General features: G+C 49.1%; 93 protein-coding genes (1 of these 93 running past the window's edge). 46 read left to right on the top strand and 47 right to left on the bottom strand.

Translation table 11 applies throughout. The annotated features are described in order from the left end of the window. The 8 genes from VGN67_RS02475 to VGN67_RS02440 form a co-directional block, all read right to left on the bottom strand. Positions 1-2,541, bottom strand: the 5' portion of a protein-coding gene (locus VGN67_RS02475) for a glycosyl hydrolase (RefSeq protein ID WP_327485184.1). 1,551 nt of this gene lie to the left of the window's left edge; 2,541 of the gene's 4,092 nt are visible here — the first part of the coding sequence; its start codon is at positions 2,539-2,541; its stop codon lies beyond the left edge, outside the window. Positions 2,542-2,645: 104 nt separating this feature from the next. Continuing rightward, the gene (locus VGN67_RS02470; protein WP_327485183.1) at positions 2,646-3,527 is read right to left on the bottom strand and encodes an alpha/beta hydrolase family protein; all 882 of its coding nucleotides are present in this window, start codon (positions 3,525-3,527) and stop codon (positions 2,646-2,648) included. A 53-nt stretch (positions 3,528-3,580) separates the two neighbouring features. Then, positions 3,581-5,137, bottom strand: coding sequence for a carboxylesterase/lipase family protein (locus tag VGN67_RS02465; protein WP_327485182.1), 1,557 nt, complete (start codon positions 5,135-5,137; stop codon positions 3,581-3,583). Between the two features lie 326 nt (positions 5,138-5,463). After that, a complete protein-coding gene (locus VGN67_RS02460) occupies positions 5,464-5,646 on the bottom strand; it encodes a hypothetical protein (RefSeq protein WP_327485181.1) in 183 nt (60 codons plus the stop codon). 246 nt (positions 5,647-5,892) lie between these two features. Next, the gene (locus VGN67_RS02455; RefSeq protein ID WP_327485180.1) at positions 5,893-7,257 is read right to left on the bottom strand and encodes a Gfo/Idh/MocA family oxidoreductase; all 1,365 of its coding nucleotides are present in this window, start codon (positions 7,255-7,257) and stop codon (positions 5,893-5,895) included. A 164-nt stretch (positions 7,258-7,421) separates the two neighbouring features. Further along, on the bottom strand, positions 7,422-7,775 hold the full coding sequence (locus VGN67_RS02450) for a c-type cytochrome (RefSeq protein ID WP_327485179.1): 354 nt from the start codon (positions 7,773-7,775) through the stop codon (positions 7,422-7,424). A 3-nt stretch (positions 7,776-7,778) separates the two neighbouring features. Beyond that, positions 7,779-9,236 (bottom strand): glucose dehydrogenase, encoded by a 1,458-nt coding sequence (locus VGN67_RS02445; protein WP_327485178.1) that lies wholly within the window; start codon positions 9,234-9,236, stop codon positions 7,779-7,781. A 225-nt stretch (positions 9,237-9,461) separates the two neighbouring features. Further along, complete coding sequence (locus tag VGN67_RS02440; RefSeq protein ID WP_327485177.1) at positions 9,462-10,043, bottom strand: hypothetical protein; 582 nt, start codon at positions 10,041-10,043, stop codon at positions 9,462-9,464. 515 nt (positions 10,044-10,558) lie between these two features. Between VGN67_RS02440 and VGN67_RS02435 the strand changes: the two genes are divergently transcribed. Continuing rightward, positions 10,559-11,041, top strand: a complete 483-nt coding sequence (locus VGN67_RS02435; RefSeq protein WP_327485176.1) for a hypothetical protein — start codon at positions 10,559-10,561, stop codon at positions 11,039-11,041. A 33-nt stretch (positions 11,042-11,074) separates the two neighbouring features. Here VGN67_RS02435 and VGN67_RS02430 read toward each other — a convergent pair whose 3' ends face one another. The 4 genes from VGN67_RS02430 to VGN67_RS02415 form a co-directional block, all read right to left on the bottom strand. Next, on the bottom strand, positions 11,075-11,404 hold the full coding sequence (locus tag VGN67_RS02430; protein WP_327485175.1) for a hypothetical protein: 330 nt from the start codon (positions 11,402-11,404) through the stop codon (positions 11,075-11,077). Between the two features lie 435 nt (positions 11,405-11,839). Beyond that, the gene (locus VGN67_RS02425) at positions 11,840-12,796 is read right to left on the bottom strand and encodes a threonine/serine dehydratase (protein WP_327485328.1); all 957 of its coding nucleotides are present in this window, start codon (positions 12,794-12,796) and stop codon (positions 11,840-11,842) included. 231 nt (positions 12,797-13,027) lie between these two features. Further along, on the bottom strand, positions 13,028-14,350 hold the full coding sequence (locus VGN67_RS02420; protein ID WP_327485174.1) for a serine hydrolase domain-containing protein: 1,323 nt from the start codon (positions 14,348-14,350) through the stop codon (positions 13,028-13,030). Between the two features lie 17 nt (positions 14,351-14,367). Further along, a complete protein-coding gene (locus VGN67_RS02415; protein WP_327485173.1) occupies positions 14,368-15,666 on the bottom strand; it encodes a serine hydrolase domain-containing protein in 1,299 nt (432 codons plus the stop codon). A gap of 111 nt (positions 15,667-15,777) precedes the next feature. On the opposite strand from VGN67_RS02415, the gene VGN67_RS02410 reads away from it, so the two are divergent. Then, positions 15,778-16,788 carry a phosphotriesterase gene (locus VGN67_RS02410; protein WP_327485172.1) on the top strand — a complete coding sequence of 337 codons (1,011 nt, stop codon included), beginning with the start codon at positions 15,778-15,780 and terminating at the stop codon, positions 16,786-16,788. Positions 16,789-16,901: 113 nt separating this feature from the next. Here the strand turns inward: VGN67_RS02410 and VGN67_RS02405 are convergent, their stop codons facing one another. From VGN67_RS02405 to VGN67_RS02390, 4 genes are all read right to left on the bottom strand, one after another. Next, complete coding sequence (locus VGN67_RS02405; protein WP_327485171.1) at positions 16,902-17,789, bottom strand: OmpA/MotB family protein; 888 nt, start codon at positions 17,787-17,789, stop codon at positions 16,902-16,904. Between the two features lie 724 nt (positions 17,790-18,513). Then, a complete protein-coding gene (locus VGN67_RS02400) occupies positions 18,514-19,680 on the bottom strand; it encodes a hypothetical protein (RefSeq protein ID WP_327485170.1) in 1,167 nt (388 codons plus the stop codon). Positions 19,681-20,145: 465 nt separating this feature from the next. After that, positions 20,146-20,892: a GLPGLI family protein gene (locus tag VGN67_RS02395; RefSeq protein ID WP_327485169.1), complete on the bottom strand. Its 747-nt coding sequence runs from the start codon at positions 20,890-20,892 to the stop codon at positions 20,146-20,148. A gap of 139 nt (positions 20,893-21,031) precedes the next feature. Further along, positions 21,032-23,863: an outer membrane beta-barrel family protein gene (locus VGN67_RS02390; RefSeq protein WP_327485168.1), complete on the bottom strand. Its 2,832-nt coding sequence runs from the start codon at positions 23,861-23,863 to the stop codon at positions 21,032-21,034. Between the two features lie 279 nt (positions 23,864-24,142). Between VGN67_RS02390 and VGN67_RS02385 the strand changes: the two genes are divergently transcribed. Both VGN67_RS02385 and VGN67_RS02380 read left to right on the top strand, forming a co-directional pair. Further along, positions 24,143-24,700: a hypothetical protein gene (locus VGN67_RS02385; protein ID WP_327485167.1), complete on the top strand. Its 558-nt coding sequence runs from the start codon at positions 24,143-24,145 to the stop codon at positions 24,698-24,700. A gap of 130 nt (positions 24,701-24,830) precedes the next feature. Next, a complete protein-coding gene (locus VGN67_RS02380; RefSeq protein WP_327485166.1) occupies positions 24,831-26,411 on the top strand; it encodes a TlpA disulfide reductase family protein in 1,581 nt (526 codons plus the stop codon). Positions 26,412-26,566: 155 nt separating this feature from the next. On the opposite strand, the gene VGN67_RS02375 is transcribed toward VGN67_RS02380, so the two are convergent. Then, positions 26,567-27,199: a DUF6134 family protein gene (locus tag VGN67_RS02375; protein ID WP_327485165.1), complete on the bottom strand. Its 633-nt coding sequence runs from the start codon at positions 27,197-27,199 to the stop codon at positions 26,567-26,569. A 437-nt stretch (positions 27,200-27,636) separates the two neighbouring features. Here VGN67_RS02375 and VGN67_RS02370 point away from each other — a divergent pair, with 437 nt between their 5' ends. Then, positions 27,637-29,235, top strand: coding sequence for a glucoamylase family protein (locus VGN67_RS02370; RefSeq protein WP_327485164.1), 1,599 nt, complete (start codon positions 27,637-27,639; stop codon positions 29,233-29,235). A gap of 189 nt (positions 29,236-29,424) precedes the next feature. Here VGN67_RS02370 and VGN67_RS02365 read toward each other — a convergent pair whose 3' ends face one another. After that, positions 29,425-30,480: a beta-ketoacyl-ACP synthase III gene (locus VGN67_RS02365; protein WP_327485163.1), complete on the bottom strand. Its 1,056-nt coding sequence runs from the start codon at positions 30,478-30,480 to the stop codon at positions 29,425-29,427. A 144-nt stretch (positions 30,481-30,624) separates the two neighbouring features. Here VGN67_RS02365 and VGN67_RS02360 point away from each other — a divergent pair, with 144 nt between their 5' ends. Further along, the gene (locus VGN67_RS02360) at positions 30,625-31,134 is read left to right on the top strand and encodes a metallophosphoesterase family protein (protein ID WP_327485162.1); all 510 of its coding nucleotides are present in this window, start codon (positions 30,625-30,627) and stop codon (positions 31,132-31,134) included. A 43-nt stretch (positions 31,135-31,177) separates the two neighbouring features. Continuing rightward, a complete protein-coding gene (locus tag VGN67_RS02355; RefSeq protein WP_327485161.1) occupies positions 31,178-33,379 on the top strand; it encodes a TonB-dependent receptor in 2,202 nt (733 codons plus the stop codon). Positions 33,380-33,470: 91 nt separating this feature from the next. Here the strand turns inward: VGN67_RS02355 and VGN67_RS02350 are convergent, their stop codons facing one another. Together VGN67_RS02350 and VGN67_RS02345 are read right to left on the bottom strand one after the other, a co-directional pair. Next, a complete protein-coding gene (locus VGN67_RS02350) occupies positions 33,471-36,692 on the bottom strand; it encodes a WD40/YVTN/BNR-like repeat-containing protein (protein ID WP_327485160.1) in 3,222 nt (1,073 codons plus the stop codon). 100 nt (positions 36,693-36,792) lie between these two features. Continuing rightward, complete coding sequence (locus tag VGN67_RS02345; RefSeq protein ID WP_327485159.1) at positions 36,793-38,241, bottom strand: glycoside hydrolase family 30 protein; 1,449 nt, start codon at positions 38,239-38,241, stop codon at positions 36,793-36,795. Between the two features lie 128 nt (positions 38,242-38,369). Between VGN67_RS02345 and VGN67_RS02340 the strand changes: the two genes are divergently transcribed. Then, the gene (locus VGN67_RS02340; RefSeq protein WP_327485158.1) at positions 38,370-38,987 is read left to right on the top strand and encodes an RNA-binding protein; all 618 of its coding nucleotides are present in this window, start codon (positions 38,370-38,372) and stop codon (positions 38,985-38,987) included. Then, positions 38,974-39,909, top strand: a complete 936-nt coding sequence (locus VGN67_RS02335; protein WP_327485157.1) for an aldose 1-epimerase family protein — start codon at positions 38,974-38,976, stop codon at positions 39,907-39,909. Before VGN67_RS02340 ends, VGN67_RS02335 begins: the two co-directional genes overlap by 14 nt. A 77-nt stretch (positions 39,910-39,986) precedes the next feature. Here VGN67_RS02335 and VGN67_RS02330 read toward each other — a convergent pair whose 3' ends face one another. Next, complete coding sequence (locus VGN67_RS02330; protein WP_327485156.1) at positions 39,987-41,144, bottom strand: zinc-dependent alcohol dehydrogenase; 1,158 nt, start codon at positions 41,142-41,144, stop codon at positions 39,987-39,989. A gap of 158 nt (positions 41,145-41,302) precedes the next feature. Here VGN67_RS02330 and VGN67_RS02325 point away from each other — a divergent pair, with 158 nt between their 5' ends. Continuing rightward, the gene (locus tag VGN67_RS02325; RefSeq protein WP_327485155.1) at positions 41,303-43,501 is read left to right on the top strand and encodes a B12-binding domain-containing radical SAM protein; all 2,199 of its coding nucleotides are present in this window, start codon (positions 41,303-41,305) and stop codon (positions 43,499-43,501) included. A 74-nt stretch (positions 43,502-43,575) separates the two neighbouring features. Here the strand turns inward: VGN67_RS02325 and VGN67_RS02320 are convergent, their stop codons facing one another. Then, positions 43,576-44,295, bottom strand: coding sequence for an SRPBCC family protein (locus VGN67_RS02320; RefSeq protein WP_327485154.1), 720 nt, complete (start codon positions 44,293-44,295; stop codon positions 43,576-43,578). A gap of 249 nt (positions 44,296-44,544) precedes the next feature. On the opposite strand from VGN67_RS02320, the gene VGN67_RS02315 reads away from it, so the two are divergent. Continuing rightward, positions 44,545-45,771, top strand: coding sequence for a porin (locus tag VGN67_RS02315; RefSeq protein ID WP_327485153.1), 1,227 nt, complete (start codon positions 44,545-44,547; stop codon positions 45,769-45,771). Positions 45,772-45,910: 139 nt separating this feature from the next. Here the strand turns inward: VGN67_RS02315 and VGN67_RS02310 are convergent, their stop codons facing one another. Further along, complete coding sequence (locus tag VGN67_RS02310) at positions 45,911-46,228, bottom strand: hypothetical protein (protein ID WP_327485152.1); 318 nt, start codon at positions 46,226-46,228, stop codon at positions 45,911-45,913. Between the two features lie 401 nt (positions 46,229-46,629). Beyond that, positions 46,630-48,399 carry a DUF885 family protein gene (locus VGN67_RS02305; RefSeq protein ID WP_327485151.1) on the bottom strand — a complete coding sequence of 590 codons (1,770 nt, stop codon included), beginning with the start codon at positions 48,397-48,399 and terminating at the stop codon, positions 46,630-46,632. A 352-nt stretch (positions 48,400-48,751) separates the two neighbouring features. Between VGN67_RS02305 and VGN67_RS02300 the strand changes: the two genes are divergently transcribed. The 5 genes from VGN67_RS02300 (at position 48,752) to VGN67_RS02280 (ending at position 54,165) form a co-directional block, all read left to right on the top strand. Beyond that, complete coding sequence (locus VGN67_RS02300) at positions 48,752-49,306, top strand: cupin domain-containing protein (RefSeq protein WP_327485150.1); 555 nt, start codon at positions 48,752-48,754, stop codon at positions 49,304-49,306. Positions 49,307-49,349: 43 nt separating this feature from the next. Continuing rightward, positions 49,350-50,183 carry a helix-turn-helix domain-containing protein gene (locus VGN67_RS02295; protein WP_327485149.1) on the top strand — a complete coding sequence of 278 codons (834 nt, stop codon included), beginning with the start codon at positions 49,350-49,352 and terminating at the stop codon, positions 50,181-50,183. A 170-nt stretch (positions 50,184-50,353) separates the two neighbouring features. Continuing rightward, positions 50,354-52,009 carry a GH39 family glycosyl hydrolase gene (locus VGN67_RS02290; RefSeq protein ID WP_327485148.1) on the top strand — a complete coding sequence of 552 codons (1,656 nt, stop codon included), beginning with the start codon at positions 50,354-50,356 and terminating at the stop codon, positions 52,007-52,009. Between the two features lie 76 nt (positions 52,010-52,085). Then, positions 52,086-53,375, top strand: coding sequence for an MFS transporter (locus tag VGN67_RS02285; RefSeq protein WP_327485147.1), 1,290 nt, complete (start codon positions 52,086-52,088; stop codon positions 53,373-53,375). Positions 53,376-53,478: 103 nt separating this feature from the next. Continuing rightward, the gene (locus VGN67_RS02280; RefSeq protein WP_327485146.1) at positions 53,479-54,165 is read left to right on the top strand and encodes a hypothetical protein; all 687 of its coding nucleotides are present in this window, start codon (positions 53,479-53,481) and stop codon (positions 54,163-54,165) included. 13 nt (positions 54,166-54,178) lie between these two features. Here the strand turns inward: VGN67_RS02280 and VGN67_RS02275 are convergent, their stop codons facing one another. After that, entirely contained in the window at positions 54,179-55,222 is a 1,044-nt protein-coding gene (locus VGN67_RS02275; protein WP_327485145.1) for a patatin-like phospholipase family protein, read from the bottom strand. 146 nt (positions 55,223-55,368) lie between these two features. On the opposite strand from VGN67_RS02275, the gene VGN67_RS02270 reads away from it, so the two are divergent. Next, a complete protein-coding gene (locus VGN67_RS02270) occupies positions 55,369-55,701 on the top strand; it encodes a hypothetical protein (RefSeq protein WP_327485144.1) in 333 nt (110 codons plus the stop codon). Further along, on the top strand, positions 55,698-56,378 hold the full coding sequence (locus VGN67_RS02265; protein WP_327485143.1) for a hypothetical protein: 681 nt from the start codon (positions 55,698-55,700) through the stop codon (positions 56,376-56,378). Before VGN67_RS02270 ends, VGN67_RS02265 begins: the two co-directional genes overlap by 4 nt. A 334-nt stretch (positions 56,379-56,712) precedes the next feature. On the opposite strand, the gene VGN67_RS02260 is transcribed toward VGN67_RS02265, so the two are convergent. The 10 genes from VGN67_RS02260 to VGN67_RS02215 all read right to left on the bottom strand — a co-directional run bounded on the left by VGN67_RS02260 (position 56,713) and on the right by VGN67_RS02215 (position 73,561). Beyond that, on the bottom strand, positions 56,713-57,291 hold the full coding sequence (locus tag VGN67_RS02260; RefSeq protein ID WP_327485142.1) for a PepSY domain-containing protein: 579 nt from the start codon (positions 57,289-57,291) through the stop codon (positions 56,713-56,715). Between the two features lie 170 nt (positions 57,292-57,461). Next, complete coding sequence (locus VGN67_RS02255) at positions 57,462-58,130, bottom strand: hypothetical protein (RefSeq protein WP_327485141.1); 669 nt, start codon at positions 58,128-58,130, stop codon at positions 57,462-57,464. A 351-nt stretch (positions 58,131-58,481) separates the two neighbouring features. Beyond that, entirely contained in the window at positions 58,482-60,392 is a 1,911-nt protein-coding gene (locus VGN67_RS02250) for a DUF3857 domain-containing transglutaminase family protein (protein ID WP_327485140.1), read from the bottom strand. Between the two features lie 23 nt (positions 60,393-60,415). Further along, complete coding sequence (locus tag VGN67_RS02245) at positions 60,416-62,383, bottom strand: DUF3857 domain-containing protein (RefSeq protein ID WP_327485139.1); 1,968 nt, start codon at positions 62,381-62,383, stop codon at positions 60,416-60,418. A gap of 192 nt (positions 62,384-62,575) precedes the next feature. Further along, the gene (locus VGN67_RS02240; RefSeq protein ID WP_327485138.1) at positions 62,576-64,594 is read right to left on the bottom strand and encodes an alginate lyase family protein; all 2,019 of its coding nucleotides are present in this window, start codon (positions 64,592-64,594) and stop codon (positions 62,576-62,578) included. A 197-nt stretch (positions 64,595-64,791) separates the two neighbouring features. Continuing rightward, positions 64,792-66,561, bottom strand: a complete 1,770-nt coding sequence (locus tag VGN67_RS02235) for a hypothetical protein (RefSeq protein WP_327485137.1) — start codon at positions 66,559-66,561, stop codon at positions 64,792-64,794. Between the two features lie 83 nt (positions 66,562-66,644). Continuing rightward, positions 66,645-68,117, bottom strand: a complete 1,473-nt coding sequence (locus tag VGN67_RS02230; protein ID WP_327485136.1) for a RagB/SusD family nutrient uptake outer membrane protein — start codon at positions 68,115-68,117, stop codon at positions 66,645-66,647. A 10-nt stretch (positions 68,118-68,127) separates the two neighbouring features. Continuing rightward, complete coding sequence (locus tag VGN67_RS02225) at positions 68,128-71,544, bottom strand: TonB-dependent receptor (protein ID WP_327485135.1); 3,417 nt, start codon at positions 71,542-71,544, stop codon at positions 68,128-68,130. A gap of 231 nt (positions 71,545-71,775) precedes the next feature. After that, positions 71,776-72,801, bottom strand: a complete 1,026-nt coding sequence (locus tag VGN67_RS02220; RefSeq protein ID WP_327485134.1) for a FecR family protein — start codon at positions 72,799-72,801, stop codon at positions 71,776-71,778. 163 nt (positions 72,802-72,964) lie between these two features. Then, positions 72,965-73,561 carry an RNA polymerase sigma-70 factor gene (locus VGN67_RS02215; protein WP_327485133.1) on the bottom strand — a complete coding sequence of 199 codons (597 nt, stop codon included), beginning with the start codon at positions 73,559-73,561 and terminating at the stop codon, positions 72,965-72,967. 235 nt (positions 73,562-73,796) lie between these two features. On the opposite strand from VGN67_RS02215, the gene VGN67_RS02210 reads away from it, so the two are divergent. The 5 genes from VGN67_RS02210 to VGN67_RS02190 all read left to right on the top strand — a co-directional run bounded on the left by VGN67_RS02210 (position 73,797) and on the right by VGN67_RS02190 (position 79,202). Beyond that, positions 73,797-75,176, top strand: a complete 1,380-nt coding sequence (locus VGN67_RS02210) for an enolase C-terminal domain-like protein (protein ID WP_327485132.1) — start codon at positions 73,797-73,799, stop codon at positions 75,174-75,176. 44 nt (positions 75,177-75,220) lie between these two features. Continuing rightward, on the top strand, positions 75,221-76,423 hold the full coding sequence (locus VGN67_RS02205) for a histidinol-phosphatase (RefSeq protein ID WP_327485131.1): 1,203 nt from the start codon (positions 75,221-75,223) through the stop codon (positions 76,421-76,423). Positions 76,424-76,512: 89 nt separating this feature from the next. Then, positions 76,513-77,424, top strand: a complete 912-nt coding sequence (locus VGN67_RS02200) for an SDR family oxidoreductase (RefSeq protein WP_327485130.1) — start codon at positions 76,513-76,515, stop codon at positions 77,422-77,424. A gap of 356 nt (positions 77,425-77,780) precedes the next feature. Further along, positions 77,781-78,272 (top strand): DUF4142 domain-containing protein, encoded by a 492-nt coding sequence (locus VGN67_RS02195; protein WP_327485129.1) that lies wholly within the window; start codon positions 77,781-77,783, stop codon positions 78,270-78,272. Positions 78,273-78,644: 372 nt separating this feature from the next. Continuing rightward, positions 78,645-79,202, top strand: coding sequence for a DUF4142 domain-containing protein (locus tag VGN67_RS02190; protein ID WP_327485128.1), 558 nt, complete (start codon positions 78,645-78,647; stop codon positions 79,200-79,202). 116 nt (positions 79,203-79,318) lie between these two features. Here the strand turns inward: VGN67_RS02190 and VGN67_RS02185 are convergent, their stop codons facing one another. Next, positions 79,319-80,407: a Gfo/Idh/MocA family oxidoreductase gene (locus tag VGN67_RS02185; protein ID WP_327485127.1), complete on the bottom strand. Its 1,089-nt coding sequence runs from the start codon at positions 80,405-80,407 to the stop codon at positions 79,319-79,321. A 279-nt stretch (positions 80,408-80,686) separates the two neighbouring features. Between VGN67_RS02185 and VGN67_RS02180 the strand changes: the two genes are divergently transcribed. Next, positions 80,687-80,914: a hypothetical protein gene (locus VGN67_RS02180; protein WP_327485126.1), complete on the top strand. Its 228-nt coding sequence runs from the start codon at positions 80,687-80,689 to the stop codon at positions 80,912-80,914. A gap of 56 nt (positions 80,915-80,970) precedes the next feature. Here the strand turns inward: VGN67_RS02180 and VGN67_RS02175 are convergent, their stop codons facing one another. Next, complete coding sequence (locus VGN67_RS02175; protein WP_327485125.1) at positions 80,971-81,738, bottom strand: S1/P1 nuclease; 768 nt, start codon at positions 81,736-81,738, stop codon at positions 80,971-80,973. Between the two features lie 264 nt (positions 81,739-82,002). On the opposite strand from VGN67_RS02175, the gene VGN67_RS02170 reads away from it, so the two are divergent. From VGN67_RS02170 to nfi, 6 genes are all read left to right on the top strand, one after another. After that, complete coding sequence (locus VGN67_RS02170; RefSeq protein ID WP_327485124.1) at positions 82,003-82,584, top strand: HD domain-containing protein; 582 nt, start codon at positions 82,003-82,005, stop codon at positions 82,582-82,584. Positions 82,585-82,651: 67 nt separating this feature from the next. Beyond that, positions 82,652-83,566, top strand: coding sequence for a UV DNA damage repair endonuclease UvsE (uvsE, locus tag VGN67_RS02165; protein ID WP_327485123.1), 915 nt, complete (start codon positions 82,652-82,654; stop codon positions 83,564-83,566). A 96-nt stretch (positions 83,567-83,662) separates the two neighbouring features. Then, the gene (locus VGN67_RS02160; protein ID WP_327485122.1) at positions 83,663-84,652 is read left to right on the top strand and encodes an MBL fold metallo-hydrolase; all 990 of its coding nucleotides are present in this window, start codon (positions 83,663-83,665) and stop codon (positions 84,650-84,652) included. A gap of 51 nt (positions 84,653-84,703) precedes the next feature. Continuing rightward, the gene (locus tag VGN67_RS02155; protein WP_327485121.1) at positions 84,704-84,991 is read left to right on the top strand and encodes a hypothetical protein; all 288 of its coding nucleotides are present in this window, start codon (positions 84,704-84,706) and stop codon (positions 84,989-84,991) included. Between the two features lie 20 nt (positions 84,992-85,011). Then, positions 85,012-85,674 carry an endonuclease III gene (locus VGN67_RS02150; RefSeq protein ID WP_327485120.1) on the top strand — a complete coding sequence of 221 codons (663 nt, stop codon included), beginning with the start codon at positions 85,012-85,014 and terminating at the stop codon, positions 85,672-85,674. Positions 85,675-85,714: 40 nt separating this feature from the next. Then, complete coding sequence (nfi, locus tag VGN67_RS02145; protein ID WP_327485119.1) at positions 85,715-86,413, top strand: deoxyribonuclease V; 699 nt, start codon at positions 85,715-85,717, stop codon at positions 86,411-86,413. A gap of 7 nt (positions 86,414-86,420) precedes the next feature. Here nfi and VGN67_RS02140 read toward each other — a convergent pair whose 3' ends face one another. Then, positions 86,421-86,987: a hypothetical protein gene (locus VGN67_RS02140; protein WP_327485118.1), complete on the bottom strand. Its 567-nt coding sequence runs from the start codon at positions 86,985-86,987 to the stop codon at positions 86,421-86,423. A 449-nt stretch (positions 86,988-87,436) separates the two neighbouring features. Here VGN67_RS02140 and VGN67_RS02135 point away from each other — a divergent pair, with 449 nt between their 5' ends. After that, positions 87,437-87,889 carry a hypothetical protein gene (locus tag VGN67_RS02135; RefSeq protein WP_327485117.1) on the top strand — a complete coding sequence of 151 codons (453 nt, stop codon included), beginning with the start codon at positions 87,437-87,439 and terminating at the stop codon, positions 87,887-87,889. A 263-nt stretch (positions 87,890-88,152) separates the two neighbouring features. Then, positions 88,153-89,460 (top strand): hypothetical protein, encoded by a 1,308-nt coding sequence (locus tag VGN67_RS02130; protein WP_327485116.1) that lies wholly within the window; start codon positions 88,153-88,155, stop codon positions 89,458-89,460. Positions 89,461-89,485: 25 nt separating this feature from the next. Here VGN67_RS02130 and VGN67_RS02125 read toward each other — a convergent pair whose 3' ends face one another. After that, positions 89,486-90,007: a DinB family protein gene (locus tag VGN67_RS02125; RefSeq protein ID WP_327485115.1), complete on the bottom strand. Its 522-nt coding sequence runs from the start codon at positions 90,005-90,007 to the stop codon at positions 89,486-89,488. Positions 90,008-90,417: 410 nt separating this feature from the next. Here VGN67_RS02125 and VGN67_RS02120 point away from each other — a divergent pair, with 410 nt between their 5' ends. Beyond that, positions 90,418-91,320, top strand: coding sequence for a J domain-containing protein (locus VGN67_RS02120; RefSeq protein WP_327485114.1), 903 nt, complete (start codon positions 90,418-90,420; stop codon positions 91,318-91,320). 134 nt (positions 91,321-91,454) lie between these two features. Here the strand turns inward: VGN67_RS02120 and VGN67_RS02115 are convergent, their stop codons facing one another. Together VGN67_RS02115 and VGN67_RS02110 are read right to left on the bottom strand one after the other, a co-directional pair. Then, the gene (locus VGN67_RS02115; RefSeq protein WP_327485113.1) at positions 91,455-92,024 is read right to left on the bottom strand and encodes a PRC-barrel domain-containing protein; all 570 of its coding nucleotides are present in this window, start codon (positions 92,022-92,024) and stop codon (positions 91,455-91,457) included. Positions 92,025-92,067: 43 nt separating this feature from the next. Further along, complete coding sequence (locus VGN67_RS02110) at positions 92,068-92,721, bottom strand: hypothetical protein (RefSeq protein WP_327485112.1); 654 nt, start codon at positions 92,719-92,721, stop codon at positions 92,068-92,070. A 207-nt stretch (positions 92,722-92,928) separates the two neighbouring features. Here VGN67_RS02110 and VGN67_RS02105 point away from each other — a divergent pair, with 207 nt between their 5' ends. Continuing rightward, positions 92,929-93,153 carry a VF530 family protein gene (locus VGN67_RS02105; RefSeq protein ID WP_327485111.1) on the top strand — a complete coding sequence of 75 codons (225 nt, stop codon included), beginning with the start codon at positions 92,929-92,931 and terminating at the stop codon, positions 93,151-93,153. Between the two features lie 351 nt (positions 93,154-93,504). Beyond that, the gene (locus VGN67_RS02100; protein ID WP_327485110.1) at positions 93,505-94,119 is read left to right on the top strand and encodes a hypothetical protein; all 615 of its coding nucleotides are present in this window, start codon (positions 93,505-93,507) and stop codon (positions 94,117-94,119) included. 49 nt (positions 94,120-94,168) lie between these two features. On the opposite strand, the gene VGN67_RS02095 is transcribed toward VGN67_RS02100, so the two are convergent. Together VGN67_RS02095 and VGN67_RS02090 are read right to left on the bottom strand one after the other, a co-directional pair. Then, positions 94,169-95,398 carry a M20/M25/M40 family metallo-hydrolase gene (locus VGN67_RS02095; protein WP_327485109.1) on the bottom strand — a complete coding sequence of 410 codons (1,230 nt, stop codon included), beginning with the start codon at positions 95,396-95,398 and terminating at the stop codon, positions 94,169-94,171. 91 nt (positions 95,399-95,489) lie between these two features. Continuing rightward, complete coding sequence (locus VGN67_RS02090) at positions 95,490-95,801, bottom strand: MerR family transcriptional regulator (protein WP_327485108.1); 312 nt, start codon at positions 95,799-95,801, stop codon at positions 95,490-95,492. A gap of 279 nt (positions 95,802-96,080) precedes the next feature. On the opposite strand from VGN67_RS02090, the gene alaS reads away from it, so the two are divergent. From alaS to VGN67_RS02050, 8 genes are all read left to right on the top strand, one after another. After that, a complete protein-coding gene (alaS, locus tag VGN67_RS02085) occupies positions 96,081-98,741 on the top strand; it encodes an alanine--tRNA ligase (protein WP_327485107.1) in 2,661 nt (886 codons plus the stop codon). A gap of 283 nt (positions 98,742-99,024) precedes the next feature. Further along, positions 99,025-99,210, top strand: a complete 186-nt coding sequence (locus VGN67_RS02080; protein ID WP_327485106.1) for a hypothetical protein — start codon at positions 99,025-99,027, stop codon at positions 99,208-99,210. A 65-nt stretch (positions 99,211-99,275) separates the two neighbouring features. Next, a complete protein-coding gene (locus tag VGN67_RS02075) occupies positions 99,276-99,911 on the top strand; it encodes a porin family protein (protein ID WP_327485105.1) in 636 nt (211 codons plus the stop codon). Positions 99,912-100,193: 282 nt separating this feature from the next. Continuing rightward, positions 100,194-101,123 (top strand): hydrogen peroxide-inducible genes activator, encoded by a 930-nt coding sequence (locus VGN67_RS02070; protein ID WP_327485104.1) that lies wholly within the window; start codon positions 100,194-100,196, stop codon positions 101,121-101,123. A gap of 44 nt (positions 101,124-101,167) precedes the next feature. Next, on the top strand, positions 101,168-102,010 hold the full coding sequence (locus tag VGN67_RS02065; RefSeq protein ID WP_327485103.1) for a maleylpyruvate isomerase N-terminal domain-containing protein: 843 nt from the start codon (positions 101,168-101,170) through the stop codon (positions 102,008-102,010). A 122-nt stretch (positions 102,011-102,132) separates the two neighbouring features. Further along, the gene (locus VGN67_RS02060) at positions 102,133-102,981 is read left to right on the top strand and encodes a DUF1206 domain-containing protein (protein WP_327485102.1); all 849 of its coding nucleotides are present in this window, start codon (positions 102,133-102,135) and stop codon (positions 102,979-102,981) included. Between the two features lie 194 nt (positions 102,982-103,175). Continuing rightward, positions 103,176-104,018, top strand: a complete 843-nt coding sequence (locus VGN67_RS02055; RefSeq protein WP_327485101.1) for a DUF1206 domain-containing protein — start codon at positions 103,176-103,178, stop codon at positions 104,016-104,018. A gap of 95 nt (positions 104,019-104,113) precedes the next feature. Then, complete coding sequence (locus VGN67_RS02050) at positions 104,114-105,355, top strand: DEAD/DEAH box helicase (protein ID WP_327485100.1); 1,242 nt, start codon at positions 104,114-104,116, stop codon at positions 105,353-105,355. Positions 105,356-105,367: 12 nt separating this feature from the next. Here the strand turns inward: VGN67_RS02050 and VGN67_RS02045 are convergent, their stop codons facing one another. Together VGN67_RS02045 and VGN67_RS02040 are read right to left on the bottom strand one after the other, a co-directional pair. Continuing rightward, positions 105,368-107,548 (bottom strand): family 1 glycosylhydrolase, encoded by a 2,181-nt coding sequence (locus VGN67_RS02045; protein ID WP_327485099.1) that lies wholly within the window; start codon positions 107,546-107,548, stop codon positions 105,368-105,370. Next, positions 107,548-108,732 carry a glycosyltransferase gene (locus VGN67_RS02040; RefSeq protein ID WP_327485098.1) on the bottom strand — a complete coding sequence of 395 codons (1,185 nt, stop codon included), beginning with the start codon at positions 108,730-108,732 and terminating at the stop codon, positions 107,548-107,550. Before VGN67_RS02040 ends, VGN67_RS02045 begins: the two co-directional genes overlap by 1 nt. Before the next feature lie 747 nt (positions 108,733-109,479). Here VGN67_RS02040 and VGN67_RS02035 point away from each other — a divergent pair. After that, the gene (locus VGN67_RS02035; RefSeq protein ID WP_327485097.1) at positions 109,480-109,980 is read left to right on the top strand and encodes a T9SS type A sorting domain-containing protein; all 501 of its coding nucleotides are present in this window, start codon (positions 109,480-109,482) and stop codon (positions 109,978-109,980) included. A 21-nt stretch (positions 109,981-110,001) separates the two neighbouring features. Then, positions 110,002-112,515: a hypothetical protein gene (locus VGN67_RS02030; RefSeq protein ID WP_327485096.1), complete on the top strand. Its 2,514-nt coding sequence runs from the start codon at positions 110,002-110,004 to the stop codon at positions 112,513-112,515. Positions 112,516-112,586: 71 nt separating this feature from the next. Here VGN67_RS02030 and VGN67_RS02025 read toward each other — a convergent pair whose 3' ends face one another. Next, entirely contained in the window at positions 112,587-114,689 is a 2,103-nt protein-coding gene (locus VGN67_RS02025) for a Tex family protein (protein WP_327485095.1), read from the bottom strand. A gap of 305 nt (positions 114,690-114,994) precedes the next feature. Between VGN67_RS02025 and VGN67_RS24465 the strand changes: the two genes are divergently transcribed. Beyond that, complete coding sequence (locus VGN67_RS24465; RefSeq protein WP_414717279.1) at positions 114,995-115,219, top strand: DUF4919 domain-containing protein; 225 nt, start codon at positions 114,995-114,997, stop codon at positions 115,217-115,219. Between the two features lie 9 nt (positions 115,220-115,228). Here VGN67_RS24465 and VGN67_RS02020 read toward each other — a convergent pair whose 3' ends face one another. Further along, positions 115,229-115,339, bottom strand: coding sequence for a hypothetical protein (locus tag VGN67_RS02020; protein ID WP_414717282.1), 111 nt, complete (start codon positions 115,337-115,339; stop codon positions 115,229-115,231). Positions 115,340-115,343: the final 4 nt, after the last annotated feature.

The raw sequence follows: 115,343 nt of genomic DNA, 5'->3' as shown, positions 1-115,343 counted from the left end.
AATCCTACGGTGGATATAGGAGATAGGCGCGTCGCCGGAGCGGGACGAGTAGGTAAAGTCGGGTTTCAGGCCTACCGCATACAGCACCGACTGGATGGGCTGCTTCCAGAATACCTTCCCGCTACCTACAGGGTGTCCCTGCGTAGTAGTGCCTGCGTCAGAGCCCCACAGTTCGGCCGTAAGCCGGTCGTAGGTAGCTCTATCCTCAGCAGAGGCTCCTTTCAGCCCCAGCAGGTGTCCCGGCTTGGGTCCGGATAGCACCAGCCCCTGCTGTACCATGTCCCGCAGTTTTTGCAGCAGTTCCAGCCGGATGCCCTTGTCATTCTGCAGGATGAGTACCCGGTAGCTCATGCCGTCGGGCAGGGTGAGGCGACCGTCCTTCACACTGCCGCGCCGTATGATAGCCTCCGTATTGATGACATCATAATCAAATCCGGCCAGGGGTTTGGGATTTAGTTCCTCGGGACTCACCTCCGTATAGCCTCCCGGATGTTCACCCGTGTAGTAGGCCAGATCGGCCACAAAAAGTCCCTGCTGCAGCAGACTTTGACAGCGGGTCAGGTACGTCAGCCAGGCTTTGCCGGCCTCCCACCAGGTGTTGGTACGATCGAAGTGGATACCCCAGGGGCCCATGGTCATACCGGGTTTGGCGGTAGGGTGCGGCTGGTGCGCAAAGCGGTGGAAGATAAAGCGGTTAAGTCCTTCGGTCATTTTTTTATCACCTAAGCCTTTGAGGGCAAAGGGGTACTCCTGCCAGCGGGCCGACTCGGGCTCACCGGTAAATGACTCGGCTCCTACTACTTTCTGACCATTAACGTGGGCAATGGAAGCCGACAGCTTCATAGTCCGGCGCATGGTCCAGTTGTTCTGGAATAGGGCCGAAAGGCTGTTCCAGAACTCCCCCACCATGGTATCAATGCGGGAGCCAATCTGCATTTCCTCCATGGGCCCGCGGTCGTAGGGCTGGGTGTAGGAGATGATTTTATTTTTATGGCACAGTTCCGTAAACTTACCGTAGTAGTTGTCGGCCATCAGGTCAGCCTGCGAGCGACGCAGGTCCCACAGGAAGCGGTTCGTCTGATCCACACTACCCACAATGCGGCCGGTCATGGCGGGCAGGTACTTGATCAGGTCATAGCCCATCCGCTTCTGAAACTCCGGCCGGAACTGGGGCGTCCAGTTCTGCATTCCTACCTCGTAGCTATCAATTAGCAAACCTACCCTACCTTTCGCTCCTAATGGGCGTAGCGTAGGGAGCAGGCTTTCCAACATTTTAGTAAAATGAAACTCAATGGCCTCGGCGCTGTACTTATCACATTCCAGCCCCACGCCCGTATCGGGTGCGGAGCGGTTGAGGGTACCCAAGGAGGTATAGCCAATTCTCAGAATGGTCCAGTCGCCAACGGGGGCTTTCCAGTTAAGTACCCCGCTTTTGTCCACGTACTGACTTACGTCTACAATGGTATCTGGTTTGATCACCGAACCAGCTACCTCGGCTCCGTCACTTAGCTTTTCTGTCACTCCACTACCCGTAAATCGATAGTTGGCTTTTTTGTACCAGTCGTCCAGACGAGTCGCTTCCGAAAACCGGATTTGCCGGTACTGTTTCTCGTCGGGTGCTGACAACCTTAAAAAACGGGCCTGGGTAGGTAGGATATCCGCCACGAAAAAGGCCTCTCCGGCCGAACGAAGTAGCTGCTGACCATTGGAGATCGTAGCCACTTTATTGAACTGAGTACCATTGTCAGAAGCTTCCAGCGTAATGCCTCCTCCTGGCGCTCCAAAACCACCGCCTGCCGCGACCGTTGCGATAAAGGACAGGGACCGGATTTCAAGTGGCTCTTTAAATTCAAGTACAACATAGCCCGGCTGGTCACCCGAGCCCTTGGGAACGGCTATTCCCTGCTGGTTGAGTTTCTCCCACTGTTTAAAATCAATGGCCCCTTTACTGGTGCTGGCGCTCTTCAGCCGGGTTGTTAAATCGACTTCTCCTTTCAGGGCAGGAAAAGCCAGCACGGCAATATCCCGGTAATAATTGAGATTGGTAAAGGGCTGCGGTAAGGTTACTTTGGTGGTACCTCCTCCTTTTACGCTGGTTTCGCTCCACGTGATCTGCTGCATGGAGAGCTCGGGCGTAATCCAGGGCCCACCGCTCGACGACCAGCCGGGACAGTTGTGCATGGTAAACTCCAGTCCCAACCTATCTGCCTCCCGGATGGCGTGCTTTTTCAGTTCCAGCCACTCGGTACTTAGGTACTTAACGGGTCCTTGGGGAATACCGGTACCCGCGTCGAAGTTCTGAAAGCCCCCAATCCCGACCCGTTGCATGGCTTCCAGGTCGAGGGTGATACCTTCCTTCGTCACGTTGCCGTTCATCCAGTGCCACCAGGTATGCGGCCGGGCCGAAGCGGGTGGATTGATAAAACTTTCTTCCAGCGTGGTATCCACCTTGAACCGGAGCGTCTGGAATATACCAGCCGGAGTGACCAGTGTAAGCAAGCCAGCGGCACTTGTATTTTTAAGAAATTGTCTTCTTTTCATGAATAGGTGGCAGGGATTAGCAGGTTAGGCGTTAGTTAATTTAACTTTATGAACGCCTCTTTTTAACTCTGTGCTTTCCTCCATTTACTCTGTGGTAAAAATGGCTAGTAATATTGAACAGCAACGCCATTAGCTTTAAGTATTTTATTGAAAAACATCAGCTGGAAGGGCAGGGCGTTTTCCCAGTACTCCCAGGTATGCGCGCCGGGGCGTTCGATGTAGTCGTGGGGTACTCCGTTAGCGAGCAGACGGGCGTGCAAGTCACGGTTTGTATCAATCAAAAAGTCCTCTACCCCGATATCCAGGATGAAAGGCAGGCCGTTGGCTTTGAGGCGGTCCACCAGAGTGACCATGGTGTAGCCGGGATGCGGGTGCTCACCTTCCTTGCGCTCGCCCAGCAGCTTGACAAAATTGTCGGCGCGTGATTTCGCAAATTCGGCGGGTACCTTCCAGGCCGCGGTGTTGATATTCATTACTCCGCTCATACTTCCGGCGGCCGCGAAGAGTTCGGGATGACGGGTCGAGAGGTACATAGCTCCGTGGCCTCCCATGGATAAACCGGCTATCACCCGGCCTTTCTTATCCTTCACCGTACGGTAGCTCTTATCAATCTTTTCGACCAAGTCTTTGGTAATAAAAGTTTCGAACTGGCTCTCTTTTACCATAGGACTATCAAAGTAGTAGCTAGTGGGATCTCCATCGGGCGTTACAATGATCAGGTTGTACTGGTCGGCCATCCGGTGCAGCAGCGTTTTATCGGCTACCTTGGTGAGCCAGTCGCGGAAACCTCCGCTACCACCGTGCAGCAGGTACAGCACCGGGAAGGGCTTGTTTACTTTTTGGTAACTCTCGGGAAGTACTACGGCCGCCTTCAGCGTGCGGTTCATTTTCTGACTCTGGATGTTCAGGGTATCTACCTTGGCCGCCATCGTACTTAGCGACAGCAAACATCCAAATAGGAAAAGGTAAAGGTTAATTCGTTTCATGTTAAATAATTTTTGCCAGCAAAGCCATGAATGCCAACATGAGGTACTTGTAATTAGTTGCTGCCAGACATTTTGGAAAATAAAAAGTCCAGTGCGGCCTGATCCGGTAGGGGCTTCGCTTCCTGCTGTTTGCCCAGTAGCATGATCTGCTTATCCTTCACGGTATAGGCTGGCCACGTAGGTACTCCCTTGCCGTTGGGATTGCCGCTCTTGATGAAGTTAGCCCAGAAGTCAGACATGGTCTGCGCCAGCTGGCGGTCCACCTGCTCCCAGGGACGATCCACAAATTTCAGGTTATTATAGGCATAGGGTACTTCGCCGGTATGGAAGGCGCCGTACTTTACGTATTCGCCGGTGGCAGGTACCTTGCGGGTAAAGCGGTACACGTAGACCTTAGACTTGTTCCGGGCTGCCTGTACATTGGCCCAGGTATAGTTTTGGGTACCAAAGGTCTGGTCTCTGGATAAATTGAGTTGAGATTGGGAAGCTTCGGCGTCGGTACCGGCGGGGTAGTACTTCAGGAAGGTAGCGGCATCGGCACCGTACTGCTGTTCGGCCTGTTTCCGAAAATCAGCGGCATTTTTTATAGGTCCAAAAAGTAACCCTTCATCCTGATTCCAACCCGTCAGCAGCGTTACGTCATTTTGCTTTCCAGCTGCAAAAATCTCAGCAACCGTAGTAGGAAGAACATAGCCATCAATTATAACCCGCATCCCCTGCCCCTTTTTCAGCAGTTCCCCGGCCGGTAGGGCCCTAAGTTCTTTCAGGGAAGTGGCGTTCAGATTTTTCGCTACGCGCTCGCCATCTTTTTCGGCCTGTTGCAGTACCGGCATGGAGCGGCCAAAACTGGCGCCGCTTTGGGCAATAGCTTTGCTGAATAATCCTTTGGACAGGGGCGAAGCCACCAAACAATTGACACTCATGGAACCCGCCGACTGACCGGCAATAGTTACGTTGTTGGGGTCACCACCAAAAGCCGCGATGTTTTTCTTCACCCACTGCAGGGCCGCGATCTGGTCCATTAGGCCATAGTTGCCCGAGGCGTTGTGGGGAGATTCTTTGGTCAGTTCCGGATGGGCAAAGAAGCCAAACGGACCTACGCGGTAGTTAGCACTTACAAACACGATTCCCTTCCGGGCCATAGCTTCCCCATCGTAGATAGGTACGGCGGTGCCTCCACTATTAAACCCGCCGCCATAGATCCACAACAGCACTGGTTGTTTTTCCTGGGCTGTTTTAGCCCCGGACCAGACGTTCAGGTACAGGCAATCTTCGCTGATGGGCTCTTTGGGAATCAGGAACTCAGCCGACCACATGCTGAACGGCGCGGGGGTACCCTGCATGGGACTTGGACCGAACTGATCCGCCTTCAATACTCCCGTCCAGGGCTTTACCGGTTGGGGTGCCTTCCAGCGTAGTTCACCCACCGGAGGAGCCGCAAAGGGAATACCTCTATAGATAGCTATGCTGCCATCATCACTTTTAGTACCCGACACCAGCCCCGCCTCGGTTTTTAGGACGTCCAGGGTGGTGGTTTCGGAATGGATAGCGGCCAGACTAATTACGATCAGGCTGACGAAAGCGGGAATGCGGAGCAGTAAAAAGACCATGATTGGGGTTAATTAAATTATTTCGTCATCCTTGCGGGTCAGGTTACCACCATAGCAAGCAGGGAGTTCAATGGATGAGCCCGCCAAAAATGCACCGGCAAAATTGTACTTTCTGGTTATATTAATAACAATAATACAACTATTCCTCATTACGTCAAATTAACACACAGAGATTTATACTGAAATGTAGGGTCGTAGCACCAATAACCTGAAGTACACTAGGTCGCAAATCAAAAAGCGCGAAGCCGGAGCTTCACGCTTTTTATCAAGTACCTAATTGTAAGACAAAAACTGTCATAACAGTTCTTGCCCCGGCCGGGCCAGGTTTAGTTCAAAAAGTAAACAAAAGTTGAAATAGTAGGGTTACCCAGCAAGTGGTCAAGCAATGTACTTTGCCGGGGAAGACAAACCAATTGTACCACTTTCCGGTGACGGGTCACCATTCCATTCATGCTACTGCTCGACTCAACCGACAACGTACAGTCGCGGGTTAACAGGGGGCGTTTCATACTTTTTTAGATAAAGGAGGATTAACGTATTACGGGTACCAAATTATTTAAAAATCCTGAATACCACATTAAAAAGGAATTATAATTTTTCTAATACGCATTTTCAAAGTACATTATTGGTACTATCCTTTGATTTGCACTATATTTCATTTTTTATGTACAAGAATTTTGGGTCGCAATTGACCCCAATAATAAAGCCGCCTTCGGGAGAAGGCGGCTTTGAATATAAAAGCGGTGATTAGGTACTTAGGAAATCCGGGGCTCCCACCCTTTGGCATACTCACGGCCCCACAGTTTCATGGCTTCCTTATCATCAATCCGGCCGGTTTTGGTATCTACCTTAAATTCTTTGCCGGTGCGGGAGGCAATATTGGCCAGGTGACACAGGTGGGTACTTTTGGCACCTTCGTCTATGGGTGAATTCAGCTTGGCCTTACCACGGATGGCGTCGAAGAAGTTTACAACGTGCAGGGTCGACATATCACCGCCACCGCCCAGGGCCGTACCAGCTTCTTCTCCCTTCGATTTATTGCTTTTTATCAACTTACCAGTCCGGTCGTACAGCTTATATCCACCGCGGTCTACGTACACAGTGCCATTGGTACCGTAGATAATAGTACCCCGGTCGCTACCGTAGGTGTTGTAGGAGTTGCGGCTCTTGCCGTCCCACTGGATGATCTTATTCTCCGGAAACTTGAATGTGGCCAGCATAGTGTCATACATGGTCCAGCCGTCGTTGGGAAAGTAACGCTTTTCCGCTTCTACCGTCACAAATTCCGGATAGTTTTCCTGCAAGGCCCAGCGCGCTACGTCCAGCTCGTGGGTGGCATTGTTCCCAGCCTCGGCGGTACCGTAGTCCCAGCCGTACCAGTGCCAGTTGTAGTCCCAGGTGTCGTGGGTATAGTCGCGGCGCGGAGCCGGTCCCTGAAACAGTTCCCAGTCCAGACCTTCCGGAGCGGGTGCTTTCTGGGGCTGAGGTACCTCGCCCCGTCCGCTCGAATAAAAAGCAATGGCTTTGAAAGCTTTACCAATGACTCCGTTGTGAATTTCTTTAACAATTTCGATGGATTCAGGAGCCGAGCGCTGCTGATTCCCCATTTGCACTACCTTATTGTATTTCTTTTGGAATTCTACCAGCATTTCGCCCTCTTTGGGGTTATGGCTACAGGGCTTTTCTACGTACACATGCTTTCCAGCCTGCATGGCCAGGCAGGCTCCCGGTGTATGCCAGTGGTCGGGGGTAGCGTTAAAAAGCGCATCTACCTGTTTGTCGGCAATGACCTTCCGGATATCGTTTTCAAGTTTGGGCGGGGTATCTACCATCTTAGACAGTTTCTTTCCGGCAGCATCACGCTGCTTCTTCATGACGTCGCAGAGGTACACCAGTTCGACGTTGTTAGGCTTATGTGCAATGGCATCCAGGTAGGCCCCATAGCGTCGGCCCAAACCGGCTACGGCCACGCCGATGCGGTCGTTGGCTCCAATGATTTTGACGTAACTTTTGGCGGACATACCCTGGGTAGCCATGCTATTAACCATGCTTCCGCTTACAGCGACACCCGCTGTACCCAAAGCCAGGTCTTTGATAAACTTCCTTCTGTTGTTTTTCATTTTGGATTGAATAGGTATTAACAGTTTCATCGTCAGGGGCAAGACCACCAGGCATTGAACAAAGGCCTTTCGGTATTATTCCGCCTCCTTCTATTTCATAAAGACGACAGATTGCCATTTTTACCATCAAAACAGCCTACTTTATTTTAAAGTTGCCACTGGGTTTAATAATGTTTCCAGGCCCGGCGGTACCTCGAAATATCCCGCAGGTCACTTTTTGAGATTTCAGCCGGCTTAAAGCCTGGCATCACGCCCAGGCCGTGGCGCATCTGAAAACGCTTGATAAACTGCGGGGCCGGGTTGGCATTCAGAGACGGGCCCAGGCCCGCTTCCCCACCAGGATGACACTTTTGACAGTTGGCCATGAATACTTTTTCACCGTTGACAATGCTGGCCTGGGTAGGTTTGAAGTACTCTCCTTTGACGGGTTCCGACTTTCGGGCGGCGCAGCCTGCTACTGCCACGGCCCAAACCAGGATTAGCAGGAACAAGCATATTAATTTCAGGTAATTTCTCATAATTTATTTCCGGGTTATTTTCCAGACTACACCACTATTGGGCAGCGGTACTGACCCTTTTTCTGATGTTTTCAGAATTCCAAAATCTACAATATAAAGCGCGTTGCCCGCCGGATCAAACTTAACGGAAACAGGTCTTTCCAGTCCGCCGCTATTGTGCCAGGAGGCGGGGCCGTTGCGTTTCCCTTTGTTCACTACAAAATCTCTGATGCTGCCAGTGGCCACGTCCACCCGGACCACCTTGAAACCCACTGGTGCCATGACCTTACCTACCTGCGGAGCCATGTCGCCAAACTGCGCCACAAAGGCTTCCCCTGTAAAACCAAAGGTAGTACCTCGGGAAAAATCAAAACCACTGGAGGAAGAATGGACTCCCAGGACGGCGGCTGGTTGGGGCGGCTGATTAAGGTACTTCTGCAGGAGCGGCTTTACGGGATCACTTCCCGGCGGTTTAAACTCCTCATCATCCCGGATAGGTTTGCCGCCGGAAAAGTCAGGCCAGCCGTACCACAGCCCCTCCTTAATTTCCCACAACACGTCGCCGCTCCCCCACACGGGTCGGCTGCCTCTTACATCGTAGTTGTTTTCGGTCACGAAAAGCCGCCCATCCGCTGAAAAGGATAGTCCATACGGGTTTCGTAATCCCCATGCCACCAGTTCTGCTTGTCCACCCGTAACGGGTACCCGCATGATGGCTCCCGAACAGGGCAGGCTGCCCTTAATTACCTGTCCGGGATAAGAAGTGGTATTGTAAGCGGAAAAAGCGCCGGTCATGACTTTGGTGCTGGAGTCGGCCAGTACATTGGGGGTTTCAAAATTTAATCCTGATAAAACAATGTCCTGACAGGGTATATCGTGGAAGCGGGGCTCGCGTTTAAGCCAGCCGAAATCAGCGTTATCTACGCCAACCACTCCCGAATTAGTGGCGGTACCTACTCCGAAATAAACATAACCTTCCTTAACCACCGGCCCGTTGGTATGGTGGTCGCCCAGGGAAGGCAGGTTCTGCACCAGGGTAGTTATAGTTCCGCTGGGGGTTATTCGTAGTATTTTACCACCTTCCTGGGTACCCCCCTCGGCCACGTAGAAATTTCCCTGGTGAAAAGTAACGCCAGTCCAGGGGCCGTTGCGGGTACCGGTAGCCACCACCGTCCGAGAACCGTTGGCGTCAATACGGATGAGCTTGGGTTCAGTCCAAACTTCGCCGTAGGAGTAGCCAGCTTCAATAACGTGTAGGCGATTCTGGTCATCAAAGGCTACGGCGGTTGGAAAGTTAAAGTCGCGGGCCACCAATTCAATGGAATAGCCGGGCGGGAGCAGCACATCGACCGGATTTATTTTTCTTTCCTGCGGTAATTCCTTGATTTGCGCGCCACCGTTGGAAGGTCTCATCCGGTAACAACCCGACAGCGACACTAATAGAAAGCCTGCAAATAAAAAGTTTAAGAAAAGCTTTTTCATGTTGAATTAACTGGTAGTAAGGTAATTAATGTACTACCACTACGTCAAAAGTATGCCAGCCACTACCGTACCTGATTCGCAGGAAAAGTCAACCACCGTATATACATAGGCTGTAAACAGATTTCCACAACCTGTTTTGGCATACAACTTAATCTTTACCACTGGTTTAAAACGGAAAAAGCCCCGATTGGGGCTTTTTCTAAAAATATGAAATGATACCAGAGCTTACATAGGCAGATTGAATGCTTTTGCTACCTCAGAATAATTCTTGAAGTTGATATCGGCGTTTATTCGGGCATTCTGGGCAGGTACCAGTACCACCCGAATATCCGTAGCGGTTTCTTTGCCCTTCAAATCAACTGAGTAAACTACTACTTCCATTTTGTTACCTACCATGCGGTAGGCAAAGGCCAGGCTGCTGATACGGCTGCTGTTGAGGGTCACTACCCCCGGCACCGGAAACCAGTAACCACCGCTGTTGTAGTAGCAAAGTATCATGCCTTTTTCAATAGCGGCCATACTACTTTTAGCGGTAGACAAATCCAGACTAAGATTAAAACGCAGGTTGTCGTCTGACACCATTTGTCCCATACTGAACTGTAAGGCCCCTGCCGGATCTCCGGGGTTGCCCTTGGCACCGGTTGCTCCCGTGGTGCCGGTAGCACCGGGTGTACCAGCGGCTCCGGTAGCTCCGGTGTCACCTTTGTCGCCCTTGGGACCGGTTGCGCCGACGGCACCCGTTGGCCCCGCTACACCGGCTGCCCCCTGTGGACCTACATCGCCTTGTTCGCCTTTGCAGGAGCCCATAATTACCAAAAGAGATAATGCGCAAGAATAAATAATAGGTTTTAACATGATTGAAAAAGTTGGATAGATAAGAGGATATATTTAGTTTAAAAGGTTATTCGGCGATTCCTGGAGTACGCAATTCAGTACCCTTTCCGGACTATTCTCCAGTAAGTTATTAATAATCCGATGGTTGGGTAATAAAGTGAAGCAAGTAGGTTCCTGGCACAATTCAGGACGCACGGGAGACAGCGGAACGCTCAGCTTGACAAGCGTAATGTTAGGTATAAAAACCCAATTTCAAAGCAGATGCGCCTTACTTTTTAGCAAACGGTCATAATTTTTGCAGACGGTACTTTGGAAATTATTTCCCTGCTCAGGAAGGTCCGGTTTTTGAGAAAGGTTTTTGAATAAGGATAAAGTAAGCTTACATTGTAGGCAAGGTACTTGTTGGGTTTTTGAAAAAACAGGCACGATTGTGGCAGGTAAGTACTTAGGCCAATAAATTGACATGTAAAACCTAAAATACCCTGACCATGCGCTACCTCCTCCTGCTGCCACTCTGGATTGCTTTCCCGTTTCTTTCCGAAAACGCCTTACCTACCCCCAATCAAACGGCTTCTGCGCCGGACTGTCCGGGTGTGGAAACCCAGAAAGCGGATGGCTCCCTGATCAGTTATTCGCCCATAGAAGAACCCCTGTACCTGGCGCGGGTCATTAAGGGCGCCGACACGACCTTCGTAACTACCATTCGGGTGTCCGGAGCGAAAGCTTTAAAAAAGCCGAAAAGAGCCCGGCTGTACTTTTACAACCACAAACCGGTAAAGCTGGACGGAGAACTTGACTACCATATTCAGGACGGAAGGTATGTGTATACGTACACGGCCCTTCTGGACAGGGGCCTACTGGCCCTGCTCGGAGCCGAATCGGTAAAAGCTCTGGAAATTGATGATTATAAAGAAGAAATTGTAAAAAAGAATTCAGAAAAATTTAGCCGGTACGCCAGGTGTTTATATTAAGCCTGATAACCGCAAGTACCGGGGTTTACTCTATTAATTAAAACCACTAGTATAACTGCCATTTGATCCATTCGAGCCGTTGGAAACCCGGTTACCTTTTTCAGACCAGGTTGATATTTGCTCCACGTCTGAATCGTCGATTAGCTCAGAAAAATGTTTTGCCTTTAACTTATTATAAACAGCATCCCTTTCTTTCCTGGAATTGAAAGACCACGAAGCTACCTGCGTGGGGATCTGTACCATAATTTTCTTATAAAATTCAATACAGAATTGGTTTTGATTGGTGTCAATCAAGGTAATTGTATCGACACAATCCAGATTAACGGCTTGGTTTTGACTGGGACAACTGACAAAGGTGGCCATATTTAAAGCATCTTTTAAAAGACTAACTATTGATTTCTGTTGACCTAAAATCGACTCCAAATATCAATTCGGAGCTAAAAAAACACAACCCCAACATTTTTTCAACCCAAATCTGGTACAGGAATCTTCACGCGGTATTAGGGTAGGTAAGCCAGGTTACGATTGAGCCTCCCAACTAAATTTTCTATCATAAACTATACCAACTCCGACCTTCTATTCAGGCAACTCACCGTCCCCCTTTTTATACCTAACTATAATTCAAATGTTTACAGCCTTAATTTTATTTTTTTCTAAAAACCTGACAATTCAATAAAATGTTTTAAAATCTGGAAAAGGTGAAGCAAACTTCAACAAAAGTACTAGTAAGGAAATAATGAAATGACCTTCAGCTTTTGATTCTGCGTTTAACTGGTTCGGGCCAAAGGTCGATCAAGGTTAGAATGGCAGCTTTCCCAGGTCTACATTCCCGCCCGTCAGGATGATCCCTACCTTTTTGCCTTTGAACTGTTGTTTATTTTTAAGGAGTGCCGCAAAAGGAACGGCACCCGAGGGCTCTACCACTATTTTCATGCGCTCCCAGAGCAATTGCATAGCCGCGACTATCTCTTCGTCCGAAACCGTCAGGATATCCTGCACGTACTCCCGGATTATGGCCAGGGTTTTATCACCAAGCGGGGTAAGTAGTCCGTCGGCGATGGTTTTCACATAGGGGGCTCGTTCAATTTGCCCCGACCGGAAAGACAGGATAGCATCTGCCGCTCCTTCGGGTTCACCGGCAATAACCCGGGTACCTGGTGAGAAATAATGCGCCGCCAGCGCGGTACCACTCAAAAGGCCTCCCCCACCCACGGGAGACATTAGAACATCCAGTTTTTCTTCTACCTGCTCAAGTAATTCTTTGGCCGCCGTAGCTTGTCCGGCAATAACCCGGTAGTCATTAAAGGGGTGAATGAAGGCCGCGCCCGTTTGTTCCCGGATTTTCTGTACGGTACCCTCCCGGTCTTCGGGAGTATTTTGGCAAAAGGTAATCTCGGCCCCGTAGCCCTGTACCGCATTTATTTTGACCTGCGGTGAATTATCCGGCATTACTATGTAGGCCTTAGCCCCTACCTGTCGGGCCGCGTAGGCAATGGCCTGGGCATGGTTGCCGGATGAGTGGGTCGTAAGTCCGTTGGTTCGTTCCTCTTCCCGAAGCGAAAGGACCGCATTAATGCCCCCCCGGGCTTTAAAAGCCCCTATTTTTTGAAAATTTTCACATTTAAAGTACAGTTCAGCTCCACACAGATCATTGATGGTCTGATTGGTAAAAACGGGGGTTTTATGAATATAGGGCCTGATAAGGTCGTGTGTTTTCTCAATAACTGCCTGGGTAGGAAAGGTATCTGCTGTCATGGTCATACAATTGAATAGTACTGGTTGTGGAAAGTGGGTAGTTAAATAATGCCCCGTTTTCCTGCTGTAAAATTTGTAAAATTCTATTCGTAAAAAGAGATGTTTACCGGATAAGTTTTACTCTGGACCAAATTAACTCTCCTGGGTGTTTCCAGCCAAAAGTACTTAGGCAAGGCACTAGTTAGGTAAAATATTGAAAACTAAATGGAAAGAGGAAATGAGAAGTCTGCATCAAAGCGATTCCTCCTTTTCGTTGGTTTGGGTAATGGCCTGGTATACCAGCACCTTAAACTTTTCGCCCAGATCACCGTAGGAGGCTGGGTACTTCTGGATCATCAGGATGCCAATAAGCCTTTCCTGAGGATCGGCCCAGTAGGTGGTCCCGTATATGCCGCTCCAGTCCAGGGTACCTACCGACACGGGTCCTTTTGCGGCTTCTTTTTCAGTAGCAATGGCAAAGCCCAATCCAAATTTTTTGTTTGTTAAATTAATTTCTCCAATTTGATTGGTGGTCATTAAACGAACGGTGGCAGGAGCCAGTATTCGATTTCCGTTAAACTCCCCTCCGTTTAGTATGGTCTGAAGAAAAACGGCGTAATCGTATGCCGTGGCGGTCAGGCCGGCTCCGCCGGAAAAGTAGGTACCTTTTTCCAGGGGAAAATCCGGATAGTAGTCTTTCCAGTTTTGGGCTACCGAGGTCTCGCCTTCCTCGTATTCCGCAAAAAGTGTAGCCAGTCGGGGCGCTTTATCAGGAGAAAGATAAAATTGCGTATCCTCCATTCCCAGGGGGTCAAATACCCGCTCCCGCAGGAATTCGTCCAGGGGTTTTCCAGTGACCACCTCTATCAGGTACCCCAGCACATCGGTATTCAGTCCATAAGTAAAACGCTCGCCCGGCTGGTGCATGAGGGGCAAAGTCGCCAGTTTCCCCATCACTTCCGAAAGCTGGTAATGGGGGGTACCAATACCGCTGGGTATACCGTGTTTGGCGTAGATGGCAATAGCATTATTGAAACCTATCTGGGCATAGCCAATGCCGGAAGTATGCGTAAGCAAATCCCGGATGGTTATTTCTCTCCGGGCCGGTACCGTTGTAAAAGTAGTATCGGCCAGGTTGAGGTTATCCATAACCTTGGGGTTTCGGAAGGCGGGTATATAATTAGATATCGGATCATCGAGCAGGAATTTCCCCTCTTCGTACAGGATGAGTACGGCCGCACTGACAATGGCCTTCGATTGGGAGGCAATCCGGAATATGGCGTTACGGGACAAAGGTGCATTTTTTTCCAGCGTGTTGTACCCAAACCCTTTGTGGTAAACTATTTTTCCGTTCCGAACTACCAGGGCCACGGCTCCGGGTATCTTTTGCCGGTTCACGTACTGCTGCAATACGGTATCAATCCGTGCCAGTCGGACCGTACTCATACCTATACTTTCGGCAGAAGCCTCGGGTAGGGGCTTCTGCCGAAAAAGATAAAATAGCGCCACTCCCACCACCATCAACAGGAATAGCAGCAGACTTCGACGGGGCGTTAATCTAAAATCAATACGCATGGAAAAGGAGTCTCAGGCTATTTGTTCATTGTTGTAATAGCCTGGTATACCAGCACTTTGAACTTATCGCTGAGGTCACCGTACGAATTCGGGTATTTCTGGGTCATGATCAGGGCTACGATGCCCTCCTTGGGGTCGGCCCAGTAGGTAGTTCCAAAAATCCCGCCCCATTCAAAAGTACCTACTGAAATCGGTAGCCGGGCCGCTTCTTTTTCGGTGGCTACGGCAAAGCCCAGTCCGAATTTTCTAGCCCCCACGTTGATGTCTCCGATCTGGTTGGTGGTCATCATGCGAACTGTTACCGGACTCAAAATACGCTTCCCGCCGTACTGACCGCCGTTGAGCATGGCCTGTAGGAAAATTGCGTAATCATAAGCGGTGGACGACAAGCCGGCCCCGCCCGAATAAAAGGTACCTGCCTGCCTGGGAAAGTCAGGGGTAAAACTATTCTGAGCCGTGGATTTTATGGTTGCGCCTTCCCGGTTCTGGGTGTACAGGGTAGTAAGGCGAGCTGCTTTATCGGAGGGTAAATAAAAATAAGTATCCTTCATTCCGAGCGGTTCAAATATTCGCTGCCGGAAAAACTCGTCGAGCGATTTACCGGAAAGTACTTCCACCAGGTAGCCCAGCACATCGGTATTCAGTCCATAAGAAAACTTTTCGCCCGGCTGGTGGATGAGCGGCATGGTCGCCAGTTTATTGATGGCATCCGAAAGTTTATAGTTGGGAGTACCAATACCACTGGGAATTTTGTTTTTGGCGTAAATAGCGTTGGCTTCTTTGGTACCTATTCCCGCGTAACTGATGCCCGAGGTATGGGTCAACAAGTCCCGAATTGTGATTTCCCGTCGGGCGGGTTTGGTGGTGTACGTACTGTCTGATTCGTTGAACGAGTCAAGTACCTGGGGTTTTTTGAAGGCAGGAATGTACTTTGAAACCGGATCATCGAGCAGAAACTTACCTTCCTCGTACAAGATCATAACGGCCGTGCTGGTAATGGCTTTGGTTTGGGAGGCAATCCGAAAAATGGCATCCCTTTTGAGTGGCGATTTCGTATCCGTGTCGTCGTTGCCGATTCCCTTGTAGTACACAATCTTGCCGTTCCTGATCACCAGGGCCACGGCTCCCGCCACCCGCTGCTGGTCGACGTAATCCTGTACTACCTTTTCGATCCGCTGCAGGCGTTCGGTACTCATGCCCACGCTTTCGGGCGTCCCTTCGGAAAGGGTCTGGGCGGTTAACTGACCATGTAGCAGGGCAAGCAGAAGCAAGCACAAGAGGTAACTTTTAAAGGACAAAGATCGCGTTGGTTTCATAAACAAGTGAGGTGATTGGTAAAACGCATTTGGTAGTTTGGTACTTAGCAGCCCAAAATGTAAGAAGTTTTTATTTTTTTTCTACCTTACCCTAAACAATTATCCATTATCATGTTCAGCCGACGCCACTTCCTCCGGACCTTAGCGGTAGCGCCCCTTGGTTTAGCGTCCTACCGGCAGGCCAAAGCCACTATCTGGTCGGTCAATGGTCAGGTACCCGCTCAGGACCTGGGTACTACGCTTATTCACGAGCATATTCTGGTTGACTTTATCGGTGCCGACCAGATAAGTCCGGAGCGCTGGAAGCGGGAGGAAGTAACGAAGAAGGTACTTCCTTACCTGATGGAGGCCAAAGCCCGTGGTGTAAAAAGTATACTGGATTGCACACCGGCCTTTCTGGGAAGGGATGTGCAGTTGCTGAAAGACCTTTCCCAGCGGAGTGGCCTGCATATCCTGACCAATACCGGTTATTACGGCGCAGTTGATAACAAGTACCTTCCTCCCTGGGCCTTTACCGAAACGGCGGAACAACTGGCCAAACGCTGGATCGCGGAATTTAAAAACGGGATTGAAGGCACCCTGGTACGGCCGGGCTTTATCAAGATCGGGGTAAACGCAGGTACCTTGTCAGCCCTGCATCGCAAACTGATCACGGCCGCGGCATTGGCCCATCTGCAAACCGGCCTGACGATATGTTCGCACACGGGTCCGGCCCTTCCCGCCTTTGAAGAAATAGAAGTACTTAAAAAGTTGGGTGTACATCCGTCGGCTTTTGTGTGGGTACACGCCCAGAACGAAAAAGACAAAACTACCTACCTACAAGCCGCCCGGGCCGGTACCTGGGTTAGTTTGGATGGTATTGGCTGGGGAAATTTCAACAACTACGCCGACTGGATAGCCCTGATGAAGGACAACAATCAACTGCATAGGGTACTTATTTCACACGATGCGGGCTGGTACCGGCCGGGTGAGCCCAACGGAGGTGACTTTGTGGGTTACACCAATATCTTTACCGAACTCCTACCCCTGCTGAAAAACAAAGGCTTCAGCAGTGACGACTTTCAGCTGCTGTTGGTCCGGAATCCGGCAGAAGCCTTTGGCATCCGGGTTCGCAAGTCCTGATCAGCTGATTTTCCCACTTTTTGTCCTATGTACTTTTAATTTAAACAAAAAACGGCCCGACAGCAAAACTGTCGGGCCGGGCACTTAGGTTAAAAAGAGAGATATTTTGGAAATTATTTACCCGCCTGAGGTGTGTACAGGTTAAAGAACTGATCCAGTTTGGGAGTAATGATGATTTCGGTACGACGGTTCGCGCTGCGGCTTTCTTTGCTGTCGTTACCCGCTTTGGGCAGGTGCTCACCACGACCACCGGCAATCATACGGCCCGGCGCTACACCGTATTTCTCCTGAAGGGTCCGTACTACCGATGTAGCCCGCTTTACACTCAGATCCCAGTTATCGGCCAGGTTGTCGCTGCGGAAAGGTACGTTGTCGGTATGGCCTTCAACCAAAATCTCGATTTCTTTGTAGTCGTTCAGGATTTTCGCCACTTTGCTCAGCACGTTTTCGGCTTGCGATGTAATAGTGTAGCTACCTGAGTTAAAAAGCATTTTGTCAGAAAGCGAAACATAAACCACGCCCTTTTTCACTTCAATCTGAACGTCTTCGTCGCTAACGTCCTGCAATGAACGCTTCAGGTTCATCACCAGCGCCATGTTCAATGAGTCTTTGCGCTGAATGCTTGAGTTCAGGTTCTGGATGTACTTACCCTGCTGGTTCATAGTTTCCATTGAACGCTTGATGCTCTCAGCGCCTTCTTTTGAAATAACCGACAGGTCAGACATACGGTCCAGAAGCTGGTTGTTGTTTCTTTTCAGAAAGTCAACCTGGTCTTCCAGTTCTTTTACCCGGGCACCGCGGCTGGCCAATTCGTCTTCTCTTGTTTTCAAAGTTTGATTCAGACCGGCCGTGCGGGTATCGCAGTCGTTTAGGTCAGCTCTGGCTTTGTCAAGTTGTAGTTGAATTTCATTAGCTCGGGTTTCCAGGGCAAGCATTTTTTTCTTACTCGCACAGGAACCAAGGGTAAAAATCACCGCAATAGCAATAATTATTTTTTGCATGGGAATAGGAGGTTATTTAATTAAATTATTAGATTGAAAAAATGGTTTTAAGATTTAGAAATCAAGTGGTATAGACTATCCAAACCTGGTACTTGCCCGGACTTTCCCACTTATAAATCGCTGCAAATTTAGTACACGTTCTTGAAATAAACAGTATAAGTGGCACAACTAGCCTACATTTCTTCTGATAACACATTAAAAAACTCCTATAATGGAACGGCCATCCTGGCCGTAAAGTTCATTTTTTAGATCAGTCTTTTTCCTGATTATCAGTATAGTACCACTTCAGGCACTCATTCGTTTACTTAAAAAATATCTGCGTATTAGACTTTATAGTACGATTGAGAAGTTAAATTTCTAATATATTTATAATTATTTCTATAAACTTTTACCCAAACTACAGACCGACCCAAAATAAGTTAAGTACGGTGGAAGGCCCTGGGGATAAAAAGTACTTCTCACAAGGATAAGGAGGTCGGGCACCCCGGAATGTAATATTACAAAGCAATTTTTGTTCTTGCAAAGGTACCTATCGGGCAGAATGGAATTGACAACGGGAATTCCCCTATCCACCTGTGCTCATGAAGGATTGATTATTACCTATACCCTCACCGGGAAAGTACCGCCCCCCGCTGCCGTCAGCCGAGCCCCTTTGGCTGAAACTTCTACCGGGATGGAGATTCACCCCGCAGGGTTTGGGTTCTTTATTCAAAATTCATTTTATTTAAAAAGGAGCAATGATATCCAAAAGCTGCATAAGTCCCCAAACAAAAATAGAATGTTGGTGGCTCCCAATCCCCGCCCAATCTGAACAGACAATAAAGGCTGGAAACAAAAATGAAATTACAAAACAGTTAAATAACAAGTACCTTATCTTATCTATTTCAACGCTGTTTTTCAGGTACAACAATAACACAAAAATAACTGGAGTCAGGTAGGAACCGCTCCTTGTAATATCCGTAACGCAGCCGGAAACCACAACAAAAAGTGTAAATATGCTGGCTAATATTCCCAGAAAAACATATTTCTTTTCTTTAATTAAATAAACGGTTCCAACTAAAAACAACAACCAGAATCCTTCCAGGAAAGTCCATATTCCGATTGTCATATCGGGCAGGGTCTCTCTCAATACGGCCATATTTGCTCCCGCCCGAGGCGTATGCATATTAAAACTATGGGTTAAATAAAGACGAAGAACAAGATAGGAAATAATGGCAAGTAATACGGCTATGCTCTTTTTTTTCGGCCTGATGATCTCCCAAGATTGATACTTGTTAGCTGGAATTCCTTTGAGCTGATTAAAGAATAAAACAATGCCTAAAGCCAGAAAAGCGCGTTCGTCGGTCCAGGCGGCGACAAACGAAAATAAGTATATGGCCAGGGTATTGGAACAATAAAGGGCCATGATAATAGAAAAATAGGCGAATACATCAAACCAGGTGAATTGAAGGTCGTAGAACCCGGTCCGGCCAAAATACAGAAAGGTAATTCCGGCCACAACAAACGTGGCTGATATTTTATCGTGTAAGATTTTCAGGGAAAGCTTATAGCTATAAACTAACAGGAGAAAGCCCAAAAAATATTGCAAAATGGTGACGCCATAGGGCGAAAGATGAGTGACCCGTATAATGGCAGGTACTGTAAGCCGAAAAACTTTTTTGGCCGCCGAAATCTGGGGAGGAATATTTTGCAGGGAATTTGTTAAATCACCCGACTTTAAAAGAACGGTCTTCCAATCCAATGACGTGGGATCGAAAGCGTAATAATCCGGTTTGGCCAATGAAATACTACAAAGGGCTAAAAATAACGCTAAGTGGAATGGAAAAACTTCCGAGTTTGATTTTCGGTCAATCCACCTACATAAAGTTTCAAATATGGTGCTGGTAATCATCCCCTCTAATGCTAAAAACCAAAATGTTTTAACAAAAATCCTACGTAATCACTATCCACTTTACCAAACTGCCTCCCCTTAGCCTCACACCCCAAAACCATATAGGTGAGGCATATTGAGGCATTAGCTTTTAAGCTTTTCTCAAAAGTACATAAAGGCTTTGGCCTTAATTTCTGATAAGGAGTGACCGGAAATTTCTAACTGAGAGGATGGGTAAGATTTCTTTCTTAGGTGTGTGTTGGCCTGTTAACTGCCTGCCATGGATCTCTACAATGGACGATATATCCAGGTACCAAGGCTTAGAGGAGGAGTATGAAATTTTGTAATTCAGCCAATATTAAGAATAACTATCTATATTTTTTTATATATCGTATGAAATATTTTTGGCAGCATCGGTCACATTAGCAAAAACAAAGGCGGGTACCCCGTGGAGTACCCGCCTTTGTTGGGGGAATAATAGTTCAATCAATAGCGAATAGCCCAATAAGGATTCCGGTGCGATTTCATGCTGTCCTTGATGTGGGTGGTAATAATCCGGTCGTATTCGGCATCAGTCACTTTTCTTCCTTTCAGTTTTTTGGGCAACTTTACCTCCTCTTCCACCGGTTTCATTTCCACGTTGATGGCCGAAATGATTACGTCACCATCGTTGATATTCAGCTCCATAATTAGCCCCGGCAAACCAAAGTACCGCTCGGGACCAGCCTGAACGGGGATATCATCGGCAAACCAGGCCACAATTTTCTGATTGCGGATGGTGTCTTCGGTCACGGCCATCATGCACACATGTCCGCTGATATCCTTGATCTGGTTCATTATTTTCCAGTGGGGTACCTGCAGCGAATCCTCTACGATATACGTCCGGCCCAGCATTTCGATAATTTCCGTTTTTCGTTCTTTTTCAAAATCACGGTAAATCTCGTATTCATCCTGCCGCCAGGAGTAGCTTCCATCTTCGGTTTGCCCCTGGGTATTGAAGTAGGTGTACTTACTCTGGGTAGGGGTAAAGTTTAGTTTCATTTTTACCTTCCACTCATCATCATTAGCCCAGGTCATTTTCATCCGGTCTTTTTCTTCCTGACTCAAAAAGGTAAGTCGCGAGGCAATTTTTGTCCAGTACTGTACCCGCTCGTAGGTAACGGTTCCTTCCATTTTCTGCGCCCAGGAGGGTACGGTCAGCAGCACCAGTAGTAGTATGCGTAGGTAGTTCATTGTTTTAGGTGGTAGGTGATAGCTGTTAGGTTAGCTTTAAATTGTTTTATACCCGTTTATGGGAGCTTCAAACACAATATTCTCTGAATACGGCTCGACGACTGCTGATTCACTCAATCGCTCTTTCACTCATTCATTATTAAAAGTATCCCCGACGGCGCACGGTACCCGTTACCCCCCGCATGTTGTAGGTAAAGCTCAGCATGAAGTACCGGGCCAGGGTCTGTACCTGCTCGGTTGAAACAAAGTTCTGGCTGGCAAACTGGGAAATACCTTTGTTCTGATTGAAAACGTCGTAAGCCGTAAAACGTATCTCACCTTTCTTGTTTTTCAACATTACCTTGTACACCGACAGGTTCAGGAGGGGCTGCCGCTGGTCAAACCCAAACCGCTGATTCACAAACGTCCGGTAGGTAAATCGTCCGTTCAGGAATATATCACCGGGCATTTTCAGGTTGGTTTCTGCCCCGTAGGTACCGTTTACAATCTTCTGGTTCTGGGCTGAATTTATCGAATAACGGGTATTGGTGACGTTCCAGTTGGCACTTGGATACAACGTAAACTTATCGCTGGGGGTCAGGTCCAGGCGAACGCCAAAATAATAACCATTGGAATTGGTTTCGTTCAGGATTGTATTGATATAGGTCAGGTTGCTGGACAAATTCACGCTCCCGTTGAAGTTTATGGTAGCCTTGGTTTTCTTCAGCGGAAACCCGACTCCCATGTAAGAGCCATACCTTTCTCCTCCCGATATGTTAATGGGCCGGGTACGGGTAATGAAATTCTCATCCACAATCTGCGTGTATACAATCTGATCGTTAGAATAATTGTAATTCAAGCCAATGTACAACTGGGTAAAACTGCCCGGATTAAAGTAGTTGAAACCAGCATTGATGCTATGATTTGATTCGGGAATCAGGTTCGGATTACCTTCCCGGATAAACAGAGGATTGCTGTTGTCTATGATGGGTTGCAAATCCCGGATATTCGGCTCGTTCACATTCAGGTTATAGCCGGCGTGTAAGTACCGGTTGTTCTTCAGGTCATAGTTAAGCGACACATTAGGTGACCAGGTAAAAAACTTCCGGTCAACCCGGCCAAACTCGGTCTTGGTTTGGTCACTGGCAAATTTCCCCTTCAGATCAAACTGAATCGCCGCCAGCCCCACGGTCAGGTTCAGGCCGTTGAAGGAGTACCGGACACTACTACCCAGGCGATTATACACAAACTGGTTGGTATAATACCGGCTAAGTTGCTCATTTCGGATTTCGTTTTCTGACCGGCGGTCAAATACATCCCGGTCTACCTCGTCGTTGCGAAGACTGAAATTATAAAACGTCTCCAGGAAGAATTTCTTGGCGAACGGCTCCACAAACAGCAAGCTACCTTTTAATTGGGTACGGGAGCTAATAGTCTGGTTATTCTGGTCAATGGTAATCAGCTCGGCACCGGGGTTGGTAGTCTGGAAGAATTCGTTGACCGAACGCTGGTCGGCGTCGCCTTCGGAGTTATTGATGTTATACCCCATACTGGCCGCAAAGTTGCGTCCTTTCTTTCTGAATTTATGCCGGTAAATGGCCGTATTGCCCATGGCAAACGAATTAAACCGGTTGGCGTTGTTAATGACCGACTGGTTGGTCAGCACCATACCGGGCCGGAAAAATTGCTGTAAACTACTGTACCGGCTATCACCCCGCCCCATTCGGGAATTGCTTATTACAATGAGGGTATTCAGGGAATCAATGGTTTTTTCAAAGCGCAGACTACCCCGGTGGTTTCCGTTGAAGTTAAGACGAAGGTTATCGTCCTGGCTCAGGAAGGAAGTACTATTAAGAAAGTTTTCCCGGCTCGAAAAAGCGTCGAGGGTCTGGTCGGTCTGGTTGTAGAAGTAGCTACTGCTGAATTTGGTTTTCTTGGTATCGTAGTTGTAGTTGGCCCCACCGGCGAAGTTCTTGGTAAAGCCCCGGTCCTGACCTCCCCGACCCGCCTGAATGGTCAGGCTTTCCTCGTCGTCGCCCCCAAAACTGATAAACCGGATTCCCCCCCCACTATTAAAGCCAAAATCGCCATCGTCGCCCCAGTTAAACGACTGGCTCCCCCGGAAATCCTGGAAGTCGTCCCAGGACATACCACTCTGGTTGGTATTATTACCCAATCCAAAGAGCGCAAATTGTTGCTTATCGTTGAAGCGGTTGTAGCTCACTTTGGCTTCGGCGCGCGAATCGGTACCTACGCCCACGGTCGCTTTCCCGAAACCTCCCTTTTTGTGGCTGTCCTTTAATTCAAGATTGACCGTTTTTTCCTGCTTCCCGTCGTCTACCCCGGTTATCCGCGACTGCTCCGACTTATCATTAAATACCTGTACCTTAGAAATAGCCTCGGCGGGGAGGTTTTTGGTCGCCATTTTGGGGTCATCCCCAAAAAACCGCTTGCCGTCTACCGTTACCCGCTTAACCTCCTGCCCCTGCGCCCTGATGCTACCGTCCTGCTCAATTTGCATACCTGGCAGTCGTCGCAGCAGGTCCTCCACCGTAGAGCCCGGAGGTACCTTAAACGAAGCCGCGTTGTACTCCACCGTATCGCCCCGGATACTGAGTGGTGCTCGGGCGGTTTTGATAACCACTTCGAACAAATCCTGATTTAGAATTTTCATCTGAATTTTCCCAATGTCAGTCACCGGGCCTTCGGCCGGTTCAACTTCCATCTGGTAGGGCAGGTAGCCTACGTAGTTAACTTTCAGCAGGTACTTACCGCGTTTCAGATTTTTGAACTCGAGTATTCCGTCGTCGTTGGTGCGGCCGTAGTTGACCAGAGACGAATCCTGCGGCAACAGCAACATGACCGTCGCAAAAGGCATTTTGACCTCGGCCGTATCTACCACAGTACCTTTAATACTGAAACGTCCGGTGTTTTGCGCCTGGGTGATCCCGCTTATGGTACATAAGGCCAGGAAAAGGAGAAGTTTTTTCAAGAGTGGATGGTTTAGAGTGGTAGAGAATGTGTAAAGGACTGAATTAAAATGCTATTCGTTGCAATGGGCAATGTTAATTTTTCTTAAATTTAACTAACAGATTAGTTAAAATGCAAACACTAGCCTAAAAATATTCAATTTTCTTTTATATTGAAAATTTATTTTCTACTTTGCATTAGCAACGTCCACACCCCATGAACAACCTGCTCCTGACACTACTCCTGCATTCCAACCGACCCGCTGGACCGTCTTTACAGGGAAGAAACCCTGGCTATTGATATGCAGGATATTCTGAGAATGGACAGTCCCGACTCCACGGCCTACAAAGGCATCAAACAGTACCTGCTTGTGGTGGCGTTTACGGAAGAAAAACTGGACGGAAAAACCTACCGTGACATTTTGGAGCTGTATCAGCTTTGGGATATACAGGACAAGACCCGTCGGGTCAGGGTGGAGTCGCAGGCAGAACTGGAAGAGGAGGAAAATCGAAAGCGAAGCGAAGAACTACCAAAAGTAGTGGACGTAAGTCTGCGGGAAATTACAGCCCAGTATACCGACTCCATTGTTCAGTTCCACTACTCTATTGCTATCAGCAATAAATCAGGCCGAAAGGTAAAGGCTATCAGTGGCTATCTACAGCAATTTACCGCTACCGGAGGTACTGTACTGCCCCTATCGTTCACGTTCAAAGAACCACTTCTGCCCCGGAAAACCCGAACCGAAGTTGTGAGTACGTTGGAAAAGAAAATCTCCGGCTGGAACCGCAGCCCGTTCAGTGCGGGCAGGAGCAAGGAGAAGGTAATCTGGAAGCTCGAAGCAATTGATTTCGAGGAATAGTCAACTTGTTAGGTAACAAACTGGGTAAAGTAACCTCAGTTGTTATCCAGCCAATTCGGAGGATATTTTTTGAAGTAGGTAAATCGATACCTAACTAAATTCAACTTGCATCTACCTAAACCGCTACCCTATGAAATCACTATCTTTCCTTTTGCTCTGCATATTGGCCCTTTCGATGGGCTGTACCCACCAGCAGGAAGCCCCCGGGGTTTCCGATACTGAAGAAGTCACGGTGGATACAATTGTAGTTACGTTCAAAAATAAGCCGGACATTGATAACTATTTTCACCACACCGAAAAAATGTGGCTACGTAATGACCGGCTCATTTCCCTGTACTGGGGGACGGAGCAGGAACATATTGAAATGAAGCCCGGTCAGGTACCACAACCACTAATACTCCCACTCAAAGAGAAGTACCTGGTCCTGCGCCACAAATCCAACTACCTGGACTACAACGAGTACCTGCTCCAAAAGGGGGACTCCGTCCAGATTGAATACCGGCTGGGACGTCCCCACCTCACCGTCCTGAACCGCACTACCCGCCCTTACGACCACAGTATTGAACAGCTGGTCCGGGATTATTTCCAGTGTGGGCAATACTCATCCCTGGGTAGCTATCTGGGGGCAATTCATTTTTTTGCAACGGGATTATTATCCAGCAAGACGATGATGGCAGAAAGTAAGCGCCTTACCCAGCAACAAAAACTGGAAAGAAACGACAGGTTTTTACCTCCACTCAAAAAAGCCATGTACACGGACGCCTTGGAGTACTTACAGAAGGAAGATCAATTGCTGGATTCGCTAAAAGCCAGAGATGAAATAGCTGAAGTACCCTATAAGTACCACAAAACCAAGGTTCAGCACCTGCTCCACCTGATCGACATGGAAACTGATAAGGTACCTGAGCCGACGATTGGTAGTTTTCTCAACAATTACCGAACCAACGAGTATGGCTACCCGGAGCCGTACCACCGCCAGCTCGTGGAGGCCGTGGCGGAGAAATACATTGTCCAGAGGGCAGCGTATAAGGAGTTAATGGATGGCTCAAACCGGGACCGGAAGCAGGTTTTTGCGCAGGTAGCTACTTCTGCCCTGTTTCCCGAACATGACCGGGCTTACCTGCTGGCCCGCGAGGTCAGGCGCATCCGGCACTACTACCCCCACGAGGACTTCCTGGCTTACTTCAAGCAGTACGAGACCCTGGTAAAAGATACCTCCCTGACCCATTCCCTGCGGGAGGAGTTTGCCCTTGATCTGGACAGTAGCCGCAATGAAACAGGCTCGGTAGTACTGGCCGACTCAAAAGGCAACAAACTTACACTGGATGAAATCAAAAAACGGCACGCGGGCAAGGTTATCTACCTGGACTTTTGGGCCAGTTGGTGTGGTCCCTGCCGGGATGCGATGCCGGCATCAGCCAGTCTGCGGGAGGGACTTAAAAATAAACAGGTGGTATTTGTGTACCTTTCCATTGACAATAGTACCAAGCCGTGGCTGACAGCCAGCGCTCAGGAGAAACTGGATAAGTACCCGGAAAACTACCTGGTGGTAAACCACAAAGCTTCCGAGTTCCTCAGGAAACACAAGCTGAACGAAATTCCCCGTTACATGATATTTGACAAAACCGGAAGGCTCACCTACGCCAACGCACCCAGGGTGGAAAGCAGCGACATAGGCCTGCTCCTCACCCAACTGGCCGACCGACCGTAAGTGGATTAAGCTTTATCTAAATATCGACTCAACTCTCAAGGCCCAGCCTGATTTGGATAGCGTTTTAAATGCAAACACAGTCAGACACCCAGCCGGGACCGTACTGATTGTCAACCAGGGTGGACAAAAGTGATTTAAAATATAATTTGAAAAAACTACCGGCGGAGGCTGTCCGGGCGAAGCTTAAAAACCAGACCGATGCCGATAATCTCTGACTCTACTTCGTGGCAACGGCCCTGGGTGTAGTGGTAAGTGGCCTTCTTCCCATCCGGCATAACTACCTCGTAAGAACTGGTAGCAACTTTCCTGATTGGGCACATTCGGGCAAATCGTTCGGAGTACACCTGTCGAAAATTGATGGGCTCGTGATAATACAAGCTGGTAACGGTATGGTTAATCAAGGAAGGAAGGGGCGGGTTTTTCCGGGTGCTGGATTTGGCATCGGCAAATATAACCTGGTAGCTATCATTGGTCTGGTACGTTTTGGTCCTTTCTTTCAGTTTGCCATTCACCTCCTGGCTGGACATGGATGTCTTGAGTACGCCTCTTTCAAACTGGTTTTCACCTTTATAAACCACATCATAAAATAAGGTACTGATGGCTCCCTCTACCCGGAAACTTTCGTTGCTACTTCCTCCCACCGCCGGGGAAATTTTCAATTCACCCACATCCCGCCCAGCCAATAGAATATCATACACAATAGCCTGTCCCCGGGCCGGGACCTGAAAAAGTACGGTACAAAAAAATAAAGAAAGGAGTACTTTATTTATCAGCTTACAGCTAATCATAGGTTGATGTGGGTGACGTACATTAGTTGGTTAATCCAATTCGCCGGTAAGCCAAACGAATCGTATTCTGATAAACGCTACCGGTCGGGTAACAACGCTGATAAAGAAACTAAACGAAAGAGAGCCAAAACTGTTATCAATCAACCCGGGTTTATTCCTCTTCCTGGCTTTCCCTAAGCCTTATTTTCTGTATTGGGTAAATATTCCTACTATTGATACCCGAACTAACGATTACCACTAGTTGAAATAACTAAATAATAAGAAACGGGCAGTATCCCAGCCTAGGGGTTTTGTGCAAAAACAGATCCAATTTGACCAAACAAAAAGCGGAGACTAAAAAATAGTCTCCGCCTGCAAATAGAAAACTTTACTGGTTACTAGCTATACTATCCCGTATTTATTGTACTTTTTTTGCGCCCAACCTACCGTATCAGCAAATGCCTACCTACCTACATACTTTCCTGTTACTTCTGAGCAGCTTCCTGTTCACTAACCTGACCGGCAGCTTTGCCCAAACCCGCACTGCACCAAGCTACCCACCCACCGAACAGGGAGAGTACCTCAATCTGGTACAGGAAAAGACCTTCCGGTACTTCTGGGACTATGCCCACCCCGTTTCGGGACTCATACCCGAACGTACCGCCACCCCTAACATAGTTACCAGCGGCGGAACGGGCTTTGGAATAATGGCACTGGTGGTAGGTACCTACCGGCAGTGGATCTCGCGCCAGCAGGCCGTGGAAAGGCTACTAAAAATTACCCGCTTCCTTGAGAAAGCCGACCGCTTCCACGGAGCCTGGTCCCACTGGCTCGACGGTCGTACCGGAAAAGTGGTACCATTCAGTCTCCATGACAACGGCGGCGACCTGGTCGAAACGGCCTATCTCATAAATGGGCTGCTGGTGGCCCGGGAGTACTTTGATGGAAAAACTGCGCCGGAAACGGAGCTCCGCCAGCGAATTGACCGGCTTTGGAAAAGTGTAGAATGGAACTGGTACGTACACGAAGGTAAGCTGCTCTGGCACTGGTCGCCCAACTACAACTGGCAGATGAACCACGCCATTGGCGGCTACAACGAGTGCTTTATTACCTACGTGCTGGCGCTGGCCTCCCCTACCCACCCGATCACGCCCGAGGTGTACGTCAATACCTGGAAGAAGGCAGAACCCGATCATTATATCAATGGGAAGGAATTTGTAGGTTACCGCCTGCCCATCGGCTTCGACTACGGGGGGCCGCTCTTTTTCGCCCACTATTCCTACCTGAGCCTTGACCCCAAATGGATGCAGGATGAAGATGTCAACTACTGGGACCTGAATGTTAACCATACCCTGATTAACCGGGCTTACTGCCTCTACGAAGCACCCAAGGAGTTTGGGTACTCGGAGGAAAACTGGGGCCTCACCGCCAGTGATAACCATCAGTTTTATGGCGCCCACAATCCCAAAGAAGACAACGGTACCATTACGCCCACGGCAGCTTTGTCTTCTTTTCCGTATACCCCTGCCTACTCCATGCAGGTATTGATGCACCTGTACCGCCGGGAGGGGAACCGACTGTTTGACCAGTACGGATTTTATGATGCCTATAATAAATCCCGCGGCTGGTACTCCAACCAATACCTCGCCATTGACCAGGGACCTATGGTTGTCATGATCGAAAACTACCGCTCGGGCCTCTTGTGGAAACTGGGAGAAAAGGTGCAGGAGATGCAGCAGGCATTACCCAAAATGGGAATCAATAAACCTGAATATCCAACCGGATTTTATACGTATGTACCTGATAAACAGACCGGGCGAGTACCTTTACTTAAGCACCCGGACTTGGGGAAATACATCCTCGACTACTATGTTTCCACTCCGCAGGCTATCCGCGTCGAGATTCAGGATAAGGAAGGTAAAAAAACAGAACTGATGCTTTCCCAATCCCAAACCAAAGGCCCGCACCAGCTCACTTTCCTGACTAATCCGGGAGATTATACCATCCGGCTGTTTACGGCCGAAGGCGTCAAAGAAATGCCTTTTAAGCTGTATTAGTGAACGAGCGAAAATGGAGAAAAGCAGGAAAGGAGAGAAGCGTTGAAGGGGAACTCTGCGTACCTCCGCGCTCAACTCTCCTTTCCTCTGCGTTTGGAAACGCCAAATATTTAGCACTCCGGCAGTCTAATCAGTACTCATCTCCTGAGAGTATTCACTCAATCACTAATACACTCATTCACAAATAAATCACCACCGTATCAGCGCGGAGCCCCAGGTGAAGCCGCTGCCGAAGGCGGCGAGGCAAACCAGGTCGCCCTCTTTGATTTTGCCGGCTTCCCAGGCTTCACAAAGGGCAATGGGAATGGAGGCCGCCGTGGTGTTGCCGTATTGCTGAATGTTGTTCCAGACCTGGTCGTCGCGGAGGCCCAGCTTTCCCTGTACAAACTGGCTGATGCGCAGGTTGGCCTGGTGGGGTACCAGCATATCAATATCCGAAGACTGTAACCCGGTTTTTTGCAGCGCCTCCTGAATAACTTCGGGAAATTTTTGAACCGCATTTTTGAAAACGAGCTGGCCGTCCATATTGGGATAGTAGCTTTTATCGTCGATGAGGTCCGGATAAATGAAGAGTTCACCGTATTCCACCTCCGGAAATCCGAATTTTTCCTTTCCTAAATGGTACCCTCCGTGGCTACCCGGGCTGATCATGGCCAGTTGCTCCGCGTGGGTACCGTCCGAATGCAGGTGTGTGGTCAGTACCCCCTGGTCTTCCTTTTCGGTGGACTGAAGTACCACCGCTCCCGCGCCGTCCCCAAATATGACGGTAACATTCCGGCCTTTGGTACTAAACTCCAGGCCCATGGAATGCATCTCGGAGCCTACCAGCAGGACATTTTTGTACATGCCGGTCTTAATAAACTGGTCGGCGACGGACAGGCCGTAGATAAAACCCGAACATTGATTACGGATGTCCAAGGCCCCGATTTCGGTTTTAGTAATACCCAGTTCCCTTTGCAGCAGCACCCCGCAGCCCGGGAAGTAGTAGTCGGGGCTGAGGGTGGCAAAAATGATAAAATCAATATCTTCCTTTTGAATACCGGCCCGCTCAATGGCGATTTCGGCGGCGCGGGTACCCATGGTGGTAGTGGTTTCTTCGTGCTTTTTGGCGTACCGGCGCTCCCTGATCCCGGTGCGTTCCTGAATCCATTCGTCAGAAGTTTCCATCAGTTGGGTCAGGTCGTGGTTGGTGACCACCTGCTCGGGCACGTAACGGCCAATACCGGCTATTTTTGATCGTATCATTCGTTATTCTTTGGTTTTGAAGTGTAGCTCCATTATGATTACTTTGTAAATAAGCAGAAGCCCGGTAAATATCCAAAGTTCTTATTACGGCTTTATATATCCAACTGTTTCTACGAAAAATATAATTTACTTTTCCTTTTATTCATGGTGAAAATAGGTCTGTTATCGGATACCCACGGCTACCTGGACGAACGCCTGTTTGACTATTTTTCCGATTGCGACGAACTTTGGCATGCCGGTGACGTGGGAGCGGCCGATATCATCAGGAAGCTGGAAGCGTTTAAGCCACTACGGGTAGTTTCAGGGAATATTGACGGGCGGGAGGTACGGTTACTGTCGCAAGAAAATCTCCATTTTGAACTGGAAGGCTTTCGGGTCTGGATGACCCATATCGGCGGCGCGCCCCCCCGCTATAATCCCCAGGTCAAACCCACTTTACAACTCCAGACTCCGGATATTTTTGTGTGTGGACACTCGCACATTCTGCGCGTGATTCGCGACCCCAAACTCCGCAAACTGCTTTACCTGAATCCGGGAGCGGCCGGTCGGGAAGGTTTTCATAAAATCCGGACGGCGCTGCGCTTTATTCTTGACCAGGGTACTATCCGTTCCATGGAAGTCATTGAGTTGGGCAAACGCGGTGCGCTGTCCTGACTCCAATGTTTATTCAATCAAGTCTATTTCTTAGTTAATACTAATGTATATCAAACTTCTCTTTTTCGGCATTCTGCTATCCGGTACAGTACCTGTACTTGCCCAGACGCTCGAAAAAGATACCCTCCAGCTCAACGAACTACAGGTAACGGCGGGCCGGTTTACCGAACAAAGCCGCCTGCTCCCTTTCCGGATAAAACAGATCACTGCCAGGGACCTCGCCTTTAGGAACAGCCAGACCTCCGCGGATGTACTGCTGCAAAGTGGTGATGTTTTTATTCAGAAAAGCCAGGCCGGAGGGGGCAGCCCGGTCCTCCGCGGGTTTGAAGCCAATCGGGTACTACTGGTGGTGGATGGGGTGCGCATGAACAACGCCATTTACCGGGGCGGACACCTTCAGAATATCCTGCGGATTGACAATAACGCGCTGGAGAAGGTGGAGGTACTCTTTGGTCCGGCCTCGGTCCTGTACGGCAGTGACGCGTTGGGCGGCGTTATCAGCTTTCAAACCCGTCAACCTACCCTTTCCGACGACGGTAGACTCCGGTTAAGTACCTCCCTGCTCACTCGTTTTTCGAGTGCCAACAAAGAAACCACCCAACACGGTACTATTAACCTGGGCTTTAAAAATTTTGGCTCTTTTACCAGCTTCACCGCTTCCGAATTCGGGGATATCCGGCAGGGAAAAAACCGCCTGAGTCGTTACCCTGATTTTGGCAAACGTACTTTTTTTGTGGTAAGGGAAAATGAGCAGGATGTAGTCAAAGAAAATCCAAAACCGGATGTACAGGTTGGTACGGCCTACCGGCAGTTTGACATGCTCCAGAAGTTTTTGTACCGCCCCACCGGGCAGGTAGAGCATGTAGTGAATATTCAGTATTCTTCCACGGGTGATGTACCCCGCTACGACCGGCTTACCCAACGTAGCAACAACGGGCTACCCAGCTTCGCCGCCTGGTACTACGGCCCCGAGAAACGTTTCCTGGCTTCGTACCAGCTGAAGCTGGCCGGTCAGAACTTTTACGACAAACTGGTACTTACAGCGGCCTACCAGGGCATTCAGGAAAGCCGGCACAGTCGCCGTTTCAACAATAGCAACTTACGTTCTCAGGTCGAAAATGTAGAGGTTTTCAGTCTCAACGCTGATGCCCGAAAAGTCATTAAAGCGCACACCTGGCGGTATGGTCTGGAGCTGGTATCGAACCAGGTACTTTCTACGGCTACGAGCCGCCATATTCTGACAGGTGCCACCGTACCCTCTGACACCCGCTACCCCGACGGCGGAAGTACCATGAACTGGCTGGGTGCCTACCTGACCGACCAGTGGGCGGTAGCTGAAGCGGTGGTACTTAATGCAGGACTCAGGTACTCGCTCGTCAGGCTGGAGGCCCGGTTTAACAGTAAAGAATTTTTCCCTTTTCCCTTTAATCAAACCAGCCAACAGGCCGGTAACCTGAGCGGTAATATAGGCGTAGTGTACCTCCCCGCTCCCGCTACCCGACTTAATCTCCACGGCTCCACCGGCTTTCGAAGCCCTAATGTAGATGACCTGGGTAAAGTGTTTGATTCCCAGCCGGGCCTGGTGGTAGTACCTAATCCGGGCTTACGTCCGGAGTATACTTATAACCTGGAAGTAACGGCTAACCAACGCCTGGGGGAGTACCTCTGGCTGGATGCCACCGCTTACCAAACCTGGCTCCGCGACGCGATTGTCATGGATGCGTTTACCTTTTCAAATCAGTCGGAGATACTGTACGACGGGGTACTTAGTCGGGTACGGGCCAATCAGAATAAGCAACGGGCGCTGGTACGAGGTTACCACCTGGGTTTTAATGCCCGCCTTCGGGAAAATTTGAGCCTGCGAAGTACCTACAACTATACCTCCGGCCGAGTGCTGGAAGCCAACGGAACCACTTCTCCGCTGGACCATATTCCCCCGCGCTTTGGCAAAACCAGCCTACAGTACGAGATTCCTAAATTCCGCGCGGAGCTAAGTACCTTATACAATGGCTGGAAACACCTTAAAGACTACCGCCTCAACGCCGAAGACAACGAAGCCTTTGCTACACCCGATGGTACCCCCGCCTGGTGGACCCTGGACCTGCGTACTTCCTACCAGGCCAACCAGTACCTGACCCTGCAACTGGCCTGTGAGAATATCCTGGACCGCAACTACCGGTACTTTGCCAGTGGAGTAAGTGCGCCGGGCCGGAATTTTATTTTTTCTCTGCGGGGCAGTTTTTAGAGTTTATGAGTGGGGAGTAAATGAGGTAATAATACAAAAAGGTCAGGCTCCCCAGCCTGACCTTTTTGTATTAAATAGAAGTACTAATTTTTTACTTCAGGGAAACAATGACCTTTTCAATACCTTTCTGCTTAGTGAGGGTATTGAAGGCGGCGATATCTTTATTCACTAATTCCTGCATTTCGGCTTTCAGCTTTTGCCACTGAGCATCCAGTTCTGCCACCCGTTGTTTCTGGCCATTGGTAACAAAAGGTACATTGGAATCCAGTTCACCCCGGACAAAGATATAATCGGCGCTTAGCATGTTCAGGAAGTTAATGACATCGTCGTTAGCCGCTGACTTGTTCTGCACCAGCTTTTCTTCCCAGGTTTTGAGTTTCTTCACAAGACCTTTTCCCTGCTCGGTCACCTCTTTCATCTCCGGCTTATCTTTCAGCAGACTGACCACTTCGTCCACCTGCTTCCGCACTTTACGCATACCTAGTACCGCCTCATGAATCTCCCTCACGCCATTCTCAATGGCCATCATGGTTTTCTGCTGTTCTTCGTAGTCGGCAGCTGTAGCATTGATACGAGGATCAGGTAATGTAGTAAACGAGACAGTTTTGCTTTGCTTGCCGTAGGTAAATCGGGCAGTATACGTACCCGGTGCCATTTTACGTCCGTCGTAGCTTCCTTCTATAAATACGGTAGGTACGCCGGGAAGAGTTTCCGCGCGCATATCCCACACAAAGCGGTTCAAACCTCCTTTTAAAGGCAATGTAGGATCAGGGGAAGGCCCGCCGGGGTATTCTTCAAATTCCTTGTCCTCCTTGCTGCTGTAGCTTCTGACCACTTCTCCTTTTTCATTCAGTACCTCCATGGTAAGGGTCAGGCTGGTGTCCGGTTTAACGGGTAACTGGTAGTAAAAAACTACCCCGGTGGCCGGGTTGGTACCTACCGAACTGCTACTACCCACCCCGATTGAAGCATTTTCTTCGTCCTCCACCTTGTCCAGAGTACTGCGGCCCGATACCCGGTAGGTATCTTCGGGAGTGTTTACCATCAAACTGTCTCTGGACTGTTTCTCGTTGTACTGCCGCAGGGGAGCCAGGTCGTCCAGAATCCAGAAGGAACGACCGGCGGTAGCCGCAATCAGGTCGTTTTGGTGTACTTTCAGGTCGGTGATAGGCGTAACGGGCAGGTTCAGTTGTAGGGGCGCCCATTGACTGCCGCCATTGTAGGATACATACATTCCAATTTCGGTACCGGCGTACAGCAGCCCTTTCCGCTGACTGTCTTCCCGCACTACCCGGGTAAAGGCGCCGTCGGGAATACCGGTGGTTATTTTGGTCCAGGTCTTCCCGTAGTCGGTCGTTTTGTAGAGGGAGGGGCTGAAATCATTGAACTTATACCGGGTTGTGGCCAGGTAGGCGGTTGCCTTATCGTGCGGAGAAACTTCAATGCTGTTCACCAGGGTTTCTCCCAGACCGGCCGGCGTTACATTGGCCCAGGTCTTGCCACCGTCGCGGGTCAGGTGAACCAGGCCGTCGTCACTACCCGCCCAGAATACACCTGCTTCCTGCGTTGATTCCAGCAAATAGGAAATGGTCGCGTAATTCTCGCCACCGGCCCCTTCGTTGGTGTAGGGTGCGCCACCCAGGCCAAGTTTGGTGGTATCACGGCGGGTCAGGTCGGGAGAAACGGGCGTCCAGGTTTTGCCCAGATCAGTAGTTTTGAACACAATGTTTCCGGCGTGGTAGTACGCTTTTTCCCGCTGAGAGTAAATGATCGGGGCGTTCCAGTTAAAGCGGTACTTCATATCTTTCGCCCGGACCGATTGGTACTGAATGGGCGAAACCATGACACCCCTGCCTTCTTTATTTTGCAAATCCAGTAGCTCAATGGTACCCTGGTAGCTGCCTCCCATCACGTAGCGGGGTGCATCGGGGTCAAAGGCCAGGAAGGCACTTTCACCACCGGCCGAAGCTTCCCAGTCTTTTTCGGTGATACCAGCGCCGTTGGTCGTGCGGCTGGCAATCATGACCGAGCTGTTGTCCTGTTGCCCGGCGTACACACGGTAAGGAAATACATTATCAACACTAATTCGGTAAAACTGGGCCGTAGGCATTGCGTTTTGAGGAGAGAACGACTTGCCACCGTTGAACGATACCGCCGCTCCCCCGTCGTTGCCACTCACCAGATTTTTGCTATCCTTGGGGTTAATCCAGAGGTCGTGGTAGTCACCGTGGGTGGTGGTAAATACGCGGCTGAACGTTTTGCCGCCATCAATTGACTTAAGGGCGGGAGAGTTTAGTACATAAACAACGTTTTCATTGCTCGGGTCAGCAAATATTTCAATGTAGTACCAGGCCCGCTGCACTGTGCGGTGATCTTTGCTGACGCGAGTCCAGTTCTTGCCGCCATCGTCGGAGCGAAACACGCCCCCCTGCTCTTTTTCAGTGTCGGATTCAACCACGGCAAACACCCGCTCAGGATTAGCCCGGGACACTGAAACCCCAATCTTACCCAGTTCTTTAGGCAGACCTTTCTGAATTTTAGTCCAGGTTTCGCCGCCGTCGGTGGATTTATACAGGCCACTACCCTTGCCCCCGCTAACTACCTGCCAGGGCAGGCGGCGGTGATCCCACATGGCCGCGTACAGGATGCGCGGATTGGTCATATCCATACTCAGGTCTGCGCAACCGGTGTTTTCATCCACGTACAGAGTCTTCTTCCAAGTTTTCCCTCCATCTACTGATTTATAGATGCCCCGCTCCTCCGAAGCACCGTGCAGGGCTCCCTGGGCCGCTACATATAGTACGTCAGGATTTTGGGGGTGAATGCTGATTCGGGCAATGTGGCGAGTGCCGTCCAGTCCCAGTTTGGTCCAGGTTTTACCGGCATCGGTCGATTTGTACACGCCGTCACCGTAGGAGGTCATTACGCCCCGTGGTGCGTGTTCACCCATACCTACATACAGGACGTTCGGGTCCGACTCGGCTACGGATACGGCTCCCACCGAACCGGTTTTGAAGTACCCGTCCGAAATGTTTTGCCAGGATACCCCGGCATCCGAGGTTTTCCAGAGGCCACCGCCCGTAGTACCCATGTAGTAGGTAAGCGGGTCGCCCCCTACGCCACTCACTGCGACGGACCGCCCACCCCGGAATGGGCCAATGTTTCGCCACTTCACCGCTTTGAACAGGGTGTCGTAAGGTACCTGGGCGGTTGAGGCCGGGCTATTGGTTGCTGATGAAGTTTTTGATTTTTTCTGTGCACTGAGACCCAGCGGTAAAGCAGCCAGGGCCAGAACGAGGAGAATTTTTTTCATGCAATTAGTTTGGTGAATTAGAAATGGGGCGAAAAATGAAATGGCAAATTAATCAAATTTACGGTTGAACCGGGCAGTTTTCTCCACCCAAAACCATTACCTACTCCCACACATAAGTTCCTACCGCACCAGCGGGCAGTTGGTGAGACACCTCTCTTCGTCCCGACCGGATGGTGAAGGGTTGGGTTAGGGTGCTATCATTGAAAACTATAAGTACTTTACTGCCAGAAGGAGTTTTAAAAGCCACATTAGGCAGGTGGGCAGGTATCCCGGAGGAAATCCGGACCGAACCCGGCCGGACAAATTTGGAAGCATGTGCGATAATATAGTAGGCCGGATTCCGGATTACCACATCGCCCGGAGCAATGGTAACCGCCCCCAGACATTGCGTACAGCCCCCCGGGGTATGTGGGCGCTGGTTCGGGTCGGCCGCCAGGTTCCACTCAAGTACCGTGCGCGCCCAGTTACGGGTAGCTCCTATGATGAGGTTTTTCACGTGCCAGGCTACATCACCCGCCATATTGCCCGGTGCACCTACCCACTGCTCGGTAAAGTAAATAGCCTTGTCCGGATGAGCAGCATGTACTACCGACAAGGCGTCAATAGTTCCTCCGTACAAGTGAAATGCCGAACCATGTACATACCGCTTTACCTCAGGGTCATTCAGAATACTGATGGGATAGTCGGGACGGTCGGCGTTGTGGTCGTACAGGATAATTTTGGTCTTTATTCCCGCTTTTTGAAAGGCAGGTCCGAGGCTGTTTTTAATAAATGCAGCCTGCTCTTCGGGTTGCATCAGCAAACTGGGATTATTGCCGGGGTGCAGGGGTTCGTTCTGAATCGTAATGGCATCCAGCCGGATTCCTTCTTTCTCCATTTCCTGAATATACCGAACAAAGTACCTGGCGTAGGCGTCATAAAACTCAGGTTTCAGGCTTCCCCCCTTGGAACTGTTATTGGTTTTCATCCAGACCGGCGGTGACCAGGGTGAACCCATAAATTTCATATCCGGATTTATTTCCAGAATCTGTTTAATCAGCGGAATCAGATCTTTCCGGTCTGGTTTAAGACTGAAATTTTTCATCTTGGTATCGGTTTGTCCGGCTGGCAGGTCGTTATAGCTGAAAACGCGGTCGCTGAGGTCGGAGGCGCCAATGCTGAGGCGCAGATAGCTAACCCCGATGTTCCGGCCACCGGTCCCAAAAAGCTCCTGCAGCAGTACTTCCCGGGCCGAGGCTTTCATCTGATTAAGTACTATGGCACTTCCGCCGGTCAGCGTATACCCAAAACCGTCCATCGGCTGAAATTCCTGGTTTTCATCCACCCGGATGGCCGGAGAACTTTCGTGGGCTGAGTCGCTCATTAACAGCGGCTTTTGCTCCTGAAACAAAACCTGCGCCCCCGGGTTTGTAAGCCACAGGTCTACCTGCCCCTTGATTCGCTCGCTGGCAGTACCCCGCTCGGTACTATCCAGGCCGGTGGTATACTTTTTACTACAGGAAAGTAAACCCAGGGTGAGCAAAAACATAAAAAAATTAATTATGCGCATACAAGGAGCTTGTTCGTAAAAAATCAGGATTTGGTATCTGCAATTTAATGTAAATCCGGGTAGGCTTTTACTCAAACAAAAAAAGCTACATTTACAAAAAAAACACAAAAAGCTAACGCAAACTACCAATGGACATCTTTGTAGGTAGCCTTCCCTTTAAAATAAAGGAAAGAGAATTACAGGAAATTTTTGAAAAATACGGTGAGGTTTTATCCGTCAAGATTATAATTGACCACGAAACCCGGCAGAATAAAGGCTTCGGATTCGTAAAAATGCCGGACGAAAATCAGGCCCGCCACGCCATTGCTGAGTTAAACGGAGTGGAAATTGAGGGGAGAGCCCTGGTGGTCAACGAATCAAAATTTAAAAAAGAACCCGGTCGTACCGGCGACAGCCGCCCCGAAAGAAGTACCCCAAGAAGCAGCAGCGACTCCACCCCCAGACCCACCGACCGCAGTAGCAGTTCTGACCGACCCGACCGTAGTAGCAGTACCGACCGGCCGGCCAGCGGAGGCGGTGGTTACCAGGGTGGTGGATTTAACAAAGGCAACGACTCTGGAAAGGGAGGCGGAGCCAGCCGGGGTGGCTCGGGGTTCAGCAAAGGTGGTTATGGGAAAGGTGATTCGGGCAAAGGTGGTAATTTTAAAAAAGATGGCGGCTTTGACCGGGGCCGCGGTGGCAAAGGTGGCAGTGACCGGCCCAAGGGCAACAAAGGCGGCAACCGCTGGGACTATGATGATGAATAGACCAGCACCTTATCTCTCTGCAAGTACCAAACCCAACCTGCCAATGCACACCATTGAGAATTATCTCTTAAGAATATCAGTGAATGAAATCGGAGCCGAACTTTGCCGGATCCAGTCCGTTGCCACGGGTCTTGACTACATCTGGAAGTCTGACCCGGCAATTTGGGCTTATACCGCGCCCGTCCTTTTTCCAATCATCGGCGAGCTGAAAGAAGGTACCTATTTCTACCAGGGCAATAGCTACCACCTGGCGCGGCACGGTATCCTGCGGAACAACTCCAAAATAAAACTAACCGAAAAGGCCCGGAACTTCCTGAAGTTTAGCCTGGAATACGATGAGGACACGCTGCTGGCTTACCCTTTCAAATTTCGGTTCAACCTAACATTTACCCTGGAAGGTAACCGCCTGCTGGTAAAGCATGAAGTGGCCAATGCGGGTAAGGACACGATGCTGTTTTCGGTGGGCGGGCATCCGGCTTTTGCCTGTCCCCGCCACGAAGGCGAAAGTTACAGTGACTACTACATCGAATTTGACAAAAAGGAAACGGTAGCCAGGTGGTTACTGACCGACAAAGGCCTACTAAGCGGGGAAACCGAAATGGTACTTCAGGATGCGGACCTACTACCCCTGAGCCATGACATTTTTAACGCGGATGCGCTGGTTTTTAAAGATTTAAAATCCAGGAAAGCAAGTTTAAAAAGCCGGATAACCCGCGAGGTAGTAACGTTGAGCTTTGAGGATTTCCCCTACCTGGGCATCTGGGCCAAGCCCCACGGTGACTTTGTTTGTATTGAACCCTGGCTGGGGGTAGCTGATAGCCAGGATACCGACCAGCAATTTGAAAACAAAGAAGGTCTTATCAGTTTAGAGGCGGGTGGTTTGTTTACAGTCGGTTATTCCGTTGAAATTACCGAGGAATAAATTGTAAGTACTACTCTACAAAAAAGCCCCTAACCAGTATGGTAGGGGCTTTCTTGTTGGTGAGCAGTCGGGGCCCGTCAGGGTTTCAGAACTACCTTGACGCAGTCATCCTGCTTATGCTTGAACATATCGTAGCCGCGGGAGGCCTCAATCAGCGGAATCTCGTGGGTGATGATATCGTCCAGTACTACCTTTTCATCTTTAATCAGGTCAATCAGGTGGTCAATGTACCGCTGCACCATGGCCTGGCCCATCCTGATGGTGAGTCCTTTGTCAAAAATGCGGTGCACCGGGAAGTTCTGGTAAGGGCTTCCGTAAACCCCAACCACCGTAACGGTACCTCCGCGACGCACCGCTTCAAAGCACGTTTCCATAACTTTATTGGTACCTTTTTCCAACAGGAGTGTAGCCTTTACTTTATCCATAGTACTTCGTTCGGCTTCGGTACCAACGGCGTCAACGCATACATCAGCCCCCCGGCCGGAAGTCATGTCCCGGATGGCTTCCACGACATCTACCTTATGCGGATTCAGAGTTTCTACGTTGTTATTCTTTTTGGCCATATCCAGCCGGTAGTCCAGCGGGTCAATGGCAATAACCCGCCCGGCCCCCTGAAGCCATGCCGCCTTCTGGGCCATCAGCCCCACCGGTCCCGAACCAAAAATAGCTACCGTTTCACCTCCTTTCAAATTGGCCCAGTCAATTGCCGCCCAGCCCGTTGGGAATATATCCGTCAGAAATAGTACCTGCTCATCGGTCATGCCTTCGGGTACTTTCCGTACGTTGAATTCAGAGTATTGAACACGCGCGTATTCGGCCTGCCCGCCGGCGTAGCCACCGTACAAGTCGGTATAACCGTACAAACCCGCGCCTTTTCCACTCATCATGTTTCCTTCGGGTCCGTAATATTCAAGATTGGAGTTTTCGCAGTGGGTGTGCAGGTCGTTGTTACAAAAGAAGCATCCGCCGCAGGCTACCGGGAAAGGTACCACCACCCGGTCGCCTTTTTTCAGATTTTTGACGTTTGGACCAATATCCTCCACTACGCCCATAAATTCGTGTCCCAGAATCTGATTGCGGAGCTGAGGGAAGAATCCATCATAAATGTGTAAGTCAGAACCACAAATAGCCGTGGAGGTAACTTTCAGGATAATATCACTTTTCATTTCAATGCGAGGGTCCTCTACGGTGTCGACTCTTATATCACCAATCTTGTGAAAAACGGCTGCTTTCATAGTTTTTAAGTTGAAGTGTGAATAATAAAAACGTTCTCAATCCTGGCAAAAAAATCAAGCCAGCCAACCCTTTCCCAACTACATTCTCACCACCGGAACCTCATTCCCCCCAACAAGCGTTACCTTTACAAAAAAATAGCAGCTGAACGCCTAGTACCTTGAAACAGAATATCTTATTTATCACCCCACCCTTTACCCAACTCAATACCCCCTACCCGGCTACCGCCTACCTCAAGGGATTTTTGAACACGCAGGGGTACCCGTCGCATCAGGCTGATTTGGGCATTGAGGTAATCCTGAAATTGTTTTCTGTCCAGGGGCTGCAACAACTGTTTGACGCCCTGGAAGCTTCCGACGTTGAATTATCCGATAACAGCTACCGCATCTACGCCCTACGGGCCGAGTACCTGCGCACCATTGATCCGGTCATTCGTTTTTTGCAAAATAAAAACTCTACCCTGGCCCATGTTATCTGCGACCGCAGCTACCTGCCCGAGGCGGCCCGGTTTGAACAACTGGAAGAACTTGACTGGGCTTTCGGCACCATGGGTATTCAGGATAAAGCGCGCCACCTGGCCACGCTGTACCTCGAAGACCTGGGCGACCTGATTCAGGAAGCCGTTGACCCTCATTTTGGGTTTAGCCGCTACGCCGAACGGCTGGGGCGCACGGCCACCCATTTTGACGAAATTCAACAAACCCTGGAAGCACCCGACACCCTGATTTCTTCCCTCCTGGTTTCGCTCCTGGAAGAAAAAATTCAGCAGTGGCAACCGGAGGTAGTTTGCCTGACGGTACCTTTTCCCGGCAACCTGTACGGCGCTTTCAAATGTGGGCAGTACCTCAAACAGCACCATCCTGCCATAGCCGTGGTCATGGGCGGCGGCTACGCCAATACCGAGCTGCGTACCCTGCGGGAGCCGAGGGTTTTTGATTACCTGGACTTTGTTAGTCTGGACGACGGAGAAGCACCCCTGATAAACCTGCTGGAGTACCTGGCGGGACAGCGCGAACGGCATGAACTCAAAAGGGTTTTTGCCCGCACCAACGGGCAGGTGCTGTACTATAACGGGGCCAAAGAAAAGGATGTAGCCCAGCGCGACACCGGTACCCCCGACTACGCCGACCTGCCCCTGGACCGGTACCTGTCGGTGATTGAGCTGGTAAACCCCATGCACCGGCTGTGGAGCGACGGACGCTGGAACAAGCTGACGCTGGCGCACGGCTGCTACTGGGGAAAGTGTTCGTTTTGTGACATCTCGCTCGACTATATTAAGCGGTATGAGCCGCTTACAGCATCGCTTATCTGTGACCGTATAGAAGAAATTATCCAACAAACCGGCCAAAATGGTTTTCACTTTGTGGACGAGGCGGCCCCGCCGGCCCTGCTGCGGGACCTGGCGCTGGAAATTATCCGCCGGAAACTGACGGTAGTTTGGTGGACCAACATCCGGTTTGAGAAAAACTTTACGGCTGACCTCTGCCAGCTCCTGAAAGCCTCTGGTTGTATTGCCGTATCGGGCGGACTGGAAGTGGCCTCCGACCGCCTGCTGGAACGAATGAAAAAGGGCGTAACGGTAGCGCAGGTAGCCCGTGTAGCCGATAGTTTTACGCAGGCAGGTATCATGGTACACGCATACCTGATGTATGGTTTTCCTACCCAAACCGCCCAGGAAACCATCGACTCCCTGGAAATGGTACGTCAGCTTTTCCAGCTTGGGGTGGTACAGTCGGGTTTCTGGCACCGCTTTGCCATGACGGCCCACAGCCCCGTGGGGCTGCATCCAGCCGGGTTCGATGTCACGCGCATCGGCCCTGACTTTGGGGGCTTTGCCGACAACGACCTCTACCACAACGACCCGCTGGGTGCCGACCATGATCTGTTTTCGGAAGGGTTACGAAAATCTCTTTTCAACTACATGCACGGCGTAGGCTTTGAACTCTCGCTGAAAAAATGGTTTAGTTTCAAAGTACCCCCTACGTCCATTCCGCCCGCTTATATTGAGCGAAGCATCACCGAAGAACCTCCCGTTGAACCCCGCCCCAACGCGCTGGCGGTGTGGATGGGCGGGGAGCCATCGCTTACCGTATTTGAGCAAAAACAGGGCAGGCAGGTGGTAGAAGTAGCCGAACTGGAATTTTATAACCGGAAAAATCACTGGGGGCTAACTACCAGCGCTGACCTGGCCAACTGGCTGATGGGTATCCTCCCCAAACTTTCCATTGGTACCCACGAGCCGTTGCCGTACCAGCAACTTATCACCGACTACGAACGGGCTGGCTTCGGCAGCTTTGAGGCTTTGCGGCAGTCTTACGTCTGGAAGGAACTACGGGAGAATGGGTTACTGGTAGTGTAGGGAGTAGTAGTGAATAATTGAAAGCAAGAAGTAGCAGAGCCAGTACCTCTCAACGGCTCTACTACTTGCTGGTCTTACTCAGGCATGCCTTTGTCGGTGCCCCTGGCCTGGGAAAACGCCCGTACTTCCCCGGTTTCCATATAGGTTTTAAAATTCAGGACATCGTCTTTTACAATATCTTCAAATACAGGATTCAACAGGCGGGCCAGTTCTTTGCCGGGTACGCCCAGGGGCGCTTTGTACGTGATAACTACGTGTAAAGTAGTACCCAGGGCCCCTTCGTCCAGAAACTCAACTTTGCCCGCGTTGGTAATAGTTGAGTCAGGCAGTGAGCGCCAGCTCAGCAATCGCCCGGGTTCGTCCTTCACTATTTCGGCCTTCCAGCTCACGCTACCGACTCCCCCGGGTCCTTTGGCGGTCCACTCGGAGGTGGTAGTATTCAGCTCCTTCACCGATTTGATATGGCTCATAAAGAGCGGCAAATTTTCCAGTTTTCGCCAGAAGTTATAGATATCCATCCGGCCCCGGTTAACCGTCATATTCACCCGTATATTAATATTCTGACTGTGCTCCTGGGCGGGCCGGTCTTCCAGAGCGGTGTGCAAAGGACAGTAGCCGGTAGCCCCCCGAAACAGCAGAAAGCCACCAATCAGGGCTTCGGTCACACTTCGTTTTTCCTTTAAAAAAAGACCATCCAGCAACAGGTATGTCCCGCCTACTACCGAAATAACCCGCTCGGTAGGTCCGACATTAATTTTCTGGTCGCGCAGAATGAGGCTATAAGCATCTTTCATAAACAGGCTTCATTGGGTGATATGGGTATAACCAGGAGGGGTTGTGGGTTGTTTAGCAGCTTGGTTAAATCCTACAACTTGTATAAGTCATAAGAGAAGCAACAGCTTGCCTAACCAAATACTACCTATGAAACAGAATTATAGGAATAGTACATTTTAACTACATTTGTGAGTTTAAGGGCCATAACAATTCCCAGAAATTGTACTTTGAGTGCTAAACACAATTTGACACCCCTATAAAAATCGTTGATGAAGGTATTATTTTTTACCCTGGTACTCCTTTGGGTTTCCTATGGGGCACTCGCCCAGAATGACACAAGCCGTACCGAGCCCCCCCCAACCATTCCTGTTACTACTTCCCCCAAAAAATGGTATGAAGCTATTTCGATCCGGGGCTACTCCCAGGTTAGGTACAATGGCTTATTTCAGACAAATCCAGACCTGGGCTGTGAGCAGTGCGACCGCTCCTGGGGCGGAAATGGCGGTTTTTTTATCCGGCGGATGCGCATCATCTTTTTTGGCCAGATTCATAAACGCATTTATCTGTACGTACAACCTGACTTTGCCAACAGCCCCGGTGCGGACCGTTTGCACTTTGCGCAACTCAGGGATGCTTACTTTGATTTGGGTCTGGATGATAAAAATGAGTTTCGCTTCAGAATTGGACAGAGCAAGGTACCTTTTGGCTTTGAGAACATGCAATCCAGCCAGAACCGGATTCCGCTGGACCGGAATGATGCGCTCAACAGCGCCGTAGCCAACGAACGGGATTTGGGTGTATTTTTTTACTGGGCCCCCAGCCGCATCAGGAAGCTTTTCTCCGAACTCGTCAGTACCGGATTGAAAGGTAGCGGCGACTACGGGGTTTTGGGTTTAGGGGTGTACAACGGTCAAACGGCCAATACCTCCGAATTGAACACTAATCGGCACGTAGTGGCGCGTTTTTCGTACCCATTTACGGTTAAGAACCAAATCATTGAAGCTGGGATTCAGGGCTATACCGGTAAATATGTACTACCCCGGGCTAATGTTAGTTCGGGGGTGCGGTTCAATGAAGGCCTGAACTATACCGACGAGCGCGTCGCGGCCACGGTGGTACTCTACCCGCAGCCTTTCGGCATACAGGCCGAATATAACGTAGGCCGTGGTCCGGAATTTAATAAGGCCAGCCAGTCCATTGAAATACAAAAACTAACCGGCGGCTACCTGACCCTAAACTACAAAATGAATATTCAGGACCAGCTGCTGTATCCGTTTATTCGGGCGCAGTACTACGACGGGGGCAAAAAGCACGAAAGAGACGCCCGCAGTTACCTGGTGCGGGAACTGGAAATTGGCAGTGAATGGCAGCCCTGGAAAAACTTTGAATTGGTGGTGATGTACACTTTTTCCAGACGGCGTTACGAGGACTTCCTGTTTCAGGATAATGTACAGAAGGGAAGACTCCTGCGCATTCAGGCCCAGGTGAACTTTTAAAGGTATTTAAAGGGTACTTCCTAAAAGGTGCCTCCCGGGAGCTAGGCAATTGATGTAGGAAATGAATCGGGAGGTCTGGTTTTTACCAAAAGAATGAGATAAGGGACGAGGCCTTCAATGGTCGTCCCTTATCTTTTTTCTAGGCAGCCAAACCATGAGAAGGATTGGCCGAAAGTCCTCTCCAGTCTATTTTCTGCTCAGTCGATTCAGCAGATTTGGAAGTCAGTGCTGAGAATAAAGAAGTCAACCATCCCGCCCGGGGCTGAACATAACAAAAGTGACCCTCAGGATTGGTTAATTGCTCATAAAAGAACGGGACATTTTGGTAAGCGTGTTCACAGGTAGCAATCAGGCTGTTTAAGCCGATAGCGACTACTTTCCATTGTTTTATTTCTTCGCCAATGCTGGCACGGAAGAAAAAGCAGTCGCCGGGTTGGAGTTGATGTGGTATTTTCATTATCTTTTTAGTTTGTTATGGTTAAAATCTGCTCTTCTTTTTAGTCAATCTCACCACGTTGATATATCGTTTTTTCTCGCTTACTAAACAGCATCAACATGACAGGAATAAATTGGATTATTTCAAGCAAGTTGTTAGAGTTAATTCAAATAATAAAAATAGCGTACCAAGCGAGCCTCCATTTGAAAAATATTTTATAACATAGTTTATTTCAGCCACTTAAATCTTAGTTTTCTCTCCGTCACCTTCTTTGTTGGTTGCGCAATAATTACCCAGTTGTACAATTTGTTGTTGTCGCAACTATTCACATTTGTTCCACCTGAAAGCGCCTAAAAGGCATATCTTTTCCGGTTGACGGAGGTGAAATCAGAGCTGTTTTAGGTAAGACCATTCAGAAATCCTTATTTAAAACTATAGAATTTCCATCGGGTTGTATAATTCGGTGTAAGTGGCTGGTTGGTAAGGGTGGCCCGTACCATCTCGATGGGCATGTTGTTTTCTTTCATGATCCGGTCGTGAAACTGCCGGTAGGTCATCTTACCGCTGTCGACCAGTTCCTTTTTGAGGCTCATGATCTGTAAGCCCCCGATCAGGTACGCTACTTGGTACAGCGGGCCGTAGTTTCCTTCAAACGAGCGGCGTACTTCGCCTTCGGCGTTGGCTCTTTCGTGTCCGACCCGCTCCACCAGGAAATCAATGCACTCCTGCGGCGTCCACTGGCCCAGGTGGTAGTTGAGCGAAAACAGAATACGGGCGCAGCGGTGCATGCGCCAGAACAGCATACCGATCCGCTCTTCGGGGGTTTTGGCGAAGCCTTTGTCGTACAGTAACAGCTCCCAGTACAGCGCCCAGCCTTCCGTCCAGAACGGCGTACGGAAGTCGGCGCGGTAGGGTTTGTAGCGGCTGCTCATGTAGTACTGCAGGTGGTGCCCAGGTACCAGTTCGTGTTGCACCGTAGCCCTTGAAAAGTACGGGTTATTGCCCCGCATACTCATGAGTTTGTCGTCATGCTCCATGGTTTGGGTTGGGTAGGAAATAATAATGTCCCGCCCCCCCAGGAAGAACGGATTGACCAACTGTCGCTCGGGCGTCATCATCTGCATACCCCAGGCTTCGTCGGCCAGTTCGGGATACTCGATCAAGTCATTTTTCAGGATAAAATCACGGGCATCGTTGTACAACTTCATGATCAGCTCGGGTTGGGTACCTGCCGGTACATAGCTGTTTTTTACTTTTTCCTGGGCGCTACGCCAATCTTTTCCGAAACCCATTTCCTGCGAGGCCTTCAACAATTCCTGATCGCACCAGGCAAATTCCTGGTTGGCCAGCTTTATGAGTTCTTCTGGGGTATAGCTAATCATTTCTACCTGCAACTGCCGGAGTAGCTCTTCCCGGCCAATGGGCTTGCCCTTTATACCGCTCTTGTCTTCCTTTTGGGTGGTAGTTAATTTTCCTTTGCTCCGCATAAGTTTGGAATAGGCCAGCAAGGTACTATCGAGCACTGCATACGGCCTGGGTACCCACCAGGAAAACAGGGGATCATAACCCGAATAAAAATCGTAGGTACTTTTCAAGCGGGCTTTCAGGCCCAGCAGGGCTTCTTCACCGCGCAGGGCCAGGGGCATATCCAGCGACTCTAGTTTTCGGGCCATTTCGGCCGCTGCCTGCGCTTCCTTAAGTACTTCGTTCAGCGTACCGGCTACCTGCTGCCCGTCCACCGTCGTACCCCGGCGGCGTTTTTTCTCCAGCTCATACAGCTTTTCGGCAAAGGGAAAGTACTTAACCAGCTGGTTGTATTCTTTCTCCTCCTGCGCCAGGGTCAACCCATGATCCTGGATATTGCGTTTGAGCAGAATGTAATCTACTTTCCCGTACACACTCATAGCGTTGAAATCCAGTCCGGCCAGTTTGGCTAAGTAGCTCTTATCCAGTTCATTTTTTCTTTTTCGCTGTTCGGGCGAATCCAGCACCGTAGTACTGGTACTGTAACCCCGGTTAGGTACCATGGGCGAGTAAAAATGCTGGATGGCGGCCAGGTCCTGCCGGTACTGAATAACCAACCCGGCCGTTTCGCTGGTTTGTTCGTACAAGTTGAATTTGTCGGGGGAAGGCTGGGCCAGCAGCAGGGCCGACTGCAATACGAAGGAAGAGGCAAAAAATAGTTTCATCATTTCGGGTTAAGGAAAAGGTAAATAAGGCAATTAGTACTAAATATAAAGCCTTTTCCCTGCAAACCAAGCCAACCAAAAGCAAGCCCGATCAAAGTCCCGGAAGGTACTTCCTCCCCTCTGTTCCTACTTTCAAATTGATTTAAAGCTCATTTATTTTTCAAAGCAGGAAAAGGGTCGTACTTCTGCTTTTGGCAATACTTCCCACCCGCGGAACATCCTAAAGCATTATTTACAGGATTGGGTACTCAACCTACCTGAAGTAAAATGACCAATTTTTACCACCAGATACAAACACAACTCTCTGAAATTTACAGAACTAAAATTTTATTCATTAACTTAAATCTGGATTGGTATGAAACGCAGAGAATTTATTCAAACAAGCTTAGTAACAGCACCACTGGTTAGTGTTTCGTCAATAGTGTTAGGTGCTGATAACAAACCGGCTACTAAAAGCTTTACGATCAGGCGAGGCGAAGACCGGTTTAAGGAACCTATTAAGTACCGGGGCGTGAATCCAAACCTGGTGAAGATATCGGCAAAGGATACAGCGGGTTTATATTCAGTATTCGAGTACGAAGGAATAGCCAAGATGGGTCCGGATATGCACGTACATTTCAAACAAGACGAAACGTTTTACGTCCTGGAAGGAGAATTTCTTTTTCAGGTAGGAAATGAAAGACAGACGCTGGTAGCAGGCGATACTATTTTTTTACCGCGCAATGTACCGCACACCTGGCTTCAGTTATCTGACAGGGGAAAGCTGATGTACCTGCTCCAGCCCGCCGGGAAAATGGAGGAGTTTTTTAAGAAAATGAATTCATTAGAGGGTAAACCTACCGCGGAAGTGGTCCAGAAAATACACCTGGCCCATGATCTGAAAGTAGTGGGGCCACCTCTTACGGTCTAGCCAGGTAGCAGTGAAATAATCAAAACGCAAAACAGGCTCAGTCATGGTAGTGTTCGATTACAGGTTACCCAGTCCGGGCTTACGGGAATACGTCAGGCTGTTTCAGATTGTGGGATTTGAATTAAAGGAGGGGGAGACTATGCCCTGGAAACCCTACTGGCCCCGCCCCGAAAACTGCCTGTCATTCTATCCCCGAAAAACGGATATTATCCAATTTGCCGATGGCCATCGGGAAGAACGCAGGCACCGGGCCTCCGTCATGGGGCAGCCCTGCGTTATTACCAACCGACAACCGGGCCATAACTTCATGATGTTCCAGATCGTCTTTCAGCCGGGAGCACTGTTTCGGTTGACAGGCGTACCATCCAACCTGCTTACCAATCACTTCTTTGATGCCGAGGCTATTTTCTCTTCCGAAGTCAATCTGGTCAATGAACGACTGAGCAGCACCGACAACTACCTCGAGATGGTTGAGATCGTGGAGCAGTTTCTGTGGTACCAGATTCGGAAAGTAAAGTACGATGTCAGACCAGTTGATAAGGTTGGTCTGTACCTGATTTCACATGCGAAACCGGTATCAATGGACTGGCTGGCCCGGCAGGCCTGCCTGAGCCGGAAGCAGTTTTACCGAAAGTTCGTCGAACGTATGGGTGTGAGCCCAAAACTCTACTCCCGAATTGTCCAGTTTGATAATGCGGTAAAAATGAAAAACGCAAAACCGGATAAAGACTGGCTGAGCATTGCGCTTGAGCTGGGGTACTATGATTATCAGCACCTGGTAAAAGACTTCCGTGAATTTACCATCATGACTCCGGCAGCCTTTTACCAGCAGGACAGCAAAGCTCCCGAGCGAAAGTATGGATTTAAAGAGGTGTAGTTATCAGTCAACTTCCGGGCCTCCCTTCGTGACGAAGGGAGGCCTCTTTGTGCAAGTACAGAAAGTATAAAATTGGCAAACCCACATTTTAGGAGTAGTCCAATTCTGATTTTCTGACCATGCATCCCAACTCCATCCTCACTATCCGCCTGTTAGCGGGTACTTTATTAATGCTTCTTGCAAATATAAGCAGAGCCCAAAGTACCGCTCCCGGCCCTGTTCCTATCCGGGTTGACCTCACTAAAGAACTAGGCGAGGCAAAACCGATCTGGGCGTGGTTTGGCTACGATGAGCCGAACTATACCTACATGAAGGATGGCAAGAAGCTGCTCAGCGAAATCTCCCGGCTCAGCAAGGTACCGGTGTTTGTGAGGACGCATGGTCTACTGGTAACCGGCGACGGGGAGGCTGCCCTGAAGTGGGGCTCTACCAACGCCTACACCGAAGATGCCAACGGAAAACCCATCTACAACTGGACCATCGTAGACAAGATTTTTGATACTTATATAGAGCGTGGAATGAAGCCTATGGCGCAGATCGGTTTTATGCCCGAAGCCCTGTCTGCCAAGCCCCAGCCCTACCGGCACTACTGGAAGCCCGGCGACAACTACAACGACATCTATACCGGCTGGGCGTACCCACCCAAAGACTACGCGAAATTTGCGGAACTGGTGTACCAGTGGGTACGGCATTCGGTGGAGCGGTACGGGAAGCAGGAGGTGGAGTCGTGGTATTGGGAGCTCTGGAACGAGCCGAACATCGGGTACTGGAAAGGTACTACCGAAGAATACATCAAGCTGTACGACTATACCGCCGACGCCGTCAAACGTGCCCTGCCCACGGCTAAGATTGGCGGCCCCGAGGTGACGGGCCCTAACTGGGATGTGTCGGCCAAGTTTATGAAAGCCTTCCTGGACCATGTCGTAAGCGGGAAGAACTACGTAACCGGCAAAACCGGCTCCCCCCTGGACTTCATCACCTTCCATGCCAAGGGCGCACCCAAGGTAGTTGATGGCATAGTACAAATGAATATGGGTACGCAGCTACGCGATATTGATAAAGGTTTTGAAATTGTAGCCTCCTTCCCCACGCTGAAAAAACTACCTATCATTATTGGTGAGTCTGATCCGGAAGGCTGCGCGGCCTGCTCCGAAGATCTTCATCCGCAGAATGCCTACCGCAACGGTACCATGTACTCCAGCTACACGGCCGCTTCCTTTGCCCGCAAGCACGAGCTGGCCGATGCCCGCGGCGTCAATCTGCTGGGAGCCGTTACCTGGGCCTTTGAATTTGAAAATCAGCCCTGGTTTCGGGGATTCCGGGACCTGGCCACCAACGGAGTAGACAAGCCCGTCCTCAACGTGTTCCGGATGTTTGGGATGATGTCCGGCAAACGGGTGCAGGTACAGCAGGAACTGGCCTATAACGTCCAAAAGGTAAAAAATGAAAGCGTGAGGGGCGAAGCCGACATCAATGCCTACGCGACCAAGGGAGCTCAGGAAGCCGCCGTGATGGTCTGGCACTACCACGACGACAACAAGCTTGATCCGACCGCCCCGGTTTCTGTTCAGCTCAAAGGCGTACCCGCCCGACGGGTACTGGTACATCACTACCGGATCGACCAACAGCACAGCAACTCCTACGAAGTCTGGAAAAGTATGGGCTCTCCCCAGAACCCCACGGCCGGGCAAATAGCCACTCTGGAAAAAGCAGGCCAATTGCAGGCCTATGCTTCCCCGACCTGGATGGATGTCAAAAACGGCTTGCTCCAGCTCGATTTTCCGCTGCCTCGCCAGGGAGTATCGCTGATCAAGGTTAGCTGGTAACCCCTTTATTTTATCCGAAAGTATTGTTTTAGAAGCAAGCCATTATAACCGATAAACAAGTACCTAATCGATCTCCATGGAACCCATCTCTGAAAAAACCGTAGCCCCCTCTCGCTGGTACCGCCTGATTCCGATTGCTTTTATTACGTACAGCCTGGCCTACCTCGACCGGGCCAACTATGGCTTTGGCGCGGCGGGTGGAATGGCCGAGGATTTGGGCATTACGCCGGGCATGTCTTCCCTGCTGGGGTCGTTGTTCTTTCTGGGGTACTTCTTCTTTCAGGTACCGGGTGCCATTTACGCCGAAAAGCGGAGCGCCCGGAAGTTGATCTTCTGGTCGCTGATCCTGTGGGGCGCACTGGCCACGGCCACCGGAATAGCCAGTAATGTCAATGCGCTGATTGGTATACGGTTTATGCTGGGCGTAGTGGAAAGTGCGGTTATGCCGGCCATGCTGCTGTTCCTGAGCCGGTGGTTTACCAAGTCGGAACGCTCCCGGGCCAATACCTTTCTGATTTTGGGCAATCCGGCTACTATTCTCTGGATGTCGGTCTTGTCGGGCTACCTCATTGATGCCGTGGGCTGGCGCTGGATGTTTATTCTGGAAGGAATTCCCGCCGTTATCTGGGCGTTTTTCTGGTGGCGACTGGTCGATGACAAACCCCAAAATGCCAACTGGCTAACCGAATCTGAAAAACTGGCGCTGGAAGAAAAGTTACAGCAGGAGCAGCAGGGTATAAAACCCGTCCGGAACTACGCCGAAGCGTTCAAATCAAAGATTGTAATCTGGCTCTGCCTGCAGTACGCCCTCTGGAGCATTGGGGTCTATGGCTTTGTCATGTGGCTGCCCTCCATCCTGAATTCCGCCCCGGATATGAACATTATCAAAACGGGCTGGCTGTCGTCGGTACCCTATGTACTGGCTATCATAGGTATGCTGGGGGCCTCCTACTACTCCGACAAAACCCTGAACCGAAAAATTTTCGTCTGGCCGTTCCTGCTCCTCGGCGCGGTGGCTTTTTACGGCTCTTACCTGTTGGGTGCCAGTTACTTCTGGTGGTCGTTTGTGCTGCTGGTCATTGCGGGTGGTGCTATGTACGCTCCCTACGGACCCTTTTTCGCTATTATTCCCGACCTGCTCCCCCGTAACGTAGCCGGTGGAGCTATGGCCCTGATCAACAGCTTCGGCGCGTTGGGCTCTTTTGTGGGTGCCTATATAGTAGGATATCTTAATGGTACCACCGGTGGGTTTGGGGCGTCCTATATCTTTATGGCCGGTTCCTTGTTCCTTTCGGCCCTGGTTACCTTAATAGCTGTCCGGAAGCCGGAAGAGCGGAAGAAGGCAGCCAAAGTACTTCCGACCTGAGCCTGGTACTTACTTCCTGCTTCTCTTTATTTGTAGGTACTATAAAAAATATTTAACTTGTAGGTACTATATTTCAGGCCATCCACTCCAAGTTGTTTGCCCTATGAAACCTTGCCTACTGGTTTTGCTGCTTACTGGTTTATTGGCGAGCCCTCAGGTACCTGCCCAAAATACGGCAACCAGGTGGTACCTTACACCCAATGTAAATTTATACCTGCCCAAAGGCAATTCGTACAAGGACGTTTTTCCGCTTATCTCGGTTAACCGGGAGGAAACTCCGAGGGTACTTGTTGGTGGTTTTGGTTTGGGAGGCGCGGTACTTAGTCCGGTAGCCTGGAATCTCAAACTAAAAGCACAGGCCAATCTTTCAAAAAATACCTACTGGGACTCACCCCTGGACGTAAGAGCGGCCAACGGACTCTCGCGGGGTGAATTTCGGGGGGAAGCCTCCGACTATAACCTGGGCTTCACCGGTACTTTCCAGTATAGTTTGACCGAGCAGCTTTCGGTGGGGACGGGCGTAGGGGGACGGTTTCTGCTGATTTCACTGGCCCGCATGCCGGACTTTGAAAATTTGACCCGACTTACCCGGGGAGGGCTTTATAAAAATAAACACTACCGGCGGTTTGTTCCGGTGGTACCCGTTGAATTTTCCTATAAACTGAGCGAAATCATCCTTAACCTCAGGTATGAAGTTGGGTTGACGAGTAATATGAAGTGGAAATACCGAAAATCCATCCCGGACAAAAATGACCTGCTGGTACTGGAAGTAGGTATTCCGTTTCGTTAAGCAGCATGGTGGGTTAGTTCGTTAACCGCTGGTTAGTGGAACAGTGTTTCCCGAGATAGCCGGAGGTAGCTTCTCTTCCGCTATTGATCAGCCTTTCCTTTTGCGCGGGCGATAACCGTTTTATTCGCGGTGTTATCCCCACGGAAGAAACGGAAATGGATCTTGCCCAGTCTTCCTCGGTAAGCTCGTTCCGATTTAGATTTTCCAGAATCAGGACATAAAAAGCCGAAACGTAATCCTGCATATTTTTTATTTCCAATGAGGCCAGTTCCCTGGAAGTCGAATCATTCTGAATCTGCAGGTCTGAGTCTATGCGTATTCCCAGCGTTTTAAAATCGGGAATCCGATGCTTTCTATTGGTTGAATCGGTCAGCACCTGGTCAAATAAAAATATGGGAAAATTGCCAAGTAATCCACCGTCTACCACAACATCAAGTTTCTGGGTAGGGTCAGCCTTTTTATGTACCGCTCCGGTACTATCAATCAAAACAGCTTTAAAATAAAACGGTATTGACATCGAAATCCGGACCGCATCCTTAATTTTCATGCGTGGATAACTCTCCTTCGAAAATACAATCAACTTTTGTTTATTGAGGCAGGTACCCGTCACGTACAGGTCTTTGTAGCCCTTTTGGCTGAGTTCCTCAAAAGTTATATCGGGGTTTCCGGTTTTTGATTCAATAATGTCAGACAGCCATTTTGTAAATGCGTCGCCCCGGTACCAACCGTACATTTTATTCAGCCGCACCAGTCCTCCGAAAAAAAGAAAACGGCCATCGTTAAACTTATTGAATTTGGTAGAAGCTATCAGGTCCGCGATTTCCCCGGAAGAATAACCCAAAGACACCATGAGTGCCGTAATTGCGCCGGCTGAAGTACCTCCAACTTTCTCTATTCCAACTAATTTATTGTCCTTATCGAGTTGTTCAATAACGCCTGCATAGGCAATTCCCCGGATTCCCGCTCCTTCAAATACAAGGTTACGGATATCACACTTTTGGGCGTGTATCTGAAAAGAAAATAAGAAAAGAGTGAAGATCAGTATTAGTCGATTCATAAAGCACAGACAATGCAATTAGATATAATTGGCAAGGTAACTACTATCATTTCATTTATTCCATAGCAGGATCACCATAGGCCGTGTTGGTACATTGTTTGCTCGGGAAATCCGCATAACTTTATGCTGAAAGCAAACCTTCCTTTATGAAAAAAAATATACTACTATTTCTCCTCTTTACTCTGCTCTGGGGCTGTAATGACAAACCTGGTATCCCAACCGAACCCGACAAAAAACTGAGGGTATTTCCAAACCTGGTCCAGGATGAAGTTTTTATTAATGTATCTAATCAGGATGGTGAAGAACTCACTTTACACGTATTTGATACATTTGGTAAAACTCTTTTTGAAAGTACCATTTCCTCTTCCCAAGCCTTCGCTGGTTTCAGACTTTCATTAGGCGATAAGCCCAAAGGGCAGTACCAGACCATCCTACGCTCCACTAAAACTTCCATTAACCAAAATTTTATTAAAATATGAAGTTTTTCTTCTACCTGGTTCTTTTGCTGGTACCGGGTATCCAGGCAATAGGTCAGACAAGTGACGCTAGCTGGTACATTACGGCCAATGGTAACCTATTCCTGCCTTCACAGAGTTCCGGCCGGGGTACTTATCCAATCTTATGGTACGACTCTTCTACCGAGCCTAAACTTTTGATTGGAGGTATAGGGGCTGGGGTTACCAAGATTCAGCCTCTCGGAAAAACTAACAGTTTGCGCCTACAGGCCAACCTCTCCCGGCATACTTACTGGGACGAAAGTTTACCGGTCACGACTCCGCAGGGCATCATCATCGGCCCATTCTATCGGGGTGGATCAGACTTCTGCATTGGGCTAACTGGAACTGCTCATCATAACCTGAGCGAAAGGTTTTCGGTAGGTACCGGCCTTGGTGTGCAGGCACTGCTTGTCTCACTTTCGCGTTTACCGGCCTATCAGGACAGATCGTTAGGGCATGTACAGGGCGTAATCGGAGTCAATAACCACTACAAGCGATTACAACCTGTTGTACCGGTCGAGCTTTCATTAAAACTTTCGAAATTATTGTTTACCATCAGGTATGAGTATGGCTTGCTGAATAGTCTCAAAGGTGATTTAAGCAAATACAAAACCGATAAGTACAGCCTGCTCGTCTTTGAGACAGGCATACTCCTGTAGTGATTTACGTGGTATCAACTATACGAAGGAGCCATCCTAAACATTCAAAACCTTAGGTACACTGCCCCACCCGCCGGGTACTGTGAACGTACACCCAGATGAAGGCTAACATTGTTTTGGGAGGAAGCATACGTAGTTATTATATAGATTTACAGCCTTGCATAATTGGCGAAACAAAATTACCCGCGCGACGGGAACAACTGCGCTGTGGCTTCCGGGGCGGGTAATAAATAATAGGCTTAAGCTTATTACCTGCAGGAATAGCTTTTATTTCATAGAGAGTACTTATGCGTCCTATATTTTTGATTACCAAGCACCAATTCCAGCCCCTTGCTTATTCACCCGGTACTACCGCTCTTTTCTGCCTCCTGATCCGAACGGGGTTATACCACAGCCAGAACCCACTCACAGAAAGCAGCAGTAAGCCCAAACCCAGCAGCGACGTATAGGTGAGTTTTACCTGTTCCCCATCCTGACCAATCCAGTAATCCAGGATAGATCCATCGTGTATTTTTTCGATGATATCGGAAGTACGGGTACTTACACTCAGTACTTCGCCCGTAGCGCAATCAAGCTGAAGTTCGGTAAAATGTCGGGCAAAGACTATTTTGGCGACTCCTTTCTGCGGCCTCACGTCAATACGGTCAATTTCAACGGGAAGGCCCAGCTCTATCCGCGCGTACTGCTGCGCTACCCGTTGAATACTATCCAGAGAAATCCAATGCTGGCTTTCACTGGTTACGCCGTTAGCGGTTTTGGGCAGTAGTTGTACCTGTTTTTTCCAGCCAAGCAGCAAACCGGTCCCGCCCACCAGGATCATAAACAGAAAGAGCGGCACCGCCAGCCATTTATGGATTTTGCGATACAGGCGAGTCCACTCCGCGATCCGCTGCGTAGGGGGAAGTGTGGGCATAGCTAAAAATTGAAGAGGAAACGATGCTATCAAAGTATTTTATCCCCAAAGAAAAGCATTTCCTGCCTCATTTCTGGTAGAAGCACCCCCTCGATTGTCAATCCCAGTGATTTATTAGACATTGTCAGTTTCCTCCTTCGGCAAAGGCCTTCCCTCCCGCAACCGACAAGTTAAAACCTTAGGTAGACTGCTCCACCGGCCGGGTACTGGCTGGGCAAGCCCAGTTGCAGGCTAACCCGTTTCTGCGGCGTTGCGTACTGATAATTGTACAAATTAACCGCCTTCCGAAGTTGCCGGAACGAAATAACCCGAGCTACCTGACCTCCCACTAAAAGTCCACTACCCAATAACAGATTTGTGCCGGCAGCATTGGTCATACTCGGATCGAGAATGGAGAGAAGTAATTGAACGAAACCAACATAAGCCAACACCCCCCCCCCGGTAGTAGCCGTGTACCAGATGATCCGGTTTTGCTGGTGCTTTCTGTACAGCTCCGGAAGCTGGGCATCGCGGGTAGCCAGAAAATAAGGTACTACCGCTTTTTGATTGAAGCTTTTCCTTCCTTCAATCGAGTAGGAATGGTAGCCCATGAACAAATAAGCAGGAACTCCCACCATCCCGCCAATAATGGAAACTGCCACCAGCCCCAGCTCTACCCGCATGGTGATGGGTGGCAAAATTCCAGAGAATGCCTGATCAGGATCTTTTTTCAGATCTGGTTCGGAAGAACGGGAAAGGCTGTCATTGGGTTCGATTGCAATCCGGGGAAGTGGCAACTCCTGGGCACCGGCAAAAAACGAAAGGAGGCATAGCCCCAGACTAAGCAGAAGTAAACGCATGAATAGATAGAGAGAGTGATTAGTTAGCTAAACATACAGCAAACCAAGCATTCAACCTACAATACCTGGCTAAATTTATCCAACGGTCATATCACAGCTGTTCGGTCTGCATTTTTCTCAATATTCAACTGTTATTTTTGAGTAAAAACAATAAGTTAAGCCGCTGAAAAGCTATTCCTACCAGGATTTTCAAAGTACCTGGCCTCCCATTATCCTCATTCAGGAATACGGTAATTAAGCCGCTTCGCTACCCCATCCTCCACCAAAGAAAATCATAGTTCGCTTTAATTCTAATCTATCCCTTCCCGCATTTTCCCTCTTCAAAAGATACACTTTAGGGCTATGTCTCTTTTACTGCTTAACCAGCACTACCTGGTTTTTATCGGCTTTGGCTACTTTTTTACGAAACTCCACCCAATTATTATAGTCATCGGCCGGGTACCGCCCCTTCTTCATAACAATCCGACGGTTGTAGGTCAGGGTACTTCCTGCTAGCCGTACCGACGATTCGTAGCTACCGAATTTGGAGTCAATCCTGGTTGGTTCGGGCAGGTACTCCGCTTTAAAATTTGTCGGAAGCTGAAACTCAAGGCTATCCTCATCAGCGAAATGGTTCAACAATTCGAATTCGTGCCGCCGGGCCGCGTTGGGAATGGGTACCGACCTGACCTGATTGAGCAGGTTGGGCGTCAGGAAAAGCCGGGTACCACTGCGGGTACCGGCATTACGGACCAGCAGTTGCAGGTTTTCTTCCACGGAAGGAAGTCGGCTCTGGGCTTCTGTTAGTTTAAAATCTTTGATTTCCACACTCGGTAAACTCAACGACTGCAGGAGCCATTTCTTCTGGTCTTCGGCTCCCAACGCGTGCAGTACACTGGCGCGTTCATCGTGCTGAAGTCCAGAATAGACGGTTTTCATGGCCACGGTAGCTCCGCCGTCCTCGGCCAGGTCAACCCGGGCCTGACGGCGTTGCAGATTTTCGAAGGGCTGATAGGCCGGCGTTTTCAACAGCTTGCCGCCTTCTTCGGTTATCAGCAGTACGTGGCGGTCGGAGGTGAAACTACCCAGGTACCCGAAGGGATTGTTCTGACTTGTACATTCCAGCCAGATGGTATCGCGCTCGGAAGGGAGGCACAAAAAAATGTGGTTGAACTGGAAGGAGGGAAAATCGGTGCGTATATCGTCCTCGTCTTCACCGGCCCGGACCAGGGCCGGGTAGGTTTTGACGCCTACTGCCTGTAACATAGCCCCCATGTAGGTAGTTAAGCCTTTGCAATCGCCGTAGCCCTTAGCCGCTACCTCGTCGGCGCGCATGGACTGCCACCCTCCTATGCCCAGCTGAATACTGACGTAACGGGTGTGGGACTGGAGGTACTCATAAATTTTCTGGGCTTTGTCGGTGGGGGCAGTTAGGTTTTTAGTCATTTCCTTCAGGGTACTTACCAAAGCCGGAGGCAGAGCCTGGCGGTCCTTGTTTAGCTCCCGGTAAAAAGTACCTACGTCTTTCCAGGTAGTAAGCCTGCCTTTGTATTGCTCTACCTCAAATTCCGTAGGACCCGTAATGACTTTGGGTAGTATCTGCTCAACATTAGGGGCGTAAGGCTCGGTTTGAAAGGGTCGGAGACCGGCTACTTCCCAGCGGTAAACGCTTCGCCCCCCTTCACTGGTGGCAGCCACTGGGTTTGGCATATTCTGCTCTTTATAGCGTAGCGTCAAGCCCGCAGGCATTGATACTATAAAGGTGCTTTTCTCAACGGAAGTACCATTCAACGAATACGGATACGGCTTCCAGGTAGGGTAAAACATCATGTTTCGGGTGGTATATTCGTACGAAAACGCCACCGTATAGGGATAATAGGGATGCTTCAGAACCGCTGCTTTGACATAGCTGTCATCAATGGAATTGTTACCCGAATTGGTACTGTAACTTTCAATATCGGCCCGCTTAAGTCGTTTAACGCGCTGGCCGGCCGCGTCATAAAGCTGGGCTTCCATATCGGTAACCTTTATGAATTTGCTGTATGGAATGGCCAGAGTCGAGAAAACCTCTCCCTGCTTGTCCAGAATAGTAATAGCGCCCCTGATCCGGGTCACGGCCTCGCCGGCATCCCGGACGTGGAACTCGGTGTCGTGGTACCTGACCACCGCGTGGGCCTCTATCAGCAAAGCCGCCGGAATGGAACCAGCCGAATAGTTCTGGGCCAGAATAGTTGAAGCCGCCACAATAGACAATACAATTCCTCTGATACAATGTAGTCGCATGAGTTGATCGAAGTAAAAGGGGCTTAATTGCTCTTTTTGAGTACTATCTGTTCATTATGCTTGGCAATAATCTGGTCGTAAAACTTCTTGAGAGCCCCGTACTCTTCGGCCTGATAAACCGCCTTACGCAGGTGTAAACGGCTGGTAACGGTTATCTGCTTTTCGTCCGATACTACCGCGTACAAAAAGCGGCCGCTGTTGTCCGGCAGATTCACCGTCACCGGTTTGGGCTGCTCAAGTACCCTGAAACCAGCCGGAACCTGATAGGTACCCACAAACACTTCTTCAATGGCGTGGCCGAAATCAACGGGAAAAGCCCGGCTTTCTGCTTTGAACGAATTATCCGTATGGCCTTCCGACAACATGGGTTTCAGGTAAATCATATCTCCGGCCTTGGTCGCGTAATCGTTTATGCTCAGCTCATAGATAGCATCCATGCCGGCATTCAGTTCCACCTGGTTTTTAAATTCGGCTTTTGTAATATTCCAGGTAGGCTTTCCGGTTTTTATACCATCTACAAACTTCTCCTGCCCTTCCTCCTTAAATTTTTTCTTGGCACTCCACCCACTATAACCTCCGTAGGACTTGGTAAATTTTCCCGTCAGCTCCCCATCTTCCCCAATAACCAATTCGGCTTTTTCCAGCTCCCGGTCCATTTCGATAGGCCATATATCCACAAAGCGAGGCGCTTTGGGGTGTACCAGCCAGCCCGTCTGGTTGAGACAATAAATAGGTAGCATACCTACCTTCAGAAACTCATCGGTAGCATCCAGCAATACATCTTTCTGCTTTATTTTCAGGTGCGCAACCAGGGCGTTGAACTGCTTCAGCATAGCGAAGTTTCTATTGACCCGGCCGTGCTGGCGGGTACTCAGGATGAGGGGATGGGCATCGTAGCCCATTTCGCGCAACAGCGCGACCAGCAGCAGGTTAATATCACCGGAGTCGCCTTCCCTTTGTTCCAGAATTTTTTTAATGTTTTTGGAATACAGGCTGGTTTCTCCATTCCACCTGACCTGTTGCTGAATGTACTTCATGGCAGCCTCCAGCTGGGCGGTCGTATCGGCCGACCCGGCCTTGATGCCAGCGGCCACGTCCTTGAGGAAATTAGTTTTCTCCAGCTGTTTTCCCAGGTAATCACTACCCAGTAGGGTTTTGTTCAAGTCATCCCAGCTCATGGAGTAATTCTTGATATAGGTACCCGGGATATTGACCTGAGTAAGCTCAAAATTAACCCTGGAGATATAATCAGAATAGGTGGTAATGTAGGGTTCGTTGCGGAAAGCAGGAGCATCCCTGACGACAAAGCGGTAAGCAACGCCCGTATTGCCCAGATTTTCTAGATTAATATCCACGGGCTTGTTTTCATTGACATGCAGGCCCAGGTACCCCGACAAAATCATGCGGTAGTAAAGCGTATTGGGAATGGTAATCCGGTATTCGCTCCACACCACCGGGTGTTCCCCCTGAAAAGTCCAGGTCTTGGGATTTTGATTAATGGACAAAGGGGTTTTTATTTCGTAGGTATATTCTATCACCGACCCCTCCTTTACATTAGGCAGCGTGAATTTCTGGTAGGAAAACCCTTCCGATGACTTCTCGTTAAAAATCATGTCTTTGGTAAGGCTTTCCTGTTTTATCTGGCCGTTTTCCAGGTTATAGGTATAGCCTTTGATGCCGGAAATCAACTCGGAATTATTTTTGCTATCGCGGAAGTACTTAAGACTGACGGTAGCGTTGTCATAAGCCGATTTTTTCAGGATTTTAATGCGTCCGTGGTACTTGAGCCGGATATAAATATCGTTACCCAAGATGTGAAAATCGGTTTCGCCGTAATCATAAAGTGCTACGGCGTCGGCGGAAGAGTCTTTCGGATAGCTCTTCATCTGAAGGTCTTCCAGGTTGATTTTACCAAATTTGACCTGGGAGTCCTGGGCATAGGTTGCCAGGAAATTGAGGCATAGCCCCAGACTTAGCAGAAGTAAACGCATGAATAGATAGAGAGAGTGATTAGTTAGCTAAACATACAGCAAACCAAGCATTCAACCTACAATACCTGGCTAAATTTATCCAACGGTAGTTTTCCCATTATTCAACTGCTATTTTTAAGTAAAAACAATAAGGTAAGCCGCTGAAAAGCTATTCCTACCAGGATTTTCAAAGTACCTGGCCTCCCATTATCCTCATTCACGAAAACGGTAATTAAGCCGCTTCACTACGCCATTCTCCACCACTTCCAGTTCCACGCCTGAGGTACCTACGGAAGGCTCCCCGATGACTCGGGCACTTACGTTCGGAAGGGTACCCTGGTAGGGAACGACTACGGTAACAAAGCGCAGGCCTGGACTGCTCTGGCTTTTTGCAGACCGGTACCTGAAAGCGGGTCTTGGTTCTTTTTTGGTATAAACAAAGGAAACCTGTCCCTGCTCCTCTTCTAGCTTCAGGCCCGGCTGCGCGGCCATTTGCACCAGGACGTTCCAGCCTTCTTTGAAATCACTACGCACCGAGTACTTACTATTGTCAAAAACAGCAGCGCCCGGAGCCAACTGGAAATGCAGATCTACGTCGCCCGTACCTGTCCCGATGGCTTCATCAATGATTACAAAGTACTTTTTGTCCACAAACAGGACCGCCCGCCGGTGGACCAAGTCCGGGTAGCTCTTATTTTCCACCACCAGTACGTCCGTATCTTTCCCGGGGTTCCAGAGTAGTAGTTGGGGAGAGTAGGCGGAGTTAGCTCCGTTCAGCGTTAGGGTCTGGTGTACTTTAGTCTGGCGGAACCACCGGCGTCCTTCGGGATCACCGCTGTAAATGTAGCTGCCAGCGTCGGGCATCAGGTGGCGGCCACCGGCGTACAACTCAAAGGTACCGTTGTCGGGCTGGCTGTGGCCACCACCGTCGGGGCCACATTTAAGTACCAGGCAGATAGCGTCGGAATTCCAACTACTACGCAAGGAATAGAGACCACTATATGGGTAAACATAGGCAGTAGAGTCGGGTCGGGTACCTTCCCGCCCTTCGGTAGCAACATAAAGAAAATCAGGTCGGTTAAAAAGCTTTGCCCACTCCCGGAGTTGTTTATAGTACTGCCCAGGAGCACCCGACCAGGCATCACCGAACTGAGGGGTGCTTCCATCTGGAAAAGCGAGCTTCATGGGTACCTCGCACATTTTTTTTATTATTTTAATATACGAAGGGGGAAATGCCTCCGGCTGTCCGTTGAGCCGGGCTAGTTCGTAGGTTCGCATAAACCAGCCAATACAGCCCATGTGGTAGCCAAAGGCCAGCTCCCGCTGGTGCCCGTCGGGGTATACCTGGTTGGTGATCTCTTTATTCAGCCGCCGGATGGCCTCTTCGCTCCATTTTTTTGAATCCCGAAACTCCGGAAAAGTCATGGCAATAAAGGCCATTCCCTCGGCTTCCATCAGCCCCCAGTTACTCCCCTTGCTGTACTTGGTCATCAGGTAGGTACTATGGTCGTGGCAGCTATTGAGAAAAGCCACCAGTACCTCGGGTGTGAAATGGGGCGATTCTAAAAAATATTGAAAGAGGCCCGTCCAGCGGTAGCCGCGGATACCCGCTTCAATGGAACGCCAGGCGTAGGCATGCTGCTCGTCGCGGGGATTTTTACGGGTCCAATCCAGGAGCTGAGCAGACCACTCCTGAGCGTACTTTTCGTCGCCGGTATGCCAGTAGGCTTTACCCAGTGCATCCCAAAAACTCATGCGGTTCAGTTGCCAGATCCACTCCTTGTCGGGATAGGGATTGGTAGCCCAATTAATATCGTCGCCCACAAAGTGGGACGGGTAGGCGGGCTGCCCAACGAATATATGTTTCAGGGCATCGTTAGCGATTTGGATATCTTTTTCGCTGGCGCTTTTGCCCCTCATGGCAGTCCGGGCTGACCGGTCGACCGGATGCTTTACCGAGGTACGGTTCCGGTAGTAGGTCAGCAGTTCTTTGGCAACCAGGGCAGGGTCATGGGCAGAAGCCTTTACTTTTTCCAGTCCGGGCGCATCCAGGTTCAGCCGGGACAGGAGTTTCGAAATCTCGGCCTTGTTGTCAGTTTTTCCCTGATCCCTATCCGCTAGCACAACGCTAAATATTCCGGTCCCAAAAAAGAAGCAGATCAGCAGGATTACCTGGAAAATAAACTTCCTGGCAGACTTTTGAGGAGCCGTAAGAACTTTATATCTTTTCATGGTAAATAACTTATTACTGGTTGAAGAAGGGAGGATTTCTTTCAAACTACTTAAAGAACTTGCTATTCTATCAATGGCTACTAATGCCAGGTAGGCTAGTATTCATTCTCCATTCAGAGGCCTAAAAAAAAGCTTCCACTTTAGGAGAGGAAGCTTTTTTTTAAAAACTGTGTGGACATAAGTCCCGGTTGTTTGGGTTAAAGATTCTTAGGCTGGGGCATCGGTTTTATATTTGCCTCAACGCCTAATCCCTGCCAGCTGGCAGAAAGTGATTCTCCGCTTTTTGAAACTACGGGAGCTTTCATCTTTGCTGGTTTAGTATCCGACAGATTAAATGCAAAACCAAGTACTGCTTCATTCATGGTAGTTAAATCGATGTCTTTCTCCGCTCCCTTATAAAGGACGAAATCTAGCCAGGAGGCTTTTTCATCGCCTCCTTTTTCCCAGTATCCTTTGTGGTCACCAAAGGCGGCCTGATAGAGTTGCAAGGTGAAGTTAAGACCATCTATACGCTCAGTAACTACATCATTGACCGATTGGGGTAAGGCAAGCTGATCCACCGGCACATTCCCGAATTCAAACCGCAGTCGCAGGTCTTTGGCCCTGAACTTACCGTCTTTCAGTTTATCAATACTGATGTGTTTATCACCGCCGTTGGTCAGGAAGTTGATGGCAGCCAGTACATTGTTTTCTTTCTGCTCGCTGTAAAAGCTGGCAGAGCTAAAATCGTACAGATCGTGTAGAAACCTTACCTGCAGGTAGTGTGGTTTTTCGGGAGTACCCCAATAGGCCAGAAAAGGCCGACGCTGGTTCCACAGGCTGGATCGGTTAGCCGTAGACAAGGCATATTTGTCAGTCAGGTAGGTGGTACCGATAATTTTAGGATCATCAATGGACAATACATCCTGCTGGGTACGTGGGTACTTTGGAGACAGGAAGTAAGGCATAAGCTGAGCCGGGATCTGGTGCTTGACCTTGACATCATTACGGGCCATGGCACCCGGCAGATCCACCTTACCATTGGAGGCTTCTTTGAAAATACCATATACGGTAGGCATGAGCAGGGAACTGTACGCGCGGCTGTGCGGCCCGGCCCATTGGCCCGTTGGTTTATGGTAATGTTGCGCCACTACCTCCCAGGCCGTATTATAAAGTGCCTCTATCTTTTGTTTGGCATCCTTATCTACAATATGGCGTTTCATCCGGTCCAGTTCATCCAGCGCCACCACCGTGTAGGTTGGACTGTTATATTCCGTAAAGCCGCGCTTTAGGGTATAATCATAAAAATTATCCAGACGGTTTTTGGCATATACTTTCATGTCGGGCAGGTCAAACAGGTGGGAGGTCATGTACGTCATGTAGGTACCCATAATGGCAATATTGGTATAACCCGGCTGCACATTGCGCTTCTGAATGGATTTGGCGGCGTAGATGAGGGACGTACGGATCATAGATTTCAGATCCTCGGGCAGTTTGGCCTGGTGACCCATATAGATGTCCAGTAGGCTCACCCCGTTGAAGTCAGCCCAGTTCCAGTCGGCGGGCGACTTCTTGGTAGTCAGTGGTTCCTCCATGTAGTAAGGCCAGATACCGGCTGTTTTGTTGGTACTTACTGTATCCTGCAAAGAGATTACCTTTTTGATGATATCGAATGCCCGCTGCTCATACTGTTTCTCCCCGAGATCCAGGAGTCCAACGGCATAGTTGAGAGAACCACGTACCTCATGGTACACCCCGCTTTCGGCATCGGTATGGTAGTTCCAGCCGGTCAGGGTTTTGGTCAGCATCTTTTCCTGCGGATCGTAACGGTCATGCAGCTTATCAAGCGACTCTTTCAGGATCTGTTTTTCGGCAGCAGATAGCTGCACAGGCTTGTACTGAATGTAGTTATCTTTATAATCTTTTGAAAACAAAGTACCTACGGTTCCCAGTACCAGTAGGGCGAGAACTACTAATTTATTGATCATACTACGAAAATTAAGGTGTTAAGGAATAAATAGTCCTTTAAAGAACTTTGGCCATCAGCAATGGCCAAAGTTCTTACTTTCTGTCAGTATCCCGGATTTTGCCAGAGTACCTGTTCGTTTCCGTATCGGCTCAGCTCCTCAAAGGGAATTGCAAAGAGTCGGTGGGTTGGCTTCATGGTGTAAATTCCTCCTCCTTCCAGCGGAAGTGACAAGAATTGATTCATGGTTTTTTCGGCTATATCCCATCTTATCAGGTCCAGCCACCTCAATCCTTCAAAAGCAAACTCCGAGCGGCGCTCTCTTCTCAGGGCTTCTCTAAAGGCTGCCTGCGTCGGCAGGTTTGCTGCCGTAAGAGCCGGAAGGCCGGCACGCTTTCTTACCTCATTCAAAATAGTGAAAGCCTCGCCCCCGGCGGTATATCCTTCTTCATTCAGAGCTTCGGCGTACATCATTTTTACGTCAGTATACCGTAGTATGGGCAGGTTATTAGCCCAGTCCTGTTGCGTTTTGGGCACATAGGTATGGGGATGATATTTGATAATGAACATGGATACCGTATCTCTCACTCCGGTATTACTAACCCACCCTTTCAGGATAGACTGGTCCCGGCGCAGATCACCTTTTTCATAACTATTATAAAAACTGGGTGCTACCCGCATAGCAGTTGAATAGCCGGAGAAAGGCATAACGGATTTATCATTAAAGCCTTCGGGAAGCAGTCCGGTGGTGAAAGTCTGGCCTTCGCCGGTTTGCCCGCCGGTAAACTGCACCTCCCATACGCGCTCTTTCCCGTTATCAAACCCATCATTAAAAGCATTTCTATAATTGCTTTCCATGGCATATTTACCCGAATTAATAATGTCCGCCAATAAGGGTTTGGCCTGGGCAAACTTCGACTTAAACATGAAAAGCCGCGCCAGCATACCTTCTGCGGCATACTTTGTGACTCTGCCCTTGTTAGCCCCTGTCCATTCGACCGGAAGCAACTCTATGGCTTTCTTGTAGTCGTTTTCGGCAAAAGCAAAGGTTTCTTCCTGCGAGGCCCGCTTTACTGTTTTTATATCGGCTATGGACTGCGGCTTTTCAAGAAGTGGTACTCCTCCAAAGATCCACCCCAGTGTCCAGTACGAATAGGCCCGGAACATGTAGGCTTCTCCCTTGATATAGTCACGCATTTTAGGATCAGTAAATTCCCCCTGATCCACTTTATCCAGGATCAAATTACTGAGATTAATGATTCTGTAATATGAATTCCAGGACTGCCCCACCCAGGGATGCGTGGCATTATCTATAAACTGGTCCATTCCCTCCAGATACATTTGCCCCACACTTACCTCGTCCGTTCTGGCTATTAGTTTTCTAAACCAGGATTCGTTGGGGGAATACAACCCTTGCTGAGCGGCATAAACTCCCGCAATGGCCTGCTGGAAATCGTTCTGCGTTTTGTAGGCTCCGGCTACACTATATTCAGATTGGGGAGTAAGTTCCAGGAACTTGGTACAGGCTGAAAGAGAAACGCTCGCTATCAGCAAGGTAGAATATATGATCTTTTTCATGTTTTGCTTCTTAGAAAGTTACATTAATACCAACCGTGTATTTCTTTGATAATGGATAAGTACTATAGTCCACCCCGGCCTGGGTGGTAGAATTTCCAAAGCTGTTGGTCTCAGGGGTTACACCGGGGTAGTTATCAAAGGTTTTGAGGTTATCCACCGAAACATACAGTCGAGCGCCTTTGTAAAAACTCCTGCCGCCAATACTCTTAGGCAAAGTATAGTTAAGAGCAATGTTCCTGATCCTGAGGAAGGAAGCATCGTAAATACGGAAATCACTGTTGTTGTCCGACTTTTTGCCTTTGGTATAAGGAGTTTCCCCATCCCAGGACATATCTACCCCCAGATAGTCTGGTATTGGGTTTTCGCCCGGACCATACTTGGCTTCGTAGTCGGGTTTCCAGGCGCGTACCCAACGGGAAAAGTTGTTTACGTTGGTGTTTCCATTGTCAAGTTGACGCTGTCCCAGGAAGAGGACATCACCGCCCTTTTGTCCCTGTAGCAGTACACTGAATTCGAAGTTTCTCCACTTGACACGGTTCGTAAATCCGTAGATCAAATCAGGCAGGTTGTTTCCGTAAGGTACCAGATCATTGGCGTTTATTAGTCCGTCGCCGTTCTGATCAATGTATTTTACGTTCCCCTCCTCCTGTCCCGGAAATATGGGAACTGTCGCTTTTCCGGCATCATTAAAATCAGATCTGGTAAGAATGCCGTTGGTCCGGTACACGTAAAATTGTGAGACAGGTCCACCGACACGGGTAATAAATTGTGCATCCCAGTTGGTACTGGTAAATTGGTTTATGCCACCCATATCAAGTACCTTATTTTTGTTGGCCGACAAATTTAATGAAGAAGTCCAGCGTACCTCACCTGAGGTATTAACAGTGGTCAGATCAACTTCCCATCCCTTATTCTGAATTGAACCTATATTGGTTCTGAAACTGGAAAAACCAGTAGTATTAGGAATGGGCAGGTTAAACAACAGGTTGTTAGTCCGATTGATATAGTAGTCGAAGTTGACCTGAAGGCGGTTATTGAAAGCCGAAATATCCAATCCAAAATCACTGGTGGTAGTAGCCTCCCATTTGAGGTCAGGGTTCTCAATATTGGAAGGTACCAGACCGGGCACCACGGCGTCGCCCCAGGTAGTATTACTGATCCCCAGTTTAGACATATAGTCGTAGTTACCAATCCGGTCGTTGCCAGAGGTACCCCAGGCTGCCCGTACCTTCAGTAAGGATAACCAGTTAACGTTACGAAGGAATTCTTCTTCGTTAAGCTTCCAGCCAACAGAAACAGCCGGGAAGATTCCCCATTTATGATTTGATCCAAAGCGGGAGGAACCATCGCGACGGAGGGTAGCATTTACCAGATATTTTTCCCGGTAGTTGTAACCTGCTCTGCCGAAGAAAGAAGAAATACGTGAACTGTTTCTATCGGTAGAAGCCCGGGTAGGCGTGGTAGCCACATTAAGGGTTTCAATGATTTCATTGGGCCAGCCGCTGGCTACGGCCTGGATTCTGAAATAGGAACGGTCTTCGGCACTTTGTCCAACCAACAGGTTGAAGTTGTGGTCCCCAAAGCTCTTATCGTACGATACGGTATTCTGGATCGACCAGTCTCTCAGCGTTTGGGAATTGCTGTTGCCCAGGGTAACAAAGCCATTGTTGTAAGTAATATTTCCCGGCTGGTAAAATTCGTAAAGATCCTGATTATAATTATAGCCAAATTGGGATCTGAAAGTCAGATTAGGCATGATCTCATACTCTCCCCACACCACCGAAGTAAACTTGTTTTTGTTGGTACGGTCGGTAGTATATTTCAGGCGTTCCAGCGGATTTGGATACACCGCACCTATTCCTACAGGATACCCCCAGTCGCGGGTAGCTTCGTCGAGTTGTACCAGAGGCGACTGCGCCATGGCATGGTGGATTACCGTTTCTTTGCCCTGCGTTTCGCGATCATCCTGGGTGGAGAAAGAAGGAGACAGATTCATTCCGATCCTGAATCGGTTGGTAACATTCAGCGTCCCGTTGAAACGGAAGTTCATGCGGCGGTAGTAGGTGTTGTAAATCACACCATCCTGATCAAAATATCCCCCAGACATATACACACTCCCCATATCGTTTTTGCCTGATACCGACACCTGATAACTCTGGATGGGAGCCTGGGTGAATATGGCGCGCTGCCAGTCGGTGCCTTTGTTATTCGGGTCAAGCCATTGCTCAGGTACCTGAAGGGTGGCCGGTCTGGCTGACATGGGTTCCTTCATTGAGCGTCCCTGTCGTAACCAGGTATCGTTCCGATCCCAGATATTATAAGCCAGCCACTCCTCCTTACTCATCATCCCCACTAGCTTCTCCGGATCCTGTATTCCGTAAAAAGCATCAAAGGTTACGGATGGTTTTCCAGCGCCTTGCTTGGTTTCTATCAGCACTACCCCATTGGCGCCACGAGCTCCGTAAATAGCGGTGGCCGAGGCATCCTTCAGGATTTGGATAGAAGCTACATCGGTCGGATTAATATCGCTCATGTCGTCGCGCGGAACACCGTCAATTACATACAGGGGGCTGCTGTTCCCATTGATGGTATTAACACCCCGGATGCGGATCTGTAACTCCTGACCCGGGATACCGGAAACACTCTGCGCCCGTACGCCGGCTAGTTGGCCGGCGAAGGCATCGCTAAGCGTTGAAATGGGCCTTCCTTCTATTGCATCCGAACCAATTTTTGAAACCGAGCTGGTCAGGTTTTCCTTTTTTACACTTCCATAGCCAACCACAATCACTTCCGACAAGGCTTTGGTATCTGTTTGTAAGGCAACATCCAAGGAAGACTGATTCCCTACCCTGACTTCTCTGGGAGTATATCCCACAAAGGAAAAAACCAAGGTTACATCACCATCAGGCACCTCAATTGAAAACCTACCATCCTGATCCGAAACCGTGCCCCGCTGTGTACCCTTTACAACAATGCTAACACCCGGTAACGGCTCATTGGCATCATCACGCACCACCCCGGTAACGGCACGTAGCGGATTAGCTTTTGATAAGGCCTGAGAGATCAAATTAGCCGCTTCTTCACTTTTTAAGTTTAAGCGGTCTCCGTTATATGTAGATAGTTTTTTGGCTTCTGCTTTTTTCTTCAGCAAGATATGTTTGCCCTCCACCTGCCAGCTGATTTCCGTTTCATGAAAGAGTTCTTTCAAAATCTCTTCAAGTCCTCCACTATGATTTATACTTATTTTCTTTTTAGTATCAATCTGGTTGGAACTGTAAAAAAAGCTTAGCTTACTTTGACGTTCAATCTCATACAGCACTTGCCGTAAAGTAGTCTCCTTTAGATTCAGCGACACTCTGGGTTCCATAGCCGGAGCAAATCCCTGCACCGGCATAATATTCATGAGTAGTACCATCAACGCTAACATAGAAATCAGTTTAAAATTGGGCTTGCGTCTACGTAAGGAAAGATAATAGTCTGGTAATAAAGTATTTTTCATACTTTTGAAATGGTTTAGTGAATCAAAGATTTAATTGAACCCGGGTGCTATCTGTATAATCTTTGGCGAGATGGGATAGCATCCGAATTATTTTTCCGGAACAAACTCCCTGTTACCGGGTCAATGTGTTAGTACTTCCTATCGATAGGCTGATTAGTTTTAGTGGAAATTCTCTTCGCATAATTTACCAGTGAATACTACGGTTTTACCGTTTATTTCTGCCCTGGCGCCGGTAATCGTTTCAAACAATCGGAGTACTTCGGGCAGGGTTTCCTTGTCCACATTGAGGTGAAACCGGCAGTTTTTTGACTCCTCGTCAATTATGATCTTTACGCCAAACCACTTTTCCAGTTCTACAGTAATATTCTGGATTGATTCATCTTCAAACACCAGCCGACCTTTCTGCCAGTAACCGGAGGTTTCCGGCTCAATCCGGCTGGTCTGTATTTTGGATAATCCGGTACCTAGTGTGGCTTTCTCGTTCGGTGTAAGTACCGTCTCCTGACTTTCCGGCGAGTCTAAATCCCTGATAGTGACTTTACCGCGAATCAGCGTGGTTTCAAAGGAATTCGTTTGTTTAAAGGATTTGACGTTGAAGGCCGTCCCGAGTACCTTAATTTCAGCCCTTGCCGTTTTCACAAAAAAGGGCCGGTCGCTGTCGTGCGAAACGACAAAAAAAGCTTCTCCTTCCAGCTCCACAGTACGCGTTTTGTTTTCGTGCCATTTGGTATCATAAACCAGGGTAGAACCGGAATTTAAAATCACCCGTGAACCATCGGGTAGTATTAGGGTTCGTTTCTGTCCGGCCTCCGTGGAAAAAACCTGCTTGGAATTCCGGTTAACGCTATAGAACCCTATTCCAACTACCATTAATATTCCAATCAGGGCAGCCGCCATTTGCCAGAACCCTTTGCTGTAATAGAAAGGAGTAGCAGGTACTGTCGTTTCCTCATCCATTTTTTCAATGCTTCCCAAAAGTCGGTCATACATCCTGCCCGAAATTCCGGATTCAATGGGAGCGTCTGACAATTCCTTATTCCTGGCCTCCCTGTCGATGGCTTCCTGTAAAAGCTGCTCTCCCTCCCGGGTTCCCAGGTAAGCAAACAGTTCTTTGATTTCCGCTTCAGTACATTCGTTAGATAGGTACCTGGACAACAGTTTTCGTACGTAAAGTTCGTCTCTCATCAAATCGGGATTATATTACTAATACAACCAACTTTATAACCAGGCATGCTCATCCTGCAAATAATTGGTGATATTATTCAATAAGTAGTTGAAATGTTGCTCAGAAGGTCTGATTGGGGGAGGCAGATCCCACTCTATACAAAAGAGAGCAGCAGGGCGTTGATCAGATCAGAAAGATAAGTACCAGCACCGAAAAGTCCACGGGGACCTTACTGGACTTATGCAAGTAGTCGCGAATAAAGCGATTTGCCTTCAGCATGTGATCCTTTACGGTACCTTTTGAAATAGCCAGGTGACTGGCTATTTCATCCAGGTTCATTCCGTCAAACCGGTACATTCTGAAAACCTTCTGACGCTGGACAGGTAGCTGGGCTATAATCTGGTTGACCTGTACTTCCAGTTCAGCCGCAAAGATGGCATCTTCGGTATCGGTATGCTCAAAGACAATGGATCGGGTAATTTCGGCCAGTAAAGCCTGCTCGCGGGAAGCTCTTTTGAGCAGATTCAAAATATGATTTTTACAAATCTTTATCAGATAACCTTTCAGCGATAATTCACTGCTCAGGCTCTGCCGGTTCTCCCATAGTTTCAAAAAAACATCATGAACGACTTCTTCGGCCAGTTCCGGGGACTTCAGGAATTTCAGCGAAAAGCGAAAAAGGTAACTGTGATAGGCGTCATAGATACGCGTGAAAGATTGCAAATCCCCGTTTCTGGTATTCTCGACCTCAACCTTTTCATCAAAATATACCTTTATCATTGCCGGAGATTACTACAATCGTTTAGGTTTATTAGCGTATAATAATTCTAAAAAATAAAAATTTACGGGTTCCCTTTCATCCTATTGCCAGGCCAATACTTTTTTGCATAAGTAAGGCAGTCCCTGAAACTACTTGCCGGAAGTACCAGGGAAATTTGCCAATTTCTGCCAGGTACCAGGTACAGTTCTGGTAGATTCCCCACTCCTCCCTCTTTTATTCAGAAAGCTAAACTCTATGACTCCATTGTACAACCTTTCCGATGAAACCTCCGGTGCCTCCCGCCGTGAAATGCTTAAAAAACTAAGTCTGGGCTCCGCTGCCGGTTTACTGGGACTACTGGGAAGTACTTCGGCCGCCGAAGCCCGTGAACACCAAACAACCCCTGCCTACGCCAAAGGCCTGGCTCCCGTCAAAATCAAAAACATCAAGGCCATCGCTACGGCACCGCAAGGCTCCAATCTGATTGTCGTAAAGGTAGAAACCACCGAACCGGGCCTGTACGGGCTGGGCTGCGCCACCTTTACCCAACGGGCCGCCGCCGTGGTAACGGCCATTAACAGCTACCTGCCCGAATTGTGCATTGGCAGGGATGTGGACAACATTGAAGATATCTGGCAGTCAATATATGTAAGTTCTTACTGGCGTAACGGCCCCGTACTAAACAACGCCCTGAGCGGCCTGGACGAAGCGCTTTGGGATATCAAAGGAAAACGGGCCAACATGCCCGTGTACCAGCTGCTGGGCGGAAAAGCCCGCTTTGCCATTCCCTGCTACACCCATGCCGGAGGCCGCACACCCGAAGAAGTAGCCGACAGCGCGCAAAGTATCATTGACCGGGGCTTCAAGTACGTACGCATTCAGCAGGGTGGCTACGGTGCCGTGGGCAGTATCAATCAGCAGCCCGACTTTAAAACGGCAGGTTTCGGGGGTGAAACCGACAACTACATGAACGAGCGGGTGTACCTGAAGTCGGTTCCAAAGATGTTCGACATGGTGCGCAAGCGGTGCGGGGAAGATGTGGAGCTACTGCACGATATCCACGAGCGGGTACAACCCATGGATGCCATTAACCTTATTAAGCAGGTGGAACCATACCAGCCGTTCTTTATTGAAGACCCGTTCTCGCCCGAAAACATGAGCTGGTTCAAGCAATTACGCCAGACTACCACCGTGCCCATCGCCATGGGCGAGTTATTCAATAATATTAATGAGTTCAAGGAGCCCATGGTCAACCACCTGTTCGACTACATCCGCTGCCACGTATCGCAGATTGGCGGCATTACCCCGGCCATGAAAATAGCCCGCCTGGGTGAATGGTTCAACGTCCGGACGGCCTGGCACGGCCCCGGTGATGTGTCGCCGGTGGGGCACGCGGCCCACGCGCACATTGACCTGGCGGTCTGGAACTTCGGTATTCAGGAAGCGGTAAGTTTTTCCGATAAAATGAAGGAGGTATTTACCGGCTGCCCTACCATGAACAAGGGCTACATGTCGGTTAACGAAGTACCGGGCCTGGGCGTGGATATCAACGAAAAAGAAGCCGCCAAGTACCCCATTACGACCAAATCCAACTGGCAGGTACGCCGCGACGACGGTACCATTATACGCCCGTAAAGTTGTACTAACCGCAATATTAACCAGAACTAAAACTTTCCACGATGCGCATTTTGGGGATTATCCTGCTGAGTTTGCTGACAACCGGTACCTGGGCCCAGAAAACCACCTGGTACAAAGGCAATACCCACACCCATTCGTACTGGAGCGATGGCGATGATTTTCCCGAAATGATTCTGGACTGGTATAAAACCAGAGGCTATGACTTCATTGCCCTCTCGGACCACAACGTACTGGCCGATAAAGAATTCTGGAAACCGATACCAATCCATCCTTTCCGGCAGGCCCGTTTCCGGGAGTACCTCCGTAAGTACGGGGAGTCCTGGGTTACCTACCGGACCGATTCGGCGGGACAGATAAGTGTGAAGTTGAAAACCCTGGACGAGTTCAGGCCTCTGTTTGAAGAAAAGGACAAGTTTCTGATTATCAAAGCGGAGGAAATTACCGACAGCTACCTGGGCCAACCCATCCACATGAATGCGATCAATGTGCAGGAACTAATAAAACCGCGGGGTGGCTTTAGCGTGGCCGAAGTACTTCAGAACAACCTCGACGCGGTGTACGAACAGCGCGAACGAACCGGCCAGCCCATGTTCCCCCACATCAACCATCCCAACTTCGGTTGGGCCATTAAAGTGGGTGATATGATGCAACTGCGGGGCGAACGTTTTTTTGAAGTATACAACGGCCATCCCCACGTGCACAACTACGGCGACTCGGTCACCCTTGGGATGGATGAACTGTGGGACCAATTGCTCATCAGGTACCTGGAAGACGGCAAGCCACCTTTATATGGACTCGCCACCGACGATTCGCACAACTACTTCGAGTACAAGGTCGGGCTAAGCAACCCGGGCCGGGGCTGGATTATGGTGCGGGCCACTGAGCTTACGCCCGAAGCCTTGATAGCCTCCATGGAAAACGGAGATTTTTACGCGACCACGGGAGTAACCCTAAAAGACGTTCGGACCCAGAAAGGTACCCTGAGCGTTGAAGTAGAACCCCAGGCAGGTATCCGGTACACCATTCAGTTTTGGGGCGCCCGTCACCTGGGTGCAGGTACCATGGCCGATGCGCAGGAACGGGACCGGGTTTTATTAAAGGAAGTAAAAGGAACAAAGGCCAGCTATACCCTTACCCCCAAAGATTTGTATGTCAGGGCGAAAATAATTTCTACCCGCCCTCAGGAAAATCCATTTCAGGTGGGTGACCTGGAAACGGCCTGGACGCAGCCACTGGTTAAGTAGAGGAAGCCACTTGAAGGTACCCTAACTGAAAGTTAAATTGCTGATGTTTTTTTACTACCTTAGTACATTCACTTAACCGGCTGTTAATCATGGTACTACTAGTAGGCTCAACGGGTGTTCTCGGACACGAAACCGCCCTTCATCTTTTGTCGGCCGACTTTAAAGTACGGGCCATGGTTCGCAAGCTGGGTGTGGCTAAAGACCTGGAAGAAAAAGGCGTGGAACTAATACAGGGCGACCTGACCAATCCGGATTCGTTGGTGAAGGCCTGCCGGGGTACCGAGGTGGTGATAGCAGCGGCCCACGGCCTGTTGGGTAGGGGCAAAAACAAATCGGAAAACGTAGATGCCGCTGGTCACCGGTCCCTGATCGATGCCGCCCGCACCGCCGGTGTAAAACACTTAATCTATACCTCGGTTTTCGGTGCCAATCCTGACCATCCGGTTGATTTTTACCGTACCAAGTACCAAACCGAAGAGTACCTTATTGGAAGTGGACTCACCTATACCATCCTGCGCCCTTCGGCTTTTATGGAATGGCACGCCCACAATCTTTTGGGGAAAAATATTTTACAGAAAGGATCAACGACCATATTGGGCCTGGGAACTACTCCGACCAATTTTGTGGCGGCCCGGGATATTGCCCAACTAATAACGCAATCTTGCCAGAACCCCCGGCTGCACAACCGGGTTATCTCAATTGGCGGCCCTACCAACCCCACCAGAAACGAAGTAGCCGAACTGTATAGCCGCCTGGCCGGTGTACCGCCCAAAGTAAAGCATGTCCCGGCGGGAGCCCTGCAATTTCTATCCAGACTTATCAAACCATTTCACCCGGGTATTGGGCGAATTATGTTCATGAGCGCCATACTGGACCAGATGGACTGCTCGATGGACATGACCAAAATCCTCCAAGATTTTCCGATGAACCTTACCACTATGGAGGATTTTGTGCAGGAGCAGGTAAAAAAACACCGGGAAGTTGTTCCTCTGAAGCAATAGCTCGCCTAAATACCTGATTGCTACACCCCATTTTGTCCGCTTTTTCTACCAGGAAAGCAGTTTGTTGATATACTGCCGCAATGTGCTGACTTATTGGTACTTGTAGAGGTCCCCCTACCTCTTCTCTCCACCTGCTAATTAGACAATTCTGCGTTCTTATTGAATAAATGAACCAGATATTGTTGAATTGGCCCCTTTCTCAATGATTTAGGTCTAAAGCCGCTTCGTAGGAATGATTTTAAACATATAATTAATAGATACAAATTATTATTTGGCCGAAAAGCCTGACTACCTAATACACCCCACTAATGAAAAGGAGAGCATTATATCTGTTAATGATTGGAGGAATAGCAACTATGGCCTCCTGTACCGGAATCGATGAAAACGTGGTTACCGCCACCGACCGCCAGTTTGTGAAAGATGCGGCGGTAAGAAACCTACTAAACAGCCAAACCGGTCAAATAGCCCGTACCCGGGGTACTACTGATGAGATAAGAAGGTACGGTGAAGTACTTATCAGACAGGCAAGTACTACATCAGAAGAACTAATTGCGCTGGCGGAGAAAAAGGAAATTATCCTGGAATCCACCCTGACTTCCTCGCTACAGGAAGACGTAAATTTATTGGCGGGTACTCCGGAGGCTAACTTCAATGCCACCTATATTACAAAAACCATCGAATCACTTCGCACTACCATACAGGTGTTTGAGCAGCAGATAAAGAAAGGTAACGACAATGAACTTCGTTCCTGGGCCTCCACCAAACTACCTTTCCTTCGACAGCATTTGGAAAGGGCTCAAACCATCCGGACAACCAATAATATGCAGACTCCTGCTACTTCCAAATAGATATTTTCAAGAATATTTTTTACTTCTATTTGCCATTGGCCTGTGATTGTCACGGGCCTTTTTTACGCCTCCTGCCTTACCTGAGTTCGGGAAAAGGTGCAGTGGTTAATTTATTCCAAAAGCTTTGAAATTGTATTTTAGGGGATTCTGTAGGACAATATGTTCATAACCCACCTGTTGAATTTTGTCAACAAAAGGTAAATTAAATGCGCTATTTCTTAGATATACACAAAAATTTACGACTTTATTTATGTTTTCCTCCCGTAAACAGGATCTCATTTTTGAATGGCACAGTTATTTAATTTCTAAAACCATAATTGCACTTATTGGTGCTATTCGATTATCCACATGTTTTAATAAATAATAATACTTATGAGAAAGCTTAAATGGAATCTATTGCTATTGGCTGGTATGTTTGTGGCAGTTTCGTGTAATAATGACGACGACAACGACGACAACATGGTAGCAGAGGTGGACAGACAATTTGCGATGACAGCAGCGGAGGCCAACCTACTAGGTATACGTACAGGGCAACTGGTCCAGAATAATACTAAGACACAAAGTGTAAGAGATTATAATACGACCATGACCACTTATTATAATACAGCTACCAATGACCTGGCTACTTTGGCACAACGCCGAAACATATCACTTCCCACTACCCTGGGTACTATGAATCAGCGGGATTACGATCGTCTGGCTTCTTACCAGGGCATGCAGTTTGACACGGCTTATGCCAACTGGGCTGTACGCTCTAATCAGCGGTCAATTGACGCATTACGTGCTCACATGAGCGCAACCAATGATACCGAATTCAGAGACTGGATTAATACCCGGCTATCTACCCTGGAGCAGAACCAAATGGCAGCCCAGAAACTTCAGCAGTCCTTCAAAACCACTACTACTCCTACAACAACTACTTCTAACTAGAAGGAAACTTTGTAAAGTACGCGTGATATTGAAATCAATAAAAAGAGTCAGTACCTCAAGGTACTGACTCTTTTTATTGATCGGTTATTCAATTAAATGAAAAGAATCTTTACCCCCTAAGAATACAGCCGGACTACCTCGCCGGTCCGTACTGACTCATCGCAGGCAAAGGCAATCAGGAGGCTGTTGACGGCGTCCTGCATGTGGTCGGTCAGGTCCATGTCCTCCCGAATGGCCTTGAGAAAGTACCGCTGCTCCCGGTTACACAGCTCCTGGTGATCAGGCTCATCGGTCAGGTTAATCCAGGTATCTTTTTCCACAAACTGATTCTCATTGTTCAGCTCAGCCTTGTGAACTTTTAGCGATTCCGTTTTGGTGTGGGAATCTACGTTGTCAGACTTGCCGGCTCCACCCGCTTCTTTGGCCACAATCGACACGCAACCTTTGGGTCCGATTACATCTTTCACAAAAAAGGCGGTTTCGCTCATCATGGGCCCCCAACCTGCCTCATACCAACCCACCGAGCCATCCTCAAACCGAATCTGTAGCTGACCGTAGTTGTAGTTTCCAGCTGGAATGTCTTCGGTCAGCCGCGCGCCAATGGCGTTTACCTGCACGGGTTTTGAGCGGGTCATCTGACACATCACATCAATGTAGTGTACCCCACAATCTACAATCGGACTCAGGCTTTTCATCAGGTTCCGGTGAACATTCCACATGATACCGTGGCTTTGCTGGTTCAGGTTCATGCGCATCACCAGCGGTTTACCCAGATCCTGTGCTATCTCAACGAATTTTTCCCACGAAGGGTGGTGCCGCAGTATATACCCTACCACCAGCTTCTTATTGGCTTTTTTAGCTGCCTCCACCACACGTTTGGCACCTTCTACGGTATCGGCCACCGGCTTTTCAATAAACACATGGCAGCCATACTCCAGGGCCATTACCGCAAAGGTTTCGTGGGTGTCAGGGTAGGTAGAAATACAAACCGCGTCGGGATTGGTTGATTTCAGGGCGGTTTCGTAATCTGAAAAAAGAGCGTATCCTCCGCCCAGCTTTTCGTTCAGTACTTCCTTGCTTTTTCCGGTCGATACAATTCCACAGATTTCAAAGCCATCAGTAGACTGGTAAGCCTGGGCGTGGGAAGCCCCCATATTGCCGCACCCTACCACCAGGACACGTATTGTATTGTTAAGATTGGACATGAGTAGTTAAAATTGGTTTTACTTTATAAACATACCTTTAAAAATGGGTACGGGCGCATTTTTACTCCTTCGGGTACTTGCATTACTTCCCAAAAAGGAATTATACTATAATCAATTCTCCTTAGTAAGCGTTATACCTATTCAATGACAGCCCTTAAGTACCCATCAAAGTTTGCTCTATTTCCTGCTTTCAGTGAAAAATTCTGCGTGGCTTTGAACGGACTGGCACATTAGTAGTATTACTCTTATTTTTTTAAACCAACCACACAAACGTACCCCATGACAACAGCCGCTTTCCCCCCCAGCACGCCGAGTATACCAACACCCGGTAGTCCGCCGGAAACACCACCCTTTGCGCCCGGTCCCGAAATTCCCGCGCCGGACATTCCCCGGGAAAATCCACCCATTAATCCTGATCCGGGCATAAGCCCTATTGAACCAAATCCGATTAACCCGGACCAGAACCCCGAACCGGAAATTCCGCAGCCGGGCGTCAATCCGTCCTAAAAAAATCTTAAACAAAAACGGGGAAACTACTGCGACAGTGGTTTCCCCGTTTTTGTTTAACCGTATATCTCATTGAGGATACCCGCCAGATGTACCCCCGCCTGCAGCAGACACAGCTGTACGGTATCAAAGTTTTCGTAAGAATAACGGTACCCCAGGCGGCCATCCTTCGGGAAATTATATACCTGCGGAGCACGGCTTTGGGAGGCATAGGCCCAGTCCCGGACTGAAAGGGACTGCCACTCTTGTATCTGGCTCTTGCTAGGCTGCCCCAGAAAACCGGCTAGTTCGGTATAGCTCAGGTTTTTCCCGTCAATCATGTCGCTGTCCCATACCCGGTGCAGGTTAGACGGCTGCCCAAACCACTGTAGTTTTACGGCATTGCCACCGGTGTCGTCCTTTCCGCCCACGTGCAGCGGCTGGTGCAGGTCCCCGATCAGGTGAACCAGGAATTTTAGGTACTGCTGCTCGGTGGTCCGGTCCAGATTACCCGCTTTGAGCGCCGAAATGATTTCTTCCAGCTTCATAATCAGGTCACCCTTCGGGTTCTTCTGGGTTTGTTCGTACATGGTACCTTCGGGTATGGTTACCCAGTGCCAGTCGTGGGTGTGGTTGTAGGCCGTATCGGACTTGATATCGTCCATCCAGTTGGATACCTCGGCCAGTGAATTAAAATTAAGAATGGTATTGACCTTTTTCCGGGCGTTGTTTTTAAGGTGGTTCTGTGCTACAAACCCAACAACCCGGTGACCGGTTTGTCCCCAGGCCCAGGCCTGGCTCATGAACAACGGGAATAATAAACAAAGACTTACGATTTTTTTCATTACTGATAAAGTATTAGTACTTAAAAAGGAGGTTGTACAGACCACTGCCGATACAAAGGTAACAGACAATTAGGGCTTAAGGCATAATTTTTTAAGGTTAAAGGACTATTATTTACACCTTAAAAGACCACAACCATGCTCATTCCCATCATTGCCATTATTGCCATAATTGTTCTTGCCCTGTTTTTGTACTATCGGGGTGAATCCAAAAGGAAAAACAACGAGCCGCTGTAATACTACCCCTGTCCCGAAGTAGGCACCACCATGGAAGTACTTGAGAAGATACGACAGTTTGCGGAAGAAGCCCACGGTGAGCAGAAAAGAAAGTACAGTCAGCTACCTTACATAGTCCATCCGGTGGCTGTCATGAATCTGTGCCGGGAGTATACCGACGAGGTACCCGCGCTGGCAGCGGCCCTGTTGCACGATGTATTGGAAGATACTCCCGTGACAGCTCACCAGCTCCACGCGTATCTGCTCTCGGTCATGAACCGCCCCGAAGCCGACCGGACGTTACGGCTGGTAAAAGACCTGACGGATGAGTACACCAAGGCTAATTATCCGCAGCTGAACCGTAAAAAAAGGCGTCGCCGCGAAGCGGAACGCCTGGCCAGCGCAGATCCCATGGCGCAGACTGTCAAATATGCCGACCTGATTGATAACTGCCTGGATATAGTCAAACATGATAAGGACTTCGGAAAAGTGTTTGTGCAGGAAAGTACCCTCCTGCTCGAGCACATGACCTCGGGCGACCAGCGGCTGTACCAGCGCGCCTGCAACGCGGTAGCCGAAAGCAAAAAGGTACTGCGCGGGTACAAGGACAATCAACCGGAAGTTAATGCTTAGAAAACCAACCGCCTAAACGCCCCGTTGTTCTCAGGAACAATAACCCTATAAACTCCTAATTACTACTATGCGTATAGGATACGCCTGTATAAACATGTCTTTGGCCGAAAGTAAGGTTCAGGTCAATCGCCTGATGATAAAAAAAACTTTTCAGGAAAAAGGTATAGCCTACGCTTCTGAACTGGCGCTCTGGAATGTCGCGGATTTGGAAAAAATCATTGACTGGAACGCCGAAAACAAGTTGCTGCTGTACCGCATGAGCAGCAACATGTTTCCCTGGATGAGCGAGTACGAACTACCCGACATGCCGGACTTTGAGGCCATAAGCGCCATACTTTTTCGGATAGGAGAAAAAGCCAAACAGAATAACCTGCGCCTGACCTACCACCCCGGCCCCTTTAACGTACTGGCGACCAAGGATGACCAGGTACTTCGCAAAACTATAAAAGAGCTGCGGCAGCACGGCGAAGTAATGGACCTGATGGGCCTTCCGCGCAGCCCCTTCGCCAAAATTAATCTGCATGTAGGTGGCGCCTACGGCGACAAGGCCTCGGCTATTGACCGCTTCTGCCAGAACTATAGTCAATTACCCGACACCGCCCGCACCCGCCTTACGGTTGAAAATGATGACAAAGGCAACATGTTTTCGATCAGGGACCTACTCGAAATACATACCCGTACGGGTATCCCCCTGGTTTTTGACTACCTGCACCACCAGTTTTGTACGGGCGGCTGGACCGAAAAAGAAGCCATGACCACCGCCACAAGTACCTGGCCCGCGGGCATTACTCCTATTGTACATTATTCCAGCTCCCGGAAAAAATATGAAGATGCCCTGGTTAGTGAAGTGGCGCACGCGGATTATATCTACCAATACATAGACCTGCATGGTCAGCAAACCGACGTCATGATTGAGGCCAAAGCCAAGGAACGCGCCGTCCTCAGGTACCTTCAGGAGTTTGCCGCTCAGAATACTAACTGAATCCGGTATAGATGATTCAATTCCACCAGCAGATGGCATACTTTTTTAACCTTTTGAACAAAACACTATACGTTTTACCAAAACCACAGAAAAGACATGGAGCAACTGGAAGAACAAATGACTGCGTCAAAAGAACAACAAATGACTGCATCAAAAGAGGCCTATTTTGAGGTAGCGGAGGGTGTCTGGGGACTGAAAGATTATATGGTCAATGTATATATGATACAAAACCAGCACGACAAAAGCTGGGTACTGGTAGATGCCGGCCTAAAGACATCCGCTTCCAAAATAAAGAAAATGGCACGCAAGCTTTTCGGAGAACAGAGCCGTCCGGAAGCGATAGTACTTACGCACGGTCACTTCGACCACGTCGGCTCTTTGAAGGAACTTGCCGAGGAGTGGGATGTTAAGGTTTATGCCCATGAAATGGAAATGCCTTACCTGACGGGGAAGTCTTCCTATCCACCACCGGATTCTACGGTGGGTGGTGGAATGATGGCCTGGATGGCCGATATTTATCCCAAGTCGCCTATCAACATAAAACACCGGGTGGAGCAGTTACCTAATAATGACACCATTCCCGGACTAAGTGGCTGGAAATATATTCATACTCCCGGTCACGCCCCTGGGCACGTAAGCCTTTGGCAAGCCAAAAATAAAGTACTTATAGCCGGTGATGCCTTTGTCACTACCAGGCAGGAGTCGGCCAGGGCGGTACTGATGCAGGAAGAATGTATTTCGGGACCTCCAAAGTACTTTACCTACGACTGGACGGCCTCTGAGCAGTCGGTCAAAAAACTGGCGGAATTAAGACCCGAAATAGTAGCCACCGGACACGGAAAACCCATGCAGGGCGAAGCCATGCTGGAAAAACTAACGGAGCTATCCGACCATTTCAGAGAACAGGCGGTACCTACTAAAGGAAGATATAAAGATCGGCCGGCGGTAGTTAACGCCAGTGGAGTGGTATTTGTGCCTCCCGCCGAAGAAACTCCCTATTCCAAGCCCATGCAGTTAGCCAGTATTGTGGGAGTGGTTGCGGTTGCCCTTATTTTGTTTTCGCAGCGTAAGCGGATATTTTCCTAAGTAGTCCTTAAAAAGCTCAGGTACCTTATCAGTAAAAGGTACCTGAGCTTTATGTTTTACAGGCTCCGCCTCATCAAGTACCAGGTACCTATGAAAATTGGAGATAAACTTCTCAAAATACTGGAAAAGACCTACGCCCCGTCCAGCTCGATTTCCAGAAAATTTGAACGGTATGACATCACTATAGTAACCGATGAAGAAGGGAACCCCCACCTGCTGTACATTGGTAACCGGAGTGAAAACGGTCTTATCAAAGGAAATCGGTTTACCCGTACTTTACTCAAAGATAAGGAGGGGAAAGTAATCAAAGACCATTGGGACAACCTTGGCAAAATTTAAAACAGCGGGAGATTCAGCCTATGAAGCCAGACTTTGACCTGAATAGTATGCTGCTTCACATAGAAGAAGCTATCCGTCCCTACCCCAAAGCGGCTATGTTTGAGTTGGCCGAACGGGGCTATACCACCCTTTTCGAACAGCTCATTTCCTGTATTATATCTATCAGAACCCTGGACGAAACCACCATTCCCGTTTCGCTAAGGTTATTTGCCCGGGCCCGAACTCCCGAACAACTGCTTCGCCTGAGTCCCGAACAGCTGACCGAACTGCTGGAAGGCAGTAGCTACCCCGGCCAGAAAGCCTATACCATGCGCGGAGTGGCCGAGGCTGCCGTGAACCAGTACAACCATGAACTACCCGCTGAGTTTGAAAAACTGACTGCCCTGAAGGGTGTAGGCCCCAAATGTGCCAACCTCGCGCTGGGAGTAGCCGCCGGGCATTCGGCCATCAGTGTGGACGTTCACGTACACCGGGTGGTAAACCGCTGGGGGTACATCCAGACCCGCCAGCCCGAAAAAACCATGAAAGTACTGGAAGAAAAAGTGCCCGAAACGCAGTGGACCGAAATAAACCGCCTGCTCATGCCGTTTGGCAAACATATTTGTACGGGCATCCTACCCCGTTGCTCTACCTGTCCGGTACTGTTGTGGTGCAGGCAGGTGGGCGTCACAAAACACCGCTAGTACCCGCATTATTCAATCGTAACAATTCCGCTACCAGCCCATGGCCGACCATCTGACTCTTCATCCCTGGGAAGTTTCGCCCGCCGAAGCAGTTGAACTACAACAGCACCTCCGCACCCATATTCAGCTACAGCCGCTCCATACTCCGCCAACAACCATTGCCGGTTGTGATATTTCCTTTAATAAATACGAGGAAACCGTCTATGCGGGCATTGTGGTACTTAGGCTGGATACCCTGCAAGTGGTGGAGGAAGTAGGTGTAGTCAGTACGGCCCCCTTTCCGTACATTCCGGGTTTATTGACGTTCAGGGAGGGACCGGCTTTGCTGGAAGCCTGGCAACAACTCCGAACTGAGCCCGACGTAGTGATGTTTGACGGCCACGGCATTGCTCACCCCCGACGCATGGGTATAGCGGCCCACATGGGTCTCTGGCTCAACCGCCCGGCTTTCGGCTGCGGCAAATCGGTGTTGGCCGGTACCTTTGCACCGCCTGCTCTCCTACGTGGTGCCTGGGCTCCACTGGTGCATCGGGGCGACACGATTGGAGCTGCTTTACGGACCAAAAATAAAGTCAATCCGGTTTTTGTATCGCCGGGCCACCTCATTGATTTACCCACCGTAATTGAACTAACGCTCCGCTGTGACGGTGGGTACCGGATTCCGGAGCCAACCCGACAGGCCCACCTGCAGGTAAATGCCCTGCGCCGGAAGTACCTTCAGGCGGGTGCAGGGGAATAAGTACCTTTCAGTTCTGGTCGCCAAAATCTTCGGTGGCATTATCGGGCAGGTTATTCTGGTGGATAAAGGTAAAAGGAGTTAACTGGGCTTTAAAGGCCTGTTCTTCCCCTTCTTTCCTGGTAATCCGGAACCCCCGTCGCCCCATGTTACTTCCTATAGCCCCCAAAAACGCACCAAAGGCGGCCCCGCCGACCGTAGCCAATAAAATGGAAATACCGGTTACCGTCGGACTCCGGAGTGGCGATCGCTGCAGGTACCTGATGGCCACGAAAGCCAGTCCGGCTCCACCCACAATGGCTCCTTCAATGGTACCTGCCCTTTTGTTCCCACTATAGATGTTTACCCGACGAATGTCACGGAGCGGTATTGAGCCAAATCCTAATTCATTTCCAAAAAGCTGTTGATCAGAAGTATAAAACAGTTTGGTGTCCGTAACATCGTATAGGTACCCCATAATCCGACTTCCGTTGGTAGTGATTACCGTTATCTGGTACGCTACCACGGGCGCACGCTGGGCAGCCAGTTCTAAGGGAATCCAGAAAAGGATAAAAAGTAAAAGTACGCCTATTTTCATAAAATTTTGCTTTCCAATATTTCGACTCAAAAAGATGCCTGTCTTGCATCAGGCCCCATTTCTTAAAATGAGTACCATGTTGTAAATCAGCCTAAAAGGTAGCGATTTCCCTATATACCCAAACCATTTTCCAATAATTAAGTACTGTACTAAGAAAATTTATGGTTCTCAGCTACCGACAGCGAGGCACTTCCCTATCCAGAACGGCATCCGTTGGCATACTATTTTACGTATATTCTTTATCCATTTATTTTTTCAAATAGTTTCCCACACCTGCTGACTTACCGGAAGTTGTTTTGTAACTTTCAGAGAAATTAAATTTTTTGTTGTATTCAAAATTTATTCAACATTTCCAAGATTGAATTAAAGATTTGTTCGTATTAATATTGCTGAGTCTTATCTACCAACAGTCATTGCATTGATTCACTTTACCTATTTTTTATCTGAAAATGAAAAATAACTTTTTTGTTTTCGCTTTTGACACAATTTCTCCCCGGGGAGGAATGAATGACTTTAAATTCAAGGCTAGTTCAATGGAAGAAATCCAGCAGAACATTACTAAGGGTGATGAATGGTGTGAGTTTCGAATTGGGGACGAAGAGTTTAACCACATTCAGGTTGCGAAGCTGGAAACCGGCGAATTCATCCAGATTAGCCGTTATGAGGAACTGGAGCAAGTAGTTTCGTTCCTGAAGACCATGAAACTTACAGTGAACCTGGAAGCCAACTACCAGGCCAAAATGTGGGGCAAGCTCCACTTTGGAAAAGACGTTGTTACAACGGCGGGGGATTCCGAGCAGGAGGTACTTACCAACATGAAAAAACGGCTGCTCAGCCTGCGGCTGGTTTCTGACGAAGAAGCGGACCTGATTGAGTTTACCATTGATGGGCGTCGGCGTTAGTATTTGTACATTTCCACTATTTATTTTTGCTGTGGAATGTAACCATTCCTTCAAAACCCTATGGGCTTCAAACGTATAGGACATAGAGTCAACTAGAGTTATTTTAAGTACTTTTTGAAAGGATCAGTATCTTTTCGCCCTACTACCCGTGTGCTATGGTACATTGGTAGTAGGGCGGAGTTTTTAGCTCTGGCCGGTAAGTCGGTTTTGTGTCAATGGGGTAAATTCCTACTTTTAGCCTCTGAACCCAAACGCCTTCTTCCTTGAAATACTTTCTAATTGCTGCCCTTTTCTTCTGTTTATTGGGCGGTACCAGCTGTCAGCAACAATCTGACTCAAAAGATAAGCTAAACCAAATAGCCGAAAGGTACGTGCGGCTGGGCCTGGCCATCGGGCAGTATGACCCGGCATTTGTAGATGCCTACTACGGCCCCGACTCGTTGCAGCCGGTAGGAGCGAAATCTGCGCAATTCCCCAAGGATAGTTTACTAGGGGCAGTCAATAATTTAATTCAGGAACTACAACCTTTTACCGATGCTTCCCAGCCCTCGGATACCCTGCGGATGCGGGCGGAATGGATGACTAAACAGTTAACTGCCTTTGACCGCCGGATTCGCATTGCCACGGGTGAATTTGCCACCTTCGACGTAGAGTCACAGGGCCTTTTTGACGTGAAAGCTCCCGTCTATTCGGAGAGCCATTTCCAGAGCCTGATTTCCCGTTTGGACAGCCTGTTGCCCGGGACTGGCTCGGTGCAGCAGCGCGTTCAGGCTTTATCAAAAAAGTACCTGATACCACCTGCCCGGCTTGACACCGTTTTCAAAGCGGCCATTCAGGAAGCCCGGCGCCGAACCAACGCCAATTTTAAAATGCCCGCCGACGAAACTTTTACGCTGGAGTACGTCCGGGATAAACCCTGGTCGGGTTACAACTGGTACCAGGGCCAGTATAAAAGCCGGATACAAATTAATGTCGATATGCCCATTTATATCGAAAGGGCCATTGACCTGGCTTGCCACGAAGGATACCCGGGCCACCATGTGTATAATGTATTACTGGAGAAAAATCTCTACCGCGACCGGGGATGGGTGGAAATATCACTGTACCCGTTGTTCAGTCCGCAGTCGCTCATAGCCGAAGGTAGCGCCAACTACGGAATTGATGTAGCCTTCCCGGGCGACGAAAAACTTAGATTTGCCCAGGAGGTACTCTTCCCGCTGGCCGAGCTGGATACCACCCAGGCCGACCGCTATTTTACCATGCTGGACCTGCGGGCGGAGCTTAACTACGCCCGCAACGAAGCCGCCTGGGGGTTGATAAACGGTACTATGACCGAAAAAGAAGCTCTTCGCTGGCTTACCGACTATTGCCTGTTCAGCCCGGAGCTGGCTGCTAACTCTATAAAGTTCATCCGGAATTACCGGAGCTATGTCATCTGCTACAATTACGGTCAGGATCTGGTCAGGAAGTACATTGAGGCCAACGGTGGAGTAGCCACCGCCCCGGATAAACGCTGGTCCCTGTTTGGGGAACTACTGAGCAACCCCATTACCCCAGCCGATTTGCAATAGCCGACTAAAAATCGGGAGTTTTAAGTTACCCATTAAGTACCTGCACTACCCGCGCCGTAACCAGTAATTGCCCCACGTGACGCTGGGTATGTTCAGCCGCGTGGACCAGCAGCCCCAAAACCGTGGAGGGCAGTTGCGCCCGCCCCACGGGCCGGTAGTCAATCAGGGTTGTCTCTTCTGTAGTTTGGAGCTGTTCAAGCGCCCGATCTAGTTGCTCCTCAAAGCGTTGGACCAGTTCCGGTACGGTACTACCCGTCGGAGCGGGTTTTCCTTCGGCCGCAAGCCAGGCCAATTGTTCCGGGCTGAGTGCTTCACCACGGGCATAAGTAAAGAGCCGATCCAACACTCCGGTGAGATGCTGTAAATGAAATCCCGCCGAGGCCAGTCCGGCGGGTCGCTCCCACAGCCGGGATTCGGGAAAGCCCTCCATTAGTGCTTGCACCTCTTCACCGGCCTGTAACAAAGCGTGCGCAACGGGTTGCAAAAGGGGAGGTACTTGGGGAAGTGGCCCTCTGAGCCACACCTCGGGCTTTTTCTCTTGATTCATAGATACAAAATCCAGTAAACTTTAGGCTTTTTCAAATTGTTGATAAAGTACTATTTATTGTTTACTTCTCAAGTACTTATTAGAGGTGTAAGAAGGAATTATCAGACATGCAAAAGAGGCCCCAGAGGCGGACGGCCGCTGCCGGGCTAAATCTTAGTAGTAGATTGGCATTTGGGAGAGATTTAAGCTCCGTAGGCGGCCGCCGCGCGGTGCGACATCTAGCGATAAATGTGTCGCTCCTACGGAGCTTTTTGTACACTTTTGATGCTATTTCTACTAAAGTACCGCCCCGCTGGGGCTAAACTTAAATTCCTTCGTACACTATTGAGTACTTATCGTTAATTGGTAAGTACCTGGGAACGGACACATTCTCCTCCATTTTAGTAATTAACCTATAATTTCGGAAATTTATGAATTACGTTGATTACTATCAGGTATTGGGAATTGACAAGAACGCCACCGAAAAGGAAATTAAGAATGCGTACCGGAAACTGGCCCGTAAGTACCACCCTGACGTCAACCCGGATGATCAGGAAGCACACCGGAAATTTCAGCAGGTTAACGAAGCCAATGAAGTACTAAGTGATCCCGAAAAACGGAAAAAGTACGACCAGTATGGCAAAGACTGGCAGCATGCCGAAGAATATGAACGGATGCGCCGGGACCGGGCAAACGGGGGACAGGCGCGTGGCCAGTGGTACTCAGGAGGCGGCCCAACGGGCGACTATTCCGACTTCTCGGATTTCTTTGAATCAATGTTTGGCAATAGTGGACGCACCCATAGGGCCGGTGCAAAGTTCAAGGGACAGGATTATTCGGCTGAAGTACAGCTAAGCCTGGAAGATGCCTACCGGACTCATAAACAAACTTTAGGTGTGAATGGCAGGAATATCCGGATTACAATACCGGCCGGTATCGAAAACGGGCAAACCATAAAAATTACCGGACACGGAGGCCCTGGCCCCAGCGGTGGTCCGAACGGTGACCTGTATATTACCTTCAACATTCCCGAACATCCGAGGTACAAACGGTCGGGGAATGATTTGTACCTGACCGAAAATCTTGACTTGTATACGGCAGTACTGGGCGGAGAAATTATGCTCGAAACAATGGACGGAAAAGTGAAGGTACCTGTAAAGCCCGAAACCCAGAATGGCACCAAAATACGACTGAAAGGCAAAGGCTTTCCGGTGTATAAAAAGGACGGTCAGTTTGGGGACCTGTACGTAACTTTCGAAGTAAAACTGCCTACGGGGCTTACTGAACGGCAGAAGGAGTTATTTACGGAATTATCAAAACTTCAATCCCAATAAAACCTGACTCCTGATGGGGCAGCGCTACCAGGTACTTAGGAAGCAGAAAAATCTCCCTTCGGGAGAGCTCATCCTTGGCCCGAAAAGGCCTAGAATGACTCATCTGAAGGGAGATTTAACAAAGGGAGATTGTACTATACCCGACGATTCCGGTACAGGTTATCCTCCCGGAAGCAATCCTTGTTATAAAAAGTCTGGTCATCATCGCTGTCGTAAGCGATAATGGGGTCATCTTTACTACCGCTGGTTTGCCCCGGATTACTCTGCACTGAGGTGGAGGTATTTGCTCCATTATGATAATTAACAACGGCCTGCTCGTAATCCCGGGTGATAAAGCCTCCACCCGAACGTGGGTACCGTTGCAGTTCATCGTGCGTCATAATGCGATCGACAACAACAAAATCTTCATCCTTATCCACGTGCGCGGCCCCGATGGGTACCAGCAAATGGATGTCTGAGTGGTCACTGTCGGCCATGTACTCTTTTTCCAGTTCCAAGTCCATGTACCTGACTTTCATGGCTGTTTTATCAAAAATCAGGTCTTTTACCCGGCCAATTTTCCGGCCATCGCGACTTCTTACGGCCCAACCTCTTATGTCGGGGCTATGGTCCGCTACATCGTAGCCACTTATTTCATTTAGTCTGAATAAGGTATTTTCCCCTGAGGTCGTACTTCTTTCATCGTTTACATTTCTATTTTCCATAATGGTGTTTGTTTTTTAGGTACTACATTAACCAGTTAGTCAACTATCTGTTCAGGTTCTGGTCCATGGACTGAACTACTTCGGCTGCTTCCTTAAATACGTCCTTTACTTTCTCCTTTTGGTCCAGCGTGAGCGTCTTGGTATCCATGGCATCAATGGACTGCCGTACCCGCTGAACGTCATTATTTATAGCAGGAAATGAACTTCGCTGCAGTTCTTCCATTACATCGGCACTGGCCCGGAAAGCATCCTTTATTTTATTGGCGTGTGAAGTGCTTTCCCAATTGTTGGTAATGGCAATGGCCTTGTTCCTCATGGTAGTTAACTTGCTGTTGAACTGCTGGCGGTTCACACCGGGCGCCCGTTCGGCCACCGCGGCCAGGGCATCGGCCATATTCATAAGTCCGTTTTTGGTGAACTCATGGCCCAGCCCCATTTCGTTTTGGGACATGTTTTCAGACCAGTTCACGAAGCTGGTTACCGGCTGAGAGGTAGTACCTGCCCGATCGTCGGAAGCATAATTATCATCCCCGGCCGCCATCTGTTCGGTGGTGGCGATACCGGTTACGTTGTCCTGGTCCCTACTCGTTTCTTTTGGCCAGAAAATAAAAGCCAGCGCGGCTACCAGTAGCAGCAGCCCCAAAATCCAAAGCCAGGAGCCGCCCCCGTTTTTCTTTTCAATATCTATATTTGCCATAATTAGTGGATGGTTAGTTGTGAATAATTTTATTGTTAGAATGCTATGGTGTATATATTTTATACAAATAAGGCTGGATTTTGTTTGATAAAATGTAACCAAATTATCAATTTTAGCATTTAAGTGACCTAAGCAATTTCCCTCAATGGGCTCAGCCCTCCTTATCAATTGTTACATTTGTGATTTAATCATAGCCTACCAAACTTTATGAATCCCGAACAACCCAATAATCCTTTACACGGCAAGACTTTGGAGACAATTCTGAATGAACTCGTGGAGTACTACGGATGGGAGCAACTGGGGTACTATGTAAATATCAATAGTTTCAACTACGACCCCAGTATCAAAAGCAGTCTGAAATTTTTGAGGAAAACGCCCTGGGCGCGCAAAAAGGTGGAAGACTTATACCTGCGGATGCTGGAAAGGCGGTAGCTGCACAAAAAACCTCCGGCCCCGTAAAAAGCGGCAGCCGGAGGTGTCCATGAAATTCTGCTTAGTTATTAATAGTCTTTCTTACTGTTGCGTTTTGCCTCTTTCTCGGCCCGCTTTTCCTTGAGCGTTTTCTCGGGTTCCTTCTTGGGGCTTCCCTTGGAAGGATTCTTTCCTTTTGCCATGATGTCGTTTATTTAAGTACCTAAGAAATATACTCGCAAATTTTGAAAGAATACTGCTTTCGGGCTAATTATGTTTTTCTGCCCCTGGCTATTTTTCTTTCATCAATCGTAATCACTGGCATTCCATTACCTTTGTTTCCTTAACAAGACTCCAAAATACAGAGTTAAAATGTCCTATCTGCAACGAAAATTCGCCGACCTGCTCAAAAAGCCCACCAGTTTGTACCAACTCAGCAGCTACGATGAAAACAAGCCGCTGAAAGTGGTCATTGGCTCGGGTTATACCAGCTTTTCGGGCTGGATTCATACCGATATAGAAACGCTGAATATCCTGAAAGCCGACGACTGGCGACAGTACTTTCGGGAAAGCTCCATCAGCCGTATTCTGGCCGAGCACGTGTGGGAACACTTTACCGAAGCCGACGGAAAAACGGCCTTTGTCAACTGCCATACGTTTTTAAAACCGGGCGGTTTTTTAAGGGTAGCGGTACCCGATGGTTTTCATCCGGATGAGGAGTACATTAATAAGGTAAAACCCGGTGGAACCGGTGAAGGCGCGGATGACCACAAAATCCTGTACAATTATCGGCTCATGACGGAGTTTCTGGAGGGCATCGGCTATAAGGTGAGGTTGGTAGAGTACTTTGATGAGCAGGGAAAATTCCATAAAAATGATTGGCTTCCGGAGGATGGCCTCATTCGCCGTTCCGCCGACCACGACCAGCGGAACCAGGGAGGAAAGCTGGTCTATACATCGCTGATTGTGGATGCTATTAAGCAATAAAAAAAGCCGCTACACCTGATTGATGTAGCGGCTTTTTTTGGCATCTGTTCTAAAAAATTACGCTAAGTACCTTTTTATCCGTTCCTCGTTGTACTTCGACCTCAGTACTTTGCCCTTTTTCAAACTTACCTAAGGCTTTCATGTAGTCCTGAATATCATTGACCGGGTACTCGCCCATCCGGATCACTACATCGCCGGCCTTGATACCGGCTGCTTCGGCCGGTCGGTTTTCGGTTACGGCGTCTATTTTGAGCCCCTTTCCACCATACGCGTAGTCCGGCATGACGCCCAGGGTTACATTGAAGGTACTTTGGGTAGTACGTCCTCCGTGCGGATTTCCGGCGGGAGTAAAGGCGGGCTCAGTCGGTTCCGCTCCTACTTTTTCCACCAGATTGGTTATCAGGCGAAGGACACTTACGGTACCGGCCACGTTTATTTTTTCGGCATCATCATCCGGTTTGTGGTAGTCGCTGTGAACACCCGTGAAAAAGAACAGCACCGGAATCCCTTTCAGATAAAACGAGGTATGGTCAGAGGCGCCGATTCCCGAAGAGTCCACGCCGTATTTCACGTTGTCCTGTAGGGCAATGGCGGGCATGAGTCGCCCCCAGGCCGGACTGGTACCCCATCCCCCGATGGTTACTCCTTTTTGCGGATTCAGGCGTCCGATCATGTCCAGATTAACCATAAATGAAACATTGGCGAGCGGTACCGTGGGATTGTTAACATAAAACTTGGACCCCAGCAGCCCCAGCTCCTCTCCCGAAAAAGCGATGAATAGAAAATTGTGGCGTTCTTTGACCCCGTTGCCGGCCAGGTGCCGGGCCAGTTCCATCATGCCCGCCGTGCCGGAGGCATTGTCGTCGGCGCCGTTATGGATAACCCCTTTGCCCTTAGGTGCCAGCGAACCTGCCTGGAAGCCCCGCCCCAGGTGGTCATAGTGGGCTCCGATAACGATGGTTTTTTCGGCCCCATTGTCCAGGAAGCCCACTACATTGCGGGAGGTTACCTGGTGGGGTACTCCTTCAAACGGAATGGTAAGGCCGAACAACTGAAAATAACTTCCCTCGTCACCCTTGGGGACCAATCCGGTTTTTTTAAAAAATGCGGCTATGTAGTTAGCCGCCTTAATCTCCCCCAGCGTTGCCGTTCCCCGTCCTTCGAGCGAATCGGCCGCCAGGACCACCACGTGCCGTCGCAGGTCGTTGGCATTTAAGGATTGGCCGTAACCCGTATATCCGGCAGCCAAAACAAGAAACGGGATGAGTAATTTTTTCATATCGAATTAAAAACGTGAATAGCCAAAGCTATAACGATTACCTACCGCTTTTTGATTTGTAGCCGTACCGGTCAGGGCGCAGGTACCTTATCTACATATTTTCTTTCAGTTCCACCAGAAACTCCCGCAACCGGCTCAGGCGGTGTATAAGGTTCTGGGCGGTTTCGCGGTGGTTCAGCTGCTCGCGGGTACCTTTGAGGGTACGGCCCTGCTTCTCTTTCTGATACATTATTTTGCGTACCACTTCAATATCGGCCTCGGTGTAGCGGCGGCGGTTGCGCGAATCGCGCTTGGGATTTAAATGCGGAAACTTCTTTTCCCAGAACCGCAGGGCAGAAGCTTCGCAGCCTACTATTTCGGCTACTTCATTAGTATCGTAGTATAGTTTGGTTGGTTTGCTCATGGGGTGACGTAGCTATATGCACAAAGATAACAGCCTTGGGGTGAATTGCCGAATGCACTTCTGGTCAATTGATTTTTACTACTACCAACCAAGCCTTTCCCTCAGCCGGAGAATTGATGGCCCTGTCCTTTAATCCGGTTTTTACGTAGTGCACAACTATTATTTTCATTAACTTTGCGGGAATTTTCTACCTTCTTTTAACCCACAAGTACCTTTTACCCGGTACTTTTGACAAGGAGGTGAAGTGTAAAATTCCGACTCATATACCCATTGAATACCATGACCTCGCATCAGATTCGCCAGGCTTTCCTGGACTTTTTTCGCAGCAAAGAACACATCATTGTCTCTTCGGCTCCGCTGGTCGCCAAGAACGACCCTACCCTCATGTTTAATAACTCCGGGATGGCGCAGTTCAAGGATTTCTTTCTGGGAAATGGTACCCCACCCTCCCGCCGTATTGCCGATACGCAGAAGTGCCTGCGCGTTTCGGGCAAGCACAATGACCTGGAAGAAGTAGGCTTTGATACCTACCACCACACCATGTTCGAAATGCTGGGCAACTGGTCGTTTGGGGACTACTTTAAGAAAGAAGCCATTACCTGGGCTTGGGAGCTACTGACTGAGGTGTACCAGCTGCCCAAAGACCGTCTTTACGTGTCGGTATTTGAAGGAAATGAGCAGGAAGGCGTGGCCTTCGACCAGGAAGCCTGGGACCTCTGGAAACCCATTGTAGGTGAGGGCCGGATTATTCTGGGAAACAAAAAAGATAACTTTTGGGAAATGGGTGATACGGGTCCCTGCGGCCCCTGCTCTGAAATTCACGTGGACCTGCGCCCGCAGGACGAGGTGGAGCGGGTATCCGGCAAGGAGCTGGTAAACCGGGACCACCCGCAGGTGGTGGAAATCTGGAACCTCGTATTCATGCAGTTTGAGCGCAAGGCCGACGGCTCCCTCATTCCCCTGCCCGCCCGGCACGTGGATACCGGCATGGGTTTCGAGCGCCTCTGCATGGCCATTCAGCAGAAAACATCCAATTACGATACCGACGTTTTTCAGAATACCATACAGGTACTAGAGGAACTTTCGGGTAAAACGTACAGCCAGGCTGAAACCGCCGATAACCGTATGTCCAATGTCGCTATGCGGGTGATTGCCGACCATATCCGGGCCGTATCCTTTGCCATTACCGACGGTCAGCTGCCTTCCAACGTAAAGGCAGGCTACGTTATACGCCGTATTCTTCGTCGGGCGATACGCTACGGGTACTCCTACCTGGGCTTCACCGAGCCGTTCCTGAACCGTCTGCTACCTACACTTTCCGAACAGTTCAAAGATGTATTCCCCGAACTGAAAGCGCAGGAAGAATTTGTAACCAGGGTAATTCTGGAAGAAGAAAAAAGTTTTCTCCGTACCCTGGAAGCCGGCCTTAAGCGCCTGGATATGATTACCTCCGGCCTGGCCGAAAAGCAGGAGAATACCCTGGCGGGTGAAGATGTATTTGAGCTGAGCGACACCTTTGGCTTCCCCGTGGACCTGACCGCGCTCATTGCCCGCGAAAAAGGATTTAAGATTGACGAGGAAGGATTCCGGCAGGCACTAGCCCGCCAAAAGGCCCGCTCCCGGACCGACGCCAGCCGCGAAGCTACCGACTGGGTGGAACTGCGGGAGTCGGAGGGGGTGGAATTTCTGGGCTATGACTTTACCGAAACCCAAAGCTACGTGGTAAAGTACCGCAAGGTAAAGACCAAAGCGGGAGAAGAGTACCATATTGTGCTGGACCGCACGCCTTTCTACGCCGAAATGGGGGGACAGGTTGGAGACAAAGGGGTACTTGAGCTGGAACTGGAAGGCCAGAAAAAGAGGATATATATTGAAGACACCCGCAAGGAAAATGATTTGTTTGTTCACATCTCGCGGGATAAAAATCTGGATGAAGTACTGCAGACGGCCGAAGTGGTAACGGCCCGTATTGACGAAACCCGTCGTCGTAAAATAATGGCCAATCATACGGCTACCCACCTGATGCTTTCATCCATGCGCAAGGTACTGGGTAGTCACGTAGCCCAGAAAGGTTCCTACCTCAACGACGAAGTACTTCGTTTTGACTTTTCGCATTTTGCGAAAGTGACGGACGAGGAGCTGAAACAAATTGAGGACCTAGTTAATGAAAGAATCCGGCAGAATATTGCTCTGGACGAAAAACGTAATGTGCCCATTAAGCAGGCGATGGAAATGGGGGCTACGGCTACCTTCGGTGAAAAATACGGCGATTTCGTGCGGGTCATTACCTTTGACCCAATTTTTTCGCTGGAACTGTGCGGAGGTACCCACGCGCCCAGTACGGGTGAGATTGGTCTGTTTAAGTTTATTACCGAAGGCTCGGTTTCGGCCGGGGTACGCCGGGTAGAAGCCGTAACGGGTGAAAAAGCCCTGGAACTGATGCGGGAGCAGGAAGAAACGCTAACCCGGCTGAAGGACTTGTTAAAAGCCCCTAAAGACCTTGTACAAGCAGTGGAAAACCTGCTGGAAGAACGCAGCTCGTTACAGAAGCGGATTGAAGCGCTGGAAAATGAAAAGGTACAAGCCCTGAAAACAGAGCTGGCTACCAAAGTACAGGCTAAAGATGGTTTTAACCTTCTGGTAGAAAAGGTGGAAATACCCCATGTTGATGCCCTGAAACAGCTTTCCTACGAACTTCGCCAGCAGGTTGATAACTTGATTGCCGTACTGGGTACTGAGTTGAATGGCAAACCCCAACTGTCGGTTTTTATTGCCGAGGAACTGGTCAAACAAAAAAACCTGAACGCCGGACAAATTGTGAAAGAGCTGGCCAAAGAAATACGCGGAGGCGGAGGTGGTCAACCATTTTTTGCGACGGCGGGTGGCTCGGCCCCCGAAGGGCTGGATAACGCATTGGAAAAAGCCAGAACTTTGTTCTAAATTTTGGATTTTACCGCCCCAAAAGGCGCAGTTCTCCCCTCAGAGAGCTGCGCCTTTTGTATTATTTGGTAATGCAACAATTCCTCATACCACAGTTTATTTTTCAAATTATGTGGATAATATACCCCAGGTTATTCAGGCACTATCCCTAAACTCCGAATGGAAATTCCTCATATAGCTCTGTGTATCAATAACTTAAATACGTAAAACATCACCAGTAGCCAATCTGGAATGTATTTTGGAACTCCGACCTCTAAACGTCGCTATAATTGGTTTTCACTCTATGAACACAAAACAACTTTTTGCCATTGTCCTGACAGTTCTGGGAATCGGTGCGCTGGTCTACACGGCCATTCAGATCCTGGACAATCAGTCCGACAGCCTTAGAAACCTGCTGGTATTCGGGATTCTGGGGCTCATCTTTTTTTCGTCGGGCGTAAAGCTGCTTCGAACCATCAGGGATACCTAACCAAGCATTACTTCAACCGTATCTACCAACCAAAAATCCTGTTATTTCTAATTTAAAAAAATGCTATGAAAAAGATTCTTTTCCTTTCTACTGCTGTACTGTTTTTTGCAGCTCAGACTATGGCTCAGGAAAACCTTTCCTTTGGGCCAATGGTAGGCGTTTCCATTGCTAATTTGCGGGGCGACATCGCCAATAATAATTGGAAGCCAGGTGTTACTGTAGGTGGTTTTATCAATTACAGTGCTGAAAGTGGATTTGGAGTCACAGGAAATCTGCTCTACACCCAATTGGGAGCACAGACCAACAACCGATCCAATGAGCTTAACCTGAACTACGTTCAACTACCCGTGCTGCTCACCTACTACCTGGGTGAGCGTGGAAATCCGGTTCGGCCAAAGCTTTTTCTGGGGCCAAATTTTAACTTCCTGGTCGGGGCCACCGATGTAAACGGAAATAACATTTACGGCGACTCCAATAACCGGGTGTACAGTACTTTTGACGTGGGCGCGACGTTTGGTGCAGGTCTTAATGTACGGGTAGCCGAGAAAATCTGGCTTAATTCCGATGTACGCTATGGATTAGGATTCCTGGATGTAAACAAACTGGACCCCCGTATCTGGAAGAATCAGAATTGGGGCATTAACCTGGGAGTGAGTTTTCCCTTAGGTACCTACAACTCAACTACCGGGACGATCCGTTAGGGTAAGCACCGGAACCAAGCGGACTAGAAAATAACATTCAAATTTATTTCTTAACCTGACTATTTAAATCAAGAACGGGTACCTGTGCGGCAGGTACCCGTTCCTTTTTTATTCACCTACTTTAAGGTTAAGTCATCTACTGTTTGACACTATGCTTCACGGCAAATCACTCGCCGGTTGCGCTCAGTACCGTTAGAACCTTTTTCGTACTAAATGCAATATTCCGACAATTATTATTCAAACCGATTGTCTTTATCTTTGTATAGATAGCATTTATACAAAATGAATATTCAGCAATTAGAGTACATTGTTGCCGTGGACCAGTACCGGCATTTTGTCCAGGCGGCCGACCAGTGCTGTGTAACCCAGCCTACCCTGTCCATGATGATAAAAAAGCTGGAAGATGAACTGAATGTCAAAATTTTTGACCGCACCAGGCAGCCGATAGTACCTACCGATATTGGTCGGCAAATCATTGACCAGGCCCGGACGGTACTTAGGGAGGCGGGGCGACTGGCCGAAATGGCCCAGCAGTACAACGGCGACCTCTCGGGCGACCTCCGCATTGGCATTATACCTACCGTAGCTCCCTACCTGCTGCCGGTGGTCCTACAGGCTTTTCTGGAAAGGTACCCTGCCATCCGGCTGCAGGTTTCGGAAATGATCACCGAGCGTATAATTGCGGAACTGAAACACGGTACTATAGATGCCGGTATTGTGGCGACGGCCACCGGGGAAAAATCTCTGAGAGAATTACCCCTCTACCGCGAACGCTTCTATGTTTACGTTTCCCAGGGTACCGCACTCCACGGCATGAACTACATCCTACCGGAGGCCATTGATCCTCGGGAACTTTGGCTACTTGAAGAAGGACATTGCTTCCGGACCCAGATTCAGAAATTATGTGAACTGAGCCGGGATAGTCAGTCGCTGAACTTTCACTATCGTTCCGGCAGTATTGAAACCCTGATTCGGTTGGTGGAGCGCAACGGGGGTATTACCATTCTACCCGAAATGGCCGTTCTGGAACTCTCCGAGGAGCGGAAACAAAATGTCCGTAGTTTTGAGGCACCGGTACCAGCCCGGGAGGTTGGGTTCCTGGTCAATCGGGAGCAGGTAAAATCACGGTTGATTGAAGCCTTGCAAAGTACCATTCTGGATCAGCTACCGGCTTCCCTCCTGACTCCGGTTCCGGACATGGTGGTACTTTAAGCCCTGGTAGAGATTTAAAAAAACCAAATACAATTTGCAACTCCATGAAACCTCCGTCGAATCCGCCAATCGCTACGGTCCACCTGTTTCCCGAACTGGACCGGCTCCTGATAGAGTTGTTAAAATCCCTGACCGACGAAGAGTGGCAAAAACCCACGCTAACCCGGCTCTGGACGGTTAAAGATGTTGCCGCTCACCTTTTGGACGGAAACATCCGGATGCTTTCCATGGCGCGCGACGGGTACTTTGGCGAACATCCCGATCCCATCGAATCGTATCGGGATCTGGTCACCTACCTCAACCGGCTTAACGCCGATTGGGTTAAAGCCAGCCGACGACTGAGTCCGGCGGTACTTATTGAGTTACTCAGCCTCACCGGCCCGCAGTGTTCAGCGTACCTGACTACCCTCGACCCCACGGCCCCGGCCTTATTTTCAGTGGCCTGGGCGGGCGAGGACCAGTCGCCCAACTGGTTTCATGTGGCCCGCGAGTATACCGAAAAGTGGCACCACCAGCAGCAAATACGGGAAGCCGTGGGTAAACCCGGCCTGATGACCCGCGCACTGTTTTATCCTTTTATTGACACTTTTATGCGTGGCCTGCCCCATACCTACCGCCACACCCCGGCTCCGGATGGTACTACCATTCAAATCACCATACGTACCGACCTGGGTGGCGACTGGTACCTACAGCGCTTCCATGAACAGTGGTTTTTACACAAAGAAGCGTCCAACTTTCCCGAAGCGGTCGTACAGATAGCCCCCGAAGTAGCCTGGAAACTGTTTACTAAAGGGGTTTCCCCGGAGGCTGCCCGGCCGTTAGTGCAAATATCCGGGAACCGGTCACTGGGTGAAACGGCTCTAACCTTAGTGGCTGTCATGGCTTAGGGTACTTTATAGCCAGGTTATCTGGCTATAGTATTCCTACCTGCGACAAAACAAAATCGCTGAATGAATGGTAGCTACTACAGGTGCTGCTTTTAATCCTAAATTACACAACCGCTAGTCAATTGCAAGTACTCCCTGACCCACAAAAAATGATTGACACGGATAAACTGCTAAGCAGGGAACTGCTCATAAAAAGGACGGCGCAGGTTGGTCTCATTGCCAATGGTATTGTGTACTCCTTGGTAGGTTTAATGACCTTTTTGGCGGCATTTGACTTTACCTACTGGCAGGGTGGCCGTTTCAAAGCCCTGGACTGGCTCTACCAGTTACCGTTGGGGGAAGGACTGTTAGGAATAATTACCGTCGGATTATTTTGCTATGCGTTCTGGCGCTTTATGCAGGGCCTGCTGGATACCGAAAAAAATGGTAAAAGCCTGATGGGCCTGGCCAATAGGGGCGCTTTCATGGTCACCGGATTTGTATACGTGGCCTTTGCATACTATGCTGCCAAGCTCACTTTTGGGATACGTACCTATAGATCAGAGCTAATAACCCGCGAAACGGTGGCCGGAAAATTACTCGAACAACCCTATGGCCGCTGGATGATTGCGGCTATAGCTCTGGGTACCATGGGGGTGGGTTTGTTTCAGATGTACCATGCGCTGTGGGGAGGGTATAGAAAGCACGTTCAGGAACGAAAACTGAGGGCGGAGAATCAGTTGCTGCTAATAAAAACCGGAAAATGGGGCTTTATGGGTGTGGGGGTAGTATGGATTATTATTGGGTATATGTTTTTAAAATCGGCCCTGAATTTTAACCCCCGGGAAGCCGGTGGCGATACTTCCGCTTTTTACTACATGGAGTACACCTACGGTTCACCAATATTGGGGCTGGTAGCCGTTGGCCTGCTTTGCTACGGCCTGTTTAACTTCGTGCGGGCCCGCTACGAATACATTAAGACCCCCGACTAAGCAGCCATTCTGCATGTTTGGAAACCTAGGCTTTTTCTTCCTTTCCACAGCTCGAAGTAGTCATTCTGCCAAAGTCCGGAGGAGCTAAATACGCTGGAATAGTTTTGGTAGTAGTAGGATGAGCAGGAAAAGTAACTGCTTCTGCGCATCCTTACAGGTACTTATCAGTCAGACCCAAAACAAACCATTTTCCCATGGCCAATACTACAATTAAAACGTCAATTACCACTCCCTCAAAAGACCAATGGATAGAAGGCGCTGCCCGCGTTGGCCTCACAGCCAAAGGCATCGTGTATACCCTGGTGGGAATCCTGACTTTTACGACCGCTTTTAAACTGAGCAATGCCGCCAAAAGCGGGAGCAAAGCGGACGTATTGCAATGGATTCAGGACCAGCCTTTTGGGCAAATTCTCCTGGGCCTTACGGCCCTGGGACTACTAGGTTATACTATATGGCGATTGATTGAAGCTATAAAAGATACTGAAAACAAAGGTACTGATGCCAAAGGTCTCGCCCAGCGGGCTGCTTACCTTTCCAGCGCGGTGGTATATGGCGCCCTTACTTTTTACGCCGCCAAAATGGTACTCGGTAATGGTGGGGATTCAGGGGGTGGCAACGACACCCGGCAGACCGTTGCCCAAAAACTGTTGGAACAACCCATGGGGCAGTGGCTGGTGGGGCTGGTGGCCGTAGGCACCATGGCCGTTGGGGCCTACCAGATTTACCGGGCCCTGTCTGAGAAATACCGAAAAAAAATTAAAGAGTCCCGTCTGGACAAAAATATAAAGCAACTGCTGATTAGCGCAGGTAAGCTGGGGTACATTGCCCGGGGAATAGTGTGGCTGATCATTGGGTACCTGTTTCTACAGGCGGCACTTCAATCTGATTCGAGTGAAGCCGGCGGTACTTCTTCTGCGTTTGGTTTCCTGGAAAAGGAGTACGGCTCATGGTTGTTGGGGGTAGTGGCCATTGGCCTGGTATGCTACGGCATGTTTACGTTTGTACGGGCCCGGTACCAACCCATCCATACCCGCTGACGTTTTCGGCGCGCTTCTGCATTCAGGTTTTTCCGGGTTTTCTGACCGTTGTTATTCCAGGAAAAGTACCTTTGTGGAAAGAAACAGAGCGTACTATGAGGTTTGACGATTACCGCATTGCCCCGGAAATAAAAAAAAGTCTGGAAAAAATGGGCTTCAAACGCCCAACGGATATTCAGTATAAGTCTATTCCCCCTATTTTAAAAGGTGAAGATGTATTGGCCATTGCCCAGACCGGAACCGGCAAAACGGCCGCTTTTGCCATTCCTGTTCTGCATCAGCTACACGAACGAAAAAAGGCGGACCGACCCGACGGGGTAAAGTGCCTGGTAATGGTACCTACCCGCGAGCTGGCCGCTCAGATTACCGCTGTTTTTGAACAGTTGGGACGCCACACCCGGGTTACCACCTACACCATCCACGGCGGAGTAGAGCAGGACCCCCAGATTAATCAGTTGGAAAAAGGGGTTGATATTCTGGTGGCTACGCCAGGAAGGATGTTTGACCTGGTAAGTCAGGGGCACCTACGGCTCCACCGGGTGGAAACCCTGATTCTGGACGAAGCCGACCACATGCTCGACCTGGGCTTTATTAAAGACATTCAGGATCTTATTAAACGCCTCCCCCGCAAGCGGCAAACGCTTTTCTTTTCGGCCACAATTGATGAAAAAATTAAAAAACTGGCCTACTCGCTCGTTCACAGCAGTGCCATCCGCATTCATATTTCACCCAATAATCCCGTAGCAAAAAATATCAACCATTCGGTGGCTTTTGTAGCCATGGATGATAAGCGGTTTTTTCTGGAACGGGTAATCAATGAAAATCCGGAAAGTAAAATACTGGTTTTTGTACGTACCAAAGTACGAGCCGAACGGGTACTTAACGCCCTGCAGCGCATGGGAATTGGGAGCCTGACCATCCACGGTGATAAAGAACAGCAAGACCGCACCAGGGCCATGAATGATTTCAGAACCGGGGAGGTAAAGGTACTAATTGCGACCGACGTCAGCGCCCGGGGTATTGATATTCCGCAGGTTGACTTTGTCGTAAACTACGACCTGCCCGAACAACCAGAAAACTACGTACACCGGGTCGGCCGCACGGGCCGGGGTACCCAGAAAGGACAAGCCGTTTCGTTCTGTAGCGCCGAAGAAAAAGAACTTTTAGCGCAAATAGAAGAATATATAGGGGGTTCAATAACTGTATTGGAAATAAATAAAACGGATTATGCCGAAACCCTGGATTTTACCAAAGATTCTACCTCCTACGATTTAAAGGCGCTGATGCGGGAAGCCGAAGAACAGGAAAACCGAAAAAAGAAGAAAAAGAAAAAGTAGTTTACCCCGCGCCTACTGCTGGTAAGGCACAGCCGAATACTCGGAGAAAAAACGGCTCAGGGCGTAATCCAGGGAAGGAAGCACAATTCCCTTTTCACTTTGTAGCACTGTGTAGTCAGGGCGTGGGGCAGAGAAAGGCATTTCACCCAAAGGGACGGCCTTAATCAGGGAAGTACCTTCTCCTTTTCGTTCTGCCACCTGCTCTGCCAGGGCCAGCCAGGAGGTCTGCCCCGAATTACATAGGTGCCAAATCCCCTCCTCTTCATCCAGTAACAGATCAAGGCTCGTGTTGACCAGGTCGGGCAGGTAGGTCGGTGACAGATATACTTCCTTAGGTACCTTGATTTCTTCCCCACTTTGAAGGTGGTTAAGTACCTGAACAATAAAATTCGAAGAATCCCAGGGCCCGAAGAGCGTACTGGTACGGACTACCAGCGAGGCCGGATTGTGCTGCAAAATAGACTGCTCGCCAAGCACCTTACTTTTCCCAAAGGTATTAAGGGGAGCGACCGGATCGCTTTCTACATAGGGGGCCTTTTTACTACCATCAAACACCAGGTCCGAGGAGAATGAAAGCAGTTTTATACCCAGTTTTTCACACCATTCGGCCAGGTACCCCGGTCCCTTGGCATTACATTCTATACAGTTATCTGCATCGGTTTCGGCCTGTTCTACCAGTACATAACCCGTAGCATTCACAACCGCCCAGGGGTCAAGTTGCTTAAGGACTTTTTTGAGTGCTTCCCGGTTGGTTATGTCCAGCTCGGCCCGACCCAATGCTTTGAAATAAATACCCCTGATAGTGCAAACCCGTACAAAGGCTTCTCCTAAGGTACCTGTTTTACCCAGGATCAGCAGAGGCCTGGTACGTACCTTTTTTTGGAGAGTCCGTAGACCGGGTTGGTCAGATCGTTGGTACAGAAATCTTTTTTCTGACTGCCACCAGCCCTCCCCTTCCAGAATCGGGTGCTGACAGCCCTCCTGGCAGATAAGTTGCGGTATAAGTCGGGCCAGGGCGGTGGGCTTTAGCTCATTTTCCATCAGCTTAAAAACCCCGGGTTCGTAGTCTCCCGGTGGATCGGTCAACAAGTTATTCCAGCCAAAAGAGCCTAACAAAGCCCAGGCAGTAATTGCTTGAATAGCTACGCCATCCTGTTTTAATTGGCAGGCGGTTTTCCACATACCAAAAAACCACCGGACCTGTTCTTCCCGGGTACAGTGCAAATGTACTTCAGTAACGGCCAGCGGCGACTGGTACCTTTCCCAGACTTCCCTGATCAGGGTATACGGCCCGGATGGTTCATCCAGCTGTACGCGTACTGCCTCCACATCGGCGTAGTTGTGCCGGCCGTTACCGCCGTGCGTATGCGCCGGATAAATTTCCAAGGCCTCGTCCAGGTACCGCTCCGAGGTGATATAGTAATTCAAACCAATGATATCCGGTGGGCAGGGCGAAGTGAGGAAGAAGTACAGGTCTTCTTCCCGGGCACCGGCCCATAGCAGGTACTCCCACAACGGATGCTGGGCGTTTACTTTTCCGGCTACCAGGTCAAAAGAAATCCAACGACGTTGGTTCTCAAAGTCGGCCTGGTAACGCAGCATGGCGGTGCTGTAGGTTTTGCCCAGGTCTTCGGTAAAAACCAACTGCGCCGCCGGATTAACCTGCCGAATGGCCTGCATAGCCATAACCGTCGCTTTACACTCGCTGACAAGTACCTTGACAAAATTGAAGTCATCGCGTCCATGGGGGTACCAATAACCGTACAAACCACAAAACCGCGCCGTAGTGAGCGGTTCATTGACAGGCGTATAGTAGCTAACCCACGGAAACTTCAACGCTACCTGCCGGGCATAGTCGGCTAGGCCATGCTCAAAGCTCCCGTCAAAGAAGTTGACATAATCAGGCCCACTGCCGTGGTGTACCAAACCTACAATGGGTTCAATCTGGTACTTCTGCAAACCAGCAAGTCTGCTCTCCGCAAAAGACCAGTCAATTTTACCTTCTTTTATTGGCTGGTGTTTTTCCCAAAGCACCGGATACCTGATTGTTTTTATACCTAAATCAGCTATCTGGTCCAGGTCAGAGTCGCGTGTGTAGTGCCCGGCGTATTCCAACTGGTCTACATACTGATTGCCGATTCGGTTAATCGTACACTCTATACCTCCCCAGATTTCTAATTCAGAATTTAACATCAATAAATTTCTTTCCTGAAAAAGCAATCCCTGATCCGGTCAACCATATTTTCAACGGTACTATCCCAGGAGTTATCAGCCAGAAAATCATCTACCCGCTCTAACCATTCCTCCTTATCAAAGTACTTGTTTAATATAGTTTCGGCTGCCGTGATAAACTCCTGTGGATTCTTCACAATTTTAACGAGTCCTTCTTCTCCGTAAGGGAATACTACATCCTGAATCGGCGTTGAAATAACCGGTATACCTGCGCTTAGGTACTCGGGCGTTTTGGTTGGGCTGATAAAACGGGTTGATTCGTTCAGTTGAAAGGGAACCAGGGCAATATCCCAGCTGGCCAGATAGTTGGGCAGTTCCTCATAGCACTTGCCGCCCAGGTAATGAATGTTGTCAAACCGGGGGAGCGATGCAGGGTCAATTTTGACTACTGGCCCAATCAGTACTATTTGCCATTCAGGTCGTTGGCGGGCTACCTCCTCGATTAGTTCCAAATCAAAACGCTCATCTATTACCCCATAAAATCCCAGCCGTGGTTGTGGAATGTTCACCTGGTCTGCGGGGGGCGTTATATTTCCGCGCGCCTTGCCAAAGTGAGCCTTGTCAATACTACTGGGAAAGGGGTATATGGTGTGGTGCTTATCCCGCTTGGCGTTGTAAAGGGACTGGCCCCCCGTAAACACGATGTTTGCTCTTTTCAGTAGCTCCTTTTCCAGTAACTGCAACTGAGTAGGGGCAAATTTAAAGGCAGCCAGCTCATCCATACAATCGTAAATGGTCAGGGCCGGCACATAATGGTGACTGAAGGTAAGTGCCATGGGGGTATAGTACCAAAAGGCAAAATCGGTGAGATCCTCCCCCATTAAAAATTTGTCAAGCAAGGTAGCCTGTTCCTTTACAATCTCGTCGTCGTTCATCCCCGGCACCAGGTGGGGCACTACTATGGTCAGATTGGTCGATCGCTGACAAAAACTGTAGTAAGGTACTTCGGCGTCAAATACTGGTTCTTCTATGAAATGTATATTAAAATGCCTGGAGAATCGGGTAAGTAAATGCTGGGGTCTCTGGAATACAAAATCCCATCTTAAATGTGAAAAACAGATAAGATTGTTCGGTAGCTGTACCTTCTTCTTTTTCGTGCTCACAGTCTCGCTGATACCGTAACCTGCTTTTTCATGTTGAATCATATATGTGTTCTCCTGTTTAAAATTCACATTTATAGTATTAAAGGTATGCCAGAATCAGCAGCGTGTCCTGGACATTTTTACAAACAGATACCGGCTAAAGTACTTTAAGTAACCACAGCATGGACAAAGTAACCAACAAACCTAAGCTAATACCTATAACTGCAGTTATTAGCTTAGGTTTGAAAGTATCCCCGGCAACTCATAACCAGAAAAGACCACCATGGTTTATGCTGAGAAAGATGCACAAGATGTAGCTAACACTACACAGGGGGGCGAAGTCGCGGGAAAGGCAGGAAATCAGTATTGAACTGGCTTAGCTCAAGAAAAATCAGGGAAAAGAACCGGTCCTGACCTTGAGTAAAAAACGACGTTTTTAAGCCAATAGTTACTTAGCAAAAACCGTGCAAAACTTATCAAAATGAAAGTATATTTTTTGTTTAAAAATAGTTTCACCTCTGAAAAAATGCCGGGCCTATAAATTTCCAATTATTGTCTTTCCGAAAGTGGCGTTTTAAGGTAAAGGAGGCACTTTCTCCTGGTCAAACCCCAATAATAACTTTGTTCCCAGCAACTTATTTACCAAAACTAGCTACTGAGAGCTTCGCCCTGCTCTAACCACCGCTTGGAGTTATGTACCCATTACTATACTTTTATTACCGAATTACATTGGTAAAACTGAAAGAACTTTCAGATACCTATTTTCAGTTTTTGTCAGCGTATTTCCTACTACACATACTATTTTTATCTATGAAAAAAGTCTACTATTTTGCCGCTTTCCTTTCCCTGATAACCGCCTGTTGTCTGGCCCAAAAACAAAGCCCCGAAGTCATCTCAGTACAGGGGGGTGTTGGCAAGTCTGCCACCATCATGCTGGAATGGACCCTCGGCGAGCTGGCTACCCAAAGTCTCTCCACGAACACTCACCTGTATACGCAGGGCTTTCACCAGCCGGTGCTCCAGGTGCAGGAACTACCAGAGCCTGGAACTGACCTGGTTGAAAATGCAATTCGGGTATATCCCAATCCAACGGCTTCGCTGGTTACTGTAAACTTGCCTAAAGATTTTAAAACTCCCGTTTCCCTTTTTCTGCTCAACAGCCAGGGACAGTTGTTAAAAGAGGAGGTCATTGTTGATAATGAGCTTTTTCAGCTAGACCTAGAACCCTACTCTGAAGGTACTTATCTGCTTCGTTTCAGCACAAGCGAAGGGCCTGCCCCAACTACATTTAAAATAATTAAAACGCACTAGAACTTTTACTTACTAACTTTTATGAAAAACCTTTACGCTACCCTGACCGTAGTCCTGGTACTACTGTGCCCAGCTCTTTATGCCCAGCATGTTCCTAGCGGCATGCAATACCAAGCAGTTGCCCGTGATTTAAAAGGCAACATTCTGGCCGACCAGGAAATTACCCTGAAAATTAACCTGACCAGTAATACGGCCAAGGCCACCACAGTGCAGTACAGTGAAACCCACAAAGCTACTACCAACAAGCTGGGATTATTTACCCTGGTAATCGGGGCAGGCCAGGTACAGCAAGGTACCTTCCGCGATATCCCCTGGAGTACTGAGGATATCTGGATGCAGATTGCCATTCAGGACCCGGGCAAAAGCGCCTTTTCTACCATCAGCAACAGTAAGCTACTGGCTGTTCCCTACGCATTTCATGCTATTTCGGCCGACCGGCTGAGCTCTAACAGTACCGCCCGGGAAGCTGCCACGCAGGCAGGGATACCTTCCCAGACCTGGTCGCTTTTTGGGAACATCAAATCTGACCCCAAGAAGGACAAGCTGGGTACTTCCGACTTCGTTGACCTGGTTCTGGTTACCAACAATCTGGATCGGCTACGAATTTCCGCCAATGGAGATATCAATATTAAAAACAGTCTGGATGTAGGTAAAGACCTGGGCGTAGGAAACGACCTGGATGTTGGTAATGATTTACGGGTTAAAAATGACGTTCACCTTAATACCGTTAGCGGGGCCACGATCAACAATGGCAATTTTACAGTTGCCAATGCCAAACCTACCTACCTTACCGGTATCCTGACCGTCGACAAGGCTGCCTTACTGAAAACCACTTTACAGGTAGACGGGATTACTAACCTTAACAGCGATTTGTACGTCAATAATATGAAACCCACTCTCCTGTCGGGTTTATTGTCGGTAGATAAGAATGCTACCTTCAAGGAATTTGTAAAAATTACCAACGCTAACCTGGGCTCAACCAGTATTAGTACAGGTGCCCTGGTGGTAGCCGGAGGCACGGGAATTGGTCAAAACCTATTCGTAGGTGGTACAGGTAACATTGCCGGAACGCTAGGCGTAACGGGTGCCACTGCCCTTAAAAGTACCCTGTCCGTAACAGATGCTACAATATTAAGCAATACATTGAATGTCACAGGGATTACGGCGCTTAACAGTAATTTAAACGTTACCGGACCTACCTCCCTCGACAACAACTTACAGGTACTTGGACAAACACGCCTGCTCAAGCAGGTAACCATATCAGCCAACGTACCAGGGGGAGATGAAAATTTTGGCGCTTACCCGCTTAGAGTGGAGGGCAGCAATCAGGGTATTGCTATTAGTATTAATGGGGAAAGGTCGGCCTCTAACAATTATGTTACTTTCTGGGACTCGAAAGGGGTTCAGGGACGTATTGAAGGTCAAAATTCCACTGACCTTTTAAAAGATCCAGAATACATACTCTTTACCGCTCTTGGCGCATCTGAATTGGCCATTGCTATTGGCAGCCAGGTAGCCGCTGCGGCATCGGCCAACGCCTGCGCGGGAGTTGGAGTCGTAGCTTGCCCCCCCATTGTTTCACTTAATGTACTGGCGGCACTTGAAATAGCGGAACAAGTCATTCGCTTTTCGGCTGAACAAGCATTTTTCCATGATAACTTAGGCGTGTCTTACCAGTCAGGCGGAGCCGATTATGCTGAGTGGTTACCCAAAAATATCCCTTCCGAATCCATTAACTACGGTGAAATAGTGGGTGTGGTAGGTGGAAAAATCTCAAAAAATACCCAGGGTGCCAAAAAATTCATGGTTGTTTCTCGCAATCCTATAGTACTTGGGAATGTAAAGGACGGGATGAACAAGGCAGAATCTGAAATGGTAGCCTTTATGGGCCAGGTACCGGTACGGGTTGCCGGTGCGGCTGCCATTGGTGATTATATTTTAACATCGGGAAGAAATGACGGTATGGGAATTGCAAAATCTCCTTCCTCCATGACCATTGATGATTTTGAAAATGTGGTAGGAATCGCCTGGTCTGCGTCAACTAACCCAGTAATGAATTTTATAAATACCGCCATTGGAATTAATACCAATGATTTGGTTCAGGTGGTTAAAAAGCAGGATATGGTTAACAGTAAGCAGCAACAGGAAATAGACCAGCTCAAATCTGAAATAGCGGAGATGAAACAACTGGTAGTGGATATTGCCAAGGGAAAAGACATTAAAATCCCTGACCTTACCACAAGACCACAAATCACAGACAACACCAAACCAACAACTGTTATTCCACCGGTGCAAGCTCCCGTTACCTACCGCACTGAACCGGTAATATCACTGGCCACCAACCAGATTAACGAGCAGTACCTAAGAGCGGCCTTCACCCTTTTAGAAGGAATCTATAAGAAAAACGGCATTGACATTAAAAATGTACCTGCCTTAAGAGAGCTATTTGAAAATCCTGCTTCACAAACAGAAGTATTCAAAAAGCTGAATGTTAAAATCAGTGAAATAAGCCCAATGGTACAAAGACTGAATTAGTACCATCGCTTTAGAAAGTAACAAAAGAAAAGCCGGCAGAAATTATTTCCTGCCGGTTTTTTCTTTTGTTACTAGATTTTCATGCTTAACGCAATCCGTTTACGCGCCAGGTCCACTTCCACTACCTTCACCGTAACGGCCTGCTGCAGCTTCACTACCTCGTTGGGATCTTTGATAAAGTGGTTGGCCATTTGGGAAACGTGTACCAGACCATCCTGCTTCACGCCCACGTCAACAAAGGCACCAAAGGCCGTGATATTGGTAACAATGCCGGGTAGTACCATCCCCTCCCGCAGGTCCTCGACCTTCCGTACACTCTTGTCAAATTCGAATTGCTGCATGGGCGGGCGCGGATCGCGGGAAGGTTTTTCCAGCTCTTTGAGAATATCCTGTAAAGTAGGCAGCCCCACGGTACTACTCACGTACCGGTTGAGGTCAATCTGCTTACGGAGTTCCGGCTTCTGCATCAGGTCTGGTACCGTTGCACCCAGGTCCCGGGCCATTTGCTCCACTATTTCGTAGCGCTCGGGATGTACCGCACTGTTGTCCAGTGGATTTTTGGGGTTTTCAATCCGGAGGAAACCGGCGCTTTGTTCAAACGCTTTGGCCCCCAGCCGGGGTACCTTTAGGAGTTGTTGCCTTGATTTGAAATTACCGTTGGCGGCCCGGTACTCCACTATATTCTGCGCCAGTGCCGGTCCCAGCCCCGATACGTAGCGAAGCAGGTGCTTACTGGCCGTATTCAGATTTACACCTACCTGGTTTACGCAGCTTTCTACGGCGGTATCCAGAGCATCTTTTAACGCCCCCTGATCCACGTCGTGCTGGTACTGCCCTACCCCAATGGCCTTGGGGTCTATCTTGACCAGCTCGGCCAGGGGGTCCATGAGCCGCCGACCAATGGAGATCGCACCGCGCACGGTTACGTCTTTTTGTGGAAACTCTTCGCGGGCTACGTCCGAGGCGGAGTAAATAGATGCCCCCTGCTCACTGACCATAAAAATGGGTCCGGGTTCGGGAAGTACTTTCTTTAGAAAATCCTCCGTCTCGCGTCCGGCGGTACCATTACCTACCGCATAGGCTTCTATTTTATATTTTTCCGAAAGGGTACGCAGCGAATTCTGGGCCTCAGCGGGCTTGTCAAAAGGGTAAATAACGGTATCTGCCAGCAGGGAACCCCGCTCGTCAAGTACTACCACCTTACAGCCGGTACGGTAGCCGGGGTCAATGGCCAGTACCCGCTTTTGCCCCAGCGGCGAAGCCAGCAGCAGCTGGCGCAGATTATCCGTAAAAATCTGAATGGCGTAGCGGTCGGCCTTTTCTTTCGCCAGTTTGGAAAACTCCGTTTCAATACCTGGTTTCAGCAATCGCTTGTAGCTATCCTTCACCGCCAGTTGGATCTGCTCCTGACTGCCCGACAGCCCCCGGACGAACTGGCGGCTGAGGTTGCTGATAGCCTGCTCCTCGTCGGGCGCTATATCCAGGCTGAGGATTCCTTCCTCTTCCCCCCGCCGAATGGCCAGCAACCGGTGCGAAGGTATTCGGGAAAGGGGCTCCGAAAAATCGAAATAGTCGCGGTACTTGGCTCCTTCCTCCTCTTTCTTCTTTTTTACTTTAGAGGTAATTACCGCTCCCCGTTCAAAAGCGTTTCTTACTTTATTGCGGGCATCGGGGTTTTCACTAATCCACTCCGCCATGATGTCGCGGGCACCCTGTAGGGCTTCGTCCACCGTGGGTACCTGATCAGTGAGGTAGGCGGCGGCCCGACGTTCAGCATCGGCTTCTTTACCCCCGAAAAGCGCCTGTGCCAGAGGTTCCAGCCCTTTTTCGATGGCCATAGTGGCGCGGGTCTTACGCTTGGGTTTGTAGGGCAGGTACAGGTCTTCCAGCTCGGTAAGGGTAAATACATTTTCCAGTTGTTTTCGTAGCTCCGGCGTTAGCTTTCCCTGCTCCCCTATACTTTTCAGGATGGCTTCACGCCTTTTTTCGACCTCCTGTTGTTTTTGATAAGTTTCTTTTACGGCACCAATCTGTACTTCATCCAGTCCGCCGGTGGCTTCCTTGCGGTAGCGGGAAATAAAAGGTACAGTAGCTCCTTCGTCAAAAAGTTGTATGGTATTTCGGACCTGTCGCTCCGATACGCTGGTTTGTTTCGCTATAAGGGCAATATTCATTTTAATAGCTTTAGGTAGTAAGTTTTCAGGTGTAGCTTCTACTACTTCTACCATGCTGACTCCTTTCAGATACAGCTAATAGCAGAAGTAAGTAGCGGTTTGCCCTTTAACCATTTCAGGTAAGGGTTACAAAAAAAGGGAGAGAAACGGTCCCGAACAAGGGAAGGGGCAGGTACCTGATTACATTCGTAATTATTCAGAGAACCATAATTAGAGTAAATCTATATTCAAGTGATATTTTTTCCCCGCTAGCGTATTTGGATTTCATTGCATATTTTTATCTCTTCCTCCTTACTATCTACTTTATGAAAAAAATTTTACTATTTCTTTTCCTCTTGGCCTCCGGTTCAATTCATGCTCAGACCTTAGATAGTCTCTCTTTTGAAGAATCGGTGAAACGAACTACCACAGACAAAGAGTCGAAACTTTATTATCCTCTTCTTTTACAGAAGCTTAATACAAATAACCTTTCTGACCAAGATTATTTTTATCTATACTATGGTCAGATATATGTGGAGTGGTCCAATTAAGGTTTACAGTCAACTCTCTTGTTTAGAATAATATTCCTGTTCAAATATCAATGGGCATTGGTAGCCCAAAGACGAATGCCGACGAATACAATTATAATACATTTCAATATATTCAAAGATTTCC

It is taken from the genome of Telluribacter sp., from assembly GCF_035998675.1.
In the GTDB taxonomy this organism is placed as follows: domain Bacteria; phylum Bacteroidota; class Bacteroidia; order Cytophagales; family Spirosomataceae; genus Telluribacter.
This window is presented reverse-complemented; position numbering and strand designations above follow the sequence as displayed.

Excerpts from the sequence above, each read along its gene's own strand:
- VGN67_RS02265 (WP_327485143.1), top strand. The coding sequence starts at position 55,698 with ATGAAGTTTTTCTTCTACCTGGTTCTTTTGCTGGTACCGGGTATCCAG.
- VGN67_RS02195 (WP_327485129.1), top strand. The coding sequence starts at position 77,781 with ATGGCCTCCTGTACCGGAATCGATGAAAACGTGGTTACCGCCACCGAC.
- VGN67_RS02310 (WP_327485152.1), bottom strand. The coding sequence starts at position 46,228 with ATGAAAATACCACATCAACTCCAACCCGGCGACTGCTTTTTCTTCCGT.
- VGN67_RS02330 (WP_327485156.1), bottom strand. The coding sequence starts at position 41,144 with ATGAAAGCAGCCGTTTTTCACAAGATTGGTGATATAAGAGTCGACACC.
- VGN67_RS02290 (WP_327485148.1), top strand. The coding sequence starts at position 50,354 with ATGCTTCTTGCAAATATAAGCAGAGCCCAAAGTACCGCTCCCGGCCCT.
- VGN67_RS02235 (WP_327485137.1), bottom strand. The coding sequence starts at position 66,561 with ATGATCAATAAATTAGTAGTTCTCGCCCTACTGGTACTGGGAACCGTA.
- VGN67_RS02345 (WP_327485159.1), bottom strand. The coding sequence starts at position 38,241 with ATGCGCATAATTAATTTTTTTATGTTTTTGCTCACCCTGGGTTTACTT.
- VGN67_RS02240 (WP_327485138.1), bottom strand. The coding sequence starts at position 64,594 with ATGAAAAGATATAAAGTTCTTACGGCTCCTCAAAAGTCTGCCAGGAAG.
- VGN67_RS02170 (WP_327485124.1), top strand. The coding sequence starts at position 82,003 with ATGGAAGTACTTGAGAAGATACGACAGTTTGCGGAAGAAGCCCACGGT.
- VGN67_RS02430 (WP_327485175.1), bottom strand. The coding sequence starts at position 11,404 with ATGGCCACCTTTGTCAGTTGTCCCAGTCAAAACCAAGCCGTTAATCTG.
- VGN67_RS02025 (WP_327485095.1), bottom strand. The coding sequence starts at position 114,689 with ATGAATATTGCCCTTATAGCGAAACAAACCAGCGTATCGGAGCGACAG.
- VGN67_RS02365 (WP_327485163.1), bottom strand. The coding sequence starts at position 30,480 with ATGATACGATCAAAAATAGCCGGTATTGGCCGTTACGTGCCCGAGCAG.
- VGN67_RS02375 (WP_327485165.1), bottom strand. The coding sequence starts at position 27,199 with ATGATTAGCTGTAAGCTGATAAATAAAGTACTCCTTTCTTTATTTTTT.
- VGN67_RS02320 (WP_327485154.1), bottom strand. The coding sequence starts at position 44,295 with ATGAAAGATGCTTATAGCCTCATTCTGCGCGACCAGAAAATTAATGTC.
- VGN67_RS02385 (WP_327485167.1), top strand. The coding sequence starts at position 24,143 with ATGCAGGATATTCTGAGAATGGACAGTCCCGACTCCACGGCCTACAAA.
- VGN67_RS02030 (WP_327485096.1), top strand. The coding sequence starts at position 110,002 with ATGAAAAACCTTTACGCTACCCTGACCGTAGTCCTGGTACTACTGTGC.
- VGN67_RS02285 (WP_327485147.1), top strand. The coding sequence starts at position 52,086 with ATGGAACCCATCTCTGAAAAAACCGTAGCCCCCTCTCGCTGGTACCGC.
- VGN67_RS02395 (WP_327485169.1), bottom strand. The coding sequence starts at position 20,892 with ATGAACTACCTACGCATACTACTACTGGTGCTGCTGACCGTACCCTCC.
- VGN67_RS02210 (WP_327485132.1), top strand. The coding sequence starts at position 73,797 with ATGACTCCATTGTACAACCTTTCCGATGAAACCTCCGGTGCCTCCCGC.
- VGN67_RS02080 (WP_327485106.1), top strand. The coding sequence starts at position 99,025 with ATGAACACAAAACAACTTTTTGCCATTGTCCTGACAGTTCTGGGAATC.
- VGN67_RS02135 (WP_327485117.1), top strand. The coding sequence starts at position 87,437 with ATGAAAAATAACTTTTTTGTTTTCGCTTTTGACACAATTTCTCCCCGG.
- VGN67_RS02425 (WP_327485328.1), bottom strand. The coding sequence starts at position 12,796 with ATGACAGCAGATACCTTTCCTACCCAGGCAGTTATTGAGAAAACACAC.
- VGN67_RS02065 (WP_327485103.1), top strand. The coding sequence starts at position 101,168 with ATGAAACCTCCGTCGAATCCGCCAATCGCTACGGTCCACCTGTTTCCC.
- VGN67_RS02140 (WP_327485118.1), bottom strand. The coding sequence starts at position 86,987 with ATGAAAATAGGCGTACTTTTACTTTTTATCCTTTTCTGGATTCCCTTA.
- VGN67_RS02185 (WP_327485127.1), bottom strand. The coding sequence starts at position 80,407 with ATGTCCAATCTTAACAATACAATACGTGTCCTGGTGGTAGGGTGCGGC.
- VGN67_RS02380 (WP_327485166.1), top strand. The coding sequence starts at position 24,831 with ATGAAATCACTATCTTTCCTTTTGCTCTGCATATTGGCCCTTTCGATG.
- VGN67_RS02445 (WP_327485178.1), bottom strand. The coding sequence starts at position 9,236 with ATGAAAAAGCTTTTCTTAAACTTTTTATTTGCAGGCTTTCTATTAGTG.
- VGN67_RS02295 (WP_327485149.1), top strand. The coding sequence starts at position 49,350 with ATGGTAGTGTTCGATTACAGGTTACCCAGTCCGGGCTTACGGGAATAC.
- nfi (WP_327485119.1), top strand. The coding sequence starts at position 85,715 with ATGGCCGACCATCTGACTCTTCATCCCTGGGAAGTTTCGCCCGCCGAA.
- VGN67_RS02370 (WP_327485164.1), top strand. The coding sequence starts at position 27,637 with ATGCCTACCTACCTACATACTTTCCTGTTACTTCTGAGCAGCTTCCTG.
- VGN67_RS02040 (WP_327485098.1), bottom strand. The coding sequence starts at position 108,732 with ATGATTCAACATGAAAAAGCAGGTTACGGTATCAGCGAGACTGTGAGC.
- VGN67_RS02420 (WP_327485174.1), bottom strand. The coding sequence starts at position 14,350 with ATGCGTATTGATTTTAGATTAACGCCCCGTCGAAGTCTGCTGCTATTC.
- VGN67_RS02090 (WP_327485108.1), bottom strand. The coding sequence starts at position 95,801 with ATGAGCAAACCAACCAAACTATACTACGATACTAATGAAGTAGCCGAA.
- VGN67_RS02280 (WP_327485146.1), top strand. The coding sequence starts at position 53,479 with ATGAAACCTTGCCTACTGGTTTTGCTGCTTACTGGTTTATTGGCGAGC.
- VGN67_RS02455 (WP_327485180.1), bottom strand. The coding sequence starts at position 7,257 with ATGAAAAACAACAGAAGGAAGTTTATCAAAGACCTGGCTTTGGGTACA.
- VGN67_RS02120 (WP_327485114.1), top strand. The coding sequence starts at position 90,418 with ATGAATTACGTTGATTACTATCAGGTATTGGGAATTGACAAGAACGCC.
- alaS (WP_327485107.1), top strand. The coding sequence starts at position 96,081 with ATGACCTCGCATCAGATTCGCCAGGCTTTCCTGGACTTTTTTCGCAGC.
- VGN67_RS02110 (WP_327485112.1), bottom strand. The coding sequence starts at position 92,721 with ATGGCAAATATAGATATTGAAAAGAAAAACGGGGGCGGCTCCTGGCTT.
- VGN67_RS02215 (WP_327485133.1), bottom strand. The coding sequence starts at position 73,561 with ATGATAAAGGTATATTTTGATGAAAAGGTTGAGGTCGAGAATACCAGA.
- VGN67_RS02440 (WP_327485177.1), bottom strand. The coding sequence starts at position 10,043 with ATGGGCTCCTGCAAAGGCGAACAAGGCGATGTAGGTCCACAGGGGGCA.
- VGN67_RS02200 (WP_327485130.1), top strand. The coding sequence starts at position 76,513 with ATGGTACTACTAGTAGGCTCAACGGGTGTTCTCGGACACGAAACCGCC.
- VGN67_RS02055 (WP_327485101.1), top strand. The coding sequence starts at position 103,176 with ATGGCCAATACTACAATTAAAACGTCAATTACCACTCCCTCAAAAGAC.
- VGN67_RS02250 (WP_327485140.1), bottom strand. The coding sequence starts at position 60,392 with ATGCGACTACATTGTATCAGAGGAATTGTATTGTCTATTGTGGCGGCT.
- VGN67_RS02335 (WP_327485157.1), top strand. The coding sequence starts at position 38,974 with ATGATGATGAATAGACCAGCACCTTATCTCTCTGCAAGTACCAAACCC.
- VGN67_RS02460 (WP_327485181.1), bottom strand. The coding sequence starts at position 5,646 with ATGAAACGCCCCCTGTTAACCCGCGACTGTACGTTGTCGGTTGAGTCG.
- VGN67_RS02175 (WP_327485125.1), bottom strand. The coding sequence starts at position 81,738 with ATGAAAAAAATCGTAAGTCTTTGTTTATTATTCCCGTTGTTCATGAGC.
- VGN67_RS02205 (WP_327485131.1), top strand. The coding sequence starts at position 75,221 with ATGCGCATTTTGGGGATTATCCTGCTGAGTTTGCTGACAACCGGTACC.
- VGN67_RS02350 (WP_327485160.1), bottom strand. The coding sequence starts at position 36,692 with ATGAAAAAAATTCTCCTCGTTCTGGCCCTGGCTGCTTTACCGCTGGGT.
- VGN67_RS02355 (WP_327485161.1), top strand. The coding sequence starts at position 31,178 with ATGTATATCAAACTTCTCTTTTTCGGCATTCTGCTATCCGGTACAGTA.
- VGN67_RS02100 (WP_327485110.1), top strand. The coding sequence starts at position 93,505 with ATGTCCTATCTGCAACGAAAATTCGCCGACCTGCTCAAAAAGCCCACC.
- VGN67_RS02260 (WP_327485142.1), bottom strand. The coding sequence starts at position 57,291 with ATGCCCACACTTCCCCCTACGCAGCGGATCGCGGAGTGGACTCGCCTG.
- VGN67_RS02115 (WP_327485113.1), bottom strand. The coding sequence starts at position 92,024 with ATGGAAAATAGAAATGTAAACGATGAAAGAAGTACGACCTCAGGGGAA.
- VGN67_RS02225 (WP_327485135.1), bottom strand. The coding sequence starts at position 71,544 with ATGTTAGCGTTGATGGTACTACTCATGAATATTATGCCGGTGCAGGGA.
- VGN67_RS02300 (WP_327485150.1), top strand. The coding sequence starts at position 48,752 with ATGAAACGCAGAGAATTTATTCAAACAAGCTTAGTAACAGCACCACTG.
- VGN67_RS24465 (WP_414717279.1), top strand. The coding sequence starts at position 114,995 with ATGAAAAAAATTTTACTATTTCTTTTCCTCTTGGCCTCCGGTTCAATT.
- VGN67_RS02410 (WP_327485172.1), top strand. The coding sequence starts at position 15,778 with ATGTTCAGCCGACGCCACTTCCTCCGGACCTTAGCGGTAGCGCCCCTT.
- VGN67_RS02230 (WP_327485136.1), bottom strand. The coding sequence starts at position 68,117 with ATGAAAAAGATCATATATTCTACCTTGCTGATAGCGAGCGTTTCTCTT.
- VGN67_RS02180 (WP_327485126.1), top strand. The coding sequence starts at position 80,687 with ATGACAACAGCCGCTTTCCCCCCCAGCACGCCGAGTATACCAACACCC.
- VGN67_RS02415 (WP_327485173.1), bottom strand. The coding sequence starts at position 15,666 with ATGAAACCAACGCGATCTTTGTCCTTTAAAAGTTACCTCTTGTGCTTG.
- VGN67_RS02220 (WP_327485134.1), bottom strand. The coding sequence starts at position 72,801 with ATGAGAGACGAACTTTACGTACGAAAACTGTTGTCCAGGTACCTATCT.
- VGN67_RS02405 (WP_327485171.1), bottom strand. The coding sequence starts at position 17,789 with ATGCAAAAAATAATTATTGCTATTGCGGTGATTTTTACCCTTGGTTCC.
- VGN67_RS02450 (WP_327485179.1), bottom strand. The coding sequence starts at position 7,775 with ATGAGAAATTACCTGAAATTAATATGCTTGTTCCTGCTAATCCTGGTT.
- VGN67_RS02050 (WP_327485100.1), top strand. The coding sequence starts at position 104,114 with ATGAGGTTTGACGATTACCGCATTGCCCCGGAAATAAAAAAAAGTCTG.
- VGN67_RS02095 (WP_327485109.1), bottom strand. The coding sequence starts at position 95,398 with ATGAAAAAATTACTCATCCCGTTTCTTGTTTTGGCTGCCGGATATACG.
- VGN67_RS02150 (WP_327485120.1), top strand. The coding sequence starts at position 85,012 with ATGAAGCCAGACTTTGACCTGAATAGTATGCTGCTTCACATAGAAGAA.
- VGN67_RS02035 (WP_327485097.1), top strand. The coding sequence starts at position 109,480 with ATGAAAAAAGTCTACTATTTTGCCGCTTTCCTTTCCCTGATAACCGCC.
- VGN67_RS02070 (WP_327485104.1), top strand. The coding sequence starts at position 100,194 with ATGAATATTCAGCAATTAGAGTACATTGTTGCCGTGGACCAGTACCGG.
- VGN67_RS02190 (WP_327485128.1), top strand. The coding sequence starts at position 78,645 with ATGAGAAAGCTTAAATGGAATCTATTGCTATTGGCTGGTATGTTTGTG.
- VGN67_RS02340 (WP_327485158.1), top strand. The coding sequence starts at position 38,370 with ATGGACATCTTTGTAGGTAGCCTTCCCTTTAAAATAAAGGAAAGAGAA.
- VGN67_RS02270 (WP_327485144.1), top strand. The coding sequence starts at position 55,369 with ATGAAAAAAAATATACTACTATTTCTCCTCTTTACTCTGCTCTGGGGC.
- VGN67_RS02105 (WP_327485111.1), top strand. The coding sequence starts at position 92,929 with ATGAATCCCGAACAACCCAATAATCCTTTACACGGCAAGACTTTGGAG.
- VGN67_RS02075 (WP_327485105.1), top strand. The coding sequence starts at position 99,276 with ATGAAAAAGATTCTTTTCCTTTCTACTGCTGTACTGTTTTTTGCAGCT.
- VGN67_RS02125 (WP_327485115.1), bottom strand. The coding sequence starts at position 90,007 with ATGAATCAAGAGAAAAAGCCCGAGGTGTGGCTCAGAGGGCCACTTCCC.
- VGN67_RS02255 (WP_327485141.1), bottom strand. The coding sequence starts at position 58,130 with ATGCGTTTACTTCTGCTTAGTCTGGGGCTATGCCTCCTTTCGTTTTTT.
- VGN67_RS02155 (WP_327485121.1), top strand. The coding sequence starts at position 84,704 with ATGTTTTACAGGCTCCGCCTCATCAAGTACCAGGTACCTATGAAAATT.
- VGN67_RS02305 (WP_327485151.1), bottom strand. The coding sequence starts at position 48,399 with ATGATGAAACTATTTTTTGCCTCTTCCTTCGTATTGCAGTCGGCCCTG.
- VGN67_RS02045 (WP_327485099.1), bottom strand. The coding sequence starts at position 107,548 with ATGTTAAATTCTGAATTAGAAATCTGGGGAGGTATAGAGTGTACGATT.
- VGN67_RS02400 (WP_327485170.1), bottom strand. The coding sequence starts at position 19,680 with ATGATTACCAGCACCATATTTGAAACTTTATGTAGGTGGATTGACCGA.
- VGN67_RS02315 (WP_327485153.1), top strand. The coding sequence starts at position 44,545 with ATGAAGGTATTATTTTTTACCCTGGTACTCCTTTGGGTTTCCTATGGG.
- VGN67_RS02470 (WP_327485183.1), bottom strand. The coding sequence starts at position 3,527 with ATGAAACGAATTAACCTTTACCTTTTCCTATTTGGATGTTTGCTGTCG.
- VGN67_RS02275 (WP_327485145.1), bottom strand. The coding sequence starts at position 55,222 with ATGAATCGACTAATACTGATCTTCACTCTTTTCTTATTTTCTTTTCAG.
- VGN67_RS02435 (WP_327485176.1), top strand. The coding sequence starts at position 10,559 with ATGCGCTACCTCCTCCTGCTGCCACTCTGGATTGCTTTCCCGTTTCTT.
- uvsE (WP_327485123.1), top strand. The coding sequence starts at position 82,652 with ATGCGTATAGGATACGCCTGTATAAACATGTCTTTGGCCGAAAGTAAG.
- VGN67_RS02160 (WP_327485122.1), top strand. The coding sequence starts at position 83,663 with ATGGAGCAACTGGAAGAACAAATGACTGCGTCAAAAGAACAACAAATG.
- VGN67_RS02360 (WP_327485162.1), top strand. The coding sequence starts at position 30,625 with ATGGTGAAAATAGGTCTGTTATCGGATACCCACGGCTACCTGGACGAA.
- VGN67_RS02465 (WP_327485182.1), bottom strand. The coding sequence starts at position 5,137 with ATGGTCTTTTTACTGCTCCGCATTCCCGCTTTCGTCAGCCTGATCGTA.
- VGN67_RS02245 (WP_327485139.1), bottom strand. The coding sequence starts at position 62,383 with ATGCGTTTACTTCTGCTAAGTCTGGGGCTATGCCTCAATTTCCTGGCA.